Genomic DNA, 115,343 nt, shown 5'->3' on the forward strand with positions numbered 1-115,343 from the left:
CCCACCGCCGCGAGAACCTCGGCGAACCGCTCCGTCACGTCTACCAGGCGCTGCGCGACATCGTCGGCGAGTTCGCCGACGTCGAAGTCGTTTTCCCTGTACATAAAAATCCGCGCGTGCGGGAGGTTGTCCAGGCAGAGCTGGGCGGACTGGCGAGAGTCCATCTCATCGATCCGCTCGACTACCAGCCGTTCGCCAACCTTATCGCCCGCTCCTACCTGGTGCTCACCGACTCGGGCGGCATTCAGGAAGAAGCTCCGTCGCTCGGCAAGCCGGTGCTCGTGCTCCGGGACACGACCGAACGGCCGGAAGCGATCGGCGCCGGGACGGTCAAACTGGTCGGTACAGACCGGGAGATTGTGTATGCGCAAACCCGCAGGTTGCTTGTCGATCAGGAAGAGTACCGACGGATGGCCAGCGCCTGCAACCCTTACGGCGACGGTCGGGCGGCCAGCCGCATCGTGTCGTTCATTCTCTGGAAACACGGCCTCGCCGAACGGCCGGAACCGTATTACGCCCGCGGATGACCGCGAACAGCGACACTGTTTTTGCGAATGTCCTGATTTCTAGACGGTTCCGTCGGTTTTGGCGCCCGTAAAATTAGCAGATTCGCAGGGTGTCGGTTGGCATGATTCATGCATTATAATAATTAGAACATTATAAAACCTGATAACGACCGCTCACGGGGGAAAACGAAAGAATAATAAAGAAAATTACGAAAATTTACCGCTTTTTGCACGAATTTCAATTTTTTATCCTAAATTTCCCCACTGAAGCAGGATTTTACCGGTTGTTTGCGGAACAGACATAAAAGTTGTTTATGGCGCCTGGCCTATATCTTTTGCTCGCATCTAGCGCGGTCTCGCCGGGGATAATATCTGCGTAGGAAGCGGGGGTGGGGCTGGTGAAACAGGATGACAAGCGCCAGCTTCTGGCGGCGCTCGGTATGGTGGGCAATGTCGGCATCGGCATGGTCGCGGCGGCTGCCGTGGGCTTGTTCGGCGGCCGCCTCATCGACAACTGGCTTGATTCCAGTCCCTGGGGGACGGTTGTCGGTACACTGCTCGGCCTGATCGCCGGCCTATGGTCCGCATACAAAAGAGTCGCCCGTGATGAATAGCGCCGGTTTTGCCGATTCCCGGCAGGATTTGACCGGTGTGGCGAAAATACTTTTGCTGCAGTTGGCGGCGTGGACCGCGGTTATCGTCGCCGTCCTTTACTTCGCTGGCCACGGCGACAAAATTGCCGGGTTTCTGACAGGTACAGCCATCAGCGCCGTTTACGGGTTGCTCGTCTGCTACCGGGTGCGGCGAAGCGCGTCGCTGCCGCCGCAAAAAGCGGTGGCCTACATGCGGACAGGCTGGCTGATACGGCTCTCGTTTATCGTCTTGGCGCTGGCCTGGTCGCTTAAGGTGCCGTCGCTTCACTTCGGCGCCGTGGTTGCGGGGCTGCTGTCCTTGCAGATAATAATTTCCCTCAACGGTTTCTATCTGGTTGTCAGGCATTCCGTTACCAAGTAATTACACGAAGAAAGGGGTGAAACATATGGGACATGGGGGACATGAGATCGGCTCGCATAAAATAGCCCACTTCTTCGGCTATACCTTTAATATGGACACGCTGTACATGACCTGGCTGGTCATGGCCATCGTTATCGTTCTTTCAATGCTCGCGGTCAGGCGCCTGGAGACCGTGCCGCGCGGCATGCAGAACATCTTCGAAATGGCGATTGAGGCGATCGGCAGTCAGGTTGACGCGACCATCGGGCCTAACAGCAAGAAAGTTGCGCCGCTTTTAATCACGCTGTTCATCTTTCTGCTGACTTCTAACTGGCTGGGTCTGGTGCCGGGCTTCACTTCCCCGACCAACGACCTTAATACTACCCTTGGCCTGGCGCTGATGATCATCGGTTTTGTCCACGTGCTGGGGGTTGGGCATCACGGGCTGAGCCATTTCAAGCATTTTATCCAGCCGCACCCCCTGTTTTTGCCGATCAACCTCATCGAGGAAATCGCCCGGCCGATTACGCTGTCCTTCCGTCTATTCGGCAATATTATGGCCGGCGAGATTCTGATAATCCTGATTGCGGCTTTGCCTCTATACTACCTCGAGCCCGTCTGGGGTACGATCTGGCTGGTTTTCAGCGTGGTTGTAGGCATAATCCAAGCCTTTATTTTTACCATGCTGTCAACATCTTACCTGAGCAACTCGCTCAAAGAAGATCATCACTAGAAAAGAAAATCCCCAAATTAGCCTAAATATAAGGAGGAAACCACTGTGGAACACGCAATCATCGTAGCCGCATCGGTTATCGCCGCTGCGCTGGCAATCGGACTGGCCGCTTTCGGCGCCGCCATGGGCGACGGACAGGTGACCGCCAAAGCAATCGAAGGGATGGCCAGGCAGCCGGAAGCCAAGGGCACCATTCTGGTCAACATGTTCATCTCCGTCGGTCTGATCGAGTCCATCCCCATTATCGCGGCGGTTATCGCCCTGGTGCTGGTGTTTGCCAATCCGTTCATCAAGTAATTGATTTTGCCGGGCGACGGGATTTTTCCCGTCGCCTCCTTAAGCCTTGCAGAGGAGGGGCAACGATTTGGTTGAGTTGAATGCTACGCTGATAGCGCAAATCATAAATTTTCTTCTTTTGGCCTATATCCTGAAGAAATTCGTCTTCGGCAAGGTCCTCCAGGCGATGAGCGACCGTCAGGCCCGCATCGTCGGCAACCTGGAATCGGCCGACCGCGAACGGGCGGCGGCGGAGGAACTGAAGCGCGAATACCAGGAACAACTGGCCCAGGCCAGGACCCAGGCCCAGGTGATTGTCGAGAAGGCCACCAAACTCGCCGAACAGGCGAAGGATGACATTCTCAAGGAAGCGCGGGCCGAGCACGCCCGCCTGTTGAAGGAAGCCCAGGAGGAGATCGCCCGCGAGCGCGAACGGGCCGTGGCCGAGCTCAGGAATGAGGTCGTGTCCTTGTCCATCGCCGCCGCCGGCAAGATCATCGGGCAGAACCTGGACGCCAACGCCAACGCCAAACTGGTCAGCGACTTCATCAATAATCTCGACGGACAGAAAATAGGTGGTGTCCAATGATTGCCAGCCAACTCGCCCTGAGGTACGCCGAGGCCCTGTACGAGATCGCGGCCGAGAAAGAGGCACTCGACGGCGTGGAGAAAGAACTGGGCATCGTGGAAGAGACGCTCGCCAAATTCGGCGAGCTGGCCACGCTTCTGTATCATCCGCAGGTGCCGCTTGCGGCCAAGAAGGAAACGGTCGTGAGGGTCTTCGGACCGCAGGTTGCCGACTATGTCCGCAACTTCCTGCTCCTGCTCGTCGACAAGCGCCGCGAAACGGCTCTCCCGGCGATTATCAGGGAGTACAGGCAACTGGCCAACAAGGCCCGCAACATAGCCGAGGCCGAGGTTACGACCGCCAGGCCGCTGGCCGAGGGCGACAGGCAAGCCCTGGCAGCCAAGCTTAGCGCCGTCACCGGCAAGACGGTCGTGCTCAATACCCGCGTGGACGAAAGCATCGTCGGTGGCGTGGTTGTGAAAATCGGCGACAAACTGATCGACGGCAGCGTGGTCCGTCAGCTCGAAACGCTGAAGGCGGCGTTGCTCAAGACCGAAGTGAGTAAGATTGGGGTGACTTACTGAGTATGAAACTGAGGCCTGAAGAAATCACGGCAATCATCAAGCAACAGATAGAGCGCTATCAGGTCGACCTCAACGTGGACGACGTCGGCACGGTCATCGAGGTCGGCGACGGCATCGCCCGCATCCACGGCCTTGAGAAGGCCATGGCCGGCGAACTGCTGGAGTTCCCCGGCGGCGTGTACGGCATGGTTCTCAACCTTGAGGAAGACAACGTCGGCGCCGTTCTTCTGGGCGGCGAGCTGCTGATAAAAGAAGGCGACACCGTCCGCCGCACCGGCCGCATCATGCAGGTGCCGGTCGGCGACGCCATGGTCGGCCGGGTTGTCAACGCTCTCGGCCAGCCGGTCGACGGCAAGGGGCCCATCAATACGACCGAGTTCCGTCCGGTCGAGTACCGCGCCCCCGGCATTGCCGATCGCCAGTCGGTCAAAGAGCCGCTCCAGACCGGTATCAAGGCCATCGACGCCATGATTCCCATCGGCCGCGGCCAGCGCGAGCTCATCATCGGCGACCGCGGCACCGGCAAGACGGCCATCGCCATCGACACGATCATCAACCAGAAGGGTCAGGGCGTCATCTGCATCTATGTGGCCATCGGCCAGAAATCTTCGACCGTCGCCCGCGTCGTGCATACCCTCGAAGAAGCCGGAGCGATGGAATACACCATCGTCGTGGCCGCCAGCGCTTCCGACAGCGCTCCGTTGCAGTACCTTGCGCCCTACGCCGGGGTAACAATGGGCGAGTACTTCATGTACAAGGGCGGCGCCGTGCTGTGCGTATACGACGACCTGTCCAAGCACGCCACCGCGTACCGCGCCATGTCGCTGCTTCTGCGCCGGCCGCCGGGCCGCGAGGCTTATCCCGGCGACGTCTTCTACTTACACTCCCGGCTTTTAGAGCGCGCTGCCAAGCTTTCCGACGAACTGGGCGGCGGTTCGATAACCGCGCTGCCGGTAATCGAGACGCTGGCCGGCGACGTTTCCGCCTATATTCCCACCAACGTCATCTCGATCACCGACGGGCAGATATTCCTGGAGAGCGAGCTGTTCTACTCCGGCACCCGCCCGGCCATCAACGCCGGCATATCCGTTTCCCGCGTCGGCGGCTCCGCCCAGATCAAGGCCATGAAGCAGGTCGCCGGCCGGTTGCGTCTCGACCTTGCCCAGTATCGCGAAATGGCGGCGTTCGCCCAGTTCGGCTCCGACCTCGACAAAGCGACCAAAGCGCTTCTCGACCGCGGCCAGCGCATGACCGAGATCCTCAAGCAGCCGCAGTACGAGCCGGTGCCGGTCGAAGAACAGATACTGACCATCTACGCCGGCGTCAACGGCTATCTCGACAACATCCCGGCCAACGAGGTCGTCCATTTCGAGCAGGACTTCATCAAGTTCATGAAGGCCAACTACGCTGAAATCAGCAAGACCATCCGCGAGAAAAAGGTCATCGACAAAGAAACCGAAGCCGCGCTCAAGGAAGCCGTAAAAGAGTTCAAAGATACTTTCGCGGCCTACGACAAGACCGGCGCGCAAGCGGGGTGATGACCAATGGCCAGTACGCGGGATATACGGCGCCGCATTAAGAGCGTCAAGAACATCCAGCAGATTACCAAGGCCATGAAGATGGTGGCTGCGGCCAGACTGCGCCGGGCCCAGGAACGGGCCAACGCCAGCCGCCCCTACACCGACAAAATCCGCGAGATACTGGCGGGTGTAGCTTCCGGGGCCAAGGATTCCGGGCATCCGCTCCTGGCGGTGCGCGAGGTCAGCCGTACGGCGTACCTCATCCTCGGCGCCGACAAGGGCCTGGCGGGGGCGTACACTTCCAACCTTCTGCGCGAGGTGCTGCCCCAGGTCGGCGGCCGGGACAACGTCCACCTGCTGACCGTCGGCCGCAAAGTCAGGGATTATTTCCGGCGGCGGGGCTATACCATCGATCAGCAATACACCGGGTTTTCGGAACGGCCGACTTACGACCAAGCCGTCAAGATGTCGCGCGATGTGGCCTCGGCTTATGCCCGCGGCGAGTACGACGAGGTGTATCTGGTTTACACCCGCTTCTTCTCGCCCATCAACCACAAGCCCGCCACCGTCAAATTGCTGCCGGTCGACACCGATACGGCTCAAGGCGAAGAGCAGCCGCGGGAATACATCTTCGAGCCGTCGGCGGAAGAAGTGCTGGGCTTGCTGCTGCCGAAGTATTTGGAAACGGTCGTTTACGGCGCCCTCCTCCAATCGGCGGCTAGCGAACTGGGCGCCAGGATGACAGCCATGGGTTCGGCCACCGACAACGCCCAGGAACTTATTTCCAAGCTGGTTTTAAACTACAACAAGGTACGCCAGGCGAATATCACCCGCGAGATTTCCGAGATCGTGGGCGGCGCCGAGGCCCTCAAATAGTGAGGAGGGGAAAGAGTGAACACTGGTAGAGTAATTCAGGTCATCGGTCCTGTCGTTGACGTCGAATTCCCCCCGGAACAGTTGCCACCGATCTATAATGCCGTGGTGATAGACGAACAAAGCGGCGAGATCCGCGTCAAACTGACGGCGGAAGTGATGCAGCACCTCGGCGACAACGTCGTCCGCTGCGTGGCCATGTCGTCCACCGACGGTCTGACCCGCGGCATGAAGGCTGTGGACATCGGCTCGCCGATCAAAGTACCGGTTGGCAAGGCGACACTGGGCCGGGTTTTCAACGTGCTGGGCGAGACGGTCGACAACGACGCGCGGCCGGTCGAAGCCGAAGATTTTTGGCCTATCCACCGTCCGGCGCCATCCTTCGAAGATCAGGAGACGTCGACCACCATCCTCGAAACAGGCATCAAGGTCGTCGACCTCATCGCCCCCTATTCCAAGGGCGGCAAAATCGGTCTGTTCGGCGGCGCAGGCGTCGGCAAAACCGTTATCATCATGGAACTCATCCGCAACATCGCCACCGAGCACGGCGGTTTTTCGGTCTTCTCCGGCGTCGGCGAGCGCACCCGCGAAGGCAATGACCTGTGGACGGAAATGAAAGAGTCGGGCGTTATCGACAAGACCGCCCTGGTGTACGGCCAGATGAACGAACCGCCGGGAGCGAGGATGCGCGTCGGCCTCACCGGACTGACGATGGCCGAATACTTCCGCGACAAAGGCGGCCAAGACGTACTGCTGTTCATCGACAACATATTCCGTTTCATCCAGGCCGGGTCCGAGGTTTCCGCCCTTCTCGGCCGCATGCCGTCCGCGGTCGGCTATCAGCCCACACTGGGCACCGACGTTGGCGCCCTGCAGGAACGCATCACCTCGACAAAGAAGGGTTCGATCACCTCGGTGCAGGCTGTTTACGTGCCGGCCGACGACCTGACCGACCCGGCGCCGGCGGCAACCTTTGCCCACCTCGACGCCACCACCGTTCTTTCGCGGCAGATCGCCGAGCTGGGTATCTATCCGGCGGTCGACCCGCTCGATTCCACCTCGAGGATTCTCGACCCCCACGTCATCGGCCAGGAGCACTACGAAGTGGCCCGCGGCGTGCAGGAAGTGCTGCAGCGTTATAAAGAGCTGCAGGATATCATCGCCATCCTCGGCATGGAAGAGCTGTCCGACGACGACAAGCTCACCGTGTCCCGGGCCCGCAAAATACAGCGCTTCCTGAGTCAGCCTTTCTTCGTGGCCGAGGCGTTTACCGGCACGCCGGGCAAATACGTGCCCCTCAAGGAAACGATCCGCGGTTTCAAGGAGATTCTGGCCGGCAAGCACGACGACCTGACCGAGCAAGCCTTCTTCATGGTCGGCACAATCGAGGAAGCGGTGGAAAAGGCGCGCCAGATCAAGGGGGAATAGGCTGTGGCCAATACCATAAGGCTCGATATTGTCACCCCTGAACGCATCGTCTATTCCGACAGCGTCAACATGGTCATCGCCCGGGCTACCGACGGCGACCTTGGCATCTTGCCCGGGCACGCCCCGCTGGTGGCCGGCATGGCTGTCTGGCCGCTAAGGGTGCTCAAGGATGAAGGCGAGCGCCAGATTTCCGTCTGCGGCGGGTTCATCGAGGTGCGGCCCGACAAGGTTACCATCCTTGCCTCCTGCGCCGAACTGCCCGACGAGATCGACGTCAAACGGGCCGAGTCGGCGCGCGAGAGAGCCGAGCGACGCCTCAAGGACGCCGGCCCCGATATTGACATGGCCCGGGCCGAAGCCGCCCTGCTACGGGCGATTATCCGTCTGCGGGTGGCCGAAGGCAGGGCAAGAGATATTTGATTTGCGAAAAGGCCGGGAGAACTCCCGGCCTTTTAACTATTTCGCCATCATCGCACCGGCAAAAATTGCTTGCATAACTCCCCTAAAAACTGGCAAGAATAAGCTCAGAGAAGGATGGGGAGTAGTATGCGCAGAAGTATTTGCTATGCGTTGATGGCCGGCCTCCTTTTTTTGTCGCTGCTCGCCTGGGGCCAGGCTAAAGACGGCGCCGAAGCGGCGCGGGTCGAGCTGCTGGGCGAGGCCATGGAGGCCGCCGGGGCGGTGACGGAGACGGTTGCTTTTAACGCGTGGACCAAGTTGCCTGATGCCGAACTGACCGACGACAGGCTAAAACGCGTTGCCCAGGCGGCGATGGCCAGACTTGGCTACCCGCAGGACCAGTACGACCTCAAGCTTACCCGCAGCGAACGGCATCGCCTCGTCAGAGCGGAAGCGGTCGGCGACGGTTGCCAGGCCGTCGTCATGGTCCAGGTAGTCTATCCCGTCTGGGACAAGAAAAGCGCCGAGGCGTTCTTGGTGGTAAACACCGAGACTAAGGCCGCGGCGGCCGATATCGAGCTGCTCCGCGGCCGGGTGGCGGAGGCTGCCGACTGCGGCGGCGGGGCAGCGCGTATATCTACTTGCCTGGTGGGTAGGCTTGATGGTAAACTAGAAAAAGAAATGTGGCCAGAAAAGCTGCAAATGGCCGGACAAGTCTTAGGCGCCACTGATGCCGAGCTGACTGTCCAGCCTGGTTACGCCGGTATGACGGGGTTTTCCCCCAAACTGCCGGAAGGCATCGTCGTCGGGGACAAGCGGATCAACATCAACTTGGCCATCCGTTACAGCCCGTACGACAACCGCACCTATGTAGTCATCGCCTCGCCGGTGATAACAGGCGAATATTAGCAGCAAGCGGTGGGAGGAAAGTACGTGGAAAGACTGATTGTCAGCGGGGGAAAAAGACTGTCTGGCAGCATTAAGATCAGCGGCGCCAAAAACGCCGTATTGCCGATTATCGCGGCCTCGCTTCTGGGGACGACGACTAGCCGGCTGGAGGAGATTCCCGCCCTCGAGGACGTCGGCACCATAAGCGAAGTGCTTGGCTATCTCGGGGTAACAGTCGCGAAAGAGGAGGCGGGCACGCTGATCGTCAACAGCGCCGACCTCTCCTGCTGCGAAGCCCCCTACGAGCTTGTCCGCAAGATGCGGGCCTCCTTCCTCGTCATGGGGCCGCTTCTCGCCAGAGCCGGCCAGGCGCGCATCTCCCTGCCCGGCGGCTGCGCGATCGGCACGAGGCCGATCGATCTCCACCTCAAAGGTTTTGAGGCCTTGGGTGCGGAAATTGTCCTCGGCCACGGCTATATCGAGGCACGGACAAAGCAGCGGCTTAAAGGCGCGCGGATCTACCTCGACTTTCCCAGCGTCGGCGCTACCGAGAATATCATGATGGCTGCGTCTCTGGCCGAAGGCCAAACTATCCTCGAAAATCCCGCCGAAGAGCCGGAGATCGTCGATCTGGCCAACTACCTAAACGCCATGGGGGCGCGGATCCGCGGCGCAGGAACCAACGTCATCCGCATCGAAGGGGTCAAAGAGCTCAAAGGCACCACTCACGCCGTAATCCCCGACAGGATCGAAGCCGGCACTTACATGGTGGCGGCGGCGATCACCGGCGGCGACGTCTGGCTGGAGAACGCCCTGTCCGAACATCTTAAGCCGGTCACCGCCAAACTCAAGGAAGCGGGTGTGGCGATCGAAGAGAAGATAGACGGGGTGAGGGTCCGCGGCACGGGAGCGGTCAAGGCGGTGGATGTCAAAACGCTGCCCTATCCCGGATTTCCCACCGACATGCAGTCCCAGTTCATGGCGCTGATGACGGTGGCCAACGGCACGAGCGTCGTCACCGAAACGGTATTCGAGAACCGCTTCATGCACGTGGACGAGCTCAAGCGCATGGGGGCGAGCATCAAAATCGAAGGCCGCAGCGCCATCGTGGAAGGGGTGCCCAACCTGACCGGCTGCCCGGTCAAGGCCACCGACCTCCGGGCCGGCGCGGCGCTGGTGCTGGCGGGACTGGTGGCTGAGGGCAAAACCGAGATAAGCTGCATTCATCATATTGATCGCGGGTATGAAGATATCGTCGGTAAACTGGCAAGCCTGGGCGCGGAGATCGTCCGGGTCGGATAAAGGATTATTAAAGGAGCGGCCTTAGGGTCGCTCCTTTATGCTTGTCATATAGTCGCCGCTCTGCGCATATGATTGGATACATAAGCGCGGGAGGGGCGGGCGTGAAAAAGGTGTTGGCGCTGACCATTCTGCTTGTCATCGCCGTTGTCATCGTTGTTCCCACTGTAGTGCTCTACAGCCTGGGGGGGCCTGCGGGAACGCGGCCGGCAGCCATGAAGAAAGGCGAAGACATCCCGATCAAGGTCTATCTCCACGATCAGGACCGGATCGTGGAAATGAGCCTGGAAGAGTACGTTAAAGGCATGGTAGCTGCCGAGATGCCGGCCGAGTTCGAGCTTGAGGCCCTCAAGGCACAGGCGGTGGCGGGACGGACATACGCGGTCAAACAGATGGCGCTATTCGGCGGCGGCGGCCTGACTGACAGGCCGGGCGCCGATGTCAGCTCAGACCCGGCCAGGAGCCAGGCGTGGCTGAGCACCCTTCAGCTCAGGGATCGCTGGGGGCCGTTCGCTTTCGACCGCTACTGGGGCAAGATAAGCCGGGCGGTCGAAGAGACGCGCGGGCTGGTCGCCACCCATAACGGCGAAACCATCAATGCCGTTTTCCACTCCACCAGCGGCGAGCGCACGGCCGCCGCCAAGGAGGTATGGGGCTTCGACTACCCCTATCTGCAGAGCGTCGTCTGTACCTGGGACAAAAATTCGCCCCGCTACAGCGACAGCCGGGAGTACAGCTTCGCCGAGCTGGAGCAGCGTCTGGGGGCCGAGGCCGGGGTGGTGGCGGCAGCCCAGGGAGGCGGCGCGGTGGCCCAAGTCATCGACAGAACCGAGTCCGGCCGGGTGGCCAAGGCCAGGGTAGGCAGCAAAACGTTTACCGGGTTCGACCTCCGTCAGAAGCTGGAGCTGCGTTCGGCTAACTTCGCCCTGGAAACCAAAGGCGGCAAGGTGGTGTTCAAAACCACCGGCTACGGGCACGGGGTGGGCATGTGCCAATACGGCGCGAACGGCATGGCCAAGGAGGGCAAAGACTTCCGCGCCATTCTGTCCTATTACTACACCGGTATCAAGATCACCAGCATCCACGAATCGTAGAGCCGCTGCTATGCCCCGGGCGGGTGTTATCAGCGGCTTCTTTTTGGGGAATAATGGTCATGAGAGGTGATCATTATGCCCTGGACGAACAACCTGTTTCAAGAGCTGAAGCGCCTTAGGACACGGCAGACGTGGACGGAGCCCCGGCCAGTATACGTAGCCACAGGACTGGTCGTCATGGCGGCTGTCCTTATGCTGGTTATAGTCAGCGGTATCCGGCAGCCGGCTGTACCGGTGCCTATCGTCCCCCAGGCGCGCCTGGAGGCGCCGTCCGCCACGGCGATCCGTCACGAGACGCCGCCTGTAAGCATGGCGGCCGTGCGGGCGGCGGACATGCCCCTGACCGCCGCGCCCGCACAACAGGCGGCAAGTGTAGGAAAGTCAGGCGATAGGCCACGTCGGCCGGTTGTCGGGGCAGCCTCAGCGGCGTTCGGCTGGCAGCCGCATCCGCTCTACGGCGACTGGCGCTATCACCCCGGCGTCGATGTCGTTGCTCCTGCGGGCGCCGCAGTGAGGGCGATGTGGGGAGGACGGGTGACGGAAATTTACGAGGACAGGCAGTACGGGCTGACGGTGGCGGTGGCCGGAGGCGGCTACACCGTACACTACGGTTCACTGGCCGCCGTCGTCGTGGCCAGAGACCAGCACCTTCCAGCCGGCGCCAGCGTCGGCACCGTCGGGGAGGCGCCCGGCGAACGGTACCCCCATCTCCACCTGGCAGTCAAAGGCGGCGACAAGTATGTCGACCCACAGGAACTGCTGGCGAAAAGCGAATAGCGGCTTCCCGCCCTCCGTCCCGACGGCGGCCGAAAATGCGTGACATGTCACGCATTTTTTTGTTTTGTCCGCATATACATGGTAGCAAACGGAGGGCGAGGGGGAAATTGGGATATGAAGGACTATATCCGCAAGCGGGTGCTGGACATCTGTAACCACATACTCGAAAGCAAGCACACGGTAAGACAGACGGCAACCGTTTTCGGGGTAAGCAAAAGTACCGTACATAAAGATATGATCGAGCGACTTCCCACAATCAACAAACGGCTGGCAAACAAGGTGCGTCATATCCTGGAGATCAACAAGGCTGAACGCCACATCCGCGGCGGCGAGGCGACCAGGAAGAAGTATAAAGACGGCAAAGAAAATAGTGAGAAATAAAAGGAATTGCTGTCATAAGATAGAATTAATAGTATTATTTATTGCAAAGAGTGACACTGTTCGAGTTAGCTCTTTTTTTTGGCCTCAAAGGGACAAGCTTTAGAGATTGCAGTAGGGGAAAGGAGTTTCGGAATGTTCGGAATGTCTATGGATATCGGGGTGGACTTGGGAACAGCTACCGTACTGGTATATATAAAAGGCAAGGGGATCGTTCTGCGTGAGCCGTCGGTCGTGGCTATCGACCGCGACACCAACCGCATCATCGCGATCGGCGAGGAAGCCCGCCGGATGCTGGGGAGGACGCCGGGCAACATCGTGGCCATCCGTCCTTTGCGTGAAGGCGTTATCGCCGACTACGACACGACGGAAAGCATGCTCCGCCATTTCATCGAGAAGGTGGCCGGCCGGAGTATGTTCTTCAAGCCGCGCATCATGGTGTGCGTGCCGTCCGGTGTCACGACCGTGGAGAAACGGGCGGTGCTGGAGGCGGCCATGCAGGCCGGGGCCCGCAAGACATACCTTATCGAAGAACCGCTGGCGGCCGCCCTCGGCGCCGGTCTGGTGATATCCGAGCCGTGCGGATCGATGGTCGTCGATATCGGCGGCGGCACCACCGACGTAGCGGTGCTGAGCCTCGGCGGCATCGTCGTAAGCGAGTCGCTCAGGGTCGGCGGCGACAAGTTTGACGAAGCGCTGGTACGTTACATCAAGAAGGAATATAATATCATGATCGGCGAACGCACTGCAGAGGAAATCAAGGTCAATGTCGGCACCGCGTTCCCGTCCGGCCGCAACGAATCGATGGAGATTCGCGGCCGCGATCTGGTGTCCGGCCTGCCGAAAACAATGCGGATCGGCTCCACGGAAACGCGTGAGGCTTTGGCGGAACCGATTTCCCTCATAATCGAATGCGTCAAGACAGTGCTGGAGAAAACCCCGCCAGAACTGGCGGCCGACATCGTCGATCGCGGCATCGTCATGACCGGCGGCGGCTCACTCCTCCACGGGCTGGACAGACTTATCAGCCAGGAAACCGGCATACCCACCTATCTGGCCGACGACCCGCTGTCCTGCGTGGCGCTGGGCACCGGCAAGGCGCTGGAGTCGCTCGAGACTATCCAGGATTCGTTGACGACAATAAAAAAAGGCAGCATAGCGTAAAAGCTCGGCCGTCTGAGGATAGGAACCTCGGACGGCCGCTTATTTTTGGCTTTTTCCACAACTTTCCTGGGCGGAAAAGCTTAAGAAATAGCTTTTTTCATCGATAAATAGAATAGGAGGTGAATGGATGATAAGGGGAATTTATGTCGCCGGGTCGGGGATGATGACCGAGGCGGCGAGGACCGACATCATCGCCAATAACCTCGCCAACGCGAGCACGGCGGGCTATCGCAAAGATATCGCCGTCGGCAAGGACTTCCGCAACATGCTCATCCAGCGGATCAACGACGGGCCGAATCGCCCGGCCATCGGCAGCATGGGGGTCGGCTCGGTTATCGACGAGGTTGCTACCATCCACACCCAGGGAATGATGAGGCAGACCGGCAACAAGTACGATCTGGCCATCGAAGGCCGCGGCTTTTTCGCGGTGGAAACGCCGGCCGGAGTTCGTTACACCCGCAACGGCAGCTTTACCCGCAGCGCCCAGGGCGAACTGGTTACCCAGGACGGATACCGGGTACTCGGCCAGGGTGGGGCCATTCAGCTGGGCGACCCTCAAAGCAAGGTCGACATCGTCGAAGACGGCCGGATCATGGTGGACGACGCGGACGCCGACACGCTGAGGATTGCAGGCTTCGCCGACGAGAAGCGGCTTGTCAAAGAGGGCGCCACGCTGTTTGCCGCCGGACCTGGCCAGCAGGAAGAACCGGCTGAGGGCATCCTGATACGCGAGGGCTACCTCGAACTCTCCAACGTCAATGTGGTGGCCGAGATGGTCAATCTTATCACCGGCTACCGGGCCTACGAGATCAACAGCAAAGCCGTGCAGGCCCATGATTCGCTGCTTGACAAAGCCGTCAATGATGTAGGCAGAGTGTAAAACTAGTTTTTTGGGGCTGGACTTTACAAGAAGCCCCGGGGGGTCGCCGACCGACTGAGGCGGCCTGAAATCGGAAAACCGGGAGGTAAACTCAATATGATGCGCGCGTTATGGACGGCCGGCACGGGTATGGTAGCCCAGCAGGCCAATATTGACGTTATTTCCAATAACCTGGCGAACGTCAATACCACCGGCTTCAAGAAAAGCCGCGCCGATTTCCAGGACCTGATGTACCAGACCGTCCGCCAGGCTGGGGCGACGACCGGCCCCGACACGCAATTGCCCACAGGCATTCAGATCGGCCACGGCGTCCGCCAGGTGGCGACACAGAAAATTTACACCATGGGCAATCTTCAGAGTACCGGCAATCAACTCGATATCGCCATCGAGGGCGACGGCTTCTTCAGGATAACAATGCCGGACGGGACGCTCAATTACACCCGGGACGGCGCCTTCAAAAAGGACAGCGCCGGACGGATAGTGACGTCCGAAGGTTATCCGCTCGAGCCGCTGATCACCATCCCCGAAGGTACCACCGAGATTACGATTTCTTCCGACGGCCGCGTGACGGCCACCATCCCCACCCAGACCAATCCGCAAGAACTCGGCCAGATTCAGTTGGCCCGGTTTACCAACCCGGCCGGCCTGGAGAGCGTCGGCCGCAACCTGCTCAAGGAGACGGCGGCTTCCGGGGCGCCGGTCGATAGCAATCCGGGCTCGGACGGCGCCGGTACGCTGGTGCAGAAATACGTCGAGATGTCCAACGTCCAGGTTGTGGAAGAGATGGTCAACATGATCGTCGCCGAGCGGGCGTATCAGATGAACTCCAAAGCGATCACGACCAGCGACTCAATGCTCGAGATTGCCGCCAACCTCAAGCGATAGGTGAAGGTCATGGCTAGGATACTGGTGATGCTGGCGCTTTTGTGCCTTTGCGCCGTACCCGCGTCGGCCGCTCCGGTGACGGTCGCGGTGAACGCCGAGGTCACCGTCGTCGGTCCGATTATCACCCTCGGCGAACTGGCGACAATCACCGGTGAGGACAAGGAAAGAATAAAAGCGCTGGCCGCCACCAAACTCGGCAATGCGCCATCGCCCGGACATCGCCTGTCCTTGACCAGCGATACGCTTGGTACGCGGCTGGCAGCTTCAGGCGCGGATCTGGGGGAAATAAACTGGCTGGTGCCGCCGACGATTGTCGTAACCACCGCCGCCCAGACGATCAGCGGCGAAAGGCTGCAGGCCGCAGCCTCCGAAGCTCTTCAGACCCAGCTGGCTGGCGACGGCGACACCGAACTGTCGGTAACGCCGCTCGGCGCTGCGCCCGACGTTATGGCCCCTCTCGGCAGCGTCGACATCAAAGCCGAATTCCCGGCCGGCATCCGCTACAACGCACCCACCGCCGCGGTCGTCGCCATCAGCGCCGACGGGCGACCGTTTACGACCGTGAGCCTCCGCTTCAACATCAAAGCTTACCAGCAGGTTGTGGTCGCGGCGCGCAACATCGCCGCCCGCGAGGCGATAACGGCCGACAGCGTGCGCACCGAGAGGCGCGAGGTCGGCAAGATAGCCGGGTATATCACCGATATCGGCAAAGTCATGGGTCTGGCCGCCCGACGCCCGATTACCGCCGGCACGCCGCTGACCGAATCAGCCGTCGACAAACCGCTGATGATCAGACGGGGAACGGTGGTGACCATCCTGGTGAAGACAGGCGGCATGATTATAGCCGCCGGCGGTCAGACGATGCAGGACGGCCGCGAAGGGGAAATCATCCGGGTGCAAAACGTGACCTCCAAGCGCATCGTCAGCGCCCGGGTTGTCGATATGAATACCGTCCAGGTAATAATTTACGGTGGAAGGTGAAGCTATCATGATGTCGAATATTTACATAAAAGCAACAATCCTGTCGATGGTGCTGGCTCTCGCGCTGCTCGTTCCGCTGCAGCATCAGGCCGAGGCTACGTCGCTGTGGGCTGAACAGACCAGCCTGTTCGGCGACCGCAAGGCCCGCGCCGTGGGCGACAGCCTGACGATCGTCATCAGCGAGTCATCGACCGCCAGCCGCTCCGGCACTGCTAACAATTCAAAATCGGCCAGCAATAGCATGGCAGCCGGCACCGGCGTATTCAAGTGGCTCGCCGCTGCCGAGGCAAGCGGCAAAGACAGCTTTAAGGCCGATGGCAAAATAACCAACACTAATGCCGTAACCGGCCGGATTACCGTTCAAGTGACGGGGGTCAAGCCGAACGGCAACCTCTTAGTCTCCGGGACGCAGAGCATCAATCAGAACGGCGAGGAACAGAAAATAACCATCACCGGCGAGGTTCGTCCCGAAGATATCAGCGCCGACAACGCCGTCCTGTCGTCAAACGTCGCCAACGCCCAGCTCAAGATCGACGGCAAAGGGCCGATCGCGAACAAGCAGCGGCAGGGAATCCTCACCCAGATATTCAATCTCCTGTTCTAGCCGGAAAGGGATAATGTGATGCGCAGACTAATCGCTTTAATCCTGATAACGATACTGTTGGCCGCGAGCGCCGCTCCGGCCCTGGCCTACGGCCCCCGCATCAAGGATGTCGCCAAGCTTCAGGGGGTGCGCAGCAACCAGATTTACGGCTATGGACTTGTCGTCGGCCTTGCCGGCACTGGCGACTCCGACAAGAGCACCTTCACCATCCAATCGATCGTCAATATGCTGAAAACCTTCGGTATCACTATCTCCACCGCCCAGCTCAAGCCAAAGAACGTGGGGGCGGTGATGGTGACGGCGCAGTTGCCGCCGTTTGTCAAACCGGGCGATACCATCGACATAACAGTTTCGTCCATGGGCGACGCCAAGAGCCTCCAGGGAGGCACGCTGCTGCAAACGCCGCTCAAGGCGGCTAACGGGGCGGTCTACGCTGTTGGCCAGGGGCCTCTTTCGATCGGCGGATTCTCCGCCGGCGGCGGCGGCGCCAGCCAGCAGAAAAATCATGTCACCGTTGGCTCCATTCCCAGCGGCGCCATTGTCGAACGCGACGTTCCCACCCAGTTCGAGGACGGCGGCAGCGTCGTCTTCGTCCTCAACAAACCGGATTTCACTACCGCCAGCCGCATCTCCGAAGCTGTCGACCGCCGCTTCGGCCCCATCTCCAAGGCCCGCGACGCCGGCTCGGTGGCAATATTCGTACCGCTCGAATACACCGGCAACCTGGTCGGCTTCGTAGCCGCCCTGGAAGAGCTGCCGGTAACCCCGGACAACGCCGCAAAGGTCGTCGTCAACGAGCGGACCGGTACCGTCGTAATGGGCGGCCATGTCACCATCGACACAGTGGCCGTGGCTCAGGGCGGCCTGACGGTGAAGATCGCCAAATCGAACGAGGTGTCGCAGCCGCCGCCCCTGTCCGGCGGTTCGACTGTGGTCACCCCGACAACCTCTGTAGACGTAAAAGATCAGCCCGCGCCGCTCGTCGTTCTCCCGGCCACGGCCAGCGTCAGCGACCTTGTCAGCGCCCTCAACGCGGTCGGCGCCACGCCCCGCGAAGTGATATCCATCCTCCAGGCCATCAAAGCGGCCGGCGCTCTTCACGCCGAGCTGCAGCTCATATAGGCGGTGAAGGCCATGCAGATTAAAGGACCGTCCGCCGCCGTCGCGGCCGCGGGCACAAAGGCTGCCGCCGGCAGGGACGCCAAGGAGGACGCTAAACTCAAGGCGGCCTGTACCGAAATGGAAGCAGTCTTCCTGAACCTCTTGATGAAGGAGATGCGCAAATCGGTGCCGAAAGGCGGCCTCGTTGGCAACAGCTCTCAGGAAGACATCATGCGCTCGCTCCTCGACAGCGAGATGACCAAGAATATGGCGCAATCCGGAGGGGTTGGCCTGGCAGAGATGCTCTACCGCCAGCTCAGCGCCCACGACGCACCGTCCGACAACAAAGGCCAGGCACCCAGTTAGTGCTTGGCTTTTTACCATCAAAGGGAGGGACTGTTTTGACCAAGTTTCGACGCAGCATCAGCCTTCTGCTGGCGGTATGGATCGTCGCGGCCCTGGCACTGGTCCAGGCGGCGCCCCCCGTCGTTCAGAAGGTCCGTTTCCATCAGACGGCGGAGAAGGTGCGGCTGGTCTTTGATATGAGCGCCGTGCCGGATTTCAACGTCACGCTTGAGCAGGACCCGCTTCGCCTCCTTATTGACATGCCTGCGACCGCCGCCAAGGGTGTACCCCGCCAATTCGTGCTCAACGATCCCTTCGTCGCCGCGGTGGAAATCCAGGATGCCGGTCCCGGACAGGTCAGGGTAGCCATCAACCTCAACATGAATGTCAGCCACAAGGTATTCAAGCTTGCCAAACCCGAACGCCTGGTGGTGGATCTGTCAAAGGTCTACGAACAGAAAATTGAGCAGCAGGTGAAGCCGGGTATAAATTATACATTCTGGCAGCGGAGCCAGCCGTTCGGGCCGGTCAGCGCCCATATACTCCTCGTTGACCCTAAGGCCGGATTCACGCTGCAGCCGGTGCTGTCCAACGGGGCGGTGCAGGGACTGGAGACGCTGTCCGCGATGAGCGCGGGCGCAAGGGCGGCGGCGGCCGTCAACGGCTCATACTTCGCGCTGAACGGCGAGATCATCGGCTTACTGAAAATTAACGGCGAGATTATCAGCTCGCCAAACATCGCGCGGACGGCTGTGGGGATATTCCCCGACGGCCGGATAGTCTTCGACCAGGTGAACTGGCACGGCTATGCCGAACTGCCGGGCGGGCGGGCCGACCTCAGCGGCGTCAACCGCGCCCGCGGCGACGACGAGCTCATCTTGTACACAGGCTACTACGGTCCAGCCACTGGCACAAACCCCTACGGCGCCGAATATGTCATCGGCCCGGATGGACGGGTAACCGCCGTGGGCCGGGGGAATATGCCGATTGGCGCCGGCAGCGTGGTGTTGTCGGCTCACGGGGCCCCGGCCAAACAACTGGCCGGCCTCAAGGTGGGTGACACCGTCACCGTCCGCCAAAGCCTCGGCCCGCATTGGGACGCCGCCGTCCATGCCCTCGGCGCCGGTCCGATGCTTATCAAGGAAGGCACCATCTACCTGACGACCAAAACGGAGGAATTCGGCAGTGACGTCGCCGGTGGCCGCGCTCCCCGCACCGCTCTCGGCTTGACCAAAGCAGGACAGATCCTTCTGGTGGTGGTCGACGGCCGCCAGGCTGCAAGCGCCGGCCTGACCCTGTTGGAGCTTGCTCTGTTCATGCAGGAGCTTGGGGCGGTAGAAGCTATGAACCTGGACGGCGGCGGCTCAAGCGAGATGGTTATCAACGACAAAATCGTCAACCACCCCTCGGACGGGCGCGAGCGCAAGGTCGCGGATGCCCTGGCGGTCGTTGCCGGCAGCCTTGCCAAATAGCCGCGATAATGTATAATGAGTAGTAAGAAACGGAGGTGGGGAGAAATGTTCCGACCCAAGAGTGTAGCCATTTTGACCGTTGTGCTGGTATTGGCGGCGGTAGCCTGGGCGATGGCGGCCGGGCCGCTTGTCGACCAGAAAAGCGTGCTGTCAGGCCGAGTGATCGCCGACGGTTTGGCCGTGCCCGGCGCAGGCGTCCGCGAAGGCAACGTCCTGGTGCGGGTCGAGGGCCTCACCGGCCCGGCGATCGCCGTCAGGGCGAATGTCGACGGGCAAGTACGGGAAGTGCTGGTTAAACCCGGTGACACGGTCCGTACCGGCGATGTGCTGGTCAGGATCGAGCCTCGCAAATAAGGAAAGGGTTGATTGAATGGCATTAGTGTTCAGGTTATGCCGGGTGGTGCTGCTGGCGATGCTGCTGTCGCTCCCGGCGGCGGTGGCCTGGGCTGCGCCCGAGACCATGCCGCTGGAGGAAGTGCGCGCCGGCATGCAGGGCATCGCCAAGACGGTGGTGTCCGGCACCGATATCGAAGAATTCGGCATTGAAGTACTAGGGATTATGAAGAATAAGGGGCCCTCCGGCGACCTGATTCTTATCCGCACATACGGCGACCTTATCGACCGTACCGGCGGCATCGCCCAGGGAATGAGCGGCAGTCCGGTATATATCGGCGGCCGCCTCGTCGGCGCCGTCGCCTACGGATGGACGTTTACCGACCACAAGATCGGCATGGTCACACCCATCGCCGACATGCTAAAACTCTGGGAACTTCCCGCCCCCAAAGTCCGCGTGCCCGAGGAAGAAGCGATAAAGCTTGAAGAATCGGAAACCAAGACCGACGGGAAGCCGGGCGATAATAAGCCTGACGATGGCAAACCGCCGGTCAAAGATGGCGTGAAAAAGGATGGGCAAGGCCTGGAAGATGTGTCAACGCCGCTAATGGCCGCCGGGTTTGGCGAGCGCGCCCTCGCGCTTCTCACCGAAAAACTGCGGCCCTTCAAGCTTATGCCGTATGCCGTCGGCGATACTCCTGACGGCGCCGAATTCGGGCCGCTCGAACCCGGCAGCGCCGTGGGCGTGCAGCTTGTCCGCGGCGACGTCAGCCTGGGCGCCATGGGTACGGTTACCTACACGGAAGGCAACAAAGTGCTGGCCTTTGGCCATCCCTTCCTTAAAAAGGGCAGCGCCGGGTATTTCCTGACGAACGCCTATGTATTCACGACCGTGAAAGGGATGGAGAATTCCTTTAAGGTCGGCGCCATCGGTCCAGCATTGGGGACAATCGACCAGGACCGGGGCGCTGGCGTTGCCGGCCAGTTGGGCGTATTTCCGAGCGTCGTCCCGCTGAGGATCAACGTCACCGACCGCGCGCTCGGCGCCTCCCGCGACGCCACAATCCAGGTAGTGCAGGACGAACAGCTCTTCCCCGTGCTGACGGCCGCTTCGGTCCTCAGCGTCCTCGAAAAGACAGCCGACCGGATAGGCGCCGGCACCGCCAAGATAACCTTCGAGATTTCCGCCCGCAACATGCCGGGCGATGTGTTCAAACGGGAAAACATGTTCTACAGCGCGGCCAATATCGGCGAAATGGCCATCAGCGAGCTGTATGAACTCATGGCTCTCCTGGCCGCCAATCAGTTCCAGGCTGTCGACGTCATTGACGTGCAGGTGGATGCGACTGTCGACCCTGAGCGGCGCACGGCCATCATTATGGAAGCCCGCCCCAACGTCGCCTCGGCCAAGCCGGGTGACAAGATCGAGATAGCGGTAAGTCTCAAACCATTCCGGGGCGAGACGATAACCGTCAAGGTCCCCTTTACCATCCCCCGGGATCAGCAACCCGGCCCGCTGACCCTCGAAGTCCGCGGCGGGGGCATGGTGCCGCTCCTCGAACTGCTGGCCAAGCGGCAGAAGGGCGACGAAGAACTGCTGCAAACCTTCGGAAAGCTTAAGACCAAGACCTTCGACGACATGATCAAGGAAATGGCCGAGCGCGACCGCAACAACGACATCGTCGTCGAAATTCTCAGCGGCGAGGCTGGCGAACTGCTCGGCGGCATGGGGGCGGCGAAAGCGCCGTCCACGAAACTCGACCCTGTTCCCAAGCCCAACGCCGCGGACGGCCAGAACCAGAAGACTCCGTGGTCGGGAAAGGGCGCGGAAGGACTCAAGAAACCGAATACCAAGAGCACCGTCAGTACAGAGTATATCATTGACAGTGACACCCAGGTGCTCATCAACGTGGAAAAGAGCGATACACCCGCCGGCAAAGCCGTGCTGTACGAATGGAAAGTTGTTAAAAGCGACGACACCGAACAGCCTCTGTAGGGCTCTGTAAACAATTCCCCGGACAGATTGCGTTGCCCGGGGAATTTTCTTGTCCTGGGGGCGCGTAGAGCTTTAGGCGCGCGGCGGACTATTTTCATCCCTCCTGCCCGGTTCGTCGGCGTTCCTTTGTGCTGCCGCCCGCCGCGGGAGAAGCAGGCATGGGCTTGAAAAGGGGGAGTATGGGGCTGCGCCTGCCGAAGGCTATACTAATGAGCCGACTTGTTTTTGTAATTACGGTATACTTTGTAATTACTATAATTACAATTTTACCAAACGGAGGCTCTGGGCGGGGGGACAGACATTTTGGCGAAGCGTGTCGGCACCCAGTAAATACCCGCCGGCGTGGGCGGGCAATAAGCAGGGAAAAAGCTGCTAAGCATTGAATATACTCAGAATATAGGTAGAAATTACGTTAACCGGAACAACGGTTTGGCAATAGCCAAAAAATGGTATTAAACCTCCCGGATGCACGTACAATGTACCAAATGTGTTTCGACTAATTTGCGCCGGCTTGGAGCCACGGGGCCGCCGGCAATGTGAGGTCGGCCCAATGTTTATATCACTGCTGGAACGGATAGGCCGCCAAATGATCGATTTTCTTGAACATACCGGCCAGGTTGTGATGCTGGTCGGCCAGACGCTCGCGAGCCTTAGGCGTTCGCCGAACCCAGGCCACGCCTTACGCCAGATGGCTCACCTGGGGGTTGACTCCTTGCCGATTGTCGCCCTCACCATGCTGTTCACCGGTATGGTAATGACAATGCAGATCGCCCACGAGTTCATCAAGTACGGCGCGCAGGCCTCGGTGGGCGGGGTGGTGGCGATCGCGGTCGGACGGGAACTCTCTCCGGTGCTAACGGGCGTAGTGGCGGCTGGCAGGGTGGGCGCGGCCATCACGGCCGAAATCGGTTCGATGAAGGTGACCGAGCAGATCGACGCCCTGCGGGTGATGGCGACCAACCCCGTCGCCTACCTGATTGTTCCCCGGCTGATTGCCTGTGTGCTGATGCTGCCAATTCTGGTTATCTTCGCCGACATGATCGGCACGGTCGGCGGCTATCTAGTTGCGATCCTGTATGCTGACATTAATTCTTTTACCTTCCTTAATTCGATTAAAGTGTTCGCGGTGGTGAACGATGTAACCGGCGGGCTTATCAAGAGCATGTTTTTCGGCGCCATCATCGCCATCATCGGCTGCTATAAAGGGCTGACGACCGCCGAAGGGGCCGAAGGAGTAGGCAAGGCCACCACCGGCTCGGTAGTCACCTCGATGATTCTGATTTTCATCAGCAATTATTTCCTGTCACTGATACTGTACCGCTAGGGGTGGAGCCATGATAAAGCTTGACAACGTAAGCATGGCGTTCCGCAACAAGCGGGTGCTGGACAACATCAGCCTGGACATCGCCCAGGGCGAAATTATGGTGATCATCGGCCCCAGCGGCTCGGGCAAGAGCACAATCCTGCGGCTGATGATCGGCCTGCTGAGACCGTCGGCCGGCGAGATATGGATCAACGGCCAAGAGATCTCCGGCGCCAGCGAGGAAGAACTTAACGTCATCCGCCGCAAGATGGGGATGGTATTCCAATATTCCGCCCTGTTCGACTCGATGACGGTGGGTGAAAATGTGGCTTTCGGCCTGCGGCAGCACACGGCGCTGTCCGAAGAGGAAATCGGCCGGACGGTGCGACGACGGCTGAGAATGGTCGGCCTCGCCGGTCAGGAGGACGTGATGCCCAGCGAGCTGTCGGGGGGCATGAAAAAACGCGTCAGCCTCGCCCGGGCGATCGCCATCAATCCGCAGATCGTGCTGTATGACGAGCCCACAGCAGGACTCGATCCGATAATGTCGACGACCATCGACCGCCTCATCTGCAGCACCCGCCGCATCCTCAACGTGACCTCGGTCGTCGTCACCCACCATATGCCGAGCGCCTTCAACATCGCCGACCGGATCGCCATGATCTACGATGGACGGATAATCGAGATCGGGACGGTAAGCGAGATCAAAAAGTCGTCCAATCCCATCGTACAGCAATTCATCCACGGCTGGGCAAGACCCGGCGAGTTTGTCAAAAGGAGGTCGAGAAAAAGTGAATCTTAGCACCGAAGCCAAGGTGGGCGCGATATCGCTGATCGGTCTGCTGCTGCTAGGGTATATGATCGTTTATCTCGGCGGCATCTCCTTTGGCGAAAAGGGATACCCAGTCCAGGTGGTTTTCAGCGAGGTCGGCGGCCTCAAAGAAGGCAACGTCGTTCGCTACGCCGGCGTCGATGTTGGCCGGGTGGCAGGGGTGCATGCCGGCGACAAGGGGGTAGAAGTGCAGCTTCGGATCAATCCGGGCATCAAAATCCCCGAAGGGGCCAAATTCACCATCGGCACCGACGGACTGTTGGGCGAAAAATTCATCAATATAGTGCCGCCGCGCCAGAGTTCCGGCTACCTCAAGCCGGGCGCCACCGTGGCCGGAGAGGATCCCCGCGGAATCGACCATCTGGTGAACTCGGCCGACAAGACGCTCGCCGACGTCCAGAAACTCATCCAATCCCTCAACGAAGTGCTCGGCGACGACAAAGTCAAGGCCGCCATGAAGGCCACCGCCCTCAACGCCCGCGATATAACCGAACGCCTCAACGAGTTCAGCGCCTCCCTGGCACGGATGGCCAACAATAACGAACATGACGTAAACGCCTTGGTCGGTAACCTGCGCGACATGTCCGCCAACCTCAAGGACGTAGCCGCCAGGGTCGACAAAATGGTGACCGCCGTCGACAACAACGGCCAGACGGCCAAAGACCTCAAGGAAACCATCCAGAATCTGAAAAAGACCAGTGTGCGGGTGGAGAAGATCGCCGCGTCGGTGGAAGACATCGCGACCGATCCGGAAACGACTAAAAACATCAAAGAAACGCTCCGCAACGCCCGCTCGGTCAGCGAGAAAGCCAACAAGATGCTGACCAAGATAGAGAACGTCAGCGTCGAAACCGGCTTCGAAGTGATGTATAACAGTCATACCGACAAGTACAGAAGCAACGCCGACGTCCGCATCAACACCTCGCCGCGCGATTTTGCCGTTATCGGCGTGAGCGGGATCGGCGACAACCAGAAGACCAACTTCCAGATCGGCAAGGGTAACGCGCACTTCGCCGGCCGGGCAGGCGTCGTCGAAGGCAAAGCCGGCATCGGGGCCGATACCATGCTGGGCAAACAGCTGCGCCTCTCGCTCGATGTCTACGACCCCAACGACGTACGGGTCAAACTGCGTACCCAGTACGAAATAGCGCCCCACACCTTCATCGTCGGCCAGACCGACAGCCTCAACAAGCAATCGAACCAGAACACATATTTCGGTGTGCGCCATTCCTTCTAGATTTTGTATTGACAGCCCCCTGTTTAAAACACTATAATGAGAATTGGAACTGACTAACCAGTCAATTGCCTAAAAAAAGGAAACCGGCCTGCGGCAGCGTCCGCAGCTACATACGGTTCGGGAGGAATTACCATGAGGCATCAGCAAGTAGGGAAGAAAACTTTGGCGCTGGCGGTGGCGTGTGGCTACATGCTGGTTAACGCCGTCGCGTTCGCGGCGCCTACCGAGCTTACGCTCGAGGAGAGCATCGCTCTGGCGCTCAAAAACAATCCGACGATAAAAATCGCCGAGTCAGACAGAGAAAAGGCTTCGTGGGTGGTAAGGGAAGCCCAGGCCGGACAGGGCCCAACCCTCACCTACAATCATAAAGATGCGCGCTACAGGTCGGCGCCGTCGACCCTCACGCCCAACCCAACTCCTACCAACGATTTTGACAACACTGTCAGCCTGTCGGTGTCGCTCTACAGCGGCGGGAAGGTCGACGGCACTATCGGCAAGGCTAAATACGACTACAAGGTGGCCGATCTCGGCCTGGCCGAGACCAAGCAGCAGCTGAAGCTGGACGCGACCAGCGCCTACTTCAAGGTACTGCAGTCCCGTAATATGCTGCAGGTCAGGCAGGAATCGGTGGACAACCTGACCGCCCACTTGCGCAACGTCCAGGCCCAGTACGACGTAGGTACGGTCGCCAAGTCGGATGTGCTGCGGTCCGAAGTTGAACTGGCCAACGCCCAGCAAAACCTCATCATAGCCCAAAACGATTACGACCTGGCAATGGCCAGCCTCAACAATGTCGTCGGATTGCCCCTCGACACCGAGATCAAACTCAAGGAAGAGCTGAAATACGAGCAGGCGAAACTGACCCTCGACGACGGTGTCAAATTTGCGATGCAGTACCGGCCGGACGTTCTCCAGGCCGACTATACCCTGCAGGGCGCCAAGGAAATCGTCAAGGTGGCCCGCAGCGGTTTTCTCCCGTCAGTAACGCTCAGCGGCTCCAACAACTGGTCTGACGAAAAATTCCCCGGCAGCAAAAACAGCAATTGGTCGGTATATCTCTCGACCTCGCTGACGCTGTTCGATACAAATCTCACCCTTTCCAAGGTCAAGGAAGCGGAAGCCGGCGTGGTCAAGGCCAATGAGCAGTTCCGCCAGACCAAGGACAGCGTTTCTCTCGAGGTGCGCCAGGCTTATCTCAGCATGAAGGAAGCCGAAAAACGCATCGAAACCAGCCAGGTTGCGGTGGCCAAGGCTGATGAGGACTTCAAGATTGCGCAGGTCCGCTATAACGCCGGCGTAGGCACAAACCTCGACGTCATTGACGCCCAACTGGCGCTGGCCCAGGCCAAAACAAATTATATCCAGGCGCTGTACGACTACAACACCAGCAAGGCCAAGCTCGACAAGGCCATGGGTATAGCCGTCAAACAGTGAATGAACAAAGGGCCGGGGCGACAGCTCCGGCCTTTTTCGGCCTTGAGTCAGGTATAAATTTCTGGCGAATAATCCACAATTTTCCGGAGAAACTAGGAGGCAGCATTGTCTGAATATTATTACCAGCGTCTATTTAAAAGGAAGGCTTTCGCCCGCGTCGAAAATATACTAAGATCGAGACTATGATGCGGGAGGCGCATATGCGGCAAAAAGCCATAGTACTGGCTGTAGTGGCTTTGGTTGTTGTCAGTGTGGCCGGCGCTTTTATAATCAACAAGAGCCAAACCGTAATGGCCGGAATGAGCGACAAGCTGGAGACGGAGCTGACCAAAGCGCTTGGTGGCCCCGTTTCGGTTAAGAGCCTGGAGATCTCCTGGCTCAACAAGGTGCTGCTCAGCGACGTAGCCGTCCGCGACGACCGCGGCCAACTTATAGCCGAAGCGGCAAAGGTGACGGTGGTATACGACCCGCTCGCCCTTTTGCGCGGCGTCGCCGCCGTGGAAGCGGTCAGCGAATTGTCTTTGGACGAGCCGCAAATTTACCTCGACCGACGTGCGGACGGCAAATGGAATATTGAAGACCTGCTCGACAAGACCAGGTCGGGCGACTCGCCCTTTAGCGGGAAAATAGCCATAATCAAGGGCACGGTGACAGTCACCATGCCGGAAGGCCGCTGGCAGCTGAGTGACATCGGGGCTAAATTCGACTTTGCCGGTAAACCTGACGTAGCTCTTCAGCTCACCGCGACCTATAACGGGGCGCCGCTGGAGGTGGCGGGGCGCGTGAGCCGGGACGGCGCCAGCATGCTGGCTGCCGGCGCAGCCAACCTCGATCTGAGCGGGCTGGAAGCCTTAATTCCGGCCGGTATGGCTGTAAAGCCGGCCGGCGGCCGCCTCGCTCAGGCGCAAATCATCCTGCGGCGCGACAAAGGCGAACTTACCTACGCCGGCGAGGCAAAACTCGACGGTGTCAACGTAGGCGTCGCCGGCCTTACGGTAAGCGACGCGCGCGGCAGTGTGGCGTTCAGTGACAAGCAGGTTTTTCTGTTTCCGATCACCGCCAAGGTTTACGGGCAAGATATCGAACTTAGGGGCAAAATAGCGACCGACGCCGCCGAACCGGTGCTCGGCCTGACGGTGAGCGCCCGTGGCTTTGATCCCGCGGCCTTGGGCCGGGATATCCCTCTCAAGGGACCGCTGTCGTTCACGGCCATTATCGGTGGCGCGCCGAGTCGGCCGGTGGTCAGCGGCGAGGTCCGTTTGGACAAGGGCGAGGTAAGCGGCTGGGCGGTCAACGGCGCGGTGGCCAAATTCGCGTTGGTCGAATCGGCCCTGACGGTCAATAAACTGGACGCCGACATGTTCGGGGGCCGGATAAGCGGAGCAGGAACCATCCTGCTTGACAAACAAGATTACAACTTGGCGGTCAGCGGCCGCGGGCTAGATCTGGCGGCCCTTCCCAGCCTCGGAGTAAATATATCGGGGCGGGGTGATATCGACCTGCGCCTGGAAGGGGCAGGTACCCTGGCGTCCGCCAAGATGGCCGGCTCGGCGCAGGCTGTGAGCGGCAGTCTTGACGGCATACCCTTCGCCAACCTGTCTGCAGGCTTTTTCAAGGCCGGCGACAGCATGTCGGTCGATTACATAACCATTGGCTTCCCAGGTGCCGGAGTGTTGACCGCCCAAGGAACGGTCGACAACGGCCGGTTGGCCCTGACCTTCTTCGGCCAGGGCGTGCCGCTGTCCCTGTTCGCCGAGCAGGCTGGCGGCATTGATCTGGCCGGCACAGCCGATGCCGAAGGCAAGGTGGAAGGCACGATCGAATCGCCCCGGGTAACGGCCCGATTCACAGCCTACAACGGTCGGGCGCTTTACCAGCCCTTCGCGCTCGCCCAAGGCGGCCTGACCGTGACCCGCAGTGCTATCACTCTCGAAGAAGTGGTGGCGCAAAGCGGCGTCACCCGGCACGTGGTCAACGGCAGCGTCGGTCTAACCGGCGGACAGGAAATGAATATTACCGTCGCCACCCGCCAGGCAAGGGCGGAAAATCTCGTCAAACTCATCATGCCTGGGGAAAGACTGACCGGCAACGTCGACAACGAGCTGACGATAACCGGCCCCTTGGCGTCACTGTCCGCCGCAGGACACGTCAAGCTGACTGAAGGGAGTTTTCGCGACCAGCTCATCGCGCGGGCCGAGGGTCATTACCGCCGGCAGGGCGGCGTCATCGAACTGCGCGATTTTGTCGTGAATTCGCTGGGAGCAGAGGTCCGTTTCGCCGGTACGATCGGCGCCGGCAACAGCCTTAATCTCGACGTGACGGCGAAAGACATCGACCTTGCCGCCGTCCATGTCAAATTTCCCTATCCGGTCGCCGGGCAGGCTCACTTCGCCGGCCGGCTGACCGGCACCCCGGCCGCGCCGGTCTTCAGCGGCGGTATAACCGCCGTTAGTCTGAAGCTTAACGGCCAGGAGCTGACCGACATCGCCGGTGAAATCAGCGTCGACAGCGAACAGCTTGCCGTGCCGAGCTTCGGGTTTTCCCAGGGGGAAGGCAAATTTGCTTTCTCCGGCGGGATAGGCTTCGCAGCCGGGAATATTTACGGCGACCTTAGCGCTAGCAACGGCGGAGTAGCAGGGCTGATGGCCATTTTCAACATCCCGACGAAAGATATCGACGGCCGTCTTGATGGCCATGTAACTCTCGGCGGCACGGTAGCCAAGCCCGACATGTGGCTGACAGGCACGCTCACCAAAGGAAAGATCAAGAACTATCCGCTCGATAGCATCGAAGCCGACATCGCCCTCAGGAACAATGTGGTGACTATCAATCACTTTTTTGCCAAGCAAGGCGATGGCGTGCTTGCGGCACGCGGCACAGCCGCGCTGGGCGGGCCGCTCGACCTTGAGATCGGCGGTCGTTCTATCGACGCCGGCCTCCTGACCACCTGGCTTGATTCGACGGTCGACACCCGCGGCAAACTCACCTTTACCGCCCAGATAACGGGAACGTCCTATAGCCCCCATGCGGCCGTTTCGCTGGAAATTAACGGCGGCGGCGTTGCCAACGCCACCTTCGACGCCTTGTACGGCTTGTTCGTACTCGACAAGGGAAGCATCTATGTCAACCAGCTGATGTTCACCAAAGGAGCATATCGGGCGAGCGCGTACGGAACCGTCCCCCTGGCCGCCCTGAACCCTCAGGGGCGGGCCCAGGCTACCGTCGCCGACCAGATGGACCTCAAAGTGCGCCTGGAGCAGGCCAATCTTAGCATCCTGCCGCTTCTGAGCAAAGAAGTTGCCTGGGCCACCGGCGAAACCAAGGGCGAGCTGACAATCGGCGGCACTCTGGCCCAGCCGCTCCTTACCGGCAGCATCGTCGTCAGGGATGGAGCCGTGAAACTGAAATCGCTGGCCGACCCTATTCAGAAAGTGGGGGTTGATATTCAGTTCGAAGGTGATAAAATTAATATAATAACCTTCGACGGCAGCCTCGGCACGGGGGCATACCGCCTGACCGGGTCGGCCGCGATCAACGGCCTTGCCCTTGCGGATTACCGCATTCTCCTCGTGCTGGACAAGCTGGGTGTCAACCACAAATATTTCAAAGGGCCGCTGGAAGGGACCCTTACCCTCAATTCCAGCGGCGGGAAGCCTGTTCTGGGCGGCCAGCTGATTTTTGAAAATACGACAATCAACGTGCCCATCGTGCCGGAGATCTCGCCTTCCGGGCTCGACATAGGCCTCGACCTCGAAATTGTCGCCGCTAAGAAAGTCAGGCTGTATAATCCTTATTTCTATGACCTGCAGGTGGAAGGAAAAGCTAAATTCACCGGCTCGACCACCGAACCCGTGGCCTCCGGCCACTTCGAAACGGTGCGCGGAACGGTAAACTACCTGCGCACCCAGTTCAGGGTAGACAACGGCCGCGCCGACTTTACCAAGTTCGGGTCGCTGCTGCCGGTTATCAAGCTCACGGCCGAGACCAAACTGGAGTACACGCGAGTCAAACTGGCGGTGAGCGGCCCGCTCGACACGTTGGAATTCCGCCTGAGTTCCGAGCCGGCGATGAACCAGCAGCAGATACTGTCGCTCCTCACGCTGCGCAACCGTTATTCGGATCGGCAGAATACGGTGGGCGGCAGCCGGGACTCGGGGCTGGGCCGGGAAGAACTGATGGGACTCCTTGACGCGGGACTGCACGTAGCCTTCGTGGCCGAAGCCGAGACCGCCTTCCGCAATTCCTTCGGTCTCGACGACTTCCGCCTCGTCCGCAGCACCATGCCCAGTGAGACCTCGACTACAAACGGCAAGACATCGGGCTTCACAAACGGCACGGCGACGTCGGTCAACGACCGGGAGGTATACAACATCGAACTCGGCAAGTACGTCACCGACCGCCTGTATATAAGCTACACGCTGGGTGTCGACCATAAAGAAACAAGCGCTTTCATCCGTTACGACCTTAGCCGCCGGTTCAGCGTGACCGGAGCGGTGGACGAATATCACCGCCGGCGGGTGGGCGTGGAGGCCCGGTTTACTTTCTAAGCGGGGATGATCAAATTGTTGAGCCAGTATCTGGCGGAACTGAGAAAAATACGTCTGCTCGACGCCGCCGAAGAAAAGCAGCTGTGGGAGGCTTATAAGGGAACCGGCGACCTCGACAGCCGCCGGCGTCTCATTGAGCATTACCAGCCGTTGGTCTTCAAGGCCGCCCTCCGCTGGAAAGCCGATGACGCGGCGATCATGGACATCATCCAGGAAGGCACCGTCGGGCTTATCGAGGCTGTGGAAAGCTACGATCACACCCGGGGGGTGGCGTTTAGCCTGTACGCCTTCCACCGCATTCGCGGCCGCATCGTCAACTTTATCACCCGCGAGGGCAAGGCCAACTGTCTGTACATCGACAGCCCCCTGGAGGAAGAAGGAACCCTGACCCTGGGGGATGCACTGGTGGACGGCGCGCCAGCGGTAGCTGTTCAGGCCGAGCGCAATTTCCTCGTCGAGCAGGTCCGCGGCGCCCTCGGGCGCCTGCCGGCCAACGAACAGCTGGTGCTGTCCGGCATGTATCTGGAAGAGCGCGAACCGAGGCAATTGGCCGAATCTCTCGACATGAGCCTTTCGCACGTCTACAGGCTTCACAAGCAAGGCATCCGCAGGGCCCGCGGCCTGTTATCCAGACTTATGCAGGACATGAAGAATTCATTGTAGAGTAAAGTGGCTGAAAGAGGGAGAAAACGAGAGGTAATTCCTTCTGTTTCCGCAAAAACGCCCTAATTTACCCGCGTAAGAGCGACCAGAATCTGGCCTCTTCCCATGACTATATATTGTAGCTATAATAGGAGTGGTGGAAATGGCGGATTTCAAACGGCATATGTTCCGGCACCTGCGTTCCGCCAAAGTTTGGCTCACGCGGGCGGAAGAGTCATTCGACAATAACAGCAAAATTCGCGGCGAACTCGACCTTTTCTTAGCTCAGGCCGAGCTTCAGCACGCGAAGGAGGCAAGCCTCTTCCGGCAAGAGCGGCATCATTCCCCGCTCCTGCGCCAGGCGGCGCCCTTCGTACTCGCCGCCGCCATAGTTGCCGCCGGATTCGGGGCATACTGGGGGCTTAGCGAACGCCACGCCGCCGTGCCAATTCCACTCGCCGCGCAAGAAGCCAAGATAACGCCGGTGGTCCAAAAAGCCAGCGATACCTCAGCCCCGCACCGGGTTGAGGAGCAGCGGCCGGCGATATCCAAGGCGACAAGCAATACTCCACCGGAAATCAGTTTGCCGGTCAACCGCCCGGAAAGCACCGTGCGGACACAGCCGACAGAAAAGGAGAACCTGCTTTCCCCGGATGAGATGAAAAATGTCATCCGGGCTGCCGGCAAATCGCTGCGCGGCCAATAAACTTAATAAAGGAGGTTATGCATGAAAGCGAGGAGGCACTTCGGGCACCTGTTACTTTCAGCTGTCATTGCGCTAGGAATCGTGCTCGGCTCCGCCGCCCCAAGCCATGCTGCCGACCTTACCGGGAAACGGGTCACCGCCGTAAGCGTCTCCGGCAACACCAGCGTGCCGGATGGCGATATCATGGCGGTGGTCAAGCTTAAACCCGGCGACACGCTCAGTGCCGACAAGGTCCAGCAAGATCTGCGGGCGATTTACGAGCTTGGCAACTTTTTTGACGTAGTATCCAACTTCACCGAAGTACCGGAAGGCGTAAAAGTGGTCTATACGGTAATGGAAAACCCTGCCCTGAAAGACATCGTCGTCAAGGGCAATTCCAAGGTATCTACCGCCAAGATCAAGAGTATGCTGACGGTAAACACGGGCAAGGTGCTCAACACCAAGGCCTTGAACGAAAATGCCCGTATTATCGAGACCTACTACCACGACCAGGGCTATGTGCTGGCGCGGGTAAGCGACGTAGCCATGACCCCCGGTGGGGTGCTGACCATCACCATCAACGAAGGGATGCTCGAAGGGATCACGGTCAAAGGCAATGAAAAGACCAAAACCTACGTCATCACCCGCGAGATGAAGGTCAAGCCCGGCGACACTTTCAACGTCAAGGACGCCCGCCGGAGTATGCAGAAAGTGTACAACCTCGGCTACTTCGAGGACGTCAACATGAAGCTCAACCCTGGCAAGCAGCCTAACTCCGTCATCCTCGAGACCAACGTCGTCGAGCAGAAAACCGGCGTGTTTTCCATCGGCGGCGGCTACAGCCAGAGCGACGGACTTGTCGGAATTATTGAGCTCGGCGACAACAACTTCCGTGGCACCGGCGACAAGGCCAAGATCCACTGGGAGTTCGGCGGCAGCGGCAATGACGGCAGGAACTACGAACTGTCCTACACCCGCCCCTGGCTGGACAGCAAGCAGACATCGGCCGGCATCTCCCTGTACAACATGACCAACGAGTACAGCGATTACGGTGGTACAGGGTACAGCTACAATCAAGTCCGGTCGACCTACGACCGCAAGCGCAGGGGCTTCGACCTCACGCTGGGTCGGCCGCAGGGTGAGTATGTGACGAACTACATCACCCTGAGAAACCGCCGCGACGATTACGTCAAATTCGTCTCCGGCCCGGTCGACTACAAGGCGGCTGCTGGCGGGTCCAACTATGACGCCAACTACAATGACCAGTATCTCAGGGACAACTTCGGCCTGACCCGCAGCATCACGCTGTCGCGCGTTCTCGATTCCCGCGACAACGTCTTCAACCCCACCGAAGGGACGAGGTTCCTGGTGATGGCCGAGTTCGCCGGCAAGGGTCTCGGCGGCGATTTCAGCTTCAACAAGTACACCGTCGAAGACCGCAACTACTTCAAGGTCGGCCGTGAACAGGTCATCGCCGTCCGCCTGATGGCAGGCTACGCCGACGGCCGGATGCCCGACAGCGGCAAATTCTACGTCGGCGGTTCCGACACCCTCCGCGGCTACAACGACGAGCAGTTCAAAGGCAACAAGATGCTGGCGGCTACGGCCGAATACCGTTTCCCGGTTGTCAAGAAAGTTGAAGGCGTAGTCTTCGGCGATCTCGGCAACGCCTGGGACGGCGAAGGCTATAAGCTCGACGATCTCAAAACCAGCATCGGCGTCGGTGTTCGCGTCACTACCCCCCTCGGCCCGATCAGGCTCGATTATGCCCGGGGTAAGGATGGCGGCAAGGCGCACTTCAGCTTCGGCGGCCAATTCTAAAGAAGACAAGAGTCAGGTCTAGCACCTGGCTCTTGCTTTAACCCGGTGTATCCACCCCGGCAACGGAGCCTCATCAGGGAAACCTCTGTCCAGGAAGGTGGCGGCAATAACGGTGCGATATTTCCTTGCCATAACGATGGCGGCGTCAATAATCATGGCGAGCTGGAGCGGTGTCGCCGCAGCCGAGAACGTGGCCGTCGAAGCGGTCACGGTCAGCGTGCTGGCCGGCGACGCTCCGCCGCCCAGCCGCGTCATCAAGCGCATGGAACAAAGCATCGCCACTGTGGGCGACCACGTCCTGACCGGGCGCAAGGTGACCGATGTCGTGAGCGGCAGGGCATCATACGAAAAACTTATCAAAGAGATTTTCGACCGTGTACTTGTCGGCTACTCGGTGCAGGAGGTCAACATCACTCCCGGTCCGACCGCGCATGTCGCCGTGCGCATCCTGCCGTGGGGAGACGTAGTGCGCAGAGTCGTGCTGGAGACCGATCTAGGCGGCATCTCGCCGCAATTGACCGACCTCTTCCGGCGTGACCTTGGCAACGTCGAGGACAAGATCGGCCAGGTACTTATCGGGATGCCGGTAGACTCGGTGGATTGGGCGAGCAGCGTTTCCAAGTCGGTCATCCGCGAATACCTTGCCGCCCAGCTGCCGGAATTTCGGGTCAACATGGAGATAATCGCCGGACAGACAACGACAGTCAAGCTCTCGCTCGCGCCGGCGGGGCCGCTGGTCAAAGACGTGCGGGTCACCCTGCGCTCGAAGACCATCCCCAACTTCCTCCTTCTCGAAGCGCGACCGGTTGTCGAAGACGCGGCCAACCCCCTGCGCGGCCTGCCGGTGGCTTTTGTCGAGCGGCACAGCGGCTACTTCAAAGACATGCTTACAAAGGTTGCAACCGCCCAGCCGGTAACCAGGCGCTACGGTCTCAACCTGACGTCGACGCTGCGGCCGGGTGAGGCAACCGATATGGAGATTAGCGCGGAAACCACCAAGTACAACGTAACGCTCGAAGGCTACCTCGACATGGGTCGCAAGGAGAACGACACTTCGGCCCGCCTTCATGTAGGACAATACCTCGGCCGGCAGGACGAGCTATTCATGGAAGTGACCTTCATCCCCGCTTCGGTTACATGGGAATTCGTGCCTGGGTGGGGGCACCGTTTGGGGCCCACGACCGAAGCCGGCGTCAAATATAACCTCAGCAGCAAGCAGGGGCTTTTTTGGCTAAAGCAGAATCTTGACGAGCGGTGGTCGCTGCGCCTTGAGCGCACCCCGGTGACGGGGATCTATGAGGCGGGGCTGCGCTTCAAACTGCATGAATTCCTGAGTGCCGAATATATCGTCACCACCAATAACCGCTGGCTGCGGCTGGTGGGGAATCTGTAGAATTTTTGTCCTTGAATGCCGCCCCCGTCCCTGCTATAATGAAGGAGTATAAATTCTGCCAAGAAGCGGAAAGAGGGGTAAGAAAATTGCTCAAAATCGAGAAAAAACAGGTTAAGATCATCTCCGTAGCTATCGCCGCGGTGTTTATGCTTAGTGTCTTTGGCATAGCGGTGTCCCAGACCGGCACCACGCAGGCAGCAGCAGCCTCCAACGTCGGCAAGGTAAATTACGATGATCTCGTAAGATCCCATCCCGACTTTGCGAAATTCGCCGAAACCATGAAATCCGAACAGGAACTTGCCCAGAAGGATTTCGACGCCAAAGCGCCCTCGCTGGCCAACGACAAAGAAAGACAAGAATACTTCGTGCAGCTCCAGCAGCGCCTGGGCATGAAACAGGCCGAACTCCTGAAACCGATTGAAGAAAAGGTTATGGCCACCATCAAAGAAGTGGCCGACACAAGGGGACTCGCGGTCGTTATGCCGGTCGGCATGGTGGTCTACGGCGGCCAGGACATCACCGACGACGTCAAGAAGAAGCTCGGCGGCAAATAACCAATACTTGTTTATTTCCGAGCCGGTCTTACTGTGCTCGGTTCTTTATTCCGAAAGGGAGGTGGTTTTGTGCCGGTAAATTGCGCCAGACTCCTTCTTATTGCCGCGGTTACCGCCTCTCTGGTCATAGCTGGCTGCGGTTCGCAGCAGGCGAAGACTACCCCGCCCGCTCAGTCCAAAATCGGCCTGATCGTCATGGAAAAGGCAATTAAGGCCCACCCCAAATACGCGGACGTCCAACGCCTCCAGAAAGACTACGCCGCCCTCGCGGCCCGAATCGACGCCGAGCGGGCCCAGGGCCTTGCGGCAGGAGCGGGACTGCCGGCGGCGGGAAGCCCGGCCGGCCTTGAGCAGGCAGCCGCCAAGGAGTTTGAAGCCCGCATGACGGCTAAGGAAGCCGAGGTCAAGACACGCCTGCAGGCGGCCGCCGAACAGGCCAGCCGCGGCATGGAGGCCGAACTTGACGCCTATGCCCGCGAACTCGATCAAGAATACCAGCCACAGATATTTTCTCTCCAGCTCAAACTGAAGACCGTCCAGCTTTCGAAAGAAGAGGCGGCGCCGCTTCAGGCGGAAATGGACAGGCTCCAGAAGGAACGGGCGGGCAAAATCTCCGTCCGCCAGCAGGAACTTTTTGCCAAGACTGACGCCGTCATGAAGGGCAAACAAAGCGAGGCTGAGAAAGAACTGGCCGCTTACGCCCAGAGCCTTAACGGCGAGCTGGCCGGCAAACTCACGGACCGGCAAGCCGAGATGGCGAACCGCATCGCCCCGCCCGGAACGACCGGCGGGACGGCGGCCGCCGAGAAGCTGGCCGCGACCGACCGCGAAATTGCCACTCTCCAGGAGGCGATAATCCTCGACATCCGCGACAAGGCGGCTAAAGTCGCCGTTCAGTCGGGGCTCGACACGGTGCTCGCCGAAGTCAAGGTCAACGTCAGCGCCACCGATATCACCGACGCGGTGATTGTCGAGTTTAAGAAGTAAATGCCCGGTGCATAATAGACTCGGGCAAGTATCGATAACGGGGGGATTCATATGCGAAATAGAAAAAGTCTGCTTTTGGCGGTCGCAGTAATCGTCGCTGCGGCCCTGATGCTCGGCGGTTGCTCCAGCGGACCGGGCGCCGTCGGCATCCTCGACGTCAACAAGGTAATGAGCGACAGCCCCAAGGTCAAACAGTTTCAGGAACAACTCAACACCAAAGCCAAGGAACTCAGCGACCAACTGGAGAAAGACAAAGCCAGCCTCAGCGCCGACGAGTTCCAGAAAAAGCAAGAAGCCGCCTACGGTGACTTCCTGAAGATCAAGCAGGATCTCGAAGGCCAGGTTGACGCCGCCATCAAGCAGTCCGTCGACGCGGTCGCCAAGGAGAAGAAGCTGGGAGTAATTCTGTACAAAAACAGCGTCGCTCAGGGCGGCACCGACATCACCGACGAAGTAATCAAACGGATGCAATAATCGATTAAGCCAAAGGGTAAAGCCTTTGGCTTAACCTCTAATATGAGTGGGAGTGTTTCCGTTGGCTAAAAGGCTGAGTGAAATCGCCGCCCTGGTAGAGGGTATGGTGCTGGGGGAATCCGATCCCGAAATCGCCGGCGTCACCAACATCGAGGACGCCGGACCCCGCGACATCACCTTCGCCGTACCGCCCCATATGGACAAGGCCGCAGCGTCCAAGGCGGCAGCGGTCATAGTGCCGGGCGACACAGCAACGTATCCCAAGCCGGCTATCCGGGTGGCGAACCCCCGGGTAGCCTTTACTAAGGTATTGGAACTTTTTACCCCGCCCACGGTAGTGCCGCGGGGCGTTCACCCCAGCGCCGTCGTCGGCCGGGGCGTACAGCTCGGGGCCAACGTCGCCGTCATGGCCCAGGTCGTCGTCGCCGACGGCGCCGTCATCGGCGACAACACCGTCCTCTATCCCCACACCTATGTAGGCGAGGCCGCCAGAATCGGCGGCGACAGCATCCTCTATCCGGGGGTGACCGTCTACGCCGGCTGCCGCCTGGGAGAGCGGGCGATCGTTCACAGCGGCGCGGTCATCGGCTCCGACGGCTTCGGGTTTGTCACCATCGAAGGCCGCCACCACAAAGTGCCGCAGGTCGGCAACGTCATCATCGAAGATGACGTCGAGATCGGCGCCAACGTAACCATCGACCGGGCCACGACCGGCTCGACGGTCGTCAGGCGCGGCACCAAGATCGACAACCTTGTCCATCTGGCGCATAACGTCGTCATCGGCGAAAACTGCTTCCTGGTCGCCTTCACCGGCATCGCCGGCAGCACCAAGGTCGGCAACAACGTTATTTTCGCCGGTCAGAGCGGCGCGGTCGGACATATCACCATCGGCGACAACTGCATCTTCGCCGGCAAGTCAGGGGCCGCCGGCGACGTCCCGCCCAACTCCTTCTACGCCGGCTTCCCCGCAAGGCCCCACAAGGAATGGCTGCGGGCTGAAGCGGCCGTGCGCAGGCTGCCGGAGCTGGCGAAGCAGGTGCAGGCGCTGGAGAAACGCCTCGCAGAACTGGAAAAACAAGGGAAATAATTGCCGGGAACAGATATTACCTGCGGCAAAAGGGCAGGATTGACGGCCTGGGCGCAGAATACTTTACTCGATGTTCTTCCCCCACTCTATTCAAACTTAGGAGGACATATGAGGAAAATAGTATTCGGCGTCCTGTGCGCCCTTATCGTCTCCACCGCCACAGCCTTAGCTGCGCCTTCGGTCAACGGCTCCACCGGCCAAATCAACAACCCGTCGGCCGACGTACTCCGCGAAGGCCAATTCGCGGCGGGGTACTACCATCTCAAAGACGGCGGAGTCGGCGTTTTCAACATCGGCCTGCTGCCCAACCTCGAAATGGGTGTGGCCGGCTTCCGCTACGACGACAGCAGCTTCAACAAGACGCACGTCAACGCCAAACTCGGCCTGCTGCCCGAGACAATCCTCACACCAGGGGTGTCGGTCGGCGTCGAAGACATAGCCGGCTCACGCTCGCGCTCTTACTACGCTGTCGCCTCCAAGGCACTGCCGTTAGGCTTCCGCATTCACGCCGGCGTAGGCAACGGCCGTTTCGACGGCACCTTCGCCGCCCTCGAGAAAACCATCAACCCGATCAGCGTGCTCACCGGCAACAACGCCTTCCCGGCCACAACCCTTATCGCCGAATTCGACGGCCGCCGCATGAACTACGGTGCCAGGATGTCGATCGTCCCGGGGCTCAAGGTCGACGCCGGCTGGCGGGACCATTCAGCCTACTTCGGCGTAAGCTTCACCAACTAGAGACCCAGCAAACCCAAGAGGCTGCCAAGGAAGCGCCCGGCGAACGCCGCGGACCGGCTTCAGGCAGCCTTTCCCTGATGGAGGTTAGCCCGCCATGCAGTACTACATCGTCAAGCTGATATGCCGGCTGCTCTGCCTGCTGCCCGCCGGAGTGCGCAACAGAATAGGCGACCTCATCGGCGAAGCCCTGTGGCCGCTAGTGCCCGGTAAGCGCCGCAAAATGGCCGTCGCCAACGTCATGGCCAGCCTGGGGCTGGACGCTCAGGGCGCCCTCGCCATCGTCAAAAGCAGTTCCGTCCGTTTCGGCCGCATGTTCATGGAAATACTGGCTGTCCCCAAACTGACCAGGGAAAATATCGGCACCTTCGTAACCCTTCGCGGCCGGGAACACTTCGACCAGGCTTTCGCCCACGGCAAGGGAGTCATCATAGCCGCCGCCCACAGCGGCAACTGGGAACTCATCGGCCCGGCGCTCGCCCTTTACGGCTACCCGCTCGTCGGTGTCGCCCAGCGGCAGACCAACGCCGCCATGGACAAGCTGATCAACGAAATCCGCACCTCTACCGGCATGCATATCACCTATAAAAGCGGCGTCCGCGAAATGATCGCCTTCCTCAGCGAAGGAAAGGCCATCGGCCTGATAATGGACCAGGACGCCCGAGAACAGGGAGTGTTCGCCGAATTTTTCGGACGCATCGCCTCCACGCCCCAGGGACCGGCCGCGCTGAGCCGGATGAAAGGCTCGATGATCGTGCCCACCTTCATCACCGCCAACGCCGACGGCACCCACACCGTCATCTTCCACCCGCCACTGGCAACAGAAAAGACTGACGACCGCGACCGCGACTTCCTCGCCATCACCCGCAAGCTCAACGCCATCCTCGAAGACCACATCCGCGCTCATCCCCACGAATGGTTCTGGCTCCACAACCGCTGGAAAACCAAGCCGCCGGCCGAGAACGCGTCCCAAGAATCATAGCCACAGTGTTTTTGCGCCCGTCCCCGCAAGGGGGCGGGCCTTTTCATCCTTACCAATATATACAAATAGGCAATAAACGTATATACTTATGGACACAAAAATGATATACGTGCTATAATTAAGCCCGGAAAAGAGGTGGTTACGCATGGCTTTCGCCAAGAATATTTTACGGGATTCCTTTCAGCGCGACATTTTCATCCTGGTTATTGTAAGTGTTCTGGTGGGGTCGATGCTGGCCAGCGTCGTATCGTTGGGAGCCAACACTTATTTCTCCAAAACCCTCGCCAGCTTCGTCGGCGATTACGGAGAATTCGACCTCATCATCAATGTGCGGGAGGAAATGAAAACCGACGCCGCCCAGCAGATTGACAAGATAATCAGCGACGTCTTCCCAGGAGCGGTGCTGAAAGAAGGGCCGACTCTTACCGGCAAAACCAGCTTCTTCATCACCTTGCCCGAACAGTACCAGACCAAGCAGGTCTACGAAGACCTCGGCAAAATCTTCGGCAGCATCCCCGGCGGCGCCGGCGTAGGCGTAATGACCGACCCGCGCCTTACCATCCGCGGCGTACCGGAAGGCGCGAAGAACATGCTGATGGAGCGGATCATGCAGATGGACGGCGTACGCTTCGCATTCCGCGACGGCGCTTCGATCGGCGTGGTTTTGCTGTCTCTTGACAAGAGCGCCCCGGTCGAGAAGCAGATCAACGCTCTCCTGAAACAGTACCAGGTCATCGAAATCAGCTTCCCGGTCGGCAGCGAACCGTCCAACCCCATCCGCCTCGGTGAGGCGATCGCCGGCGACATCAGGCAAGACCTCAAAATCCAGTATGCGCAAAACGTATCGGTTGATGGCAAAAACGACGACATGACCTATGCCGTCAGCACGATGATGGAAATGAGGAGATTTCTCAGCGCCTACGCCTCGCAGGTCACCCTCACCCCGCTCGGCGGCGCCAAGCTAGCCAAAGGCGACACCCTCGTATTCCAGGGCGCTGCGCCTGCGGCGCCTGCGGCGGGCAACCCGCCCGACAAGAGCAACATCCTGGTGCAGGTCACCGCTATCAAAGGCAACGGCGTAGCCGAAGGCATGGTTGTTCAGGGCGACGCCGGCGGCCTCGTCAACCCGCAGGGCTACAAGCTGGACAAGAACCTCGTCGGTGCGGCCGTGGTCACGGCCAGCTACAAAAACCCGCGCCAGGAGCTGGCGGGCGCGCTCAACGAAACATCCAAGCTTGTCGGCCAGATACCGGGATTTGCCAAGGATGCCCGCGACATGAGCGGCATCGCCATCAGCGCCCTTGACAACTACGACAGCGGCATCGCCGCCGTCGAGCAGACCCTCAGCGGGGTCCAGTCGGCCGGCGCCACCATCCAGGCGGCGACCAGCGGCCTGGCCAACATCGACACCAGCTCGCTCCGCGCCCAGCTCGACACTTCGTCCAAAGGCCTCGGCGGCCTCATCAATACCCTCAAGGTATTGAAGCTGGTGCAAGCGGACGCAGGCAGCAGCATCGACAGCCTCGCCGGCACCCAGAGCAGCCTTGCCAGCCTCAGCAACACCCTCGGCGCCCTCGACAACGTGGCGGCCAACGCCCGCCAGGCGACGGCGGCCATCGACAGCGTCGTCAGCGGCAGCAGGAATACCCTCGCCACGCTGAAAGCCTTCGATGCGACCGGGGCCAAGACCAGCCTGCGCGACATGACCGGCCGTCTCGACAAGGTGCAGGAAATCAACGTGCCGCTGGTCACCGCCCAGCTCCAGTATATGGCGGCCAGCGCGCCCAACCTCAAGGACGAGGACATCAGCCATACTCTGGCGATCATCGACAAATTCATCGCCGGCCAGGTCATCCCCGGCGAGCGCATCCAGATCCTCACGACCAGCAGCGTCAGCGCCGACGCCGTGGCGCCCATCGTCGCGCGTCAGGCCGGCCACAGCAACGCCGCGCTCTACTCGACCGCCATGGGCATCATCGAGCCGGACGCCCGCGGCCAGCTATATCAGGTACTGCATGAGGTCAAAGCCATCCTGGCCGGCATCACCGCCATGGTGGCCACCATCCTCTTCCTGGTGTTCGACCACACCGCGGTCATGGCGGTCATCCGCCGCCGTCGCCTGGCCAACCGCACAAAACCTACCGGCTGGCGGGCGGTGGTGGCTCGATTCGCCGCCATCAGCGCCGCAGAGCGGGTATACGGCATGGCGTGCGGCGGGGTAATGCTCACCGCCATGTTCATCATTGCCGGCGGCGGCATCCCCTACCTCCCCTGGATCGGCGTCCCGCTGCTCGGCGCATCCCTCGGCCTATTGGTGGCCGGTTACGCCGAGAAGATCAGTCCGGTGGCCGGCGACGAGATCATGGCCGGTGAAGCGCTCGGGCTGTCCTTCGACGAAGTAATGCGCGAGATCGTCATCCCCTCCGCCCGGCCGGGACTATTGCAGAAATTAAACAATCGCAAGGTAAAATTCCGTTAATGAGGTGATACTATGCTCACTATAAATAATCTTCACAAACGGTTCGGCAAGGTTACAGCAGTAGCCGACGTCAGCCTGGAAGTGAAGAAAGGCGAGACGGTCGTGCTCATGGGCCCCTCGGGGTGCGGCAAGTCGACCACCATCCGTACCATCAACCGTCTCGTCGAGCCGGACGGAGGCCGGATCGTCTTCGCCGGCCGCGACATCACCGCTATCGCCGCCGAGGAAATGCGGGCGGTGCGCAAACGCATCGGCTTCGTCTTCCAGCAATTTAACCTCATCAGCCGTCTGACGGCCGAGGAGAACGTTATGCTGGGCCTGGTCATGGGCGGGATGCCGCGTGAGCTGGCCAGCGACAAGGCCGTGGCCGCGCTTGCCAAAGTCGGCCTTGATAACTGCCGCGACCAGAAGCCCGGGGAACTGTCGGGCGGCCAGCAGCAGCGGGTGGGCATCGCCCGCGCGCTGGCCTTCGAACCCGAGTTGATGCTCTGGGACGAACCCACCGCGTCCCTGGACCCCATCCTGGTCAGAGAAGTGCTCGTAGTTATGGAGGAACTCGCCAAATACCAGGCCAACACCATGGTGGTCGTCACCCACGAACTCCCCTTCGCTCTTCACGTCGCCGACCGGATCGTGCTCATGGACAAAGGGCGCGTCGTCGAAGAAGGCGTCCCGGACAGGGTCTTCGTCACCCCCGCCTCCGAGGTAGGGCAGCGCTACAAGGAACTCATCGAATACCAGATGAATACCAGCGCCCTTACCCTTGCCGGCAAACGTGTCGCCTGATTCCTCTCATTTGCCACTTGCAGGAAAAGTGAATCTTTTGTAGAATAAGTGATAGCTGTTTATCGGGAGGTTGCCCATGTCTTATCAGACCACTCTCGCCAAAAGCATCGCCTATACGGGAATCGGTCTCCACTCCGGCAAGGACGTCACCATCACCCTTCAGCCCGCCGCGGCGGACACCGGCATCGTCTTCGTCCGCACCGACCTCCCGGGCGCGCCGCGGGTGAAGGCGACCGCCGCCAACGTGACATCCACCATGCGGGCTACGACGCTCGAGGACGGGGCCGCCAAGGTCTTCACCGTAGAGCATCTTCTGGCCGTCTTCCTCGCCCTGGGGATCGACAACTGTCTTATCGAAATAACCGCCGCCGAGCCGCCGGTTGGCGACGGCAGCGCCCTTCCCTTCGTAAAGCTTGTGGAAGAAGCCGGCATCGCCGAGCTGCCGGCGCCGAGCCGTTACGTCCCGTTGCCGGCGGCGCAGGCGACCCGCTGCCCCGATAAATTCATCGCCATCCTGCCGTACGACGGCCTGCGGATCAGCTTCACGTCCGTCAATCCGCACCCCATGATCGGCATCCAGTACGGCGACTTCGAAATCACCGCCGACACGTTCATCCGCGAAATCGCCCCCGCGAGGACCATCGGCTTCATGCACGAGGTCGAGGCCCTCAAGGCGCAGGGCCTGGCGCTCGGCGGCAGCCTCGAAAACGCGGTAGTATACGACGACGATAGAATACTGACCCCGTTGCGCTTTCCCGACGAACTGGTCAGACACAAGATTCTCGACGTACTCGGCGATCTGGCGCTGGTCGGACGCATCCGCGGCCACGTTATCGCAGTGAAATCCAGCCACGCGCTCAACACCGCGCTGGCGAAGCAAATAGCGGCAAGTGCGCAAAAGTGACGAGGAGGACTGCTACCATGTTGACCGTGCCTCAGATTCAGGCAATCATCCCGCATCGTTACCCGTTCCTGTTGGTCGACCGCATCATCGAAATCGAGCCCATGAAAAGAGCTGTGGGCATTAAAAATGTAACCGCCAACGAGCAATTCTTCCAGGGCCATTTCCCCGGCAAGCCCATCATGCCCGGCGTCCTGCTCCTCGAAGCGATGGCCCAGGTCGGCGGCGTGGCGATGCTCTATGGCGAGGAATTCTCCGGCAAGCTGGCGGTTTTTGCCGGCATCGACCGGGTGAAATTCCGCAAGCCGGTGGTGCCGGGCGACCAAGTGCGGATGGTGGCCGAGATCATAAAAATGCGCGGGACCATGGGCAAAATATGGGCCGAAGCATATGTCGACGGCGAACTTGTCGCCGAGGGAGAATTCCTGTTTGCCCTCACCTGAAAAGAGAAGCAATAAGGATATAAATGGCATAGTTTATGTGTAAGATCGTCCTAAATAGCAATAGTTATATTTTTTGCCAGTATTCGCGCCGATAGCTCTTGCCACCATTCGACTGGTTAGTCGGATTATAAATAACAACGGTTGGCTACGGGCTGCGCCGCGACAACAGTAAGGAGATGAGCTGATGAAGCCGGAGACTGTCGTAATACCGATCCGTAAAATACACGAAACAGCTGTCATACATCCGGGCGCCCGCATCGGCAAAGAGGTGGAGATCGGCCCGTACGCGGTCATCGGCGAAAACGTCCTGATCGGCGACGGAACAAAGATCGGCGCCCATGCCGTAATCGACGGCTGGACCAGTATAGGCAAGAACTGCATCATTTATCCCAGCGCTTCCATCGGCACCGACCCGCAAGACCTCAAGTTCCGCGGCGAAAAAAGCTACGTTTTCATAGGCGACGAAACTCAGATCCGCGAATTCGCCACCGTCAACCGGGCAACAGGCGAGGGCGAGGAAACCCGCATCGGGTCGCATTGCCTGCTGCAGGCCTACACCCACGTCGCTCATAACTGCATCCTCGGCAACCATGTCATCATGTCCAACTGCGCCACGCTGGCCGGCCACGTAATCGTGGAAGACCGGGCAATCATCAGCGGGCTGACCGGGGTGCACCAGTTCGTCAAGATCGGCCGCAACGCCTTTGTCGGCGGCGCCTCCAAGGTTGTCCAGGACGTGCCCCCGTTCGTTATCGTTGACGGCCACCCGGCCAAAGTCTGCGGCCTCAACAGCGTGGGCATGGCCCGCGCCGGCATCAGCGAACTGGCTCGCCGCAACCTCAAGAAGGCTTACAAGATTCTGTACCGTTCCAATCTCACCCTTCCCCAGGCGATCGCCGTTATGGAGCAGGAGCTTGACTCCTGCGAGGAAGTCGAACACTTCCTCCGCTTCCTCCGCAACGCCGAACGCGGTATCTGCCGCGGCCGCAGGGACGAAGAGGAGTAGAAACCGGCAGCCGCCGGAGAACCGACCGGACGGCCGCGTAAGGAGTATCAGGATGAAGACAATAGGATTACTGGCCGGCGTTGGCAGACTGCCGGTAGAATTTGCCCGTGCCGCCTCCGGCATGGGCTTTACCGTGATTGCCGTCGGCGTTGTCCCGGGGGTCGACCCCGAGCTGGCCGCCGTGGCGAACAAATACCACGAAATCGGCGCCGGCGAACTGGGCCGCATCATTGCCACCCTAAAGGATTCGGGCGTGCGTGAAGTCACCATGCTCGGCAAGGTTACCAAAGAACTGCTGTTTACCGGCGCGGTGAAGCTCGACGACCGGGCCAGGCAACTTTTCGCCGGGCTGGCCGACAACAGCGACGACACCATAATGCTCGCCCTGGTCCGCGAACTGGCGCTCGAGGGGCTCGGCGTGCTCGACCAGACCGCCATGATCCGCGCCCTGATGCCGCCGCCGGGCCTTATAACCAGTCGGCCGCCCACAGCCGCCGAAGAAGCCGACATGGAATTCGGCTTCCGCATGGCCAAGGAGATCGGCGCTCTCGACATCGGTCAGACGGTCGTCGTCAAAAACAGGGCGGTGCTCGCCGTCGAGGCCATCGAAGGCACCGACGCCTGCATCCGCCGCGGCGGGCAGCTCGGACGGGGCGGGGCGGTTGTCGCCAAAGTCGCCAAACCCAGCCAGGACGCCCGCTTCGACGTACCGGCCGTAGGCGCCGACACAATCCGGGCCATGATCGAAGCGGGCGCAAGCGCCCTGGTGATCGAGGCGGGCCGGACGCTGCTGGTGGACCGCATCAAGGTCGCGGCGCTGGCCGACGAGAACAACATTACCATTATCGCCCGCTGATTTTTGCCACAGAGGCATAGAGACACTGTGAGAAGAGGGAAACTATCTCCGGGTCTCTGTCGTCCTGTGGCTCGTGTTTTAGCGTGGGTAATCTTGGACAACCGCGCGTATTTGGGATAAACTAGTATTATCCGAGGAGATTCGCCATGTACAAGATATTTATCTCCGCCGGAGAGGCGTCCGGCGACCTCAACGGCGCCAGCGTCGCCGCCGCCCTGAGGAATATTCGGCCCGATATCCGGATCTCCGGCATGGGCGGCGCAATGATGCGTGTCGCCGGAGTGGAGATCGTCTATGACATCGCCGACCTCGGCGTCATGGGGATCGTCGAGATTGCCAAGAGCCTGCCCAAGCTCTTCCGGCTGCGGGACTTCCTCGCCGACTGGCTGGCGCGGGAGCGCCCCGACGTCCTGGTGGTCATCGACTACCCCGGGTTCAACACCCGGCTGGCCAAAGTCGCCAAGCGGCTGGGCATCCCGGTAATCTCCTACATCAGCCCCTCAGCGTGGGCATGGGGGCGCGGCCGGGCCAAAGAGGTCGCGGCAACGGTGACCAAAGTCGCCGCCATCTTCCCCTTCGAAGCCGACGTTTACCGCCAAGCGGGCGCCGACGTAATCTTCGTCGGTCATCCCCTGCTCGACATCGTCAAGCCCTCGCTGCCCAAGGATGAAGCATACCGCCTGTTCGGCGCCGATCCGGCGCGGCCGGTGGTGCTGCTTATGCCGGGCAGCCGGCGCCAGGAAATCGACAAACTTCTGCCCGTCATGCTGGCGGCGATGGAAAAAGTCGTCGAAAAAGTGCCGGATTGTCAAATATTTTTGCCGGTAGCCTCGACAATTTCCCGGGAAATATTGCAAAATATAATAGATGGCTACAAATTAGAGGTGCGCCTCATCGCCGGCAACAACTACGACCTGATGAATATAGGCACCGTGGCGATCGCCGCCTCCGGCACCGCCACCCTCGAAACGGCCATCCTGGGCCTGCCGACGGTCATCGTCTACAAGGTCGCGGCCCTTACTTACCTGCTGGGCAAGATGCTTGTCAAAATCCCCCACATCGGCTTGCCAAATATCGTCGCCGGCCGCCGCATCGTACCCGAACTCCTGCAGGGCGAGGCCACCGCCGCCAACATCGCCCGCGAAACTCTGCCCATTGTCACCGATACGGCCGTTCGCGGCCGCATGGCCGCCGACCTGGCTGACGTCAGGCAGAAGCTGGGTGAGAGCGGCGCAGTGGGACGGGTAGCCCAAGTTATACTTGAAGTGGCCTCGCGCGGCCACGGAGGAGCGGCATGAATCTATACCTGCGCTTGCTGAAATACGTCCGGCCATATATGTTCCGCGTTGTGGTAGCCGTTATCTGCATTATAATGGCCGCGGCGGCCAACCTTTACGTGCCCTGGATCATAAAGGACGTTATCGACGACGTCCTGACCGCCAAGGACATGGCTATGCTCAACATCATCGCCGGCGGCATCATTGCGGTATTCCTGCTGCGCGGCGTCTTTTTCTACGGCCAGACCTACCTGATGGCGTTCGTCGGCCAACGGGTCATCATCGACATCCGCGAAGCCCTTTACCGCCATCTGCAGCGTCTGTCGCTGTCCTACTTCGAGACCCGGCGCACCGGCGCCATCATGAGCTATATCACCAACGACGTCGCCGCCCTCCAGTCCGCCCTGGTCGAGAGCGTCATCGAGATGCTGACCGAAAGCGTCGTGCTGGTGGGCTCGATGGCCGCCATGTTTTTCATCCACTGGAAGCTGTCCCTCCTGACCTTTATCACCCTGCCGCTCGTCTTCCAGGCTATCAACGTCTTCGGCAAAAAACTGCGGCGGGCCGGGGCGGTCATGCAGGAGCGCGCCGCCGACATAACCTCGGTGCTCCAGGAGACGGTCCTCGCCGTGCGGGTAATCAAATCGTTTGTCCGCGAAGACTACGAGATCGAGCGCTTCGGCCGCGAAAACTACCACAACTTCCGGGCCCAGATGAAGAGCGCCCAGCTAATGGCCACCCTTACCCCCCTCATCGAATTCCTCGCCGCCATCGGCGTAACCGTCATCATCTGGTACGGCGGCCACGAGGTCATCGGCGGCAACCTGACGACCGGAGCGCTCATGGCCTTCCTCATCTATGTCGTCAACCTGTCCAATCCCATCAAACGCCTAAGCCGCGTGTACGGCAACATCCAGAAGGCGCTGGCCGCGGCCGAGCGGGTCTTCGAAGTCCTCGACACCGAGCCCGACATCCAGGACAAGCCCGACGCCGCCGACCTGCCGTCCATCAACGGCGAAGTCGCCTTCCATAATGTCAGCTTCGAATACAAACCCGGGGAACCGGCCCTTGTAGATATATCGCTTACCGCCAGGCCCGGCCAGGTCGTTGCCATCGTCGGCCCCAGCGGCGCCGGCAAGACGACCATCGCCAATCTTATCCCCCGCTTTTACGATCCGTCCGCCGGCTACATCGCCATCGACGGCATCGACATAAAGGCAGTCACCCTCGCCTCCCTGCGTCGCCAGATCGGCATCGTACCCCAGGAAACCATGCTCTTCAACGGCACGGTGTACGAAAACATTCTCTACGGCGACCTGGACGCCCCGCGGGAGGCGGTCATCGCCGCCGCCAAGGCTGCCAACGCCGACAACTTCATCATGGAGATGCCCCAGGGCTACGAAACGCAGATCGGCGAGCGCGGCGCCAAGCTCTCCGGCGGCCAGCGCCAGCGCATCGCCATCGCCCGCGCCATTTTGAAAAACCCTCGCGTCCTCATCCTCGACGAAGCAACCTCGGCGCTTGACACCGAAAGCGAATCCCTCGTCCAGGAAGCGCTGGACAAGCTGATGGTCGGGCGAACGTCGTTCGTCATCGCCCATCGCCTTTCCACCGTGCAACGGGCCGACGTCATTCTCGTCATGGAACGGGGCCGGATAATCGAACAGGGCTCCCACGCGACCCTCATAAACACCGGCGGCCTCTACAGCAAGCTTTACCAGGTCCAATTCGAATCGCGGACAGAGGCTCCGTCCCAAGAGGTATAACCGATGAAATTCCTTTACGATATTCTGACGATCATCCTGGTGCTGGCGGCCATACCGGTGTTCATCTTCCGTCTCATCCGCGAAAAAGGCTTCGGCGAACGGCTCAAGCAAAGCTTCGGCTTCCTGCCCGCCGAGTCCCTGGCGCCGGTGGCCGGCAAGAATTGCCTGTGGCTGCACGCCGCCTCGGTCGGCGAAATAGTCGCCACCAGCCCGATCATCAGAGAAATACACCGCCAGCTCCCCGGCGTGCCGGTGCTGATCTCGGTCGTCACGGCCAACGGGTACGAAATGGCCAAGCGCATCATCCCCGAAGCGGACAGCATCATCTTCTTCCCGCTCGACCTGCCGCTATTGAGCCGGCGGGTGATAACCCGCATTAAGCCCACGCTGTTCGTCCTTGTCGAAACCGAGCTGTGGCCGAACTTCCTGCTCTCCTGCCGGGATCTCGCCATCCCGGTTATGATGGTCAACGGACGGATAAGCGACAAGAGCGTCGGCAACTACCGCTACCTGTTCACCATCCTCGACCGGATGCTCGAAACCGTCAACCGTTTCTGCATGCAGTCCACCATCGACGCGCAGTATATCATCCGCCTGGGAGCCAAGCCCCGCCGGGTATTCGTCACCGGCAACACCAAGTACGATCAGACGCACACCGAAGTCAGCGCCGCCGAACGGGAGCAACTCGCCAGCCTCCTGAAGCTGTCCGGGCAAGTGCCGGTCATCGTCGCTGGCAGCACCCACCGGGGCGAGGAGGAATTTGTCCTTGCCGCCTTTAACAAAGTAAGAGAAAACATCCCCGGCGCCCGCCTTATCCTCGCGCCGCGCGATAATCTGCGGGGCAGCGAGGTCGTCTCCCTGGCGGAGAAATACGGTCTGAACGCCGTGCGCCGCACCGACCTCCACAAGGCGGACGGCGGCCATGACGTCATCGTGCTCGACACAATCGGCGAACTCGGCAAAATATACAGCATCGGCGACGTCGTGTTCGTCGGCGGCAGCCTGGTGGCAACAGGCGGTCACAACATCCTCGAGCCGGCGGCTCACGGCAAGCCCATCCTCGTCGGCCCCAACATGTTCAACTTCAAGGACAGCTACGCCTTATTCAGCGGGCGGGGCGCCTGCGACACCGTTTACGACAGCGCCGATCTCGGCGACAAATTCGTCAGTCTGCTCAGCGACGCCTCTGCCAGGGCGGAGATGGGCGAAAAGGCGCTGGCCATCGTCCGGGAAAACCAGGGAGCTGCCATCCGCAGCGTTCAGCATATCAGCGAAGTACTGGCGACACTCCCCCAGCGATCGTGAGGGATATTGTATGATCCGACATGAACCCGTCCAAGTCTATCTTTACCAGTTGGTGCATGGCCATAAGCGGGGCCCGGTGGCCGCCGTTCTTCTCGGCGTGCTCCGGTTCATGTCGTTTGTCTACGGCCTGGGTGTCGACATCAAGCTCGGCCTCTACAAAGCCGGGATACTGAAACAGCATAAACTGGCCAGCCGGGTCATCAGCCTCGGCAACATCACCGTCGGCGGCACCGGCAAGACCCCCACCGCCCAGCGCCTTGCGGCCATCATCCGCGACCTGGGCTACCGGGTCGTCATCCTCAACCGCGGTTACCGGGCCAACTGGCGCGGCCAGGTCGGCCTGGTCTCCGACGGCCGGCGCATCTACATGTCGGTCAACGAGGCCGGCGACGAGGCTTACCTGCTGGCGAAGAACCTGCCGGGCGTGGCGGTCGTCATCGGCAAAAACCGCAACGTCACCGGCGATTACGCCGTCGCCAACCTCAAAGCCGACTTCATCATCCTCGACGACGGCTACCAACACTGGCAGCTGGCCCGCGACCTCGACATCGTCCTCATCGACAGCATCAATGTCTTCGGCAACAACTTCCTCCTGCCGCGGGGCACGCTCCGCGAACCCCTGACCCACCTAAACCGCGCCGACGTCTTTCTCCTTACCAAGGTAGACCAGGGCACCGACAATGCCCGCGACATAATCCGCGAGACCCTCGCCCGCTACAACGACCAGGCGCTGGTCGTCGAAAGCGTCCACAGCCCGCGCTGCTTCATCGAAATCGAAGACTGGTACAAAGGCATCAGGCCGGAAACGGTAGCGCTCGAAACCATCCACAAGAAAAAAGTCCTGGCATTTTCCGCCCTCGGCAACCCGACCTCCTTCGAGCAGTCGATCAACGACATCGGGGCCATAATCGTCGATTCGGTCCGCTACCCCGACCATCACGACTACACAATGGCCGAAATGCAGCATGTAATGCAGCGGGCAGTCGACAGTGGCGTATTCGCCCTCGTAACCACCGAAAAAGACGCGGTCAAAATTCCGTCCGAGTTCATTCACTCCGACCGGCCGCTGCCCCTATACGTATTAGGCATCGAAGTACGATTCGTCGACAACGGCTACCAGGAACTGATGAACCTTATCAAATCGGTGGCCGAGCGGGGAGGCAAGCAATGAGAACAATCTGCGTCATCCCGGCCCGCTACTCGTCCACCCGCCTGCCGGGCAAACCGCTGGCCCTGATCGCCGGCAAGCCGATGATCCAGCACGTCTACGAGCGGGCCAGCCAGGCCAAGCTGCCCTGCCGCGTGCTTGTCGCCACCGACCACGAGCAAGTCTTCGGCGCGGTCAAAGCCTTCGGCGGGGAAGTGATGATGACCTCGCCGCTGCATCCCACCGGCACCGACCGGCTGGCCGAAGTGGCCGCCCGCCATGAAGACGCCGACGTCATCATCAACGTCCAGGGGGACGAACCGCTCATCGAACCCGCGGTCATCGACCAACTGGCGGGAGAATTTCACCAGGCCCCCGGCCTGATGATGGCCACCCTCGCCGCGCCGCTAGCCGAGGCCGAATACCACGCCCCGAGCGTCGTCAAAGTAGTCACCGACCTGGCGGGCTACGCCCTGTACTTTTCCCGCTCCCTCATCCCCTACCCCCGCAACCCGGCCAACGGCTTGACATACTACAAACACATCGGCATCTACGCCTACCGGCGCGATTTTCTGCTTAAATTCGCCGCCCTGCCGCCCACGCCGCTGGAAAAAGCCGAATCGCTCGAACAACTCCGGGCGCTCGAGCACGGCTACCGCATCAAAGTCCTCAGCACCGGCTTCACCTCCGTGGGCGTGGACACGCCGGAGGATCTGGAAAGAGTGAACGCCATTATCGCCGCACAAGGAGGCTCAGCAAAATGAAAACAGTGCAAATAGGCTCCATCGCCATCGGCGGCAAAAATCCCCTCGCCCTCATCGCCGGGCCGTGCGTCCTCGAAAGCACAGACCGGGCGCGGATGATCGGCCGCGAAGTCAAGGCCATCGCCGACCGACTCGGTATCCCCTATATCTTTAAAGCATCGTACGACAAGGCCAACCGTTCGGCCTACAACTCCTTCCGCGGTCCGGGGCTTACGGAAGGACTGGCCGCACTGGCCGCCATCAAGGCCGACCTCAAAGTACCGGTCCTGAGCGACATCCACTGCACTACCCAGGTCGAGCCCGCGGCCGCCGTTCTCGACATTCTGCAGATACCCGCCTTCCTCTGCCGCCAGACCGACCTCGTCTACGCGGCGGCCGCCACCGGCAAGGCCGTCAACGTAAAAAAGGGCCAATTCCTGGCCCCCGGCGACATGAAAAATGTTGTTCAAAAAATCCTCGAAGCAGGCAACGAAAACATCCTCCTCACCGAGCGGGGCGCGACCTTCGGCTACAACAACCTCGTCGTCGACATGCGCTCGCTGCCCATCATGCGCTCGCTGGGCTACCCGGTCGTCTTCGACGCCACCCACAGCGTCCAGCTTCCCGGCGGAGCAGGCGTCACGTCCAGCGGCCAGCGGGAGTATGTCGCCTACCTGGCGCGGGCGGCGGTGGCGGCAGGCGTTGACGCGCTGTTCATGGAAGTGCACGACAACCCGGCGGAAGCCCTGTCGGACGGCCCCAACATGCTGTACATCGATCAACTCGCGCCGCTCCTCGAAGACCTGCTGGCCATCGACGCGGTTGTGCGCAAACATAAATAGGGAGGGACAGGCCGATGATCATCGAGCAGGCAAAAGAAGTGCTGGCAGTTGAAGCGGCGGCCATCCAGGCCCTCATCCCCCGCATCGACGGCCAGTTCACGGCAGCGGTAAACCTCATCCTCGCTTGTAGCGGCCGGGTAATCGTCACCGGTATGGGCAAATCAGGCCTTGTCGGCAGGAAGATCGCCGCCACCCTTGCCAGTACCGGCACACCGGCCTTTTTTCTGCATCCGGCCGAAGCCATCCACGGCGACCTCGGCATGGTAACAGGCGAAGACGTCGTCCTCGCCCTGTCCTATAGCGGCGAAACGGACGAAGTGCTCAGCATCCTGCCCATAATCCGCCGTATCGGCGCAAAGGTCATCGCCATGAGCGGCCGGGAAAAATCGACCCTTGGCAGCAACGCCGACGGCTTTCTCGACGTGGCGGTCGAAAGGGAGGCCTGCCCGCTGGGCCTGGCGCCAACCGCCAGCACCACCGCGTCTCTCGCCATGGGCGACGCCCTGGCGGTCGCACTCCTCACCGCCCGCCGTTTCACCCCCGAAGACTTTGCCCTCTTCCACCCTGGCGGCACACTTGGCCGGCGCCTGCTCCTCACCGTCGAGCAGGTCATGCACAGCGGTGAAGACAACCCGGTTACGCCGCTCGGCAGCAGCGTGAAAGAAGCGCTGTTCGTCATCACCGCCAAAGGCCTTGGCGTCACCTCGATCATCGACGGCGACGGACGCCTGCAGGGCATAATCACCGACGGCGACATCCGGCGCAGCCTCGAAAAGGGATTAGACTTCCTCAACAAGCGGGTAGAGGAAATAATGACCCGCACCCCACGGACGATAACCGCCGACAGGCTGGCCGCCCAGGCGCTCAACATGATGGAGAAGAACAAGCCGCGCCCCATCACGGTGCTGCCGGTCGTCGACGGCGACCAGCGGGCAATTGGTATGATTCACCTTACTGACTTATTGCGTCAAGGAGTGGTATAATGGATACTGAGGTTCGCGCCCGCCAGGTCAAACTACTGGTTTTCGACGTGGACGGGGTGCTGACCTCGGGCCAACTGCTCTTCGGTCCCGACGGCGAGGCCATGAAGATTTTCCACGCCCAGGACGGCCTCGGCATCAACGCCGCCCACCGGGCCGGACTAAAAACCGCCTTGATAACCGGCCGGGAAAGCGAAATGGTGCGCCGGCGGGGAACCGAACTGTCGATAACCGATATCTGCCAGGGGGCGCAGGACAAAATCGCCCGCCTCGAACAACTGCTCGCCAAGCACCACCTGACGGCCGACGAGGTCGCCTACACCGGCGACGACCTCAACGACCTCGCCGTCATGGCGCGGGCCGGTCTGGCCTTGGCGGTAGCCAACGCCGCGCCGGAAGTCAAGGCCGCCGCCCATTACGTCACCAGCCGCACCGGCGGGGACGGAGCGGTGCGGGAAATCGTCGAGCTCGTCCTTAAAGCCCAGGGAAAGTGGACCGCGGTTGTCGAAAGCTACCGCCGCCCCGGCGGGGACAAGCCCTGTCAGTGAAGTGTAGCTGATAAACCGCGCAACGAACGTTTATCTGCGTCACCGGGAGGAAAGCAGTGACGAATGCTTGGCAGTATTACCTGCTCAAAACAATCAGCCGCATAATCTGCCTGCTGCCGTATCCCTGGCTTCTGGCGCTGGGCCGGCTGCTGGGCCGCCTTTATTACCGCATCGCCGCTCGCCAGCGCGAGCGGGCCATCGACCAGATAAAACGGGGGCTGGGGCTTACCCGGCCCGAGGCCGAGCGGATCATCCGCAGCCTGTTCGTCAAGCTCGGCCAGACCTTCCTGGAAGTGATGTACCTGCCGGTTTTTCGTCCGGCGACAATCAACCGGTATATTACGATCGAAAACCGCCATTATCTCGACGAAGCCCTCGCCCAGGGCAAAGGCGTGGCCGTGCTGTCCGCCCACATGGGCAACTGGGAGTGGCTGGGGGCCGGGCTGTCCATGTACGGCTTCCCGGTGGCCAGCATCGTAAAAAGCCAGCCAAACGACCAGCACAACCGCATCATCAACGAATACCGCCAGCTTGTCGGCATCGAAATGTTTACGCGCGGCACAACCGACCTGGTCGCCGCCGCCAAAGCCCTCAAGAACGGACGGGTGCTGGGTTTTTTCTCCGATCAGGATGCCGGCAAGAACGGCGTTTTCATCGAGTTCCTCGGCAAAATGGCCTCCACCCCCGTCGGACTGGCCGTCTTCGCCCGGCGGCTGGCTGTGCCGGTCGTGCCGGCGTTCATCGTCCGCCGCGCCGAGGGCGGGCACCATATCATCGTCAAACCGCCGCTCAGCTTCACCTTCAGCGGCGACGACACGGCCGACGACTATAACTTCACCGTCCAGGCCACGAGATTAATTGAAGACATGATCAGGCAATATCCGGACGAGTGGCTCTGGTTTCAGAAACGGTGGAATACGAAATGGGCAGGTGAACAGGCTTGAAACTTAGTAAAAGCGCATACCGGGCGATAGCCTGCACACTGCTGATAATCGCTGGCGGGCTTTATTATTTCAACAAGGCGGAGCTTCCGCCCCCTCCCGTGGTCCAGGAGGCGAAAGCCGACGACGGGTCTGCCAACATCACCTTCTTCGGCAGCAAGATCGTCGAACAGCAGGACGGCAAGAAACAGTGGGAGGTCGAAGCCGAGTCGGTGCAGATGAACCCCGGTACGAACAGGGCCCAACTGATCAATTTCCAAGCGACGCTCTACCGCGCTGACGGCAGCAAGCTTCACCTTGTCGGCCGCCAGGCGGAACTTGATACCAAAACCAGGGATATTCATATGTCGGGCGATATCAAAGCCACCAACAGCGACGGCGCGGTATTCACCTCCGCCACCGCACGCTGGGCCGCCAAGGAGCGCAAGTTTTTCGGCGGCGGCGGCATAACCATGACGAGAGGGGACACCGTCGTAACCGGCGACCGCGTCGAAGGCGACGAGCAGCTCGAAAAAGTGAAAGTATTCGGCAATGCCCGTGCTGTAAAAGGAGGAACTCCCCAATGAAACGAAAATTCGCTGCCGCTGCGCTGACAGCACTGATAATGGTGCTGATCGCCGCGACCACAGCCGTATCCGCCCCGGCCGATAAACCTGTCGAACTCATCGCCGACACCATCGAATACGATGCCAAATCCGGCGTCATGAACGCCCAAGGCGCGGTAAAGCTTACCCGCGACAAAGCGGTGCTCACCGGCGCGAACGCCCAGTACAACACAAAGAGCAAAGAAGCTTACGTCTTCGGCAACGTGAAAGTAGTGCGGGAAGACACCACCCTGACCGCCAACGAGGTGCGTTCCTTCGAAGATAACTATCTCGTGGCCACCGGCAATGCCGTGCTGATCAAAGGGGAAAATACTCTGGCCGGTCCGAAAATCGAACACTGGGTGGACCGCCAGTACTCGCTGGTCCCGACCGCAGCCCGCCTGACCATGCCTGACGGCTGGATGACCGCAAACCGCGTCGAAGCCTTCCACACTGAAGACCGGGCGGTAGCCGACGGCGATGTCCATATCGTCAGCGACAAGCGCAGCCTGGACGCCACCTCCGACAAGGCGGTCTACTACGGCTCCAAGACCGAACAGGGCAAGGTGGTAATGAGCGGCAACGCCCGCGCCGTCCAGGAGGGCAACATCCTGACCGGCAAAACGCTCACCATCTATCTCGACGACAAAGCCATGGACTCCCAGGGACGCTCCAAGCTTGTCGTCAAGCCCCAATAACGGGGCCCGGCACGCGATGTACAATTTATTCGCAAAATATATTGAAACAGAAGACCTCGTCAAGACGTACAAAGGGCGCAACGTCGTCGACGGCGTAAGCCTGAGAGTCGACCAGGGCAGAGTCGTTGGCCTGCTCGGCCCTAACGGCGCCGGTAAAACCACCACCTTCTATATGATAGTGGGCCTGGAGCGGCCTAACAGCGGGCGGATTTTCATCAACGGCGAAGATGTAACCAGCCTGCCGATGTATCGCCGCTCGATGTTCGGGCTGGGCTACCTGCCCCAGGAACCGTCGGTCTTCCGCAAACTTACGGTCGAGGAGAACCTGCTCGCAATCCTGGAACTCAAGGAAGACCTAACCTTGGCCGAGCGTAAGGACAAGGCGGCAGCGCTGATGGAAGAACTGGGCGTCCTAGCCGTGCGCGACCGTCTGGGCTCGCAGCTCTCCGGCGGCGAACGGCGGCGGGTGGAAATCGCCCGGTCGCTGGCCACCGAGCCGGCCTTCATCTTGCTGGACGAACCCTTTGCCGGCGTTGACCCGATCGCCGTGGCCGATATCCAGGAAATCATCGGCTTCCTGCGCGACCGGGGCATCGGGGTGCTCATCACCGACCACAATGTCCGCGAAACGCTCAGCATCGTCGACTACGCCTATATCCTCAACGACGGCCAGACCCTCATCTGCGGCGACAGCGCCACCATCGCGGCCAGCGAGATAGCGCGGAAGTTCTATCTCGGCGACAAATTCAGCCTGTAACGTCGGCTGCCCCAAAACTTCGTCTAGCGTCGTTGCTCCTCGGTGCGCTTGCCAGCGTACGTTCGAGTACGCGTCGCGGCGCGCCCTTCCGGTGCGCCTAGCTATACTTGTTTTTGAACAGCCTCCGGTCATGTTGCATATACTTTTGGCCGCCAACGCTTTTTCCGCGGCCCGCTAGGAGCGTCACATGCGCATATTGGACAAGTACATCCTCAAAGAACTGCTGGGCCCCTTTATCTTCGGCGTTTGCGCCTTCTCCAGCGTCTTTATCGGCACCAGTACCCTCTTTAGGATCGCCCAATATATAACTAAATTCGGCGCCGGGTTCAGCCCGGTCGTCAGGTTGTTCATCTACAGTCTGCCCAGCATCATCGTGCTGACCTTCCCGATGTCGATGCTGCTGGCCTCGCTGCTGTCCTTCGGCCGGCTGTCAGGCTCGAGCGAAATCACGGCCATGAAGTCGGGCGGACTGAGCTTCTATCGCCTGGCGACGCCGGTATTCATCGTGGCCTTCTTTGTCAGCATTTTTTCGGTGGCGTTCAGCGAACTGGTCGTGCCGGCGTCTAACGAGGCATACAACCATATCGTGCGTTACGAGATCGAAAAAAATACCCGGCCCCGCTCCCAAGAGCACATCGTTATCAAGGACGTCAAAGGCGGCACCATCGAGCGCCTTACCTACGCCCGCAAATTCGACGAAGAGCACAGCACCATGAACGCCGTCACCGTGCAGGAATTCGAAAATGACAGACTGGTGCGGGTCGAGAACGCCGAAAGAGCGATCTGGGAAAAAAACCAGTGGATGATGTACAACGGGATCGTCCACGACCTCACCCCCGAAGGTCGCCTCGAACGGTCGATGCACTTCGTCCAGCAGCTCATGCCGGTGGAAAAAACGCCGGGAGCCATCGCCCGCGAGCAGAAAAAACCCGAGGAAATGTCCATCAAGGAACTCAAGATTCATATCAACACCCTCAAACGCGAATTCGTCAAAACCAGCGTCTATGAAACAGAACTCCACCAACGTCTGGCAATTCCCATGGCCTGCTTAGTCTTCGCGCTTATCGGCACGCCCCTCGGCCTCCAGCCTCATCGCTCCAGCTCCTCCATCGGCCTGGGGCTGAGCATAATCATCATCTTCATCTACTACACCATCATGACGATAACGACCGCGCTCGGCCAGGGGGGCGCTATCCCGCCGGTTCTGGGCGCGTGGTTCCCGAATATAGTCGGCATCGTTGCCGGCCTTTACCTGGTGCGCAAAGCCTCGCAGTAAGCGGCTACAATCTGAGTATCCGGGAGAGGAGGTTCAGCCTATGTTCGGTCTCACCCTCATAGCCGTCCTCGCCATCATGGGCGGAATTATCGCCTATATCGGCGATTGGCTAGGCAGCAAAGTGGGCAAACGCAAACTTACCGTTTTCGGCCTGAGGCCCAAACACACATCGATTCTGTTCACGATAGTGACCGGTATCATCATCGCGGGTATGACGCTGGGCGTACTGAGCGTCTCTTCCCGTGACGTACGGACCGCCCTGTTCGGCATGGAGGCGCTCAAGGCAGAACTGACCGGCCTTTCCCGCGAAGTTGCCGCCAAAAGCGTCGAGCTTGACGCCAGCCGCTCCGCCCTTGAGGCGAAGACCAAGGAATACTCGACCCTTACCGTCAAAATCAACGAAACGATGGCCAATCTTGCCAGCGTCACCGAACAGCTCGCCACTGTCAACGCCGAGCGCGACCGCACCGCGGCGGCCCTGGAGAAGGTGCAGCGGGATTACTCCCATGCCAAGGGCGACCTGACAAAGGCCCAGCAGGAAATCGACGTCCTGCAGGCGACCAAAACCGAACTCGACGCCCGCGTGGCGTCGCTCAACGAAGCCAAAACCGCACTCCAGAGCGACGTCGACCGGCTGAACGAACTCACCGCCAACCTCCGGCAGGGCATTCAGACTGTCCGCGAAGGCGTGGTCGTCTTCCGCGCCAGCGAGGTGTTGACAACCGCCGTTACCAAGGGCGGCCAACCGGTTAAGGAAACCGAGGAGATTCTCGGGGGCATCATCAACTCCACCAACCGGGCCGTTCTGAGCCGGCTGGGCGTACAGGACAAGAATATCGAAGTACTGTGGATCGCCAAGGCCGATTTCGACCAGGCGGTGCAGCTTGTCGCCTCGACGCCGGAAGACGTCATCGTCCGCATTCTCGCCATGGGCAACACCATTTACGGCGAGCCGGTCATCGGCCGCATCGAGCTCTTCCCCAACAGACTGGTCTACACAGCCGGGCAGACGGTCTTCGCCGAAACGGCGGACGCCGGCGACAACGGCAAACAGGCCGAAGACGTCGTCCTCCTCTTCCTGCAGAAGGTCAACGCCCAGGCGATCGTCAAAGGCATCCTGCCCGACCCGCTGCAGGGGACGGTAGGGGTCATAAGCGGCTCGCAGCTCTTCGATACCGTCAACAAGGTCAAACGGGTCGGCGGCCGCGTGGAGCTGTCGGCCGTCACCAAGGCGGACATCCACACCTCCGGGCCGTTGCAGATCGAAATAAGGGTGCGGGAAGCAACCAATTGACATAATATACCGACCGTGAATCCTGCCAATTAGGCAGGATTCCTTTCGTTTGTGGCGAAACATTACTCATAACCAAATTAATTATGTTAATATCATAATTTTTTTGGCCAGATGTGACTGAGTAGTCAGCGCCTGGAAACCCGGTTATACCAACAATTACAACCTGGCGCCAGGCAGGATTACAAAAAGAAACATCGAATTATGTAAACTAAAGACTGCCGAAAGCGGCAGTGGCTCGCTCACGCGGATGCGGCGGGAAAAGGGGTATGAGGAAACACGGTCACTCATGACACCCTCCTTGCCAAATGCGCCGAGCCGGCCGGTGGTTCGCCACCTGCGCAAAACAATCAACGCAAGGGGGATTTCAAGTGCAGAAGAGACTTCTTAAAGTGGCTATCGCTACCGCTCTCACCGTGGCTTTCGCCGCTCCTGCTTTCGCCAATCCTTTCACCGACGTTCCCGCTAAGCACTGGGCTTACGGCGCGGTGAACAAACTCGCCCAGGCGGGCATCGTCGACGGTTACGGCGACGGCACCTTCCGCGGCGACAAGACCATCACCCGTTACGAAATGGCTCAGATCGTCGCCAAAGCTATGAACAAGGACCTCAACTCCGACCAGAAAGCCATCGTCGACAAACTGGCCAAGGAATACGCCGTCGAGCTCAACAACCTCGGCGTAAAAGTCGAAGGCCTGCAGAACCAGGTCGACAACATGGTCAAATTCTCCGGTGACGCCCGTGTACGTTACTACAACGCCGACAACGCCGACAACACCACCGACAAAGACTCCACCGAATACCGCGTCCGCCTCGGCGCCACCGCCAAGGTCAACGACGTCACCAGCCTCCACGCCCGCTTTACCAGCGGCTCGGCTTCCTTCGGCGCCGGCAACGCCAGCGCATCGATCGACAACGCTTATGTCAGCACCAAGCTGCTCGGCATCGGCGCCAAGATCGGCCGCCAGGACTACGACCTCGGCCAGGGCATGCTGGCCGGCGCCGGCTCAACCGCCATCCTCAACGGCGTAAGCGTGCGCGAAGGCGGATTCATGGCCTTCGGCGGCAAAGAAGACAACGGCACCGCACTGGTAAAAACCTACGGCGGCCAATACTCCTTCAACCTCGCCACCCTGCCGTTCTCCGTGTCCTACCTGAACCAGAACGACAACGACTACTACGCCGCCGGCACCAGCTTCAACCTCTTCTCCGGCCTGAAAGTGGCCGGCGAATACGCCAAGAACGAATCCGCCAACGCCCAGGCTTACCAGGTTAAGGCCATCCTCGGCAAAACCGGCCTGAGCGCCGCTTACAAGAGCGTCGAAGCCAACGCCGTACCGTTTGAATCGGCCCTCAACCTCAAATCGACCGGCGGCATCCTGAGCGACTTCCGCAGCGTGGCAAACGCCACCGGCAAGGCAACCGGCATGGAATACGAATACAACGCCGACCTGGCCAAGAACACCAACTTCAACGTTCTCTACCAGGACATCAAGAATGCCGGCAAGAACGTCCGCGCCACCGTCAACGTCAAATTCTAATTGAATCGGTCCTGACTAGTCTAGGCCGCAGGGGTATAACCCCTGCGGCTTCTTTATATTCTCGGCCGTTGATAAAGCCCCATCTGCGGCGTTGCTCCTCAGAGCGCTTGCTTGCGTACGTTCGAGTACGCAAGCAAGCGCTCTTCCGGTGCGCCTTGCATCTGGGGCTTTCTGAACGGCCTCATGCTTTGTCCTCGTCCCATAATTTTCAAAGAACGCCTTTTGCAGGAATAAACTTACTTAAAGAGAAATATCATACAAGCATAGGAGGTTGTACCATGACCGATGCCGTCATCGCCGTCGACCCAGGCCGCGACAAATGCGGCGTCGCCGTCGTCAGCCGCCTGGAGGGCGTGCAGTGGAAAAGCGTCGTGCCGGCGGGCGAGATGGCCGCGGTCGTTGCCGGGCTCGCCGAGCGGCACGCTATCGGCACCGTCGTCCTCGGCGACCGCACCGGGCGCAAGGACGCCATGGCCGCTATGGCCGCGCTCCGTCCCGGCGGCCGCGAACTGACCGTCAGGCTGGTCGACGAGCACCGCTCCACCGATGAGGCCCGCGCCCGCTATTGGCGCGATAATCCGCCGCGGGGTCTGGCCAGGCTGGTGCCGGTCACCTTGAGGGTGCCGCCGGTGCCGGTGGACGATTATGTCGCCGTCATCATCGCCGAAAGGTACTTCCGCCAGTGATTTTTGACAATTCAGCAAAATAATTTCTGTAATTTCCGTAAACTAGGCAGGAATATGGTGCTTGATATAGAATATCATGCATAGTCAACCAACGATTGGCACATACTATGGGCCGATCATCCATATGGTCCTCTCGCCGAAGAGAGCCGACGGGGAAGAAAGGGGGTGTACCTTAGGTTCCCGGGAGCGGTTTTTGAAGTAGGCGTAGGATATGAGCTCTCTGACAAGGGAATATTGAGGCAACAAGGATACTCAAGTTTCCCATCCTTAGGGCTCATCAAAAAAACAAAAAACCTAAGGAGGAAAACAAATGAAGAAAACTCTCGTTACTCTTCTCGCCCTCGTTTTCGTGCTCGGCATCGCCGGCACCGCGTTCGCCGCTCCGGCGAACCCCTTCGTTGACGTACCTGCTAAGCACTGGGCTTACGGCGCAGTTGCTAAGCTGGCGAAAGCCGGCGTAGTTGACGGCTATGGCGACGGCACCTTCCGCGGCGACCGCACCATGACCCGCTACGAAATGGCTCAGGTAGTTGCCAAGGCTATGGCCAAGTCCGAGAAGGCCGATGCTGAGACCAAGGCCCTCATCGACAAACTGGCCGTCGAGTTCGCCGCCGAACTGAACAACCTCGGCGTCCGCGTTGCGAAACTCGAGAAAAACGCCTCCACCATCAAGATGAGCGGCGACGCTCGCCTGCGTTACATCCACCAGGACAAAGGCGCTGCCAACCCGTCCTTCGCCCAGCGTTTCCGCCTGGTTGCCCAAGCTGACGTCAACGACACCACCAGCTTCTATGGCCGTTGGATGGTCCTCAACCACAACACCATGGGCACCTACAACACCGCTGCCAGCAACGTCATCACCGACGCCAACCTGACCATGAAAGGCTTCATGCCGAACTTTGACCTCAAAGCCGGCCGCTACAGCCTGAACCTTGGCGAAACCACGTACTACGCCGGCACCACCGGCGGCTTCGACGGCGTCGAGCTGACCTGGAAGCAAGGCAAAGCCGCTTTCAATTTCGGCTATGCTGACGTCAATGCCACCAACTACTACTCCGCGTTCAATACCTGGGCCGTAGGCACTGGCCCTGGCAACGTTATGTACGCCAACCTGGCCTACAAATTCGACAGCCAGGTTAAAGCCCAGACTTGGTTCATGAAAAACCAAGACAACCAGAACGGCGCTAACGATTGGGTCAACGTCTTCGGCGTGGGCACCACCGTTAACCTCGGCAAAGACTGGGCCTTCGTAGCCGACTACTGGAAGAACACCGCTGCTCAGGCCAAAGCTATGAACAACGGCTCTGCTCCGAAAGGCGTAGTCTACCGTCTGCAGTACGGCCAGATGAAAGCCGCCGTTCCCGGCACCTGGCAGGCTCACATCGAGTACACCAAGATGGAAAATGGCGCTAACGACCTCGCCTTCACCGGCGGCTACCTCGTTATCACCAACGTTAAATCCTATGACGTTTCCTACTACTACACCCTGGCCAAGAACGTCACCATGGAAGCCATCTACCAGTGGGATATGAAGAATGCTCTTACCGGAGCAAAATACTTCAACGGCGAAGGCTCCAGCCGTACCCGCATCCAGTTCAACTACATCTTCTAATTACCCTGATAGACCGTGCCGCGAGGCACGGTCTATTTTTTTTATGCGTCACTGGTTGGATCGCGACAATTTTTTGCCTTTTTGGCAGGAACAGGACAGACGACGGCGAAATAAATATATAACAAAATCGGGAAGGTGTGTGACAAAAATGAAAAAACGTATTATAGTTAGCTTGCTCGTGTTCTGTCTCATGTCGGTCGCGGCCGTCCCCGTCACCCAGGCCATCAACCTCGGCGACATCCTCAAAGTGGGCGGCGTCGCCTTCATCGTAGACCGCTTCGCCGGCCCGCTCAACAACTTCATCAACGCCCTGACCGCCAAGCACAATGCCAACAGCAACTACGCCACCAAGGTGGTGCCCATCATCACCCTCGGCAGCGGCGGCTATGTCGGGGCCGCTCAGATAACCGGCCCGCAGGACCTAGTGGATAAAACCCAGGCCGCCGTTCAGGTCGAGGCCGACTTCAACAGCCAGCTCCGCGTCAAGGCCCTCATCCCCATCGACAGCAAAAATCCGCTCAACTTCTCAAGGGTGCAAGGAGTGGGCGTGTCGGCGATGATTGACGTCCGCATCTAAAAAATCCATATCCTGTCGCCACGCGGCAGGATATTTCCTTTTCCGCCACGAAATATTGTGGCAGTACAAGTGAGGAGGAAGACTGATGCGCAAGATATTGATCTGCACCCTAATCGTGATGCTGGCCCTCTCCGGCCTTGTTTCCGCCCAAAGCGGCGCCGAGCTGACGGTGCTCGACAAGGCGGCTACGGTGGAGAAGCTCCTCTACGGGGCGGAGCAGACCGGCTCGCTCGTCGAGCGGGCGGCCAAGATCGAGAGAGATATGTACGGCCGGGAGACCAACGACGCCCTGATTACCAAGATGGACCGCGTCTACGGGTACATGAAGGAGAATTCGGCGGTGATGCCGTCTTTTACCATCAAGCTTAACGCCGTGGAATGGATGCTGTCCCATGATATCACCAGCCAGCCCGCCAAAGCCCGGCTCGAAAATCTGGAGCGGGTGATGTTCGGCAGCGTGGCTCAAGGCTCGTTTGACGGCAGGCTGACCAAACTGGTCCAATTGGCCTTCCCCGCCGGTCAGGTCGCAGTCGAAAATGCCAGCCTTGTCAAGGACAGCCTGGTGCAGATCAAGCTTGTCACGCCGCTCGACACCAAGAGCAGCCGCACTGGCGACGCGGTCGCCTTCCAGGCGGCCGAAGACGTCTATGTAGGCGGAGTGCTGGTGATCGGCAAAGGCGCTCCCGGCGCCGGCAAGGTGACCAAGGTCGAGCCGGCGAAGAATTTCGGCCGCGACGCCAAGCTGGAGATCGCGTTCGACAGCATCGTGGCGATTGACGGCACTAACCTTGAAACACTGCTGGGCGAGAAGGCCAAGGAAGAGACCAAATCGATGGCCAAAGCCGCCGGGGCGACGGTCGCCGGCCTCGTGGTCCTCGGCCCGATCGGCATCGTGGGCGGCGCCTTTGTCCAGGGCCAGGACATCACAATACCGGCCGGGACGATGCTCTACATCCAAACCAAAGCCGACGACGAAGTTTACGGTATAAAGGCAAAATAAGGAAGCATGGACGGGAAAAGGCCGCAGAGCGGCCTTTTCCCGTTTCTGCCTGGTATTGCCTGGCCCCGATGGGCAGGAGATAGAGGACATTTGTAGAATAATCTTTAAGATTGGAGATAATATAGACAACATTTGGAATATAGGAGAAAAACATGCCAAAAATGAAAAAATTCCTAGGCGGCGTTCTCCTAGCGGCGCTGATTATTGTGCCGCCGCTGACGGCCGCCGCCGCCGAGACCGCCGGAAATCTGTATCAATACCTGCCCAATAGCGATATTCTGGCTACCGCGAACAAGGAACCGGAAGCCAAGGTCGCGAAAAAAAAGGAAAATGGCCCAATTGTTATCGAGGCGGAGGAAATATACTTCAGCGACCTGACGGGCGCCATGTTCGCCAAGGGTGCGGTAACCATCACCCAGGACAAGACGAAGCTAAAGGGCGACTTGATCCGCGGCAACGCCAAGCAAAACCAGATATGGATCGACGACAAGGCTAATTACAACGAACCGGGGGTTGCGCTCGACGGTTCGCAGATAAACTACAATTACGGCAAACAGACAGGGACGATGCAAAAAACCACCGGAAAAATCGGCCGCGATTTTGTGGTCGGAGAAACGGTAGAGTTTCTCCCCGGGGAATACATCATCACAAATGGCACGATGACAATGTGCCCCGCCAAAGTGCCGGATTATCACGTCAGCGCTACTAAGGTAGAGATATGGCCTGGCGATAAAATGGTCGCCTATAACGCTAAATTTTGGATTAAGAACACGCTAATATATTCCACCCCCAAGTATCAGAAATCGCTCAAAGACGACAAGAGCGAGTTCCCGCGGATAGGTTACTCCAGCAAGGACGGTGTCTGGATCGCCCAGAACCTGGAGTACCCGATATACAACTCCGATACCAGCAGCGTGGGTGCGTTCGTAGACTTAGCCTATTACAGCAAGCGCGGCTTTAAACCAACCTTCGGCGTCTTCGACCGCGAGCCCCGCTATGCTATATCCGTGATCCAGGGCGAATTCCGGGACGGTAACAGTTATTTGATCAAGAAAGAGCCGGAGTTCCGTTTCGATTATTATAATCGTCGCCTTGGCAAGCTACCGGTGAGCTACAATTTTTACGCCATCTACGGCAAGTGGACCGATTCAAGCAAGACGAGCTGGCATCAGGATTACTACCTGTATTTCACCGGCGATCCCATCAAGTTCAGCCAAAAACACCAACTTATCCTCGGGACTGGTCTTGAGCGGGTCAATGAAAGCTACAACAGCAGCACTTCAAATATCCAGAGATACGACGCGACGCTTTACCAGTTCTGGTCCCCCAAGCTGACCACCTGGGAAGCATACCACTATATAAGGAACAACTACTCGTTGTTCGATTACGGCAGCAACGCGCTGGGGCGCCAACTCGACCTCGGCTTCAGCTATACGTTCGACCGCCTGAATACAATTTCTTTTGTGCAAACCTATGATGTGAAAAACAACAGCGTCTACGACCAGGACGTCACCTGGTACCGCAACCTCCACTGCTGGCAGGCGACAATAACCTACCGCATCAAACGCAGCGAATGGATTTGGCTGGTAAACCTGGCGAAGTTTTAACATAAGGAGAGCGGATCCTTTGGAAGCAGATGCCCTTTCCCTCATCGACAACCTGTCTGGCCATAGGATCATGGTCATCGGCGACATGGTGGCCGACGTCTACCTGGAGGGCAAGATCTCCCGCATCTCGCGGGAAGCGCCGGTGTTGGTCCTCGAGCACGGCGGCGAAACGGTTGTACCGGGCGGAGCCGCCAACGCCGTCCACAACGCCGCCACCCTCGGCGGCGACGTCTTCGCCGTCGGCGTGGTCGGCGACGACGCGGCCGGACGGGAGCTTGCCGCCATCCTGGCCGGCAAGAGCGTTCACACAGCCGGCCTCCTCATCGATCCCACCCGGCCGACGATAACAAAGACCAGGGTGATGGCTGGCGGCCTGGCCACGGTGAGGCAGCAGATTGTACGCATCGACCGCGAGTCTAAGGATAGCATGAGCTCCGTCATCGAGGGCCGCCTTCTCGAGTATATAGGCACCCACATAGAAGCCATGGCTACCGTCGTCATCAGCGACTACGGCAGCATGACGCTGTCACCGGCGGTGCGCGACCTGATTATAACGGCCTGCCGCCGCCGGGACATCCCCTGCATCGTCGACTCACGCTACAACATCCTCGCTTTTGCGGGAGCAACGGTAGTAAAACAAAACGAAGCCGAAGTAGCGGCCGCGCTTGGGTACAAGACACTTGACGCCGCAGGCGCCCTCGAAGAGGCGGGCAAACGGATGCTGGCGGAAATGCGTGCCGGCGCGATTCTCCTGACCCGCGGGCCGGACGGTATGAGTCTGTTCGAGGCCGGCGGCAAAGTAACCCATATCCCGGTCTCGAACGTGAGCGAAGTCTTCGACGTCACCGGCGCGGGCGACACGGCCGTCGTCACCGCCGCGCTGGCCCTGGCGGCGGGCGCTTCGTATGTCGAGGCAGCCAGGCTGGCCAACATCGCGGCCGGCATCGTCGTGAAGAAGCCGGGCACGGCGACGACGACCACGGCGGAACTGCGCGAGGCGGTGGGAGTATACCATGAAAATCATCGCTAGGGACGAAGCGAAAAATATTGCCGCCAGCCTTAAAGCATCCGGCCGCGCAGTCGTCTTCACCAACGGCTGCTTCGATATCCTCCACGCCGGCCACGTCCGTTACCTGGCCGCGGCCAAGGCGTTGGGCGACCGGCTGATTGTCGGCCTCAACAGCGATAGGTCGGTTAAGAGCTTCAAGGGCGCCGACCGGCCGATAAACTGCCAGGACGACCGGGCCGAAGTGCTGGCCGCGCTGGCCGCTGTTGACTATGTAGTTATTTTTGACGACCGGACGGCCGAGGATCTGGTGGCCGAAATCAAACCCGACATTTACGTCAAGGGCGGCGACTACCGCCTGGAGGATCTTCCCGAAGCCCGGATAGTATCGTCCTACGGCGGCCGTACCGTACTCGTCCCCGAAGTGCCGGGGAGGTCGTCGAGCAATATCATCGGCAAGATAAAGGAGACGGCTTCTCTTGGCTCCCAAAGCTGACCGCACCTATAAGAATATTCTCATCGTCAAGCTCAGCGCCATCGGCGACGTGGTTCACGCCCTGCCGGTGGCTTACGCATTGAAGCAGTGCTTTCCCGCCGCCCGCATAACCTGGGTGGTGGAGAAGCCCTCCTTCGACCTGCTCGCCAACAACCCCTGCATAGACGAAATAATCATTTTCGACAAGCCGCGGCTGAAAAAACTGTCCGGCTTCAGAGACTACGCCCCCGCCTTCGTTCGATTGCTGAGGTCACGACACTTCGATCTGGCCCTTGACCTGCAGGCGCTCTTCAAGAGCGGCGCCATCGCCTTTCTGAGCGGAGCGCCCGAGCGCTACGTATACTGCAACACCCGCGAACTCAGCGATCGTCTCAGCCGGCGGGTCTGCGGCCCCAACCAGCATGGGCATATCGTCGAACGCTACCTGGATGTCGCACGAGCGGTGGGCTGTGAAGTTAAACAGGTGGTATTCCCGATTAATATCACCGCCGAGGAAGAGCTGACCGCAGCGGCGACAGCCAGGAAAGCCGGCCTCGACCTCACCCAGCCCTACGTCGTCCTCTCTCCGGGGGCCAACTGGCCCAACAAACGCTGGCCGCCGTCCCTCTTCGCCGCCCTGGCGGACAAGCTGCGGCAGGACGGCCTTGTCCCCGTAGTCAGCGGCGGCCCGGGCGACGCCGCCCTGGCGGCGGAAATAGCCGCCGCGGCAACAACGCCGCCGGTCGACCTGACCGGCAAAACCTCCCTCAAACAGCTCGCCCACATCATCAAAAACGCCCGCGTCCTGGTCGGCGGCGACACCGGGCCGATGCACCTGGCCGCGGCTCTGGCTACACCCGTGGTCGCCCTCCACGGCCCTACCGACACCATCCGCAACGGCCCGTACGGCAACGGCCATAAAGCGCTGGTGACTGCGCAGGAATGCGCCGGCTGCTGGCGGCGGGCCTGCCCCAAAGGCCTCGACTGCCTTGCAGGCATAACCGTCGAGGCGGTCTACGAGGCGGCGGGAGGTCTGCTCAATGGCCGTTGACCCGCAGACCGTCAAACGCATTCTCATAATCAACCTGGCCTTCATCGGCGACGTACTGCTCTCGACGCCGGTGGCCCGCGCCCTCGGCGAAGCCTTCCCCGGCGCGGCCATCGACATGATGGTTATCCCCCTGACCGCGCCGTTGGCCCGCCACAATCCATACATAAACGACGTAATCGAATACGACAAGCGCGGGCAGCATAAGAAAATCGGCGAACTGTTGAAGCTCGTCGGCCAGGTGCGAGCCCGGCGCTACGATCTGGCGGTGACGACCAACTTCGCCCCCCGCGGGGCTATGCTGGCCTGGGCTGCCGGCATCCCGACCAGGGTCGGCTATGATGCCCAGCACGCCGGCTTGTTCCTCACCCACACCGCCAGCGCAAAAAGGGTGGTGATAAGGCATGAGGCCGAAAACTACCTCGACGTTCTCAAACCGCTCGGCGTAACCACCGCCGACACCAGTCTTGCGCTCGACATCGATCCGCGGGACACGGCCGCTCTCGGCGACAAGGTTCGCCGCCGACCGGGCAAGAAGTTAGTCCTAATCTGTCCGGCCGGCAGTTATCCGCATAAGAGTTGGACGACCCAAGGCTACGCTGCACTTATACAGGCGCTCACGCCCGAAGCGGACTGCTGCCTCGTCGGCGGCAAAGCCGAAGAGGCGCTGCTGGCGAAAATAAATCAGGAAACCGGCGAGGCAGCGCAGGTATTTCCCGGTGCCCTTACGTTAGGGGAACTGGCCGCCCTCACCAAAGAGGCCGATCTGATGGTCACCGTGGATACCGCGCCGCTGCATATCGCCCAGGCCGTAGGTACGCCGGTCGTCGCCCTGTTCGGCCCGACCGACCCCCACGTCTGGGGCCCACGCGGGCCGCGCGACATAGTGCTTCAAGCGCCCACGGACTGTTCGCCCTGCTGGGGCAGGGCCGCCTGCGGCGATAACAGATGTATCAATGCGCTGAGCGCCGACCGGGTCATTTCGGCTGCACAGGCGCTGTTGGGAGAGGTTCATTGTGCCGAAACTGGCTGTCCTCATCCTCACTTACAATGAAGAGGAAAACATTGTTCCCTGCATCGAAAGCGCCGTTTTTGCCGACGAAGTCGTCGTTGTCGACAGCGGCAGCACCGACAGGACGGTCGAGTTGGCCCGCCAACTGGGCGCCAAAGTCGTCACCAGGAAATTCGACGGCTTCGGGACGCAGCGCAACTTCGCCCTCACCCAGACCGACGCCGAATGGGTGATGTATCTCGACGCCGACGAACGGATAACGCCTGCCCTGGCGGTAGAGCTGCGCCGGACGGCGGACAGCGGCGAACCGGCGGCGTACGAGATCCTGCGCCACAATTACGCCTTCGGCCAGCGCGTCCTTCACGGCGGCTACCGGCCGGACTACTCCCTGCGCTTCTATCCCCGCTCCGCCGTTTCCTGGGAAGGGGTGGTGCACGAACAGGCCGCCGTCACCCTCCCCAAGCGCAGGCTGCGCGGCGTCATGACCCACCATACATACACCGACTGGGACCGCTACTTCGTCAAATTTAACAGCTACACCACCCTCATGGCCCGCAAAATGCACGAGCAGGGCAAGCGGGGCGGTATGTTCCACATCGTATTCCGCCCGTGGTGGGCCTTCCTGCGGGTCTATATCTTCCAGTCGGGCTGGCGGGACGGCAGTCTGGGCTTCATACTGGCCATGTGCCATTTTTTCTACACAATGACCAAATACGTCAAGCTTTACTATATGAAGAAAGCGCAGGGTAAAAGCATATGCGAATAGCGCTTTTCGAATCGATCATGACCCCCGGCGGCCACGAAATAGAATTCGACCGCATCTGTATCGAAGAATTCCGCGCCATGGGCCATGAAGTCGCGTTCTACGTTCCCCAAAAACACAAGTTCCAGTATGAATACGGCGTGCCGGTTCACTACCTTCCGGGAGAAGGAGTGACCTACGCCGGCGTCGGGCGGCTTGCCAAGATATGGTACGCGGCTAAGCGCGAGATCAACCGCCTCCGCTGGTACAACGCCCTCTATGACCTTGCCGAGCAAAAGGCCTTCGACGCTGTTATCGTGCCGACGGCCAGTTTCCGCTTCCTGCGTTCGTTGGTCAAGACAAGGCTGAAAAAGGCGCCGCTCAACGTCATCCTTATACTACACGGCATCATGCCTCGAGACGAAGAGAACTTTTTCAAATATACGGAAAGCCTGGCGGAATACCCGGCGGTGAAAATTGCCGTGCTCACTCCCGAGGATAACATCTTCGGCCGGCTGCCCGACAATGTTTACTGCGTTAAACCGCCGGTCTACATTCCGCGCGATGTGCCGGAATGGCGAAAAGGCCGGAGTGGTGACAAGTTAAGGCTGGGTTTCTTCGGCCAATACCGGCGGGAGAAAAACCTCGACGCTTTCCTGGAAATGTTTGTGGCCGCCAATTTCCCGCCCAACGTTGAACTGTTCGTGCAGGGAGCGACCGTCGAACCTTCCGACACCGCGGACTTCGACCGGATAATAGCCAAATACCGTGATAACAAGCAGATAGTCTTTTTGCACAAAGCGCTGATAGGCAGGGAGTGGCAGGAGGCGATTCTGGGAGTTGACGCCCTGATCCTGCCGTACGCCGCCGAGCGGTTCCGCTACCAGCCGTCGGCGATGCTGTACACCGCCATCGGCTTCCACAAGCCGGTGGTTGTTGCCGACAACATGTCCCCCGGCGTTTTCGACCGCTACGATATCGGCGTCCAGTTCGCCACCGGGGACAACGCCTCGCTGCTGGCGGCTCTGAAAAAATTCGTGACAACCTACGACGACAAATACCCGGTTTACCGTCAGGAGCTTGAGCGCATCAACGCCGACTACGGCCCGGGAAAGATGGCCGAAGACCTGATCAAAATAGCGAAGAGCAACCAGAGGTGAGCATAGTGGATGAAAATGCGATGAAAAAAGTTGCCGAAGCCGTTTTCGACGAACATGAACAGGCGATCGCGGCAACCCGCGGCCAACTGCTCGACGATATCGTACGACTGGGGACGCTGCTCGCGCGGGCGGTCAAAAACGGCAACTGCATCTTCTTCATGGGCAACGGCGGCAGCGCCGCCGACAGCCAGCACCTGGCGGCCGAATTCGTGGGCCGCTTCCAGAAGGAACGCCGTGGCCTGGCGGCCGTCGCCCTGACCACCGACACCTCCATCCTTACAGCGGTCGGCAACGACTACGGCTTCGACGCCGTGTTCGCCCGCCAAGTGGCAGCGCTGGCCAAGGCGGGCGATGTCGTTGTCGGCCTGTCCACCTCCGGCAACAGTCCCAATGTCATTAAAGCGCTGCAGGCGGCCAAAGAGGCCGGAGCGGTCGCCGTCGGCCTCGCCGGGCGCAGCGGCGGCAAAATGGCGGCGATCTGCGACCTGTGCATCAAAGTGCCGGCCGACGTCACCGCACGGGTCCAGGAGGTCCACGCCCTTATCGGCCATATCGCCTGCCAGCTTGTCGACGAGGAGGCCGGCGGTGTTTAACGACAACGGGAAGATTCTCGACCTCCTCAATAACGGCATCGGCGATATCGCCGTCCTCGTCGTCGGCGACGTGATGCTCGACCGCTACTATTTCGGCGAAGTCAAGCGTATCTCGCCCGAGGCTCCCGTGCCTGTCACCCGCGTCACCCACGAGCATGCCACCCTTGGCGGGGCGGGCAACGTGGCCAACAACCTCGCCAGGCTGGGCTGCAAAGTGCTGCTGGCCGGCCTGGCGGGCGAAGACGAAGCCCGCCGGCGACTTGACGGGCTGCTGACGGATGCCGGCATCGACGGCAGCGGCCTGCTGACCGACGGGCGACCGACCACGACCAAGCTAAGGGTACTGGGCGGTCACCAGCAGATGCTGCGGCTCGATTTCGAAGATAGCCACCCGGTCGGCGGCAAAGCGGAAACCGGCCTGAAAAATTTCATCAGCCAGGCGGTCAGCTCAGGGCGGGTCCAGGCCGTGATCGTATCAGATTACGCCAAGGGACTTTGCACCCAGCGGCTCTGCCAGCATATCGTCAGAGAATGCGCAGCCGGCGGTGTACCGCTGATCGTCGATCCCAAGGGCCTCAACTGGCGAAAGTACGCCGGAGCAAGGTACATAACCCCCAACCTCAAAGAACTGGGCGAAGCGGCCGGCGCCGAACCAGCCAACGACGACCGGGCGGTTAAAACCCTGGCCGACAAGGTAAGAAAACGGTATAACATCGCAAATGTCATCGTCACCCGGTCGGAGAAGGGGCTGAGCGTGCTCAGCGACGAACACGCCGTCCATATATCCACCACCGCCCAGGAAGTGTTCGACGTTTCGGGCGCCGGCGATACGGTAGCGGCGGTGCTGGGCGCGGCCCTGGCCGCCAAAATAGAACTTATCGACGCGGCGCACCTGGCCAACCTGGCGGCAGGCATCGTTGTCGGCAAACTCGGCACCTATGCCGTCAAGCGGGACGAACTGCTGGGCGCCGTAGAACGCGAAGGCGGGCGCCAGCGGAAGGAGGCGGGACAATGATCATTGTAACAGGCGGCGCAGGCTTCATCGGCAGCAACCTCGTAAAGGGGCTTAACGCCCGCGGACATGAAGAAATCTTGGTGGTCGACGACCTAAGCCAGGGAGAGAAGTTCAAAAATCTACTGGCGCTCGATATCAAGGACTATATCGACAAAGATGATTTTCTCGCGGCGCTCATGAACGGGAAATACGACAGCGAGACGGTCGAGGCCGTCTTCCACGACGGCGCCTGCTCAGATACGATGGAATACAACGGCAAGTACATGATGGATACCAACTACGTCTACAGCAAAGAATTGCTGCATTTCTGCCAGCGGCGGCGCATCCCCTTCATCTACGCCTCGTCGGCGTCGGTGTACGGCGGCGGCGAAAACGGCTTCAGCGAAAACCCCGCATGCGAGTGGGCGCTCAACGTGTACGCCTTTTCCAAACTCCAGTTCGACCGCTACGTGCGGCGGGTGATGGCGGGCGCGACGGCGCAGATCGTAGGCCTCAGGTACTTCAACGTCTACGGGCCGCAGGAAAACCACAAGGGGCGCATGGCCTCGGTAGCCTTCCACTTTTTCCACCAGCTCAAAAAAGACGGCGTGGTCAGGTTGTTCAAGGGCACCGAAGGCTACGGCGACGGCGAACAGAAGCGGGACTTCGTCTATGTAAAAGACGTCGTCGATGTCAACCTGTTTTTCTACGACAACCCAACCCAAAGCGGCATCTTCAACTGCGGCACCGGTCGGGCCAACACGTTCAACGCGGTTGCCAACGCCACGGTCAAAGCTCTCGGCGGCGGGAAGATCGAATACATCGATTTCCCCGAGACGCTCAAAGGAAAATACCAGAACTTCACCGAAGCCGATCTTACGCAGCTCAAAGCGGCCGGCTACGATAAGCTCTTCACCGACCTCGACGCAGCGGTGGCCGACTACTACCGGTACCTCGAAACCGGCGGCTACCTGAGCCGGTGACGGGGGCCGAAGCTGGGCGGCCGGCAGCTTTCCTCGACCGCGACGGCGTGCTCAACGTCGACAAGGGGTATCTGTTCCGCAGCGAGGAATTTGAATGGATACCGGGCGCGATCGAGGCGGTAAAACTTCTTAACGCCCGCGGTTATCTTGTATTCGTGGTGACGAATCAGAGCGGAGTCGCCCGCGGCTACTACGGCGAGGAAGACGTAATCCGCCTGCACGACTGGATGAACGGTGAGCTCGCCAGGCACGGCACCCGTATCGACAAGTTTTATTATTGCCCCCACTATACCGAGGGCACGGCCCTTGAATACGTCACGGCCTGCCAGTGCCGAAAGCCATTGCCGGGACTCATACTGGCCGCGTTCGCCGAATGGGCAATCGACCGGGAGAAGTCCTTCCTGATCGGGGACAAGGATTCGGATATCGCAGCAGCCGCGGCAGCGGGAATACAGGGCTATAAGTTCGCCGCCGGAAATCTGGCCGAATTTCTTCAGACATCGAATGCTATCCGGGAATAGGGTGAAAAAAACTTGTATCAGAAGATTCTCGTCATCAACCTCATGCACATCGGCGACCTGCTGCTCGTCACGCCGGTGCTGCGGACACTCAGGAGCAATTTCCCGGCGGCCCGCATCGCCCTGCTCGCCGACGCCAAAATCGCCGACCTGGTGAAATATAACAAGAACATCGATCAACTGATCGCCATCGACAAAAAAGGATATCACGACAAACTGTGGAATTACATAAAACTAATCCGGGAAATCAGACGGGAAAAGTTCGATCTGGTCATCAACCTGCATCGCAACGAGCGGGCGTCTTTCCTGGCCGGGCTGAGCGGGGCGGACAAGATCGTCGGCTACTCGACCCTCGGACCGCACGTCTTGTTCGACAAGGTGATGGAAAACCGCAAAAGGATCAAGCATCAGGTCGAGGCTCATTTCGACGTACTGCGGGAGGCTTTGGGAATTACGGCGATTGACGACCGGGGCATCGAGATGTGGCTGGACGAGCCCGCCGAAGCCGAGGCCGCGCGGCTGTGGACGGAGGAATTCGGGACAGACGGAACGCCGGTAGTAGGCCTGAACAGCGGAGCGAGCTGGCCGACCAAGCGGTGGCCGAAGGAATATTTCGCCGACCTGGCCGACAGGCTGCTCGACGCAGGCTACGGAGTTGCGTTCTTCGGCGGGCCGATGGATGTCGAGCTAGTCCGGGAAACGGTGGCGCTGATGAGCAATGCCGGCCATCCCAAGCTGACCGTCTTTACCGGCCGGGTCAACCTGCTGGTACTTGCGGCGCTGCTTAAAAAATGCGCCGCCCTCGTCACCAACGACTCAGGCCCGATGCACATCGCCGTGGCAATGGACGTGCCGCTGGTATCGATATTCGGCGCATCCCCGGTCACGGGCTTCTCACCTTACAACGACAAAAGCGTCGTCATCAAATCTGACGCCGACTGCCACCCGTGCTACGAGCACCACTGCGACACCCTCCACTGCATGACAGGCATCAGCGTCGACAAGATTCTCGCAGCGACCTTAGAAATTATCGAGAAAAACAAGTAATCGGTTGTGTATTGGGAGAGGTAAAATGCCAGCAATCGCCCGGTTGGATGCCATTATCAAATATCTGGTGCTTGCCTTCGCCGCCGTGATGGGCTTTACCCGCGGCGGCATTCATACTGTTGTCTGGCTGCTGACCGTGGCTGCGATAGTCCGTTACGCCTGGCGGCCTTTCCCCATATTGCCGGATAAAAACCTCCAGAGAGCGGTGCTGGTCTTCTTCGCCGCGCTTCTAGTGGCGGCGGCATTTTCCGGCGACAAAGCAGCCAGTTTCACATTTATAGGTTTAACCGCCGTAAAATTTTTGCCGCTGATTATTGTCGTGGCATTCGTCAGGGAACGGAAGCTTTGCGAACAGGCGACTCTCTTGATGGCTGGCTCAATGCTTCTCGGCTCAGCGATTGTCATCTGGCAGGGTTTACATGGTGTGGGGCGGGTTAATGGTTTGCGGGGTGTAATGGACTTCGCCGGCATCGTCGGGCTGATGATACCGGTGCTGCTGGTCAAGGGTCTTGAAGAAAACACGGCCAGCACGAAGCGCTTGCTTTTCCTCACAGCGGCGGCGGCGGCGATGGCAGCGATGATGTTCAACGGCACCCGGGCGGTATGGGTGACGGTGGTTGTCACATGTGTGTTGTATGTAATAATAAGTCTGATTATTAACGGCAAAAAAAGTATCAAAGCGACGTCAATTGTATGCGCAATGTTACTGACAATCGCGCTTGCTTTCGCATACACACCCAGCCTTAATGCCCGCCTGCATACGATAACAGATACCAACTTTAGATCAAATCGCGAGAGAATAGTGATGTGGCAGTACGCGGTTAATGTGTTCAAGGATCACACGCTACTGGGGGTTGGCCCGGCGACATTGCCGGCGCTGGCGATGTCGCCGGCGGAAGAGGAGAAACGCAAATATAAACCGTATGGGCACGTACACAACAATGTGCTGCAATTAGCTGCAGAGAGCGGGATTATCGGCGGAATAGCCTACTTCTTCCTGTTTTTTACGATCCTGAAGAACGCGGCTGTTAAGATGCGGCAAGTGGCGACGCGGAGCTGGGCGCTGATCGCCTTCCTGTGCACGACCGACTTCCTGCTTCACGGGATGTTCGACTATATTCTCGGCATCCCGACGATTATGTACAGCTATTGGTTCATTATCGGGCTGGCCGTGAGTAATTTGTTCCAGATAAAGTAAACACCTGGGGGATATTCGCTTGCTATGAATAAGAAGCTATGGCTTAATCGAAAGAAAGCCTGTAATTAGCTCGGCGGTTTAGATTGATCTCGCCAAGTATTAAGAATCCTTCTTCTTAGGGGCTCCACAGAACAAGTTGGAGGTTATTCTTAGTATATGTCGAATAAACTAGAATACTAATAGCTCGGTAGTAAAGAAACCAGGAGAGGAAAAGTAATATGGTTGAGAGTCCAGTTACGTGGATAATGCTACCCGCATTTAATGAGGAGGTAGCCTTAAAAAGCCTATTGCCCAAGATTCACCAAGTATTTAATGATCAAGGACGTAGATATCGCATTGTTGTTGTTAATGATGGAAGTACTGACAACTCTCAGGCAATACTCGATCAACTTGCCCAAAGTATTCACCTCGACGTAGTTACCCATTGTATCAATCGAGGTCTTGGCGAAACCGAAAGAGATGGTTTTGAGTATATTGCAGCGAGATGTAGCCCGATGGACAGTATTGTAAGATTGGATTGTGATGATACGCATGAACCGAGTTATATTTTTTGCTTGCTTGACAAACTGGATGAGGGATTTGATGTAGTTATTGCTTCTCGCTTTCAGGAAGGAGGCGGTCAAGTTGGTGTAAACGCGTACCGTGCCACCATTAGTTATTTGGCCAATTTATTTATGAAAGTATTGTTTAATATTCCGCAAATTCGCGAATATTCTTGCGGTTATCGTGCTTATCGGGCAAAAGCAATTCAGTCGGCAGTATTGGTGTTTGGTAATGGATTTATTCAATTGAAAGGGTTAGGTTTTACTTCGACTCTTGAAACAATTGTCAAGCTAAAGTTACTTGGTTGTAGCTTCGCAGAAGTACCTTTTGTATTACGATATGATAAGAAAACTAGCGTTAGTAAAATGATAAGTAGTGTCACAACACTAGGGTATTTTACAATGGCGATACTATATCACTGGCCTTGGGGTGGATGGCGTTATTTTTATGGTAATCTTGCCGAGACTTATCAAAAGAACCCGGAATATGCCGTTAATGCATACCGCCCCGGTATGTTGAAGCGCAGTAGTGTATGCCGGATTGGCGGAGGCTGAATATGTGCGGAGTATGCGGCATTGTTGGCGATTCTACGGGAATGCAGGGCGACGAAATCACTGTACGCAGAATGATGAATCGCTTGGCTCATCGCGGCCCTGACGGTGAGGGATTTATTTCCGGAAATGAATTCATGTTTGGCCATAAGCGGCTCGCTATAATTGATTTGGAATACGGTGCTCAGCCGATGCAAACGGAAGACGGCCTGATTACGATAGTATTTAACGGCGAAATCTATAATTATATTGAACTGCGACAAGAGCTTTCACGTAAAGGCTTCAAGTTCAAGACATTCTCCGATACCGAAGTGTTGCTACGCCTTTACGAAGCAGAACAGGAAGACTGTCTCAAACGCTTGACGGGAATGTTCGCCTTTGCCATTTTTGACAACAGGAGGAAGTGTTTTTTTGCAGCACGCGACCACTTTGGGATAAAGCCGTTTTATTATTCGTTTCTCCCAGATGGACGCTTGGTTTTTGCATCCGAGATCAAGGCTCTGTTTGAGTCAAAAGGCATAAATGCAAAACCGGATATGGAAGCGGTTTCGGAGTATCTAACATTCCAGTTCTGCTTTGGTGATAAGACATTATTTGCGGGAATTAGTAAACTAGAGCCCGGACAATACATGCTTTGGGACTTAGCGAGCTCCAGCAATCCGATTAAACGATTCTATTGGCAACAGAAATACGAGATAGATACTTATCATACCGAGGAGTATTTTTTTGACACGCTTCTGCTTTTGCTGCAAGACTCGATGCGCCAGCAATTACGGAGCGACGTACCTGTAGGCGTCTACCTTAGCGGTGGCCTAGATTCCAGCACGGTGGCGTCATTGGCATCAATTCATTACGGCAAGGGCTTGAAATGCTTTAACGGCAAATTTGCCGAAGGCCCGGCCTACGACGAAAGCTACTATGCAGGCATTGTAGCTGACTCTGTGCAGGGAACCCTTTACCAATCAATAATAACCGCAGAAAACCTCGTCGAATATTTGCCGCGACTTATCTACCACCTCGACGAACCGGTAGCCGGGCCAGGCTTGCTTCCGCAATATATCGTCTCTTCGCAGGCTGCCGGCGAAGTCAAAGTCGTCCTTGGCGGCCAAGGCGGCGACGAAGTGTTTGGCGGCTACGCTCGCTACTTAGTTGCTTACCTGGAGCAATGTATAAAGGGCTCGATTTATCAGACACAGGAAGAAGGCCGCCATGTAGTCACTCTTAGCAATATAATTGCCAGTTTGCCATTGCTGAAACAATATGTTCCGATGATAAAAAACTTCTGGGACGAAGGCCTCTTTGACTCGATGGATGCAAGGTATTTCCGGCTTATCAACCGCAGCCACGACTTGAAGGCGCTGCTTGCCGAAGAGGCGATCGCAGACTACAGAGAAGAGCAGATGTTTGAAAAGTTTTCCAACCACTTTAACTCTTCAAAGACCACGTCATACCTAAATAAAATGCTTCATTTTGACCAGACCACTTTATTACCGGCCCTTCTGCAAATCGAAGATAGAGTCAGTATGGCCGTATCATTGGAATCGCGTGTTCCCTTGCTTGATCATAGAATTGTCGATTTAGCAAATACCATGCCGCCGACCTTGAAATTCAAAAATGGGCAACCCAAATTCGTACTTTCTCACGTCATGAAGAATCTTCTACCGCCGGAAATCGTCAACCGCAAAGACAAGATGGGATTCCCGGTTCCGATAAAAGAATGGCTGCAGAAAGGCCCTGTTCGCGAATTTGCTTACGACACTCTGCTTAGCGATGCCGCTCGCCAACGAGGGCTTTACAATACTGATAATGTGCGTAAGGCATTAACAGCTGAAAGCTCTTATGGGCGCCAGATATGGGGTCTATTGTGCCTCGAACTATGGTTTGGCATCTACATTGACCGCCAAGGTGCGGCGTAAATTATGTTAAATGAAGGATATCGGGAATACGTAGTAAGCTCACTTGAAAGGTATTGGAAAAACAAAAACGTTTATATACTCGGTTTGCCTGTTCCGACAGCCACATGGCCGACAAAAGAGTCTGAACCACCTGAAATATGCGAAGTAAAATTGCCGACATGGGCCCAAGACCTTGGTATTGACGGTTGCCTCATAGTTCCGCGTTGGGCGACCGAGAGCGAACTATGGCACCAAACCGACTGGTTTGGCGCAATATTTTGGTTTCTAAACTGTGAAGCCGAAAGGGCCTACGAGAAGAAGAACGGCCCGATACATTCTTATTCATTCCGGCTCAGGCATTGGGATGAACGAATCTGGGAGCGTGCCTGGGTCAATCGGATGGCGATGTTTTTACGACGGTGGGCGAGCTACACCTTAAAACAACCGGAAGAAAGCCTATTTGGCCCGTTACCGTTTACGAAAATTTGGCTAACCCATGACGTAGATGCCGTACACAAGACTCTGGCAATTCGTATTAAGCAAGCAGTATTTTGCTGTTTCAACAGTGTTCGATTTCTTTTGTCCGGGCGATTATCAGCCGCTTTGACAAAAGGAAAACAGGCACTCCGCTTTCTTTTTGGGAGAAGCGAGGACTATTGCCACTTACTCGACAAGATCGCGTGCATGGAAGAAAAAGCCGCCGTGCGAGGTATATTTCTCCTTTATGCCGGCAATAAAAAAAGAAAAAACTTACTAAGTGCATGGCTATTTGACCCTTCATACGACATAAAGACCGGCTGCTTAAAAAAGACAATTGTGAAGTTGGCCCAAGCAGGTTGGAGTATTGGACTGCACCAATCCTATCATAGCTGGAAATACTGCAATGATATGACTGTCGAAAAAGCAAGAATGGAAGATAGTTTGGGAATGCCGGTGACGATGTGTAGGCAACACTGGCTGCGGTTCAGTTGGCGGGATACTTGGCAAGCTCAGGCCGTCGCCGGCTTGAAGGTGGATTTTACGCTGGGCTTTAACGACCGGACTGGCTTTCGGAATGCCGCGGCAATTATGGCTAAGCCTTGTATATCACAAAGCAATGAAATTATAAACATCGATACGGTACCATTGGTACTGATGGATTCGCATTTATACGACTACTCACTGAGTGATGAGGATGCTAGACTAGCCAAAATGAAGGCGATTATAGACGAAGTTTACGCCGTCAGAGGACAAGCCAGTATTCTTTGGCATCCCCACACATTAAGCAGCGATTATAATTGGGGACAAGGATTCGAGCAACTACTTAACATCATCAAAGAAAAGGTGGAAAATGAAATACTGGACACTAGGACGTCGGCTACCTAGAAAACTATTCACACTGTTGTTTGGGGATCGGGAGCACTACGGTCTTGATATTAAGAGCGATGATGAAGACTGGATTAAGTGGCAGGACTTTTACGTTACCTTTTATAAAGCGACCCAGAAGCAAGGCATCGGAAATCTAGTCAATGAGGCCGGATATACAATTCTCGACAAGGTTTCCTTTACTGGGAAATCCATATTGGAGATAGGTCCGGGTCTCATGCCGCACACCAAGTTTTGGCGTTCCTTGCCGCAAGAATACGTAATCGTGGATATCAACGAAGATCTATTGGAAGGCTCAAAAGAGATTCTGTTGCAAAAAAATGTCAATGTCCGGCCGCTGCGTATCTCCTCCAGCGACCTGCCGGTAGCAACCGATAGCATAGATATTATTTTAAGTTTTTTTAACTTGGAGCATCTTCGACCGCTAGACCAATATCTGAATGAACTCCACAGAATACTCAAGCCTGGAGGGCTTTTCGTCGGGGCAATACCGTGCGAGGGGGGAATAGCATGGGGTGTGGGAAGATTCCTTACTGCGCGGCGCTTCGCCCACAAAAATTCATCGATAAATTATGACAAGATTATTTGTTGGGAACACCCGAATTTTGCGAATGAAATCCTCATAGCCTGTGATAGTATTTTTACTCCTTTAGAAAAAGACTTTTGGCCATTTGGGCAGAGTATTATTGACATAAACTTGGTCGCTAGGTTTATCTATCAGAAAGGGCAGTGATAAAGTGGAGCCCTATTTGGAACACATTTATTCCGTATTGCCAAGACTGCTTGCATTGTTCGATGCCGATAAATATAGTCCTACATATGGCATCGGTGATAGGTTTTACTGGGGATGGAAACTAATAGACTTTGGAAATGGCAGCTATCAGGGGGCTGCAAATGGTCTTGCCCGCCTAGCCGCTTCCGGCCTTCTTCCCGATTATCTAACTGACGCTTTTGTGGAAAAGAAAATCCAATCACTTTTTGAAGGCGCCAAAATGCTGACCAGGGCTAATGGAAGCATGGAAGAGGCGTTTCCTTATGAATCTTCCTTTTGCGTTACCGCATTGGCAGCATATGATTTACTTAGTTGCCTGGAGGTGCAAGAGGCTCTCCTTAGCAAATCTGAGTTTGCCTCTAGGATAGAAATTATTGCGCCAATGGTTGCCTTTTTGCAAAAAGCGGAAGAGAACCATGGCATTATATCCAACCACTTGGCAACTGGGGCCGCTGCACTTTATAAGTGGAACAATTTCATTGAAGACAGTAAAGCTGAAAAAAAAGGACACCTACTTCTCGACCGCATTTTGAAAAATATGTCGCCGGAAGGATGGATGCGGGAGTATGATGGAGCCGATCCGGGATATCAGACCCTTGCTCTTCATTACCTTGCAGATCTGCACCGTATAAGACCGGATTTGGAGCTTGGTGAAGTTTTGTCGAAATCTGTTAGGTTCCTCTCCTACTTTGCCCATCCTGACGGGAGCTTTGGGGGGCTGTATGGTAGCCGGAATACCCGCTTTTTCTTTCCGTCGGGTCTTGAGTATCTCGCGGGTGAAAATCCAACTGCGGCTACACTTGCTGGATTTATGCGTAACGCGATAAAGCACCTGCGAACAGTCACTCTTCTAACAATGGACGAACCCAACCTAATACCCATGTTCAATTCTTATTGTTGGGCAGCTGCCCTGGCAAAATCAGTAAAAGATAGCTCTATTCAATTAGGTCTGTTGCCGTGTTCTGACACAAGGCTTAAAGATGTCCATTTCCAGCAGGCAGGTATTTTTATAAAAAGTACTCCGGAGCATTACACTGTGGTGGCAATAAAAAAAGGCGGTGTAGTTGCTAGTTATTCGCGTGACGGAACAAACCGCATGATAGACGGGGGCAGTATAGTAGTCCGCGAGAGAACTGCATATAGTACACAAATATTCGGTGAGCATGAAACCGAATGGGATAATGGTACGCTCTCGGTAACCGTGGAGCCCCGGGCAATAAATCATAGATACCCTAAACCATGGCAATTTATATTATTAAGGGTATTAAACATAACCATGATGAGAAATCGGTGGTTCAATGGCATTATTAAAAAAATGCTGGTAGCAATGCTGATGACTAATATTAAAAAATATGGGACTACGCTTATCCGGAAGATTAATTTCTCCGGTGGGCTGGCCCACGTTCGCTGTGAGTGGAAGGAATATAAGCCTGAACACGCCCAGCTTTACTCCGGGGGTGAGTTTAAGAGTATTCATATGGCGTCGGCAGGATACTGGCAAAGGGGAGACGAGTATTGATACCTCGGTTTAGACCCCAACTGGGCTGGGAAGAACTAAAAGCTGCTTGGTTTCAGCCGCTAGCCGTGGACAAGTTTGAAAACAGTTTCGCAAAGCTGATGGGGGCGCGAAACGCTGTTGCCTTTCCCTATGGCAGGACGGGACTGGCTTTATTACTTAGAGCGCTTGGTATTAAGGGTAAAGAAATAATCTGCCCGGCCTATACATGTGTAGTGGTTCCCCACGCCATTATCACGAGTGGAAACGAACCTGTTTTTGTTGACAGTCGTTCCGAAGACTTCAACGCTGATCTTGACGCGGTTAAATACGCGATAAATGAAAACACAGGTGCCATAATAGCGACTTCAATATTCGGCTATCCGGTTGATTTAGACCGGCTGGCAGAGATTAAACGGAAATATCCACAAATAGCAATTGTTCAAGACTGTGCGCATTCCTTCGGGGCCGAATGGAAGGGCAAAAGTGTGGTTAACTTCGGGGATGCCGCTATCTTTGGGATGAACGTTAGTAAGCTGTTAACCTCGATTTTTGGAGGAATGGTTACAACAAACAATGATAAACTTGCAGAACGACTACGCTGCACACGCTCCCAAGCAATAAAATCGCCAGGAAGGTGGAAACCTTTCGGGAGAAGACTGTACCTAACCGCAGTTATGGCGGCATTTAACAAAACCGCATACTCTATAGTCAATTCTCTTGAGAGGTTGGGGGTACTTAATCGTTTTGTCCGATATTACGATGAAGGCTTAATTGACATGCCTGAGGACTATCTGGTCGGGTTGACCGAAGCTGAAGCGGCGGTAGGTAATGTACAGATTGGACGCTATTATGACATTATTGCAAGAAGAAGAGAGGTTGCGAAATACTACAACGCCAATCTTAAAGGATTTAAAGGACTGATTATTCCTCCCCTGATAGATGGTGCTACTTATTCACACTACGTAATTCGTACTCGCGGCAAAGAGCAGTTAATTAAATTTGGCCTACAGCATGGGGTGCAATTTGGGCAACTTATTGAATATTGCATACCTGAAATGCCTAGTTATATTAATCGATCTGGAGCCAGATTTGGCTATTCCGAAGCTTCCTTGATGGCGCGTACCGCGGTTAACCTGCCGTTATGGAGTAGTGCACCGAATGACCTGGAGTTGGTCTTGCATACTGTAAAACTGTTCTCGGAAAAACTGAGGTGAAACGGTGAAAAAAGTATGTCTTTTTCTTAGTGACGATGTATTTGCGGGATTAATGATAAGGCCATTATTGAACAATCAGCCACAAATAATAGCCGGGATCTATATAGAGCAAGAGATGGTAGGCCAACGGTTACCCCTTGAAACCTTCCTGTATGTGACGCAAAAATCGGGAATCCGTTATGCCCTATATCAGGCGGTTGAGCTCATTTGTTACCGTTTATTGGCTTTAATTTGGGAGCTGTATTCAAAACGTTCTATTTTACCTAGTTCGCAGGCAAAGAGACTCAAGATACCTCTTTTCTTCATCAATAAACAAACATGGCCGATACTCGTTGAACAACTAAAAAGCGAACGACCTGACCTAATATTATGTATTAGGTTTAGTCGGATACTGAAGCAGGACATGCTAGGCATTCCTTTGAATGGAATTGTCAACTTTCACGGTAGCTTGTTGCCTAAATATGCAGGTTTAGGATCGGTTCTGCAAGCTGTCCGGCATGGTGAACGGTTCACAGGCGGTACTTTTCACACAATGACGGAAAACGTCGATGAAGGGGTAATCGTCAGGCAAATACAAGTTCCCATTGACCCAGATGAAAGCGTCAGCAGCCTGCATACTAAAATATATTTTGCCAGCTCGCAAGAAATATTGAAAATTTTTGACCCAGTTTCGGAACAAACCGAAACAAAGCAAATCATAACAAGGCAGAGTTATTATAGTTTTCCTGCCGCAGAGCATGTGTCTGAAGTAATCACACACGGCAGGAAGCTTATCAGGCCTAGAGACCTGGTAAATTTTTGGAAGAGTTTATAGATGGTAAGGAGCATATAGTGAAGCACTGGAAGATAATCAGACTTGTTATAGTATGCTTAGTCCTTTGGATAGCCTTGGAAAAATTGGATTCCCGCATCTTTTCTGATTTTACAATTGAAGTCGTTGAAGCTATCTTCTTGGTGCAACCATTAATTATTCTTACCTCATTAACCTTGGCTTTGCGGTTTTTGCTTCTTTCAAACAGTTCACGCAGGTATCTTTTTGTTTTTTTGAAGGCCAATATACTGTCCGTCGGGCTCAATTTCTTTCTTCCTGCGAGGATGTCCGAACTAATTAAACCCATATACCTGAACAATAAAGTAGATGCGGGGCTGAGCCGGCTCACGGCAAGTACGGTAATAGACCGTACCATAGATGCTATTTTGCTGGCTTGTGCAAGTTTGATTGCATTTATCAATTTTTTCACTTTTAACATCTCCAAGACGATAATAAGTATAATTATGATTGTTTCCATCATACTCATAGTGATTCGTTTCCAGAACCTAATGGTAGCGCTTCTTACGAAGTTTCTTGGTCCCCGGTGGGGCAGGTTTTTTGAAAGTTTTATTGCCCAAATTAAACGAAGTCTGCAGGCTGGGGTTTTTTTTCAGGCGGCTGCTTTAGGCGCTGCGGCTTGGTTTTTGTCATTTGTGCAGGTATACTGTTTTCTAAGTGTGGCAGGCAAAGCGCCGATATCCCTATTTGACGCTTTTTTTGTATATATCTTTGTGGTGCTTGGGGCTGCGATACCGGCTCTTCCGGGGGGGCTTGGAACATTTGAGGGGGCAGGGGTGTTGGCCTTATCCCAAATAGGATTTGGCTTCCAGGAAGGCCTGGTTCTTGCTGTAGGCCTGCATATCTCGCAAGTATTATTTGGATTACTCGGGACTGCCGTCATTCTTAGCATGGAGAAGATAGGGATTGCGAACTTGATACGTCAGATAAGAGAAAGTAATGTTGTTCAGGAGTTAAATAAAAAAGAATAACTCGTATATAATGCATTGGCTAGAGAAGAGACTTAGACCGTAAGAAATGATGACTGTTAATAATAATTTATACAGGGGTGAGCTCATGAGTAAGATTGATGTTTTGCTGGTATACCCACAACTGGGATCGTTTGATGGACTATTGCGAGATATACCTCTGAGCCTTATATATGCGGCTGTCGATTCAGTTAAGTGCGGCTTCAAAGTAAACATTCTGGATCTTCGGTTACATCCTGAAGACTGGGAACAACAACTGGACGTACACATGCAGCGTGGGTGCAAACTCGTGGGGCTTTCGGTAATGACCGGGAACCCTATAACGACCTCGTTACGGATTTCGGAGTATGTGAAAACCCGTTTCCAGGCAAAAGTAGTATGGGGTGGACCCCATCCAACTATTCTCCCCGAGCAAACATTGGAGAACCCTTATATAGACTTCATTATCCGGGACTGGGGATCAACAGCGCTAATGCAGTTGTGTCAGTATTTATCCGGTGAGTTGCAAGATATAAGGATCATAAAAGGGCTAGGCCACAAGGAAAATGGCCGGATATCATTGAACGAGGTTCAATGTGCTTTTGAAATGCCGGATTACAAGGATTTGCCGTATCATTTGGTTGATATTGGCAGCAATAACTATAACCGGCTCAACAACCATGAAATGATATTTCCTATTTTCACTTCGCTAGGTTGCCCCTATAACTGTACCTTTTGCATGTCACCTGCCGTCTATAAAAAAATTAAAGGGAAGAAATGGGTATGCTATAGCGATGAATATGTACTTTCCCATATCGAATATTTAGACAATAAATATGATTTTCAAAGATTACAGGTATACGATGACGATTCTTTTGTGGATCTGGAGCGTATACGAAACTTATTAACTGGCTATATCCAAAAAGGGTTTCATAAGAAGTTCCGGTTGGATTTTCGTGGGGCTCGTATCAACGAACTGGACAGAATGGACGACCAATTCCTTGAATTAATGGTCGAAGCCAATGTGGAGTATATGGCTATTGGTGTGGAATCAGGTTCGGAGCGTAGCCTGAAGGCCATGAACAAAGGGATAACTGTTGAACAAATAGTCAGGGTAAACAAAAAATTGGCTCGATTTCCTTCCCTGCGCCCCCACTATAACTTCTTTTGTGGTATTCCTGGCGAAACGATGGAAGACCTTATCAAAACCAAAGAGTTGCTGGAAACTTTGCTGAAGGATAACCCTGATTGTTACCTCGGGGTGGGGGCCGACTGGAAGCCTATACCTGGCTCGGTCATGACCGATGAAGCGGTAAAAAAATATAACTTAACAATTCCCGACCGATTAAGTGATTGGGCAGCCATTGATTCGTTTGACGCCGGCAAGCTCTATCACCCATGGTATACAAAAGAACTGGACAACATGATTAAGCTGTTGCAAATAGCTGGTCAACTGCTTGATCGTAAACTTGCCGACCACAGACAAAGCTTCGGCCCTTTATTAGGTAAAGTAATCGGCCTATTGGCATGGCTGTACAAACCGATATTACGCGTGAGATTGCGTTATAATTACACCTCATTTTTATTTGAAGACCATATAAAAAGGATAGTGTTTCGGACACTTACCAGGATAATGAAAAAAAGATCCATCAATACTTAGGGATGTGGAGAAAATGGAGCGAACGCCGGCAAGTGTTAAAGAACCCATGTGGCTGCGGATAATCTTTATATTTAGCACTCTGACCGCTGGTTTTTATCTTTGGCGAGTGTTGATCGATATGATTGAACCCATTATCGCTTGGCGGGGCTACTCACCAATAAGTTATGTCTACGGAAAAATAGCTGTAGCCGATTTCTCAAGAGGCTTCCCGTCAGGACAACTATATGATAAATCGTTGTTCATGCATATTTATCCCTTTGCCTTTTCTACGTTCGGCATATCTCCCGAGACAATGATTCCTGTGGTGATTGGTTTCCAAATTGTGATACTGTCAATCGCCTTTATATTTCTAACGCGGACGATATATCCCCAAAGCCCGATGGTGATACCTTGCACAGTTGTGTTGCTTGTTATCGCCAGCTACGCAAGATGTATGGATTTTGCCCGATATGACCTTTTTTCCGAAGCTTTGGTTTTGATGCTCTACTACTTCTTCGCAGATGCGGTGCGGATTGTTTCGATAGCCTTTTTTATTCGTGGGCAAATATTAGTTTCGGCGGTTCTCATGGCTTTATGCTATATGGTTTATCCCTCCTATGCAATTATCGGTGCTGGGTTCTTAGCTTCCGCTTATCTTGCAAAGCCGGCCGCGGTACCACAAGCGCGGATAGCTATCTCCTTAGCTATATTTTGCGTATTATCGCTAGCCTGGACAGTAGGCATGTTCGATTTAAACAGTGTCCAAGGGGCGGCTATTGACCGTACTACATGGATTAATTTAACCCGGCTGTCTTCATACCACACATATCCTATTGACATGGGTATTTTCACATTCAGGCCGGCGGAACGGTTATTACCGTTCTTAGCGTTTTTGATGCTGTTCGTCGTTTATTTCTTCCAGGGGCCTCTACGGATTATGGACCGCCAATTATTGGCCGGAATTACGGCTGCTTTACTGTTAACAGTCTTGGGGGTTGTTTTTTCCGGAATCCATATTAGTAGCGCATTGATTAAATTATCCTTGCACCGAGCGAATGATCTGGCTATAAACATATGTCTGATATATATCGTGAATGGACTTTGGAACGAGATCGTCTTTTCCGGGGCGTGGCGAAAAGCACTCGCTATTATTGTATTAATTGGTCCGTTTTACTATGAGCCTGGATTTATCCTCGGTTATGCCAGTCTGCTTGCACTGCCGATGATGCTAAAGAGCGACTCAAGGAGAAGAGCTACTTTATTGGTTTATTATTTAGGAATCCTGGTATTGGCTTCTGTTTACTTTGCCAATGGCACGCTGTCGTTGAACGATAACTGGATGGCGGCCACCTTCACCGGCGGCAAACGTCTTGCACTTATTTTTTTCAGTACCTTCGTACTGGCCCACCTGATTAGGTTAGCTGAGAAGCGGGAAGCTATGCGGATGATACTTGTAACAGTCATGGCTGTATTAATTGTTAGCGGGTCTGCGATTTACTGGATCGGCCAACAATCATCCCTGATCTCCGACCGGGAATTGAAGGAGAGTTATAAGGATGCGCAAGTATGGGCAAGGCACGCTACTGCTGCCGACGCATTATTTATGATCGACCCAACAATATATTATGGATGGCGGGATTATTCCCTAAGAAGCTCATTTGGTAACCTCCGTGAATGGGTATATACCTCTTGGCAGTACGCCTCGGACTATCGATTATTCCGCGAGGGACAAAACAGGTTTAACGAGTTTTCTTTGGATATAAATAACTATTTTGGCCCTGAGGGACCGTCTTACGACAGTTTTGATAGAATGGACCGCGATGTGCAGACGTATTACAATTCTGCCTCCGATAGCTGGCGGAAAAAGTTAGTCAATAAATATGCGATTGACTATTTCGTATTTGTCAAAGACCGTATGGAGACGCAACCTGCGCTACCGATAGCGTATGAAAATAAGAGGATAGTCGTTTACAAAGCCGACAGACAATAAATACTTATAACAAGCATAAAATACTTTCTTCACTAAATGATCACTACAAGGAGGAAGGCCCCAAGGGATGCGGGGCTAACAACATGGGTAAAATTGTTCGGGATATTCAGGACACATTGCTAGGGAAGCGATACTTTGTTTATGAAGACATTGGTAAAGACAACTGGCTTTACCCCTTGGATCTGGACTTTACCCTCGAAAATGAAGAAATGCATTATTGTCCTAAGGATGACGCCGGGATTCCGATTAAAGTGTATGAATCGGTCGGCAAGCAGTATAACCCGACCCGGGTCGCCGCATACGGACTGGCAAACTGGAACTGTTTCCGTAAAACCAATCAGACTCATTATCGCGAGTGTTTCATGAGAAGCGTCGATTGGTTTGCCGCACAGGACGACGGGCTATGGCGGTATCTTTTCGACTTGGAAGGAGTGCGTGCGCCCTGGATTTCCTGCATGGCGCAGGGAGAAGGCATCAGTATTCTGGCCAGAGCCTATATTATGCAGCAGCAACCTGATTTTCTCGCAATAGCAGAAAGAGCACTGAGTCCTTTTCAAACCGATGTCGCGCAAGGGGGAGTGCGCTCTTTCTTAGACTCAGGCGATCTTTTCTTTGAGGAATTCCCAGGTAACCGGTATGCCAAGAATGTACTTAACGGTTTCTTGTATGCAGTAGTAGGTATCATCGAACTCAAACGGATTTCTACGCTGTCCATAATTTCCGATTTACTTGCCCAGCTTACAAATACCCTTGAAAGAAACATTCATCGCTGGGACTTGGGATACTGGTCGGCTTACGACCTGAACAACGAACGGGAAGCCGGTCCAAGGAATGCCTGTACGGCAGCCTACAATTCGCTGCACATCGCTCAGCTCTTTTATCTGTCTCAGGCGTTGGATAGCCGGATACTTGGGGAATACGCTGCCAAATGGAACCGTTATCACGACAGCCAGCTCTGCCGGATCAAGGCAGTGGCTGCAAAAGTCAAATATCGGCTTCTATATCCTGCGCAACGGTAATAGCTGGCAAACTAAATCAAGATCTCAATCAATATACACTGGATTGTTCCCCGGTTACTGGAGTCTTATGCCTTCGGGCTTTTTACATCAATAGACATATTTGTACATGAATCGAGAAAATATGAAAGAATATTCCATAAGCCTCAAACAAAAAGTGGAGGATTTCGCATAGAGGTGTCGAAAACTTATAGGTCAATACAGACAATGCCCATCTACTGGGAATAAACGATTATCGAAGGCCGGATTATACTGAATACAAAACACAATAAGATCGAGGATAGACAGGTGAATGTCGTGAGCCAGAAGGTAAAGTTGCTTAGTCTGGTAATTCTTGACGCACTCATAGTATTTTTAATGCCTTACTTCGCACTGTACATTAGATTTGATGGAAATATCGAACAGAATTACTTAACCATGTGGCTTAATAACGCCTTGGCTTATGTAATGGTGCCGATTGTGACCTTTTATTTTTATGGCTTATACAACCGTCTGTGGCGTTATGCGGGCATCAACGAACTTATTGCCATTGCATCCGCGGTGACAGTAAGTTCGTTAATAATTATTTCATACCTGTTCATGCTGGGGACCAACATGCCGCGCAGTATATATCTGCTTAGCTGGCTCTTCACCCTTGCCCTTGTCGGCGGCAGCAGGATCTGCGTTCGGCTTGTTCATCACTTTCGCCAGCGGCATAGCTCACGGAACGAGAATGTTAATGTACTAATAGTCGGCGCCGGCGATGCTGGAGCGATGTTGGCCCGCGAATTGAAGCATCGGTATTATAGTAGTAAAACGCTAGTCGGCTTTATTGATGACGACGTTGCCAAGCATAATCAAATGCTTATGGGCTCCAAAGTATTAGGAACCCGCGGCGATATTCAACGAATCGTCGTTACCCATAATGTGAAGGAAATCTTTGTCGCCCTTCCATCGGTCACTGGTGCCTTGCTCAGAGAGATTGTAAATGACTGCAAACAAACCGAGTGTGTGGTTAAAATACTGCCGGGATTATATGAACTGATCGATGGACAAGTTACCGTGAAGCAGCTACGTGATATCAACCTTGAAGATTTGCTGCGCCGTGACGCCGTTAATCTCGACACCGAACAAATCCGAAACTACCTAAAAAACAAACGGGTGCTGGTCACTGGGGCCGGCGGCTCGATAGGGTCGGAATTGTGTCGGCAAATAAGCAAAATGGCACCGCAATCATTGATAATTATCGGCAAGGGTGAAAATAGCATCTATGAAATTGACCGCGAACTGCGGATGAACTATTCGAAACTAAGGATAATACCACGCATAGCCGATATCAGGGACGCGGAAACAATCAACGATATTTTTGCCGAACTTCGACCGCAGGTGGTTTTCCACGCCGCAGCTCACAAGCATGTTCCGCTGATGGAGGAAAACCCGCGAGCGGCGGTTTTAAACAATGTTTTCGGTACCAAGGTTGTTACCGAGGCGGCGGATCGGGCCGGCAGCGAAGTATTCGTCATGATTTCCACCGATAAAGCGGTCAACCCCACGAGCATCATGGGGTCTACCAAGCGAGTAGCGGAGCTGCTAATCCAGTCCATGAGCAAAGTTAGCAGCACCAAATTCGTCGCTGTCAGATTTGGCAATGTCCTTGGAAGCCGCGGCAGCGTGGTTCCCCTGTTCAAGCAACAGATTGCCGCCGGTGGACCAATCACTATAACCCACCCGGACATGCAGCGTTATTTCATGACAATCCCGGAAGCGACGCAGCTTGTCCTGCAGGCCGGTTCAATGGCTCAGGGTGGAGAGGTCTTTGTTCTCGACATGGGAGAACCGGTGAAGATTGTCGATATGGCTTGTGACCTTATCGAACTATCCGGATTAGTTCCGCACAAGGATATAAATATTGAATACACCGGTCTCAGACCGGGGGAAAAGCTGTTTGAGGAGATACTGACAGCCGAGGAGGGCACAAGAGCGACCAAAAACCAGAAAATCTTCATCGCCAATCTGCGACAAGTTGACGAGGCGAAATTAGCCCAGGCGCTTGTCGGACTTGCAAAAGCAAAACGGCGGGGAGAAATAGTCGAACTGCTGCTTCAGCTAGTTCCTACTTTCCGCCAGAATTTGCAGCACAGCAAGCCTGAAAGCGGGCAATTATCTAAACTAGGGGAGCAAAACAATGAGCAAAATATCGGAATTTTCCAGCCCGTATCAAGACTACAATGAGATTTTGACACAAAAAATAAAGGACCGAACAGCGCATGTGGGCGTCATCGGTCTCGGCTATGTGGGACTGCCCCTGGCGGTTGAGAAAGGTAAGGTCGGCTTTAGGGTAACCGGCTTTGACCAGAACGCCGCCCGCGTCCAACAAATTAATCATGGCGAGAATTATATCAAAGACGTAAAGGAAGATGAACTGGAGCATCTAGTCGACACATTAAAGCTGAGGGCGACAACTGATTTCAATAAACTGGCCGAAATGGACGTAATAGTCATCTGTGTACCCACGCCGCTTACAATTACTCGTGACCCTGATATTTCCTATATTGTCAATGTGACCGAGGAAATAACAAAATACCTGCGTCCTGGGCAGCTGGTTACCCTAGAGAGTACGACCTACCCGGGAACAACCGCGGAAGTTATTCTGCCTAAGCTGGAAACAACCGGGCTTAAAGTGGGAGCAGAATTTTTTCTTGCTTTTTCACCTGAGCGGGTCGACCCCGGCAACCAGCGTTACACCACCAAGAATACCTCCAAGGTTGTCGGTGGAGTCACTCCGGCCTGTCTTGCGGTTGCGAAGACCTTTTACGAGCAGACAATAATGCACATTGTGCCTGTCTCCTCAACGCAGGTAGCCGAGATGACCAAGGTTTTTGAAAACACCTACCGTGCCGTCAACATCGCCTTGGTCAATGAACTCATGCTGCTGTGCGACCGCATGGGTATTGACATTTGGGAAGTTGTCGACGCTGCAGCGACCAAACCATTCGGCATCCAAACCTTCTACCCCGGTCCGGGTGTCGGCGGTCACTGCATCCCTATCGACCCGTTTTACCTGACATGGAAAGCGCGGGAATATGACTTTCATACCCGCTTCATAGAATTGGCGGGCGAAGTCAACGTCCAGGCTTCTTATCACGTAGTAGACAAGGTTACAAAAATACTGTCGAAAGAGAAAAAAGCTTTAAACGGCGCGAAAATACTGGCTCTGGGGATGGCCTACAAAAAGGACATCGAAGATTATCGGGAATCACCATCGCTCAAAGTTGTTGATTTGTTGATGAAAGAAGGGGCAGAGGTTAACTACCACGATCCCTATGTGCCTGAGATCCAACCCCACGTTCCATATAATTTCACTCTCAGGAGCGTTGATCTGACGGAAACGGCCTTAAGATCAGCCGATTGCGTAGTTGTCTTAACAGACCATTCTACCATAGACTACAATTTTGTTGCCCGCTGCGCACAAGCGATATTAGACACGCGAAACGTTACCAAAAAGGTAGACACCGAACACCGACAAAGAATAACAAGGATATAGTGAGGGAATTATGAATGGATAAAATCTTAGGCTTTGGATTAGTTGGCTGCGGCAGAATATCTAAAAAGCATTTCGAAGCGATCAAGGCAATCCCTGATGCAGCTCTAGTCGGGTTATGCGATACCGACAAGCAGGCCTTGAACCGGAACGTAAGTATATACGGTGGCTTGGGCTACACCGACTATCAGGAGATGCTCGGCAATCCCGAAATCGACGTCGTTAATATTTGTACTCCTAGCGGCTTGCATGCTGAATTGGCCCTCGCTGCCATTCAAGCTGGCAAGAACGTTCTTATTGAAAAACCAATGTCTATGTCCCTGACCGAAGCCGACAAAGTTATCGCCGCCGCTAATCAGGCAAGAGTAAAACTTGGCGTAGTTCACCAAAACCGGTTTAATCACGCTGTCGTCAAACTACGAAGCGCTCTCGAACAAGGGAAGTTTGGCAAACTTACCCACGCCTCGGCGGTGGTGAGGTGGAACCGGGACGATAATTACTACGCCCAGGCCCCCTGGCGGGGAACTTGGTCCCAGGATGGCGGCTGCCTGATGAACCAGTCTATACACAACATCGACTTACTACAATGGATGATGGGTCCTGTTAAATCGGTATTTGCCTATACAGCCACCAATCTTCGCAAAATAGAAGCCGAGGATGTCGCAGTCGTCGTGTTGAAATTTGCCAACGGCTCTTTAGCGACAATCGAGGCATCAACAACCATATATCCCCAGAATCTCGAAGAAACACTGAATGTTTTTGGTGCTACCGGCACCGTTGTTCTTGGCGGCAAGGCAGTTAACAAAATTGAAGCCTGGCGATTTGAAGGCGAGGACGAGGCAGCCGTGCTTGATGAGCAACTCAGAGAGCCGCCGGATGTATACGGCTTTGGTCATACCGATCTCATTGCCGACTTTGTCGCCTCAGTGAGAAACAACAGCGAACCGGCCGTTCCGGGGTTTGAAGGCCGCAAAGCATTGGAAATAATTCTTGCCATTTATCATTCGGTGAAGTTTAGTAAAGAAATAACCTTGCCTCTTCAAGAGAATTTTACCATAGGGATGGAGCGGCTATGAATTATATTGACGCCACCGTATCCTCTGGAACCGACCTGCAAGTCGGTCATTTTTCCGTAATCGAAAAAAATGTAAAATTGGGGAACAATGTACTGATTGGCAATAATGTCACCATTTGGCCCGGCACAATCATCGGCGATGGCGTGCAGATCGGGGATGGGAGCGTTGTCGGCAAACAACCCAAGCCCAGTAAGACGAGTACGGTAAAATACGACAGTGCGATGCTGCCATTAGTCGTCGGGGCCAACACCACTATCGGCACTAACACCGTCCTTTACGCTGGCTCAACTATTGGCGAGAATTCACTGATCGCCGATCTGGCCTCTGTCAGGGAAAAGTGTGTAATAGGCAATTTTGTCGTCGTAGGTCGGGGCGTTTCGGTAGAAAACGGCACCCAAATAGGCGACTACACCAAAATCCAAACTGGAGCTTATATTACTGGCTACATGGATATTGCAGACCATGTTTTTATCGCCCCCATGGTCACCTTTACCAATGACAATTTCATGGGCCGAACCGATGAACGATTCAAATATATAAAAGGTGCCACCATCGAACGGGGGGCAAGGATTGGCGGCGGCGCTGTCATCCTGCCGGGAATAAAAATAGCTGAAGAAACATTCATTGCTGCCGGCGCACTGGTAACGAAAGATACTCCTAGTCATAAAGTTATTAAAGGTTTGCCAGCTAAAGAGTATCGCGATGTTCCCCCCAAAGAACTCTTGAGACAACAGGGGGGCAACAAATGAAAATGACTGCCGAAATTATTCCGTTAATTGACCTTAAAACCCAGCAGGAGAAAATAAAAGCCGATCTGGACAGGCGAATACAAAAAGTCCTAAATCATGGTCAGTATGTCATGGGGCCCGAAGTTAACGAACTTCAAGAAAAACTGGCCGCTTTTACCGGCAGCAGGCATTGCATTACCGTCGCCAATGGCACAGACGCATTGCTGATAGCCTTGATGGCCTTAGGCGTAAAATCCGGGGACGAGGTTATTACGACTCCCTTTACCTATATCGCCACCGGTGAAGTAATAGCGCGTCTAGGCGCAACGCCTGTTTTCGTAGACATCGATTCCCAAACGTACAACCTTGACCCCAACTTGATCGAGGCGGCCATCACGCCTCGCACCAAGGCCATCATGCCGGTGAGCCTCTACGGCCAGTGTGCCGACATAGACGCTATCAACCAGATAGCCGCAAGGCGCGGTTTATCAGTCATTGAGGACGGGGCACAGAGCTTTGGCGCTACATATAAAGGGCGCAAATCTTGCAGCTTGTCGACAATCGGCTGTACAAGCTTCTTCCCATCCAAACCATTAGGATGCTATGGCGACGGAGGGGCCTGTTTTACAGACGATGATGAGCTGGCCAAAGTTATAAGCCAGATTCGCCTTCACGGCCAGGAACGCCGTTACCACCACGAACGTCCGGGGCTAAATAGCCGGCTGGACACTCTCCAGGCGGCAGTTCTATTGGCCAAGCTGGAAATATTTCCCGAAGAAATAAGCATGCGGCAGCAGGTTGCCGACACATACACCGGACTCTTGCAGGGGATCAAGGGCGTCGTCACCCCGAACATTAATCCTTTCGGTTCTAGCGTATATGCCTTATACACTATACAGACCGACAGGCGCGAAGAACTGCAGACCGATCTCAAAGCGGCCGGCATACCAACGGCAGTCCATTATCCCGTGCCCCTCAACCTTCAGCCCGTTTTCGGCTATCTTGGTTTAAGGGAAGGCTCGATGCCGGTTGCCGAATCTATAGCCAAAAAAGTAATGAGTCTGCCGATGAGTCCTTGGCTTACTAAGGAAATCCAGCATATTATCATCGATTGCATAAAAAAAATGCTTATATGAGGTACGGCCGTGGTCAGTTTGAATTCCGGAGGTAGCGAAGGTAAACTACGGCGAGTAATAGACAAATACTTGCGGCAAGGATCTTTTTCCCGACACTTCGCAACCATGATGTCGGCCACTGTGTTTTCCCAATTGCTGCTACTTGGAACTTCACCGCTGCTTACCCGTTTATACTCCCCCCATGATTTCGGGATATTCGGGCTGATTATGGCCTATGCCAGCGTCTTATCCATAGTTATTACCGGTCGATATGAATTGGCCATTATGCTGCCCGAGGATTCCATCAAAGCTATCCATGTGGTCATCTTGACCTGCGCCGTTACCGCCTTATTCTCGGTAATAACGCTGTTTGGAACGGTAATCGTGCTACATGGGTCGCTGTTTTCCTCTTTCGCCGTCTTCAACGAGTTGGGGAATTGGGTGTATGCCGTACCGGTAATCGCCCTACTGCAATCTTTATACCAGGCATTATACTTTTGGTTCAACCGGCAGCAGCAATACACCATGATGGCTCGGTACCGCATCTGGAACGGTGTACTGATTACCGGTATAGCCCTTATTATGGGCTTGTGGCCGGTGTTGCCAAATGGCCTTATCGTCTCGCAGATAGTAGCTTACGCCGTCCTGCTTCTCGGTATGGGTTGGAAATTTTGGCGGGAAATAAAACAATTGAACATGGCCATAGAGTGGGGAATTATTACCACTCAGGCAAAGCGCTATAAAGACTTCCCTCGTTTTTTGGTGGTAGCCCACAGTTTGGAAAGTCTGTCCGCCCAGTTGCCGGTAATCATGCTCGGGGAACTGTTTGGTACGGCAGTTGCTGGCTACTTTACTTTGACACAGCGGGTCATAGCTGCGCCGATTGGCTTTATCGCCAAAGCAGCAGGCGATATTATCCGTGAACGATTCAGCACTGTCTACCGCAAGCAGGGAAACTGCCGCAACGATTATATGGGAGCTGTCAAGGGACTGTCATTGATAGCCGTGATACCACTGACAATATTCGGTCTTTTTGGTCCCTCACTATTCTCTGCTGTCTTCGGTGCCGACTGGACAACATCCGGAATATACGCCCAGGTTTTGGCTGTGATGATTTTTTTTCAGATGATAGCCAGCCCCGTCAGCGTATTGTATATGATTGCTGAAAAGCAACGGCAGGAGTTGATGTTGCAGATAGTCCGTGTAACGCTATGCGCTGCTGCTTTGGAAGCCGGCTACCTGTCATTTCAAAACGATATAGTTTCGATTATTTTCTTTGGCGTTGCCATGTGCCTGATATACTGCTTTATGATTTATCAGACCAATAGCTGGGCGTGCCCCAGCGTGGAGGCAAAAATATGGAGAATTTGACGCAGCATCTTCTCTACCTGAATGTTTTTATATGCATAATCACTGGCATTGTGCTGAGTGTCTGCATCAAGCAGCGTCCACACCTGCTTATCAAACCGAGTATAATCTACTTGCTGTTTTTCTATATACTAATCCAAATTCCGGCCACACTCCATGCGAGCGTGTTTCTCGACGAGCTCGAAAACTGGTATGATTATCTGCTGCTGGTGCAGCTCTACCCGTTAACGGCGGCTATCATATCCTCTCTGACCTTTCACGATACCACAAAGAGGATATGGGAGCGTATCGGCAAGGACAATCTTTCCTTCGATCACGGTATTGCTTCATTCTATTTTTTATTTGTACTCGTAATAACTGGAGCCTATTTGTACCATGTGGGGCCTCAAAATACAGGAATCTACGCAATCATTTTTGGGACACCGGCGCAGGCTGCTTTGGCCCGCGAAAGTTCGCTGAAAACGCTCGACTCGGCGGCTATGCGATACTCCTACTCGCTTCTGGGGTCGGCCCTGGCCCCGGTGCTTGTCGTCCTGTTGTCACTGCACGTGAAAGACTGCTGGCGAAAGGACTGGCCGGGAGTTATAGTCGGCATTGCCGGCGTAATAGCCTGCTTTATTGCCGTCAGTTTTCCTGGGCACCGATGGGGGCCGATGTTAATAGTCTTCGCCGTCTTTGTATCATTTCAGTACCGCACTCATTTCCGCAACCTGCGGTGGAAACACTGTGTTGGTTTTTTTACGGCCTTGTCCCTGATCATGATCGCATGGACGGCTCGCCGTGAAGGAGTTGATTTTTTTAATTTGGGGCTGAGTGGTTCGCTGGATTACTTCTTTGCTACCAAGAGCGACGGCATTCAGGGTTGGGCTAAGGGTGGATTATTCTGGGCTACGGTATACAGAGTTTTTGTCGACCATATGAAAAGCGGTCTCGACTACGTGCAATATGTTGCCCAGAACGATTACCTGGGGCTGGCGGCCATTCCGCGGCTGGCTTATATCATGGGCGTGCCGCCGCTTGACGCACCAAATATAATGAATAGCTACTACTACCCGACTTCAATAGTGAAAACAGGCAGCTATACGACCGGGTTTGTTTTTGCCTATTATAGCTACTTCGGTATTGTATCCGTCCTTTTGTCTCTGGTTTTGACCGGGCTTGTCGATGGCTGTATTTTGCTGTATGATCATCTTGATAACAGCCTGATTTTGCCGGTTGTCACCACAGTGTCAGTGGCGAGCATAAACCTGGTTGGCGCCGAGTTCTTTGGTTCTTTGCTGACACACGGGTTACTGAGCAGCATCGTTCTTGCCCTGGGAATTCAAGCACTTTACCGGTTTTATCTGACTGCTGTGTTGATGCCGGGGGCGAAAGCAAATTCTAAACGGCCTGCGGGAGGAGAACCGCGATGAATGTAATAATCGACTACGGCATAGGCAACACTGGTTCGATATTGAATATGCTCAAACATATCGGTGCCAGCGCCATGGTATCATCCGATCCCGATAAAATCACCCAGGCCGACAAACTCATTTTACCTGGGGTGGGCGCTTTCGATGCAGCTATGAACAATCTGACCGTCAGCGGACTAATCCCGGTCTTAAACCGCGCAGTGCTGGATGACAAGAAGCCGGTTTTGGGCATTTGCCTCGGCATGCAAATTCTTGGCACCGGCAGCGAAGAAGGAAAACTTCCCGGGCTAGGCTGGATAGATTTCTACAACGTCCGTTTCGATTTTCAGGATTTCGCGCAGCAGCCTAAATTACCCCATATGGGCTGGAACCTGGTAACGCCTTGTAAAGATTCACCGCTCCTCCATACTATCGATGCGACTTGGCGGTATTACTTCGTTCACTCTTATTATGCCGTATGCAAAGATCCCGGGCATAAGCTGCTAGCTACAAACTACGGATATGATTTTACCTCAGCGGTTCAAAGATGTAATATCTACGGCGTTCAGTTTCATCCCGAGAAAAGTCATAGATACGGCATTCAAATACTAAAAAACTTCGTGGAGAAATGCTGAGATGTTTCATCGTCCGCGCGTCATACCAAGCCTCCTACTTCGGAAAAACGGGCTGGTCAAAACACTAAAGTTCAAAGACCAACGTTATATCGGCGATCCCATCAACGCAGTCAAAATATTCAACGAAAAAGGCGTGGACGAACTAGTGTTGCTGGACATCACCGCCACCACGGACAAACGCGGGCCGAACCTTCCCCTGCTTGCCCGCATCGCTGCCGAAGCCTTTATGCCAATGGCCTATGGCGGAGGCATCACCCAATTTGAAGAAATTCGGGAAATCCTCCGCCTGGGATATGAAAAGGTAATCATGAATACTAGCGCCATAGAAAATGCCGAGCTGATAAGGGAAGCGAGCGAATGCTTCGGCAGCCAGAGTATTGTGATATCGCTTGATACCAAGAAAAACTTTTTCGGTAACTACCATGTAATGACCCATAGTGGCAGCAACGACACAAAACTTGATCCGGTACAATTCGCTCAAGAGGCCGAAAAACTGGGGGCCGGAGAAATACTTTTATACTCGGTTGACAAAGATGGCACGATGAGTGGGTATGACCTTTCCCTCATCAAAAAAGTATCGGAAGCGGTAAACTTGCCAGTGGTCGCTTGTGGAGGCGCTGGGCGGGTAGACGATTTTGCCGCGGCTTTGCACGCGGGAGCGGCAGCAGTATCTGCCGGCAGCCTCTTCGTGTTTTATGGCAAGCACAAAGCAGTGCTGATAACCTTCCCGACAGATGAGGAATTAACAAAAGCAGGGGTGTTTGAATCATGAAACAATACCAGATATGTACCAGATGTATCATGGACACGAGCGATCCTGAAATAACTTTCGATGAAAACGGAGTTTGTAACCACTGTCACAATTTCGATGTGAATATTAAACCCACATGGCGTCCTGATGAGACCGGCAAAGAGATGCTGGAGAAAATTGTTGAAAAAATTAAACGCGAAAGCCAAAAAAACGAATACGAAGCCATTATCGGCCTCAGCGGTGGAGTAGACAGCTCCTACCTGGCCTATGTGGCGGTAAAACAGCTGGGCTTGCGCGTACTGCCGGTTCATATTGACGGTGGCTGGAACTCGGAAATTGCCGTAAGAAACATCGAGAATGTATGTAAAAGCTTAGGCCTCGATCTTCATACGTATGTTGTCGACTGGGACGAAATGAATGATCTGCAGGCGGCTTTCGTGCGTTCCGGGTTAGCTAATCTTGACGTTCCCCAGGACCATGCCTTTTATGCCGGTGTTTATAAATTTGCCGCAGACAATAATATCAGATACGTCCTAAGTGGTTCAAACTGGGCGACAGAAGGAATTTTGCCGCCTGCATGGGGATATATGGCCAAGGATCGCCGGCACCTGGAAGGCGTTCATGAGCGATTCGGGAAGATGAAACTTAAAACCTTCCCTCGCATCTCGATGCTCGAACGCAAATTATATTATCCATATATCAAAGGGATCAAGGTTGTCACTGTTCTCGATTACATGCCGTACAATAAGCAAGATGCCATGAAAGTACTGGAAACGTTAGGATGGCGTTATTATGGCGGCAAGCACTTTGAATCCCGGTTCACAAAATTCTTCCAGGCGTATTATCTGCCGACGAAGTTCGGCTATGACAAGCGGCGGGCCCATTTGTCAAGCCTAGTAGTCTCGGGTCAAATGACCCGGGAGCAGGCCCTTGCAGAAATGGAAACAGAGCAATATCAGCCGGACGAACTGCGTGAGGACAGGGAGTATGTTTTGCGGAAGTTGGACATGTCGGAGGAAGAATTTGAAGCAATCCTGAAGGCGCCCAATAGGACGTTCCGCGACTATCCTTCCAGTCATGAATATTTGGAAGTATTCCGTAAGATACGCAGCTTCTTTAGAAAATTTATGTAAAAGTACAAGTAGCGGCAGGAGAAGTGAAGATGAGCGAGCCCCCGGTTATTTGCCATTTGACATCTGTCCACTCGCCCCATGATGTGCGAATTACGGTTAAAGAATGTACATCACTGCGAAAAAAAGGCTATGGAGTGCATCTCGTACACCTGGGTTCGCCCGTCGAGCCGATTAACGGTATTTGCCTTCACGCTGCCGGGCCCCTGGAGGAATCCAGGTTGCAGCGGATGTTTTTCGGCGTATGGCGGGTTTTTTCTGTTGCTGTACGCCTTAAAGCGCAAATCTACCACTTTCACGACCCGGAATTATTGTTCGTTGGCCTGTTTCTCAAGCTTCTAGGCAAGAAGGTAGTATATGATGTTCATGAAGATGTCCCGCGGCAAACACTCTCGAAGCACTGGATCGACCAACGGTTGCGGCGATTAATGTCCAAAACAATCGAAATTATCGAGGCCGTGGCCGGGCGATGCTTTGACGCGGTAGTTGTCGCGACGCCATATATTGGCGAAAGGTTTGCCGCGATAAACAGAAACACGTTTGTCATCAACAACTTTCCCATCAACGGAGAACTTGCGGGCGATGCAAGTCTGGACGGCGAACGGCGGCGGGAGGTATGTTACGTTGGCGGCATATCTGTAGACCGGGGCATAAAAGAAATGGTATCCGCTGCTGAAAAAGCTCAAGTTAAGCTTATTCTTGCGGGGGAATTCTCGAACGCAGCCGAGCGGGCGGAGGTCGAGTCAATGCCCGGCTGGAAGGATGTCGAAGCTTTAGGTTTTGTCGGCCGCCAGCAGGTAAGGGAAATATTGACGCAATCGATAGCGGGCCTTGTAGTTCTCCGTCCCATTGTCAACTACTTTGTATCACAGCCGATTAAAATGTTCGAATATATGGCAGCAGGTATACCGGTGATCGCTTCCGATTTTCCTTTATGGAAAGAAATTGTCGAAGGGCATGAATGCGGTATCTGTGTCGACCCGCTGGATGGCGGCGCCGTTGCTGCCGCCATCGAATGGATACTGGACAACCCTACGGAAGCCAGACTAATGGGTGAACGCGGCCGGCGGGCAGTTCTCGATGTTTATAACTGGGAGCGGGAAGAAGAAAAACTGTACAGCCTTTATGAGGGTTTGTCCGGTAAAGCTACTGTGTGAAGTCTACTCAAAAAGGAGAATGGGAATGAAGACAGAGGAATGCCAGCAAAAAAAAACCAGTCAGGGTGCCTATAATCTGTTATCGGTAGTTCGTCAAGCCAAATGGCTGATCCTGATTATTACCTTTATTTGTTTGGCAGGTTCTTTAGCCTACATTCAGACAAGAAAGCCAGTTTATGTAAGCGAGGCGGCCTTTCAGTTCTGCGAATATAACGATACTGGCGTTGGCCGTCAGCTTACCCTCGGAAACCCCGAAGCCGTCTTGGTTGATTTGACGAATAAGTTCGGCCCGAAAACGCAGCAGTCCCCCTACCTTGTCGTTCAAATGGAAAAATCGACGCTTAAGATGCGGGCATATGGCACGGACCCGGCGGAGACAAAGAAATTCCTCGAAGGTATCGTTAGCCGGACCGAGCAAGATAATGCCAAGCATTACAATGCGATGGTAAGAAAACAGGATGAATTAATGGCATCCCTGAAAAGCCAGCGGCAATCCATTGTCGATGCATTGACCAACCTGAATTCCAAAGCCGGTGACGGGTTGTATGACGGTATTTCCGTGCCTTTGTTGATGAGGTTGCAGTATGATCTGGACCAAAGGATATATCTCACCGAATTTAACGTGGTAAAACCGCCGCTTATTGTTCAGCCGCCTACCTTACTCCAAGGTTCTCAGGCGGGGCGGCTCTACTTTATTGTCTTGAGCATTCTCGTCGGCTTTGGTGGGGGAATAACACTAGTTTTGGCGCGGAATTATTTTAGAAACCTGTCCGGCCATCGGCAAGCCTGACAAAGTCTTGCTGGTGGATGTCTGAGGGTTGATAAACAGGAGACGAAAAACTGGCGGGGTATGCTATGAAAATCGCAACGGTTGTCGGTGCCAGACCGCAATTTGTCAAAGCTTCGGTCGTATCCAAAGCCATCGAAGAATATAACAGCAGCTGTTCAGGTTCTCCCATTGAAGAGATACTCATAAATACCGGCCAGCACTATGACTCCAACATGTCCGCTGTTTTTTTCGACGAAATGCGTATCCCCAAGCCGGGTTATTCGTTAGGCATAGGCGGCGGGTTGCAGGGCGCCATGACCGGCAGAATGATTGAAAAGCTGGAAAATATCATGTTACAGCTCAAGCCTGACGTTGTCTTAGTCTATGGAGATACGAATTCAACTTTGGCCGGAGCTCTTGCCGCCGTAAAACTTCATATTCCGGTTGCCCACGTCGAGGCGGGGTTGCGTTCGTTCAACATGAACATGCCTGAGGAAATCAACAGGATATTGACCGATAGGATTTCGCAGTGGCTGTTTTGTCCCACCGCCACAGCGGTCGAGAATCTGAAGCGTGAAGGCTTTATTATGAGCCATCACAGTGGCAATGGCAATAATAACCCCCGACTGACCCTTATCGGCGATGTTATGTACGACGCGGCCCTATATTATCGCACGATGGCGGTAGCTAGTCCGACGGTGGATAGTCTGATTCGTCAACTCGGCCGGAAACATTTTTATCTGGCAACCGTGCACCGGGCCGAGAACACAGATGACTCGGATGCGTTAGGCGACATATTCCGCGCCCTGAACACCATAGCCAGAAAAACACCGGTTATTTTACCTCTTCATCCCCGTACGAAGAAACTAATCAACTGTCAGCGGATAAATATTCAAAACATTACTCTCATTGACCCTGTCGGCTATTTTGATATGATAATGCTGCTGGAAAACTGTCTCGGCGTGTTTACCGACAGCGGCGGATTGCAAAAAGAGGCGTATTTCTTTTTAAAGCCATGTATCACCTTGCGGCAGGAGACCGAATGGATAGAACTAGTTAATAACGGTTGTAACATTTTAGCGGGAGCAGACTATGAAAGCATAATCAATGCCGAGAGAAACATGGGCGAAATGGCAGTAAAGCATGACGAAGCGTTCTTTGGCGATGGACATGCCGGCGCGAAAATAGTCCGATACCTGGCAATGGAATAAATTATGCATCATCAGAGTACTACTCAGGCGTAATGGAGAATAACTCACAATGTCATTACGACAAATTGCCTGGGCTACCATAATCATAGGTGGGCTGTCGGTGGTTAGCCGGATAATCGGTCTGATCCGTGAAATGGTTTTTGCTGCTTTTTTCGGGGTATCTGCTGACATGGATGTATTTCTGCTGGCCCAGGTCTTACCCTGTACAATAAGCACTGTCTTAGCCACAAGTATCCTTGCGGCCTTTATTCCTGTGTATAGCCGCCATATGGCCAAAAACGGCCTACAAGCGGGAAGTGAATTGGCTAACAGGATTGTATCCGGTATATTTGCGCTGGCTACTGTATTTTCGATTTTAGCATATTTTGCCGCCCCCGGACTCGCCGCATTGTTGGTGCCAGACTGGCCGCAAGAAACCCGTACGAAGACAATCGAGCTCGTGCGGATATTGCTTCCATGTTTCACCGGTACACTTTTGCTGGCCGTATTTAACGGTGTTCAACAAGCCGGTCATCGTTTTATTTTTCCGTATCTCGGGCCAATAGTTTTTAACCTCACAATAGTAGTCAGTGTTTTGGTATTTGGCACTACCGGCAATATTTACGTACTGGGAAATGCGACGACAGTAGGCGTATTGTTACAAATTATGATACAATTATATGGTCTGAACCAAATGCATTTTAAGTTTAGCTTCGTCCAACCGACATCCATATTTCCGAAAGAACTAATGGCTTTTCTGTTACCGGCGCTCATGGTTACGATAATTGTCGACGCTGCCTTCATTATTGACCGGATGTTTGTGTCCTTATTACCGACCGGCAGCATTGCTGCCCTAAACTATGCCTACCGGGTGAACTCCTTGACCGTCAACCTTGTAGCCAACTCGATCGCCGCTGGTTCATACCCGGTTATAGCTGCCTGCGTCGGCCGGGCCGATTATAACGAAATGAACCGGAACATAGGCTTAAGTATCCGCATGGCCTTGTTCGCCACAATTCCGGCAATGGTGCTGATACTGGCCTTTTCGGAACCTATTATTGACTTGCTGTTTCAGCGCGGTTCATTTGGGGCGACTGCCGTAGCCAAGACGAGCATGGCACTATTTTTTCTCTCATTCGGAATGCTCGGTGCCGGTGTCTTGGGTATTTTGGGACAAGCAAACTGTGCGCTGCAGAAATCCGGCCTTCTGTTGAGGGTAGCAGCGGCTATGATTACCGTCAAATTAGCATTGAGTCTTGCTTTTGTGAGAATCATGGCGGCAGATGGTCTGGCTCTGGCAACTTCCGGCGCCTATCTAGTAGGTGGAGGAGCGCTACTTTGGTTGTGGAACAAGGATAGCAACACTGCAGGCGCGAAAATCTGGCGGTCGGCTAAACAGAGCATTGTTGCGGCTGGCATTATGGGCCTCAGTTCAAAAGTTTTTTTCTATCTTGTTGGTATCGCTATTCTTCCGGCAATAATGTCGTCCCCAATAATGGCTGATAGAGTGGGGCTTATTGTGACCGTCTGCTTCGCCGGAGCGGTATATTTGGGAGTACTCGCTTATGTTAAATCAGAGGGTTTTGAATGGGCCAGGGAAATTTTTTTGCGGAGCAAAACGAAACTGGAAATCCTATGGCGATAGTACTCACCTATAAAACCTACCAAATTAAGCCAGCAATTTATACCGAACCCGTTTGCCTGCAAGTACAATAACGCAGTATTGCGATATGAAAGAGGAGGGATTAAAATGAATATCACTATTATCGGTACAGGATACGTAGGTCTGGTAACGGGAGCTTGTCTCGCAGATGTGGGAAATAATGTCGTCTGTGTTGACAAAGACGAAAATAAAATCCAGGCATTGAAGAATGGCATAATCCCCATTTATGAGCCTGGACTGGAAAATCTCATAAAAAGCAATTGCGCCGAAGGGCGCCTGGTATTTGTAACATCGCTCTTGCAGGTTGAGCACGATACGGACTTCTATTTTATTGCTGTCGGCACACCGCAACGACAGAATGGCGAAGCCAACCTCGACTATATCTTTGAGGCGGTTGCCGAAGTAGGCGAGCATATTAAAGACTACTGCGTCGTTATTACTAAATCAACCGTACCCGTGGGAACGACCGATAAAATAGAACGTCTGATTCGGCGCGAACTGGAAAAGCGGAACTGTAACATAGATATCGACGTTGTAAACAATCCCGAATTTCTTAAACAAGGGGCAGCGGTGTCAGACTTTATGAAACCTGACAGGGTTATTGTCGGTTGTAAAGGCGACCGGGCACGGCATATGATGAGCCAGCTATATGCTCCTTTCGTTAGAAGCCATGATAGGCTGCTGTTTATGGATGTCCGGGCTTCAGAAATGACAAAATATGCGGCCAACTGCATGCTGGCTACTAAGATATCCTTCATGAACGAAGTAGCAATGATCTGCGACCAATTCGGCGTCGATGTTGAAGAAGTGCGCAAAGGCATTGGATCGGACAGTCGTATTGGCTATTCCTTCATCTACCCAGGATGCGGCTATGGGGGATCATGTTTTCCGAAAGACATTAAAGCTCTTATTCAAATGGCCAAGGAACATAACTTTGATCCGCAAATACTGACGGCCGTCGATGGGCGCAATGAAAGACAAAAGCAGGTTCTTGTCGAAAAAGTTTCCAACAGATTTGGCGCCGATTTGAGCGGGAGAAAATTCGCCGTTTGGGGCCTCTCATTCAAGCCAGATACGGACGATATGCGGGAAGCGCCATCCATACCATTGTTGCGCGGGCTTATAAACATGGGGGCTAACATCGTAGCATATGATCAGAAGGCGGTAAAGACGGCCGAATCCGTTCTGCCACAGGAATGGTTTGCCCAAAAGCGGCTTACATTCGCGAAGGGGCAGTATGACGCGGTTGATGGAGTTGATGCGGTAATTCTGGTAACCGAGTGGAAACCGTTCCGCACGCCGGACTTCAAACAGATGAGGAAAAGGATGCGCTTGCCGGTAATCTTTGACGGTCGAAATCAATATGATCCCCAAGTGGCTGAACAATATGGTTTTGAATACTATGGCATTGGACGTCAGGGGGGCAAGGTAAGTGCAGAAAATTCCGCTGGTTGACCTTGTTGCGCAGTATCAATCTATTAAGCTGGAGATTCAGGAAAGAATGAACGCTATTCTGGATAAGGCTTCTTTTATAATGGGACCGGATGTCACGCAATTTGAGGAAGAATTTGCCTCCTACTGCGGAATACCCAATTGTTTAACCGTCGCCAACGGTACCGACGCGTTGCTGCTTGCCCTTAAGGCCATAGGCATTCGGCCGGGGGATTACGTCATAACTGTTCCCAACACTTTCATTGCCTCCAGTGAATGTATCACCAATATCGGGGCGCATCCTGAATTTGTCGATATTGATCCGCGAACTTACCTCATGGACGCCGAGAAACTGGAAGCAAAGATTAAAGAATTGATCATGCGCAAACTTCCGATCAAAGCGGTTATTGCCGTCCACCTTTACGGCCAGCCATGCGAAATGGATGCTATCATGGATGTTGTTCGTAGATATAACCTCAAATTATTGGAGGATTCGGCCCAAGCACACGGTGCCAAATATAAGGGACAACCTATCGGCAGTTTCGGCGATGCAGCCTGCTTCAGTTTCTATCCGGGCAAAAACCTGGGGGCGTACGGAGACGGTGGGGCGGTTATCACCCCTGACAATACTATCGCAGAAAACGTCTCAATGCTCCGCAATCATGGCCGGCACAGAACGGCTAAATACGAGCACGAAATCGAAGGTTATAACAGCCGTTTGGATACAATTCAAGCCGCTGTACTCAGCGTTAAGCTTAAGCACCTTGAAAAATGGACCGAGCAGAGGATTGCCAATGCCGCCCTATACTCACAACTACTGCGGGATTGCCCTGATATTGTAGTACCATATGTGGCGCGTGATGCACGACACGTATACCACCTATACGTCGTCCGCTCCCCCAAGCGGGACGCACTAATGAGGAAACTGGCCGACAATGGTATCGCTTGCGGGGTGCACTACCCTATACCTTTGCATCTTCAGCCGGCGTACCGTTACCTCGGGTACAAACCGGGCGATTTTCCGCAGGCGGAGGCCGCCTGTGCGGAAATTTTCAGTCTGCCGATGTATCCGGAATTAACCAGCACCCAAATAGAATACATATGCGATACAATAAAACTGGTCTGAGTACGGAAATAACTACTGAAGTGCGGGGTAATTCCGGAAGTGAAAGTATGGTTAGTAACGGTTGGCGAGCCGCTGCCTGTTGACGGCGAAGACGTTCGGTTGTACCGAACCGGGCTGATGTCTAAAATGATGGTTGACAGGGGTCACGAGGTACTATGGTGGACCTCTAGCTTTGATCATATCGCAAAAAAACAAAGATGTGATAATGATAAAAAATGCATAATCCAGCCAGGCTTGGACCTCTTTATGCTGCATGCTCCATCATATCAGGCTAATATTTCCGTAGATCGCCTGATAAATCACTTCGGTCTTGGACGTAAATTTTGTCAGCTGGCTAGACACGAAAGCAAACCTGACATAATCCTGGTGTCGTTTCCAACGTTAAAACTTGCGTGGGAAGTCGTGAAATATGCAAACGGGAACAACATACCGGTAGTTGTCGACGTCAGAGATCTCTGGCCGGATATATTTCTCGACCTGTTACCGTCTTGGGGACGGTGGTTGGGCCGCCTTCCGCTGTTTCCCTTGTATAAATGGACAAAACTAGCTTGTGCCGGAGCCACTGGTATAGCAGGTGTTACGCCCGATTTTGTCGAATGGGGGTTAAAATATGCGGGTAGAGCCATTGGCCCTTTCGACCGCGACTTTCCGCTCGGCTATAGTAATCGCCAACCTGGCGCTGCTCAACTCTTGGCGGCCGAACAACAGTGGGCCGCTAAAGGAATAACTTCTCACAAAGGCATCTTCGATATATGTTTTTTCGGCACGTTTGGTAATCAGTTAGATATAGAAACTGTGGTTGAGGCTGCCAAAATCCTTGAACAGGATGACGTCCGTAAATTTCGCTTTATTATCTGCGGGATGGGCGACAAATTTGAATACTATAAATCAATGGTCACGAAAACCAAGAACATTATATTTCCTGGATGGGTAAGTGCTCCGGAGATCTGGTGGCTGATGCGTTCTGCAAAGGTTGGACTTGCCCCATACAAGAGCACGCCCGATTATGAGATGTCTATCCCCAATAAAATTATAGAGTACTTGTCCGCAGGCCTTCCAATAGTTACTAGCCTGCACGGCAGAACTGAAAAAATCTTGGTTGCCAATAGTTGCGGTAAAGTATATACAAAAGGCAATCCGCAAGATTTGGCAACCATATTGCGTGAAATGTACGATAATTCGTCCGGCCTGTCGGCGATGGCTCATTCAGCTAATAAAGTTTTTACAGAGAAGTTTGTCGCAGAGAAGGTTTATTCTGACTATATCGACCATTTAGAATATATTCTGGAAACATGCCGAGCGCAAGCTGATAGTAATAAGCAGAAAAGGAGATAAACAATGCCCGATTTCTCAACCGTCACCGAATTGGCCGGTGACGATGTGTCCCAGGAACAAGTCGAAAGGATCTGCCATCGATACTATTGGGCCGGCGGCTACTGCACCGGCAAGGATGTGCTGGAAGTCGCCTGCGGCAGTGGCCAGGGGTTAGGGTATCTGGCCGGTAAGGCGAAAAGCATGGCAGCCGGGGACTATGAGGGGAAAATCCTCAGCATTGCCAATGCCCACTACGGCGACCGATTTGAGCTAAAACAGTTCGACGCACAGAGCATGCCTTACGCAGACAGCTCAAAAGATATCATCATTCTTTTCGAAGCGTTATACTACATACCATCGGCTTCTAAATTTGCGACCGAGTGCCGGCGGATACTGCGTCCCGGCGGCAAGGTGCTGATAGCCAACGCCAACAAGGACCTGTACGACTTCAATCCCAGCCCATACACTCACGAATACCACGGTGTAGTAGAACTCGAGCGGTTGTTTGCCGCCCAGGGATTTACCGTCGAATGCTTCGGGCACCTACCGATAGGCGAAGTATCGCTACGCCAGAAAGTGCTGCGGCCAGTGAAAAAACTTGCTGTCACCCTCGGTTTGATGCCGAAAACCGCAGAAGGGAAAAAATTCCTCAAAAGACTCGTTTTTGGCGGCCTTGTCAAAATGCCGGCCGAAGTCACTGAAGGCATGTTTCCGTATGAAGAGCCACCGCGACTTGCGCCCTGCGTGCCGGACAAAGAACACAAAGTAATTTACTGCGCGGCGACCTTGTCGCAAAAGTGAGGGGGATATATGCTCAAACGCCTTTTAGACATCATCTTTTCATCATTCGGCCTTATACTTCTTTCCCCCATCCTGCTCGCTCTCGCTATTGCCATCAAGCTCGATTCCCCCGGCCCCATATTTTACCGGGGCGTACGCGTCGGCCGCTACGGAAAACCGTTCCGCATCTTCAAATTCCGTAGCATGGTGCCCAACGCCGATAAAATAGGTGCCGATTCTACCAGCGGCAGCGATATGCGGGTAACTAAAATCGGTCACATTATCCGCAAATTCAAATTCGACGAATTCTCCCAGCTTATCAACGTCTTCCTCGGCGACATGAGCATCGTCGGTCCCCGTCCGGAAGTGCAGAAATTTGTTGATATGTACACCGAAGAAGAGAAAGCAATCCTGACGCTGCGTCCGGGCATTACCGACTGGTCGTCGATTAAGTTTCACAACGAAGGCGACATCATCGAAGCCTCGGGCATCGCTGACGCCGACGAAGCTTACGGCATTCTGATAAGGCCTACCAAACTAAAGCTACAGCTCAAATATGTCCGTGAGCACAATCTATTGATTGATATCAAAATAATTGTCTGTACGATCCTGACCTTGATCTCTACAAGGACTGGCGGCGGGGTAGTCGGGGTTCCCGAAATCTGATCCTTGACTTAATAATTCGGGTACAACAAACAACAATAAAGGGGAAATAAATTCAATGA

Annotated in this window: 110 protein-coding genes (2 of these 110 running past the window's edge); all 110 read left to right on the forward strand. The window is 55.8% G+C overall.

Going from position 1 to position 115,343, the window contains the following annotated elements; all coding sequences use genetic code 11:
- A protein-coding gene (gene wecB, locus RIN56_05110; protein ID MDR7866176.1) for a UDP-N-acetylglucosamine 2-epimerase (non-hydrolyzing) crosses the window boundary here: on the forward strand, positions 1-527 show its end. It extends 634 nt beyond the left edge of the window; only the last 527 of its 1,161 coding nucleotides appear in the window; its start codon lies beyond the left edge, outside the window; its stop codon occupies positions 525-527.
- Positions 528-904: 377 nt separating this feature from the next.
- Positions 905-1,120 (forward strand): AtpZ/AtpI family protein, encoded by a 216-nt coding sequence (locus RIN56_05115; protein MDR7866177.1) that lies wholly within the window; start codon positions 905-907, stop codon positions 1,118-1,120.
- Positions 1,113-1,520 carry an ATP synthase subunit I gene (locus RIN56_05120; GenBank protein MDR7866178.1) on the forward strand — a complete coding sequence of 136 codons (408 nt, stop codon included), beginning with the start codon at positions 1,113-1,115 and terminating at the stop codon, positions 1,518-1,520. Before RIN56_05115 ends, RIN56_05120 begins: the two co-directional genes overlap by 8 nt.
- 25 nt (positions 1,521-1,545) lie before the next feature.
- Positions 1,546-2,232 (forward strand): F0F1 ATP synthase subunit A, encoded by a 687-nt coding sequence (gene atpB, locus RIN56_05125; GenBank protein ID MDR7866179.1) that lies wholly within the window; start codon positions 1,546-1,548, stop codon positions 2,230-2,232.
- A 45-nt stretch (positions 2,233-2,277) separates the two neighbouring features.
- Positions 2,278-2,529 carry a F0F1 ATP synthase subunit C gene (gene atpE, locus RIN56_05130; GenBank protein ID MDR7866180.1) on the forward strand — a complete coding sequence of 84 codons (252 nt, stop codon included), beginning with the start codon at positions 2,278-2,280 and terminating at the stop codon, positions 2,527-2,529.
- 67 nt (positions 2,530-2,596) lie between these two features.
- On the forward strand, positions 2,597-3,097 hold the full coding sequence (atpF, locus tag RIN56_05135) for a F0F1 ATP synthase subunit B (GenBank protein MDR7866181.1): 501 nt from the start codon (positions 2,597-2,599) through the stop codon (positions 3,095-3,097).
- A complete protein-coding gene (locus tag RIN56_05140) occupies positions 3,094-3,660 on the forward strand; it encodes a F0F1 ATP synthase subunit delta (protein MDR7866182.1) in 567 nt (188 codons plus the stop codon). Before atpF ends, RIN56_05140 begins: the two co-directional genes overlap by 4 nt.
- 2 nt (positions 3,661-3,662) lie before the next feature.
- Positions 3,663-5,198, forward strand: a complete 1,536-nt coding sequence (gene atpA, locus RIN56_05145; protein ID MDR7866183.1) for a F0F1 ATP synthase subunit alpha — start codon at positions 3,663-3,665, stop codon at positions 5,196-5,198.
- A 6-nt stretch (positions 5,199-5,204) separates the two neighbouring features.
- The gene (gene atpG, locus RIN56_05150; GenBank protein MDR7866184.1) at positions 5,205-6,056 is read left to right on the forward strand and encodes an ATP synthase F1 subunit gamma; all 852 of its coding nucleotides are present in this window, start codon (positions 5,205-5,207) and stop codon (positions 6,054-6,056) included.
- Between the two features lie 15 nt (positions 6,057-6,071).
- Complete coding sequence (gene atpD, locus RIN56_05155; protein ID MDR7866185.1) at positions 6,072-7,481, forward strand: F0F1 ATP synthase subunit beta; 1,410 nt, start codon at positions 6,072-6,074, stop codon at positions 7,479-7,481.
- A 3-nt stretch (positions 7,482-7,484) separates the two neighbouring features.
- The gene (locus RIN56_05160; GenBank protein MDR7866186.1) at positions 7,485-7,901 is read left to right on the forward strand and encodes a F0F1 ATP synthase subunit epsilon; all 417 of its coding nucleotides are present in this window, start codon (positions 7,485-7,487) and stop codon (positions 7,899-7,901) included.
- A 126-nt stretch (positions 7,902-8,027) separates the two neighbouring features.
- Entirely contained in the window at positions 8,028-8,789 is a 762-nt protein-coding gene (locus RIN56_05165) for a YwmB family TATA-box binding protein (GenBank protein ID MDR7866187.1), read from the forward strand.
- Between the two features lie 24 nt (positions 8,790-8,813).
- Positions 8,814-10,070, forward strand: a complete 1,257-nt coding sequence (gene murA / locus RIN56_05170) for a UDP-N-acetylglucosamine 1-carboxyvinyltransferase (GenBank protein ID MDR7866188.1) — start codon at positions 8,814-8,816, stop codon at positions 10,068-10,070.
- 101 nt (positions 10,071-10,171) lie between these two features.
- Positions 10,172-11,161 (forward strand): stage II sporulation protein D, encoded by a 990-nt coding sequence (gene spoIID, locus RIN56_05175; protein MDR7866189.1) that lies wholly within the window; start codon positions 10,172-10,174, stop codon positions 11,159-11,161.
- Between the two features lie 75 nt (positions 11,162-11,236).
- Positions 11,237-11,938: a peptidoglycan DD-metalloendopeptidase family protein gene (locus RIN56_05180; protein MDR7866190.1), complete on the forward strand. Its 702-nt coding sequence runs from the start codon at positions 11,237-11,239 to the stop codon at positions 11,936-11,938.
- A 114-nt stretch (positions 11,939-12,052) separates the two neighbouring features.
- Positions 12,053-12,319, forward strand: coding sequence for a sporulation transcriptional regulator SpoIIID (gene spoIIID, locus RIN56_05185; protein MDR7866191.1), 267 nt, complete (start codon positions 12,053-12,055; stop codon positions 12,317-12,319).
- 132 nt (positions 12,320-12,451) lie between these two features.
- Positions 12,452-13,480 (forward strand): rod shape-determining protein, encoded by a 1,029-nt coding sequence (locus RIN56_05190; protein MDR7866192.1) that lies wholly within the window; start codon positions 12,452-12,454, stop codon positions 13,478-13,480.
- Positions 13,481-13,607: 127 nt separating this feature from the next.
- Positions 13,608-14,360, forward strand: coding sequence for a flagellar basal-body rod protein FlgF (gene flgF / locus RIN56_05195; GenBank protein MDR7866193.1), 753 nt, complete (start codon positions 13,608-13,610; stop codon positions 14,358-14,360).
- Between the two features lie 96 nt (positions 14,361-14,456).
- Positions 14,457-15,245 carry a flagellar basal-body rod protein FlgG gene (gene flgG, locus RIN56_05200; GenBank protein MDR7866194.1) on the forward strand — a complete coding sequence of 263 codons (789 nt, stop codon included), beginning with the start codon at positions 14,457-14,459 and terminating at the stop codon, positions 15,243-15,245.
- A 9-nt stretch (positions 15,246-15,254) separates the two neighbouring features.
- Complete coding sequence (flgA, locus tag RIN56_05205; protein ID MDR7866195.1) at positions 15,255-16,226, forward strand: flagellar basal body P-ring formation chaperone FlgA; 972 nt, start codon at positions 15,255-15,257, stop codon at positions 16,224-16,226.
- A 7-nt stretch (positions 16,227-16,233) separates the two neighbouring features.
- Entirely contained in the window at positions 16,234-16,830 is a 597-nt protein-coding gene (locus tag RIN56_05210) for a flagellar basal body L-ring protein FlgH (protein MDR7866196.1), read from the forward strand.
- Positions 16,831-16,848: 18 nt separating this feature from the next.
- Positions 16,849-17,952 (forward strand): flagellar basal body P-ring protein FlgI, encoded by a 1,104-nt coding sequence (locus RIN56_05215; GenBank protein ID MDR7866197.1) that lies wholly within the window; start codon positions 16,849-16,851, stop codon positions 17,950-17,952.
- Positions 17,953-17,964: 12 nt separating this feature from the next.
- Positions 17,965-18,297 (forward strand): rod-binding protein, encoded by a 333-nt coding sequence (locus RIN56_05220; protein ID MDR7866198.1) that lies wholly within the window; start codon positions 17,965-17,967, stop codon positions 18,295-18,297.
- A gap of 35 nt (positions 18,298-18,332) precedes the next feature.
- Complete coding sequence (locus RIN56_05225; protein MDR7866199.1) at positions 18,333-19,748, forward strand: phosphodiester glycosidase family protein; 1,416 nt, start codon at positions 18,333-18,335, stop codon at positions 19,746-19,748.
- A 45-nt stretch (positions 19,749-19,793) separates the two neighbouring features.
- Positions 19,794-20,102, forward strand: a complete 309-nt coding sequence (locus RIN56_05230) for a biotin/lipoyl-binding protein (GenBank protein MDR7866200.1) — start codon at positions 19,794-19,796, stop codon at positions 20,100-20,102.
- A 16-nt stretch (positions 20,103-20,118) separates the two neighbouring features.
- Positions 20,119-22,077 (forward strand): SpoIVB peptidase S55 domain-containing protein, encoded by a 1,959-nt coding sequence (locus RIN56_05235; GenBank protein MDR7866201.1) that lies wholly within the window; start codon positions 20,119-20,121, stop codon positions 22,075-22,077.
- Positions 22,078-22,627: 550 nt separating this feature from the next.
- Positions 22,628-23,401 (forward strand): ABC transporter permease, encoded by a 774-nt coding sequence (locus RIN56_05240; GenBank protein ID MDR7866202.1) that lies wholly within the window; start codon positions 22,628-22,630, stop codon positions 23,399-23,401.
- A 10-nt stretch (positions 23,402-23,411) separates the two neighbouring features.
- Positions 23,412-24,182, forward strand: coding sequence for an ABC transporter ATP-binding protein (locus RIN56_05245; GenBank protein ID MDR7866203.1), 771 nt, complete (start codon positions 23,412-23,414; stop codon positions 24,180-24,182).
- Positions 24,172-25,449 (forward strand): MlaD family protein, encoded by a 1,278-nt coding sequence (locus tag RIN56_05250; protein ID MDR7866204.1) that lies wholly within the window; start codon positions 24,172-24,174, stop codon positions 25,447-25,449. The genes RIN56_05245 and RIN56_05250 overlap by 11 nt, the downstream gene beginning before the upstream one ends.
- Before the next feature lie 132 nt (positions 25,450-25,581).
- Complete coding sequence (locus RIN56_05255; protein MDR7866205.1) at positions 25,582-26,883, forward strand: TolC family protein; 1,302 nt, start codon at positions 25,582-25,584, stop codon at positions 26,881-26,883.
- A gap of 200 nt (positions 26,884-27,083) precedes the next feature.
- Positions 27,084-31,430, forward strand: a complete 4,347-nt coding sequence (locus RIN56_05260) for a translocation/assembly module TamB domain-containing protein (GenBank protein MDR7866206.1) — start codon at positions 27,084-27,086, stop codon at positions 31,428-31,430.
- A gap of 6 nt (positions 31,431-31,436) precedes the next feature.
- Positions 31,437-32,093 carry a sigma-70 family RNA polymerase sigma factor gene (locus RIN56_05265; protein MDR7866207.1) on the forward strand — a complete coding sequence of 219 codons (657 nt, stop codon included), beginning with the start codon at positions 31,437-31,439 and terminating at the stop codon, positions 32,091-32,093.
- 163 nt (positions 32,094-32,256) lie between these two features.
- On the forward strand, positions 32,257-32,778 hold the full coding sequence (locus tag RIN56_05270) for a hypothetical protein (GenBank protein ID MDR7866208.1): 522 nt from the start codon (positions 32,257-32,259) through the stop codon (positions 32,776-32,778).
- A 21-nt stretch (positions 32,779-32,799) separates the two neighbouring features.
- Positions 32,800-34,578 (forward strand): BamA/TamA family outer membrane protein, encoded by a 1,779-nt coding sequence (locus tag RIN56_05275; GenBank protein MDR7866209.1) that lies wholly within the window; start codon positions 32,800-32,802, stop codon positions 34,576-34,578.
- 136 nt (positions 34,579-34,714) lie between these two features.
- Entirely contained in the window at positions 34,715-35,971 is a 1,257-nt protein-coding gene (locus RIN56_05280; protein MDR7866210.1) for a hypothetical protein, read from the forward strand.
- Between the two features lie 86 nt (positions 35,972-36,057).
- Positions 36,058-36,525 (forward strand): OmpH family outer membrane protein, encoded by a 468-nt coding sequence (locus RIN56_05285; protein MDR7866211.1) that lies wholly within the window; start codon positions 36,058-36,060, stop codon positions 36,523-36,525.
- Between the two features lie 69 nt (positions 36,526-36,594).
- Positions 36,595-37,512, forward strand: a complete 918-nt coding sequence (locus RIN56_05290) for a hypothetical protein (GenBank protein MDR7866212.1) — start codon at positions 36,595-36,597, stop codon at positions 37,510-37,512.
- Between the two features lie 51 nt (positions 37,513-37,563).
- Complete coding sequence (locus RIN56_05295) at positions 37,564-37,986, forward strand: OmpH family outer membrane protein (GenBank protein ID MDR7866213.1); 423 nt, start codon at positions 37,564-37,566, stop codon at positions 37,984-37,986.
- Positions 37,987-38,047: 61 nt separating this feature from the next.
- A complete protein-coding gene (gene lpxD, locus RIN56_05300; GenBank protein MDR7866214.1) occupies positions 38,048-39,073 on the forward strand; it encodes a UDP-3-O-(3-hydroxymyristoyl)glucosamine N-acyltransferase in 1,026 nt (341 codons plus the stop codon).
- Positions 39,074-39,181: 108 nt separating this feature from the next.
- On the forward strand, positions 39,182-39,811 hold the full coding sequence (locus RIN56_05305) for a YjbH domain-containing protein (GenBank protein MDR7866215.1): 630 nt from the start codon (positions 39,182-39,184) through the stop codon (positions 39,809-39,811).
- Positions 39,812-39,905: 94 nt separating this feature from the next.
- On the forward strand, positions 39,906-40,790 hold the full coding sequence (locus tag RIN56_05310; protein ID MDR7866216.1) for a lysophospholipid acyltransferase family protein: 885 nt from the start codon (positions 39,906-39,908) through the stop codon (positions 40,788-40,790).
- Between the two features lie 145 nt (positions 40,791-40,935).
- Complete coding sequence (locus tag RIN56_05315) at positions 40,936-43,269, forward strand: hypothetical protein (protein ID MDR7866217.1); 2,334 nt, start codon at positions 40,936-40,938, stop codon at positions 43,267-43,269.
- Positions 43,270-43,281: 12 nt separating this feature from the next.
- Entirely contained in the window at positions 43,282-44,055 is a 774-nt protein-coding gene (locus RIN56_05320) for an amino acid ABC transporter ATP-binding protein (protein MDR7866218.1), read from the forward strand.
- A 76-nt stretch (positions 44,056-44,131) separates the two neighbouring features.
- Positions 44,132-44,959 carry a UDP-3-O-acyl-N-acetylglucosamine deacetylase gene (gene lpxC, locus RIN56_05325; GenBank protein ID MDR7866219.1) on the forward strand — a complete coding sequence of 276 codons (828 nt, stop codon included), beginning with the start codon at positions 44,132-44,134 and terminating at the stop codon, positions 44,957-44,959.
- A gap of 17 nt (positions 44,960-44,976) precedes the next feature.
- Positions 44,977-45,399, forward strand: a complete 423-nt coding sequence (gene fabZ / locus RIN56_05330) for a 3-hydroxyacyl-ACP dehydratase FabZ (protein MDR7866220.1) — start codon at positions 44,977-44,979, stop codon at positions 45,397-45,399.
- Between the two features lie 184 nt (positions 45,400-45,583).
- Entirely contained in the window at positions 45,584-46,405 is an 822-nt protein-coding gene (gene lpxA / locus RIN56_05335) for an acyl-ACP--UDP-N-acetylglucosamine O-acyltransferase (protein ID MDR7866221.1), read from the forward strand.
- A gap of 52 nt (positions 46,406-46,457) precedes the next feature.
- Complete coding sequence (lpxI, locus tag RIN56_05340) at positions 46,458-47,261, forward strand: UDP-2,3-diacylglucosamine diphosphatase LpxI (protein MDR7866222.1); 804 nt, start codon at positions 46,458-46,460, stop codon at positions 47,259-47,261.
- Positions 47,262-47,407: 146 nt separating this feature from the next.
- On the forward strand, positions 47,408-48,559 hold the full coding sequence (gene lpxB / locus RIN56_05345; GenBank protein ID MDR7866223.1) for a lipid-A-disaccharide synthase: 1,152 nt from the start codon (positions 47,408-47,410) through the stop codon (positions 48,557-48,559).
- Positions 48,556-50,304 (forward strand): ABC transporter ATP-binding protein, encoded by a 1,749-nt coding sequence (locus tag RIN56_05350; protein MDR7866224.1) that lies wholly within the window; start codon positions 48,556-48,558, stop codon positions 50,302-50,304. Before lpxB ends, RIN56_05350 begins: the two co-directional genes overlap by 4 nt.
- A gap of 3 nt (positions 50,305-50,307) precedes the next feature.
- Positions 50,308-51,609: a 3-deoxy-D-manno-octulosonic acid transferase gene (locus RIN56_05355; GenBank protein ID MDR7866225.1), complete on the forward strand. Its 1,302-nt coding sequence runs from the start codon at positions 50,308-50,310 to the stop codon at positions 51,607-51,609.
- 10 nt (positions 51,610-51,619) lie between these two features.
- Entirely contained in the window at positions 51,620-52,780 is a 1,161-nt protein-coding gene (lpxK, locus tag RIN56_05360; protein MDR7866226.1) for a tetraacyldisaccharide 4'-kinase, read from the forward strand.
- On the forward strand, positions 52,777-53,520 hold the full coding sequence (kdsB, locus tag RIN56_05365) for a 3-deoxy-manno-octulosonate cytidylyltransferase (GenBank protein ID MDR7866227.1): 744 nt from the start codon (positions 52,777-52,779) through the stop codon (positions 53,518-53,520). The genes lpxK and kdsB overlap by 4 nt, the downstream gene beginning before the upstream one ends.
- A complete protein-coding gene (gene kdsA / locus RIN56_05370) occupies positions 53,517-54,341 on the forward strand; it encodes a 3-deoxy-8-phosphooctulonate synthase (protein MDR7866228.1) in 825 nt (274 codons plus the stop codon). The genes kdsB and kdsA overlap by 4 nt, the downstream gene beginning before the upstream one ends.
- Positions 54,342-54,355: 14 nt before the next feature.
- Positions 54,356-55,324, forward strand: a complete 969-nt coding sequence (locus tag RIN56_05375; protein ID MDR7866229.1) for a KpsF/GutQ family sugar-phosphate isomerase — start codon at positions 54,356-54,358, stop codon at positions 55,322-55,324.
- Positions 55,324-55,869 (forward strand): HAD hydrolase family protein, encoded by a 546-nt coding sequence (locus RIN56_05380; GenBank protein MDR7866230.1) that lies wholly within the window; start codon positions 55,324-55,326, stop codon positions 55,867-55,869. Before RIN56_05375 ends, RIN56_05380 begins: the two co-directional genes overlap by 1 nt.
- Before the next feature lie 56 nt (positions 55,870-55,925).
- Positions 55,926-56,813 (forward strand): lysophospholipid acyltransferase family protein, encoded by an 888-nt coding sequence (locus RIN56_05385; protein MDR7866231.1) that lies wholly within the window; start codon positions 55,926-55,928, stop codon positions 56,811-56,813.
- Positions 56,810-57,376 (forward strand): LPS export ABC transporter periplasmic protein LptC, encoded by a 567-nt coding sequence (lptC, locus tag RIN56_05390; GenBank protein MDR7866232.1) that lies wholly within the window; start codon positions 56,810-56,812, stop codon positions 57,374-57,376. Before RIN56_05385 ends, lptC begins: the two co-directional genes overlap by 4 nt.
- The gene (locus tag RIN56_05395; protein ID MDR7866233.1) at positions 57,373-58,092 is read left to right on the forward strand and encodes an LptA/OstA family protein; all 720 of its coding nucleotides are present in this window, start codon (positions 57,373-57,375) and stop codon (positions 58,090-58,092) included. The genes lptC and RIN56_05395 overlap by 4 nt, the downstream gene beginning before the upstream one ends.
- Positions 58,093-58,108: 16 nt before the next feature.
- Positions 58,109-58,849 (forward strand): LPS export ABC transporter ATP-binding protein, encoded by a 741-nt coding sequence (gene lptB, locus RIN56_05400; GenBank protein MDR7866234.1) that lies wholly within the window; start codon positions 58,109-58,111, stop codon positions 58,847-58,849.
- 187 nt (positions 58,850-59,036) lie between these two features.
- Complete coding sequence (locus tag RIN56_05405) at positions 59,037-60,125, forward strand: LptF/LptG family permease (protein ID MDR7866235.1); 1,089 nt, start codon at positions 59,037-59,039, stop codon at positions 60,123-60,125.
- 40 nt (positions 60,126-60,165) lie between these two features.
- The gene (locus RIN56_05410; GenBank protein MDR7866236.1) at positions 60,166-61,419 is read left to right on the forward strand and encodes a DUF3084 domain-containing protein; all 1,254 of its coding nucleotides are present in this window, start codon (positions 60,166-60,168) and stop codon (positions 61,417-61,419) included.
- A gap of 368 nt (positions 61,420-61,787) precedes the next feature.
- The gene (locus RIN56_05415) at positions 61,788-62,957 is read left to right on the forward strand and encodes an S-layer homology domain-containing protein (GenBank protein ID MDR7866237.1); all 1,170 of its coding nucleotides are present in this window, start codon (positions 61,788-61,790) and stop codon (positions 62,955-62,957) included.
- A gap of 278 nt (positions 62,958-63,235) precedes the next feature.
- A complete protein-coding gene (locus tag RIN56_05420) occupies positions 63,236-63,643 on the forward strand; it encodes a pre-16S rRNA-processing nuclease YqgF (GenBank protein ID MDR7866238.1) in 408 nt (135 codons plus the stop codon).
- A 310-nt stretch (positions 63,644-63,953) separates the two neighbouring features.
- Positions 63,954-65,255: an S-layer homology domain-containing protein gene (locus RIN56_05425; protein ID MDR7866239.1), complete on the forward strand. Its 1,302-nt coding sequence runs from the start codon at positions 63,954-63,956 to the stop codon at positions 65,253-65,255.
- 148 nt (positions 65,256-65,403) lie between these two features.
- A complete protein-coding gene (locus tag RIN56_05430; protein MDR7866240.1) occupies positions 65,404-65,832 on the forward strand; it encodes a hypothetical protein in 429 nt (142 codons plus the stop codon).
- An 85-nt stretch (positions 65,833-65,917) separates the two neighbouring features.
- Positions 65,918-66,832 carry a hypothetical protein gene (locus RIN56_05435; GenBank protein ID MDR7866241.1) on the forward strand — a complete coding sequence of 305 codons (915 nt, stop codon included), beginning with the start codon at positions 65,918-65,920 and terminating at the stop codon, positions 66,830-66,832.
- A 161-nt stretch (positions 66,833-66,993) separates the two neighbouring features.
- Positions 66,994-68,439, forward strand: coding sequence for an LPS-assembly protein LptD (locus RIN56_05440; protein ID MDR7866242.1), 1,446 nt, complete (start codon positions 66,994-66,996; stop codon positions 68,437-68,439).
- Positions 68,440-68,509: 70 nt separating this feature from the next.
- Positions 68,510-69,469: a PfkB family carbohydrate kinase gene (locus RIN56_05445; GenBank protein ID MDR7866243.1), complete on the forward strand. Its 960-nt coding sequence runs from the start codon at positions 68,510-68,512 to the stop codon at positions 69,467-69,469.
- Positions 69,453-69,941 (forward strand): D-glycero-beta-D-manno-heptose 1-phosphate adenylyltransferase, encoded by a 489-nt coding sequence (rfaE2, locus tag RIN56_05450; protein MDR7866244.1) that lies wholly within the window; start codon positions 69,453-69,455, stop codon positions 69,939-69,941. The genes RIN56_05445 and rfaE2 overlap by 17 nt, the downstream gene beginning before the upstream one ends.
- The gene (gene waaF / locus RIN56_05455) at positions 69,925-70,971 is read left to right on the forward strand and encodes a lipopolysaccharide heptosyltransferase II (GenBank protein MDR7866245.1); all 1,047 of its coding nucleotides are present in this window, start codon (positions 69,925-69,927) and stop codon (positions 70,969-70,971) included. Before rfaE2 ends, waaF (RIN56_05455) begins: the two co-directional genes overlap by 17 nt.
- A complete protein-coding gene (locus RIN56_05460; protein MDR7866246.1) occupies positions 70,961-72,022 on the forward strand; it encodes a glycosyltransferase family 9 protein in 1,062 nt (353 codons plus the stop codon). Before waaF (RIN56_05455) ends, RIN56_05460 begins: the two co-directional genes overlap by 11 nt.
- Positions 71,985-72,746, forward strand: a complete 762-nt coding sequence (locus RIN56_05465) for a glycosyltransferase family 2 protein (GenBank protein MDR7866247.1) — start codon at positions 71,985-71,987, stop codon at positions 72,744-72,746. The genes RIN56_05460 and RIN56_05465 overlap by 38 nt, the downstream gene beginning before the upstream one ends.
- Positions 72,737-73,882 (forward strand): glycosyltransferase family 1 protein, encoded by a 1,146-nt coding sequence (locus tag RIN56_05470; GenBank protein ID MDR7866248.1) that lies wholly within the window; start codon positions 72,737-72,739, stop codon positions 73,880-73,882. Before RIN56_05465 ends, RIN56_05470 begins: the two co-directional genes overlap by 10 nt.
- 20 nt (positions 73,883-73,902) lie before the next feature.
- Positions 73,903-74,475: a D-sedoheptulose 7-phosphate isomerase gene (locus RIN56_05475; GenBank protein ID MDR7866249.1), complete on the forward strand. Its 573-nt coding sequence runs from the start codon at positions 73,903-73,905 to the stop codon at positions 74,473-74,475.
- Positions 74,468-75,490, forward strand: a complete 1,023-nt coding sequence (gene rfaE1 / locus RIN56_05480; protein MDR7866250.1) for a D-glycero-beta-D-manno-heptose-7-phosphate kinase — start codon at positions 74,468-74,470, stop codon at positions 75,488-75,490. The genes RIN56_05475 and rfaE1 overlap by 8 nt, the downstream gene beginning before the upstream one ends.
- Complete coding sequence (rfaD, locus tag RIN56_05485) at positions 75,487-76,452, forward strand: ADP-glyceromanno-heptose 6-epimerase (GenBank protein ID MDR7866251.1); 966 nt, start codon at positions 75,487-75,489, stop codon at positions 76,450-76,452. The genes rfaE1 and rfaD overlap by 4 nt, the downstream gene beginning before the upstream one ends.
- Entirely contained in the window at positions 76,449-76,973 is a 525-nt protein-coding gene (locus tag RIN56_05490; protein MDR7866252.1) for an HAD family hydrolase, read from the forward strand. Before rfaD ends, RIN56_05490 begins: the two co-directional genes overlap by 4 nt.
- Positions 76,974-76,985: 12 nt before the next feature.
- A complete protein-coding gene (gene waaF / locus RIN56_05495) occupies positions 76,986-78,017 on the forward strand; it encodes a lipopolysaccharide heptosyltransferase II (GenBank protein MDR7866253.1) in 1,032 nt (343 codons plus the stop codon).
- Between the two features lie 25 nt (positions 78,018-78,042).
- The gene (locus tag RIN56_05500) at positions 78,043-79,215 is read left to right on the forward strand and encodes an O-antigen ligase family protein (protein MDR7866254.1); all 1,173 of its coding nucleotides are present in this window, start codon (positions 78,043-78,045) and stop codon (positions 79,213-79,215) included.
- Positions 79,216-79,433: 218 nt separating this feature from the next.
- Positions 79,434-80,312 (forward strand): glycosyltransferase family 2 protein, encoded by an 879-nt coding sequence (locus RIN56_05505; protein ID MDR7866255.1) that lies wholly within the window; start codon positions 79,434-79,436, stop codon positions 80,310-80,312.
- Between the two features lie 2 nt (positions 80,313-80,314).
- A complete protein-coding gene (asnB, locus tag RIN56_05510) occupies positions 80,315-82,225 on the forward strand; it encodes an asparagine synthase (glutamine-hydrolyzing) (GenBank protein ID MDR7866256.1) in 1,911 nt (636 codons plus the stop codon).
- 3 nt (positions 82,226-82,228) lie between these two features.
- Entirely contained in the window at positions 82,229-83,569 is a 1,341-nt protein-coding gene (locus tag RIN56_05515; GenBank protein MDR7866257.1) for a hypothetical protein, read from the forward strand.
- Positions 83,535-84,302: a class I SAM-dependent methyltransferase gene (locus RIN56_05520; GenBank protein MDR7866258.1), complete on the forward strand. Its 768-nt coding sequence runs from the start codon at positions 83,535-83,537 to the stop codon at positions 84,300-84,302. Before RIN56_05515 ends, RIN56_05520 begins: the two co-directional genes overlap by 35 nt.
- A 16-nt stretch (positions 84,303-84,318) precedes the next feature.
- The gene (locus RIN56_05525; protein MDR7866259.1) at positions 84,319-85,860 is read left to right on the forward strand and encodes a hypothetical protein; all 1,542 of its coding nucleotides are present in this window, start codon (positions 84,319-84,321) and stop codon (positions 85,858-85,860) included.
- Positions 85,857-87,053, forward strand: coding sequence for a DegT/DnrJ/EryC1/StrS family aminotransferase (locus RIN56_05530; protein ID MDR7866260.1), 1,197 nt, complete (start codon positions 85,857-85,859; stop codon positions 87,051-87,053). The genes RIN56_05525 and RIN56_05530 overlap by 4 nt, the downstream gene beginning before the upstream one ends.
- A gap of 4 nt (positions 87,054-87,057) precedes the next feature.
- Positions 87,058-87,867 (forward strand): formyltransferase family protein, encoded by an 810-nt coding sequence (locus RIN56_05535; GenBank protein ID MDR7866261.1) that lies wholly within the window; start codon positions 87,058-87,060, stop codon positions 87,865-87,867.
- Positions 87,852-88,853 (forward strand): lysylphosphatidylglycerol synthase transmembrane domain-containing protein, encoded by a 1,002-nt coding sequence (locus tag RIN56_05540; protein ID MDR7866262.1) that lies wholly within the window; start codon positions 87,852-87,854, stop codon positions 88,851-88,853. Before RIN56_05535 ends, RIN56_05540 begins: the two co-directional genes overlap by 16 nt.
- 85 nt (positions 88,854-88,938) lie before the next feature.
- The gene (locus RIN56_05545) at positions 88,939-90,489 is read left to right on the forward strand and encodes a radical SAM protein (GenBank protein ID MDR7866263.1); all 1,551 of its coding nucleotides are present in this window, start codon (positions 88,939-88,941) and stop codon (positions 90,487-90,489) included.
- Between the two features lie 13 nt (positions 90,490-90,502).
- Positions 90,503-92,458, forward strand: a complete 1,956-nt coding sequence (locus RIN56_05550; GenBank protein ID MDR7866264.1) for a hypothetical protein — start codon at positions 90,503-90,505, stop codon at positions 92,456-92,458.
- A gap of 83 nt (positions 92,459-92,541) precedes the next feature.
- Positions 92,542-93,477 carry a D-glucuronyl C5-epimerase family protein gene (locus tag RIN56_05555; protein MDR7866265.1) on the forward strand — a complete coding sequence of 312 codons (936 nt, stop codon included), beginning with the start codon at positions 92,542-92,544 and terminating at the stop codon, positions 93,475-93,477.
- Positions 93,478-93,771: 294 nt separating this feature from the next.
- Positions 93,772-95,685, forward strand: coding sequence for a nucleoside-diphosphate sugar epimerase/dehydratase (locus RIN56_05560; protein ID MDR7866266.1), 1,914 nt, complete (start codon positions 93,772-93,774; stop codon positions 95,683-95,685).
- Positions 95,639-96,997: a nucleotide sugar dehydrogenase gene (locus tag RIN56_05565; protein ID MDR7866267.1), complete on the forward strand. Its 1,359-nt coding sequence runs from the start codon at positions 95,639-95,641 to the stop codon at positions 96,995-96,997. The genes RIN56_05560 and RIN56_05565 overlap by 47 nt, the downstream gene beginning before the upstream one ends.
- 14 nt (positions 96,998-97,011) lie before the next feature.
- Positions 97,012-98,070 (forward strand): Gfo/Idh/MocA family oxidoreductase, encoded by a 1,059-nt coding sequence (locus RIN56_05570; protein ID MDR7866268.1) that lies wholly within the window; start codon positions 97,012-97,014, stop codon positions 98,068-98,070.
- Positions 98,067-98,819 (forward strand): DapH/DapD/GlmU-related protein, encoded by a 753-nt coding sequence (locus tag RIN56_05575; GenBank protein ID MDR7866269.1) that lies wholly within the window; start codon positions 98,067-98,069, stop codon positions 98,817-98,819. The genes RIN56_05570 and RIN56_05575 overlap by 4 nt, the downstream gene beginning before the upstream one ends.
- Positions 98,816-99,934, forward strand: coding sequence for a DegT/DnrJ/EryC1/StrS family aminotransferase (locus RIN56_05580; protein MDR7866270.1), 1,119 nt, complete (start codon positions 98,816-98,818; stop codon positions 99,932-99,934). The genes RIN56_05575 and RIN56_05580 overlap by 4 nt, the downstream gene beginning before the upstream one ends.
- Before the next feature lie 105 nt (positions 99,935-100,039).
- Positions 100,040-101,284: an oligosaccharide flippase family protein gene (locus tag RIN56_05585; GenBank protein ID MDR7866271.1), complete on the forward strand. Its 1,245-nt coding sequence runs from the start codon at positions 100,040-100,042 to the stop codon at positions 101,282-101,284.
- On the forward strand, positions 101,272-102,693 hold the full coding sequence (locus RIN56_05590; GenBank protein ID MDR7866272.1) for a hypothetical protein: 1,422 nt from the start codon (positions 101,272-101,274) through the stop codon (positions 102,691-102,693). The genes RIN56_05585 and RIN56_05590 overlap by 13 nt, the downstream gene beginning before the upstream one ends.
- Positions 102,690-103,307 (forward strand): imidazole glycerol phosphate synthase subunit HisH, encoded by a 618-nt coding sequence (hisH, locus tag RIN56_05595; GenBank protein ID MDR7866273.1) that lies wholly within the window; start codon positions 102,690-102,692, stop codon positions 103,305-103,307. Before RIN56_05590 ends, hisH begins: the two co-directional genes overlap by 4 nt.
- 1 nt (position 103,308) lies before the next feature.
- On the forward strand, positions 103,309-104,079 hold the full coding sequence (locus RIN56_05600; protein ID MDR7866274.1) for an AglZ/HisF2 family acetamidino modification protein: 771 nt from the start codon (positions 103,309-103,311) through the stop codon (positions 104,077-104,079).
- Positions 104,076-105,191: an N-acetyl sugar amidotransferase gene (locus RIN56_05605; GenBank protein MDR7866275.1), complete on the forward strand. Its 1,116-nt coding sequence runs from the start codon at positions 104,076-104,078 to the stop codon at positions 105,189-105,191. Before RIN56_05600 ends, RIN56_05605 begins: the two co-directional genes overlap by 4 nt.
- A gap of 29 nt (positions 105,192-105,220) precedes the next feature.
- Complete coding sequence (locus RIN56_05610; protein MDR7866276.1) at positions 105,221-106,345, forward strand: glycosyltransferase family 4 protein; 1,125 nt, start codon at positions 105,221-105,223, stop codon at positions 106,343-106,345.
- 25 nt (positions 106,346-106,370) lie between these two features.
- Complete coding sequence (locus RIN56_05615) at positions 106,371-107,135, forward strand: Wzz/FepE/Etk N-terminal domain-containing protein (GenBank protein MDR7866277.1); 765 nt, start codon at positions 106,371-106,373, stop codon at positions 107,133-107,135.
- A gap of 65 nt (positions 107,136-107,200) precedes the next feature.
- Positions 107,201-108,325 (forward strand): UDP-N-acetylglucosamine 2-epimerase (non-hydrolyzing), encoded by a 1,125-nt coding sequence (gene wecB / locus RIN56_05620; GenBank protein MDR7866278.1) that lies wholly within the window; start codon positions 107,201-107,203, stop codon positions 108,323-108,325.
- A gap of 100 nt (positions 108,326-108,425) precedes the next feature.
- The gene (gene murJ, locus RIN56_05625; GenBank protein MDR7866279.1) at positions 108,426-109,949 is read left to right on the forward strand and encodes a murein biosynthesis integral membrane protein MurJ; all 1,524 of its coding nucleotides are present in this window, start codon (positions 108,426-108,428) and stop codon (positions 109,947-109,949) included.
- 105 nt (positions 109,950-110,054) lie between these two features.
- The gene (locus RIN56_05630; GenBank protein MDR7866280.1) at positions 110,055-111,422 is read left to right on the forward strand and encodes a UDP-glucose/GDP-mannose dehydrogenase family protein; all 1,368 of its coding nucleotides are present in this window, start codon (positions 110,055-110,057) and stop codon (positions 111,420-111,422) included.
- The gene (locus RIN56_05635; GenBank protein MDR7866281.1) at positions 111,400-112,524 is read left to right on the forward strand and encodes a DegT/DnrJ/EryC1/StrS family aminotransferase; all 1,125 of its coding nucleotides are present in this window, start codon (positions 111,400-111,402) and stop codon (positions 112,522-112,524) included. Before RIN56_05630 ends, RIN56_05635 begins: the two co-directional genes overlap by 23 nt.
- A 39-nt stretch (positions 112,525-112,563) precedes the next feature.
- A complete protein-coding gene (locus RIN56_05640) occupies positions 112,564-113,859 on the forward strand; it encodes a glycosyltransferase family 4 protein (GenBank protein MDR7866282.1) in 1,296 nt (431 codons plus the stop codon).
- Between the two features lie 3 nt (positions 113,860-113,862).
- The gene (locus tag RIN56_05645; protein ID MDR7866283.1) at positions 113,863-114,639 is read left to right on the forward strand and encodes a class I SAM-dependent methyltransferase; all 777 of its coding nucleotides are present in this window, start codon (positions 113,863-113,865) and stop codon (positions 114,637-114,639) included.
- Positions 114,640-114,648: 9 nt separating this feature from the next.
- Complete coding sequence (locus RIN56_05650; protein MDR7866284.1) at positions 114,649-115,284, forward strand: sugar transferase; 636 nt, start codon at positions 114,649-114,651, stop codon at positions 115,282-115,284.
- A gap of 55 nt (positions 115,285-115,339) precedes the next feature.
- Positions 115,340-115,343, forward strand: partial view of a DegT/DnrJ/EryC1/StrS family aminotransferase gene (locus RIN56_05655; protein ID MDR7866285.1) — the beginning only. Its footprint extends 1,103 nt past the window's final position; only the first 4 of its 1,107 coding nucleotides appear in the window; the start codon lies at positions 115,340-115,342; the stop codon falls past the right edge of the window.

It is taken from the genome of Sporomusaceae bacterium (assembly GCA_031460455.1).
Classification (GTDB): domain Bacteria; phylum Bacillota; class Negativicutes; order Sporomusales; family UBA7701; genus Anaeroselena.

What these genes read in the sequence shown, in the direction of transcription:
- RIN56_05120 (MDR7866178.1), top strand. Translation starts at nt 1,113, where the DNA reads ATGAATAGCGCCGGTTTTGCCGATTCCCGGCAGGATTTGACCGGTGTG.
- atpB (MDR7866179.1), top strand. Translation starts at nt 1,546, where the DNA reads ATGGGACATGGGGGACATGAGATCGGCTCGCATAAAATAGCCCACTTC.
- RIN56_05140 (MDR7866182.1), top strand. Translation starts at nt 3,094, where the DNA reads ATGATTGCCAGCCAACTCGCCCTGAGGTACGCCGAGGCCCTGTACGAG.
- atpA (MDR7866183.1), top strand. Translation starts at nt 3,663, where the DNA reads ATGAAACTGAGGCCTGAAGAAATCACGGCAATCATCAAGCAACAGATA.
- atpG (MDR7866184.1), top strand. Translation starts at nt 5,205, where the DNA reads ATGGCCAGTACGCGGGATATACGGCGCCGCATTAAGAGCGTCAAGAAC.
- RIN56_05165 (MDR7866187.1), top strand. Translation starts at nt 8,028, where the DNA reads ATGCGCAGAAGTATTTGCTATGCGTTGATGGCCGGCCTCCTTTTTTTG.
- RIN56_05180 (MDR7866190.1), top strand. Translation starts at nt 11,237, where the DNA reads ATGCCCTGGACGAACAACCTGTTTCAAGAGCTGAAGCGCCTTAGGACA.
- spoIIID (MDR7866191.1), top strand. Translation starts at nt 12,053, where the DNA reads ATGAAGGACTATATCCGCAAGCGGGTGCTGGACATCTGTAACCACATA.
- RIN56_05190 (MDR7866192.1), top strand. Translation starts at nt 12,452, where the DNA reads ATGTTCGGAATGTCTATGGATATCGGGGTGGACTTGGGAACAGCTACC.
- flgF (MDR7866193.1), top strand. Translation starts at nt 13,608, where the DNA reads ATGATAAGGGGAATTTATGTCGCCGGGTCGGGGATGATGACCGAGGCG.
- flgG (MDR7866194.1), top strand. Translation starts at nt 14,457, where the DNA reads ATGATGCGCGCGTTATGGACGGCCGGCACGGGTATGGTAGCCCAGCAG.
- flgA (MDR7866195.1), top strand. Translation starts at nt 15,255, where the DNA reads ATGGCTAGGATACTGGTGATGCTGGCGCTTTTGTGCCTTTGCGCCGTA.
- RIN56_05210 (MDR7866196.1), top strand. Translation starts at nt 16,234, where the DNA reads ATGATGTCGAATATTTACATAAAAGCAACAATCCTGTCGATGGTGCTG.
- RIN56_05215 (MDR7866197.1), top strand. Translation starts at nt 16,849, where the DNA reads ATGCGCAGACTAATCGCTTTAATCCTGATAACGATACTGTTGGCCGCG.
- RIN56_05220 (MDR7866198.1), top strand. Translation starts at nt 17,965, where the DNA reads ATGCAGATTAAAGGACCGTCCGCCGCCGTCGCGGCCGCGGGCACAAAG.
- RIN56_05230 (MDR7866200.1), top strand. Translation starts at nt 19,794, where the DNA reads ATGTTCCGACCCAAGAGTGTAGCCATTTTGACCGTTGTGCTGGTATTG.
- RIN56_05235 (MDR7866201.1), top strand. Translation starts at nt 20,119, where the DNA reads ATGGCATTAGTGTTCAGGTTATGCCGGGTGGTGCTGCTGGCGATGCTG.
- RIN56_05240 (MDR7866202.1), top strand. Translation starts at nt 22,628, where the DNA reads ATGTTTATATCACTGCTGGAACGGATAGGCCGCCAAATGATCGATTTT.
- RIN56_05245 (MDR7866203.1), top strand. Translation starts at nt 23,412, where the DNA reads ATGATAAAGCTTGACAACGTAAGCATGGCGTTCCGCAACAAGCGGGTG.
- RIN56_05255 (MDR7866205.1), top strand. Translation starts at nt 25,582, where the DNA reads ATGAGGCATCAGCAAGTAGGGAAGAAAACTTTGGCGCTGGCGGTGGCG.
- RIN56_05260 (MDR7866206.1), top strand. Translation starts at nt 27,084, where the DNA reads ATGCGGCAAAAAGCCATAGTACTGGCTGTAGTGGCTTTGGTTGTTGTC.
- RIN56_05265 (MDR7866207.1), top strand. Translation starts at nt 31,437, where the DNA reads ATGATCAAATTGTTGAGCCAGTATCTGGCGGAACTGAGAAAAATACGT.
- RIN56_05270 (MDR7866208.1), top strand. Translation starts at nt 32,257, where the DNA reads ATGTTCCGGCACCTGCGTTCCGCCAAAGTTTGGCTCACGCGGGCGGAA.
- RIN56_05275 (MDR7866209.1), top strand. Translation starts at nt 32,800, where the DNA reads ATGAAAGCGAGGAGGCACTTCGGGCACCTGTTACTTTCAGCTGTCATT.
- RIN56_05280 (MDR7866210.1), top strand. Translation starts at nt 34,715, where the DNA reads ATGGCGGCGTCAATAATCATGGCGAGCTGGAGCGGTGTCGCCGCAGCC.
- RIN56_05295 (MDR7866213.1), top strand. Translation starts at nt 37,564, where the DNA reads ATGCGAAATAGAAAAAGTCTGCTTTTGGCGGTCGCAGTAATCGTCGCT.
- RIN56_05305 (MDR7866215.1), top strand. Translation starts at nt 39,182, where the DNA reads ATGAGGAAAATAGTATTCGGCGTCCTGTGCGCCCTTATCGTCTCCACC.
- RIN56_05310 (MDR7866216.1), top strand. Translation starts at nt 39,906, where the DNA reads ATGCAGTACTACATCGTCAAGCTGATATGCCGGCTGCTCTGCCTGCTG.
- RIN56_05315 (MDR7866217.1), top strand. Translation starts at nt 40,936, where the DNA reads ATGGCTTTCGCCAAGAATATTTTACGGGATTCCTTTCAGCGCGACATT.
- RIN56_05320 (MDR7866218.1), top strand. Translation starts at nt 43,282, where the DNA reads ATGCTCACTATAAATAATCTTCACAAACGGTTCGGCAAGGTTACAGCA.
- lpxC (MDR7866219.1), top strand. Translation starts at nt 44,132, where the DNA reads ATGTCTTATCAGACCACTCTCGCCAAAAGCATCGCCTATACGGGAATC.
- fabZ (MDR7866220.1), top strand. Translation starts at nt 44,977, where the DNA reads ATGTTGACCGTGCCTCAGATTCAGGCAATCATCCCGCATCGTTACCCG.
- lpxA (MDR7866221.1), top strand. Translation starts at nt 45,584, where the DNA reads ATGAAGCCGGAGACTGTCGTAATACCGATCCGTAAAATACACGAAACA.
- lpxI (MDR7866222.1), top strand. Translation starts at nt 46,458, where the DNA reads ATGAAGACAATAGGATTACTGGCCGGCGTTGGCAGACTGCCGGTAGAA.
- lpxB (MDR7866223.1), top strand. Translation starts at nt 47,408, where the DNA reads ATGTACAAGATATTTATCTCCGCCGGAGAGGCGTCCGGCGACCTCAAC.
- RIN56_05350 (MDR7866224.1), top strand. Translation starts at nt 48,556, where the DNA reads ATGAATCTATACCTGCGCTTGCTGAAATACGTCCGGCCATATATGTTC.
- RIN56_05355 (MDR7866225.1), top strand. Translation starts at nt 50,308, where the DNA reads ATGAAATTCCTTTACGATATTCTGACGATCATCCTGGTGCTGGCGGCC.
- lpxK (MDR7866226.1), top strand. Translation starts at nt 51,620, where the DNA reads ATGATCCGACATGAACCCGTCCAAGTCTATCTTTACCAGTTGGTGCAT.
- kdsB (MDR7866227.1), top strand. Translation starts at nt 52,777, where the DNA reads ATGAGAACAATCTGCGTCATCCCGGCCCGCTACTCGTCCACCCGCCTG.
- kdsA (MDR7866228.1), top strand. Translation starts at nt 53,517, where the DNA reads ATGAAAACAGTGCAAATAGGCTCCATCGCCATCGGCGGCAAAAATCCC.
- RIN56_05375 (MDR7866229.1), top strand. Translation starts at nt 54,356, where the DNA reads ATGATCATCGAGCAGGCAAAAGAAGTGCTGGCAGTTGAAGCGGCGGCC.
- RIN56_05380 (MDR7866230.1), top strand. Translation starts at nt 55,324, where the DNA reads ATGGATACTGAGGTTCGCGCCCGCCAGGTCAAACTACTGGTTTTCGAC.
- RIN56_05395 (MDR7866233.1), top strand. Translation starts at nt 57,373, where the DNA reads ATGAAACGAAAATTCGCTGCCGCTGCGCTGACAGCACTGATAATGGTG.
- lptB (MDR7866234.1), top strand. Translation starts at nt 58,109, where the DNA reads ATGTACAATTTATTCGCAAAATATATTGAAACAGAAGACCTCGTCAAG.
- RIN56_05405 (MDR7866235.1), top strand. Translation starts at nt 59,037, where the DNA reads ATGCGCATATTGGACAAGTACATCCTCAAAGAACTGCTGGGCCCCTTT.
- RIN56_05410 (MDR7866236.1), top strand. Translation starts at nt 60,166, where the DNA reads ATGTTCGGTCTCACCCTCATAGCCGTCCTCGCCATCATGGGCGGAATT.
- RIN56_05420 (MDR7866238.1), top strand. Translation starts at nt 63,236, where the DNA reads ATGACCGATGCCGTCATCGCCGTCGACCCAGGCCGCGACAAATGCGGC.
- RIN56_05425 (MDR7866239.1), top strand. Translation starts at nt 63,954, where the DNA reads ATGAAGAAAACTCTCGTTACTCTTCTCGCCCTCGTTTTCGTGCTCGGC.
- RIN56_05430 (MDR7866240.1), top strand. Translation starts at nt 65,404, where the DNA reads ATGAAAAAACGTATTATAGTTAGCTTGCTCGTGTTCTGTCTCATGTCG.
- RIN56_05435 (MDR7866241.1), top strand. Translation starts at nt 65,918, where the DNA reads ATGCGCAAGATATTGATCTGCACCCTAATCGTGATGCTGGCCCTCTCC.
- RIN56_05440 (MDR7866242.1), top strand. Translation starts at nt 66,994, where the DNA reads ATGAAAAAATTCCTAGGCGGCGTTCTCCTAGCGGCGCTGATTATTGTG.
- RIN56_05445 (MDR7866243.1), top strand. Translation starts at nt 68,510, where the DNA reads ATGGTCATCGGCGACATGGTGGCCGACGTCTACCTGGAGGGCAAGATC.
- rfaE2 (MDR7866244.1), top strand. Translation starts at nt 69,453, where the DNA reads ATGAAAATCATCGCTAGGGACGAAGCGAAAAATATTGCCGCCAGCCTT.
- RIN56_05460 (MDR7866246.1), top strand. Translation starts at nt 70,961, where the DNA reads ATGGCCGTTGACCCGCAGACCGTCAAACGCATTCTCATAATCAACCTG.
- RIN56_05470 (MDR7866248.1), top strand. Translation starts at nt 72,737, where the DNA reads ATGCGAATAGCGCTTTTCGAATCGATCATGACCCCCGGCGGCCACGAA.
- RIN56_05475 (MDR7866249.1), top strand. Translation starts at nt 73,903, where the DNA reads ATGAAAAAAGTTGCCGAAGCCGTTTTCGACGAACATGAACAGGCGATC.
- rfaD (MDR7866251.1), top strand. Translation starts at nt 75,487, where the DNA reads ATGATCATTGTAACAGGCGGCGCAGGCTTCATCGGCAGCAACCTCGTA.
- RIN56_05500 (MDR7866254.1), top strand. Translation starts at nt 78,043, where the DNA reads ATGCCAGCAATCGCCCGGTTGGATGCCATTATCAAATATCTGGTGCTT.
- RIN56_05505 (MDR7866255.1), top strand. Translation starts at nt 79,434, where the DNA reads ATGGTTGAGAGTCCAGTTACGTGGATAATGCTACCCGCATTTAATGAG.
- asnB (MDR7866256.1), top strand. Translation starts at nt 80,315, where the DNA reads ATGTGCGGAGTATGCGGCATTGTTGGCGATTCTACGGGAATGCAGGGC.
- RIN56_05515 (MDR7866257.1), top strand. Translation starts at nt 82,229, where the DNA reads ATGTTAAATGAAGGATATCGGGAATACGTAGTAAGCTCACTTGAAAGG.
- RIN56_05520 (MDR7866258.1), top strand. Translation starts at nt 83,535, where the DNA reads ATGAAATACTGGACACTAGGACGTCGGCTACCTAGAAAACTATTCACA.
- RIN56_05545 (MDR7866263.1), top strand. Translation starts at nt 88,939, where the DNA reads ATGAGTAAGATTGATGTTTTGCTGGTATACCCACAACTGGGATCGTTT.
- RIN56_05550 (MDR7866264.1), top strand. Translation starts at nt 90,503, where the DNA reads ATGGAGCGAACGCCGGCAAGTGTTAAAGAACCCATGTGGCTGCGGATA.
- RIN56_05555 (MDR7866265.1), top strand. Translation starts at nt 92,542, where the DNA reads ATGGGTAAAATTGTTCGGGATATTCAGGACACATTGCTAGGGAAGCGA.
- RIN56_05565 (MDR7866267.1), top strand. Translation starts at nt 95,639, where the DNA reads ATGAGCAAAATATCGGAATTTTCCAGCCCGTATCAAGACTACAATGAG.
- RIN56_05570 (MDR7866268.1), top strand. Translation starts at nt 97,012, where the DNA reads ATGGATAAAATCTTAGGCTTTGGATTAGTTGGCTGCGGCAGAATATCT.
- RIN56_05575 (MDR7866269.1), top strand. Translation starts at nt 98,067, where the DNA reads ATGAATTATATTGACGCCACCGTATCCTCTGGAACCGACCTGCAAGTC.
- RIN56_05580 (MDR7866270.1), top strand. Translation starts at nt 98,816, where the DNA reads ATGAAAATGACTGCCGAAATTATTCCGTTAATTGACCTTAAAACCCAG.
- RIN56_05585 (MDR7866271.1), top strand. Translation starts at nt 100,040, where the DNA reads ATGATGTCGGCCACTGTGTTTTCCCAATTGCTGCTACTTGGAACTTCA.
- RIN56_05590 (MDR7866272.1), top strand. Translation starts at nt 101,272, where the DNA reads ATGGAGAATTTGACGCAGCATCTTCTCTACCTGAATGTTTTTATATGC.
- hisH (MDR7866273.1), top strand. Translation starts at nt 102,690, where the DNA reads ATGAATGTAATAATCGACTACGGCATAGGCAACACTGGTTCGATATTG.
- RIN56_05600 (MDR7866274.1), top strand. Translation starts at nt 103,309, where the DNA reads ATGTTTCATCGTCCGCGCGTCATACCAAGCCTCCTACTTCGGAAAAAC.
- RIN56_05605 (MDR7866275.1), top strand. Translation starts at nt 104,076, where the DNA reads ATGAAACAATACCAGATATGTACCAGATGTATCATGGACACGAGCGAT.
- RIN56_05610 (MDR7866276.1), top strand. Translation starts at nt 105,221, where the DNA reads ATGAGCGAGCCCCCGGTTATTTGCCATTTGACATCTGTCCACTCGCCC.
- RIN56_05615 (MDR7866277.1), top strand. Translation starts at nt 106,371, where the DNA reads ATGAAGACAGAGGAATGCCAGCAAAAAAAAACCAGTCAGGGTGCCTAT.
- wecB (MDR7866278.1), top strand. Translation starts at nt 107,201, where the DNA reads ATGAAAATCGCAACGGTTGTCGGTGCCAGACCGCAATTTGTCAAAGCT.
- RIN56_05630 (MDR7866280.1), top strand. Translation starts at nt 110,055, where the DNA reads ATGAATATCACTATTATCGGTACAGGATACGTAGGTCTGGTAACGGGA.
- RIN56_05645 (MDR7866283.1), top strand. Translation starts at nt 113,863, where the DNA reads ATGCCCGATTTCTCAACCGTCACCGAATTGGCCGGTGACGATGTGTCC.
- RIN56_05650 (MDR7866284.1), top strand. Translation starts at nt 114,649, where the DNA reads ATGCTCAAACGCCTTTTAGACATCATCTTTTCATCATTCGGCCTTATA.